Annotated in this window: 64 protein-coding genes and 1 riboswitch; of the genes, 32 read left to right on the forward strand and 32 right to left on the reverse strand. The window is 67.0% G+C overall.

All coding sequences use genetic code 11. The annotated features are described in order from the left end of the window. The first annotated feature begins 235 nt into the window (after positions 1-235). From VG561_RS17800 to VG561_RS17810, 3 genes are all read left to right on the forward strand, one after another. Positions 236-1,099, forward strand: a complete 864-nt coding sequence (locus VG561_RS17800) for a pirin family protein (RefSeq protein ID WP_005410608.1) — start codon at positions 236-238, stop codon at positions 1,097-1,099. 121 nt (positions 1,100-1,220) lie between these two features. Next, positions 1,221-1,940, forward strand: coding sequence for an aquaporin Z (aqpZ, locus tag VG561_RS17805; RefSeq protein WP_142235301.1), 720 nt, complete (start codon positions 1,221-1,223; stop codon positions 1,938-1,940). Between the two features lie 197 nt (positions 1,941-2,137). Next, positions 2,138-2,596: a hypothetical protein gene (locus VG561_RS17810; RefSeq protein ID WP_423179846.1), complete on the forward strand. Its 459-nt coding sequence runs from the start codon at positions 2,138-2,140 to the stop codon at positions 2,594-2,596. Positions 2,597-2,724: 128 nt separating this feature from the next. Here the strand turns inward: VG561_RS17810 and VG561_RS17815 are convergent, their stop codons facing one another. Beyond that, positions 2,725-3,576: a pirin family protein gene (locus VG561_RS17815; RefSeq protein WP_423179847.1), complete on the reverse strand. Its 852-nt coding sequence runs from the start codon at positions 3,574-3,576 to the stop codon at positions 2,725-2,727. A gap of 215 nt (positions 3,577-3,791) precedes the next feature. On the opposite strand from VG561_RS17815, the gene VG561_RS17820 reads away from it, so the two are divergent. Together VG561_RS17820 and VG561_RS17825 are read left to right on the forward strand one after the other, a co-directional pair. Continuing rightward, on the forward strand, positions 3,792-5,873 hold the full coding sequence (locus tag VG561_RS17820) for a carbon starvation CstA family protein (RefSeq protein ID WP_014648006.1): 2,082 nt from the start codon (positions 3,792-3,794) through the stop codon (positions 5,871-5,873). Then, entirely contained in the window at positions 5,873-6,097 is a 225-nt protein-coding gene (locus VG561_RS17825; RefSeq protein WP_032958992.1) for a YbdD/YjiX family protein, read from the forward strand. Before VG561_RS17820 ends, VG561_RS17825 begins: the two co-directional genes overlap by 1 nt. 117 nt (positions 6,098-6,214) lie before the next feature. Here the strand turns inward: VG561_RS17825 and VG561_RS17830 are convergent, their stop codons facing one another. Continuing rightward, positions 6,215-7,465 (reverse strand): DUF819 domain-containing protein, encoded by a 1,251-nt coding sequence (locus tag VG561_RS17830; RefSeq protein ID WP_053496043.1) that lies wholly within the window; start codon positions 7,463-7,465, stop codon positions 6,215-6,217. A gap of 158 nt (positions 7,466-7,623) precedes the next feature. On the opposite strand from VG561_RS17830, the gene VG561_RS17835 reads away from it, so the two are divergent. Continuing rightward, the gene (locus tag VG561_RS17835; protein WP_197575492.1) at positions 7,624-8,013 is read left to right on the forward strand and encodes a VOC family protein; all 390 of its coding nucleotides are present in this window, start codon (positions 7,624-7,626) and stop codon (positions 8,011-8,013) included. Positions 8,014-8,099: 86 nt separating this feature from the next. Here the strand turns inward: VG561_RS17835 and VG561_RS17840 are convergent, their stop codons facing one another. Together VG561_RS17840 and VG561_RS17845 are read right to left on the reverse strand one after the other, a co-directional pair. Continuing rightward, entirely contained in the window at positions 8,100-9,386 is a 1,287-nt protein-coding gene (locus VG561_RS17840; RefSeq protein WP_032958989.1) for a sensor histidine kinase, read from the reverse strand. Then, the gene (locus VG561_RS17845) at positions 9,373-10,086 is read right to left on the reverse strand and encodes a response regulator transcription factor (protein WP_014648011.1); all 714 of its coding nucleotides are present in this window, start codon (positions 10,084-10,086) and stop codon (positions 9,373-9,375) included. Before VG561_RS17845 ends, VG561_RS17840 begins: the two co-directional genes overlap by 14 nt. 131 nt (positions 10,087-10,217) lie before the next feature. Here VG561_RS17845 and VG561_RS17850 point away from each other — a divergent pair, with 131 nt between their 5' ends. The 4 genes from VG561_RS17850 to VG561_RS17865 all read left to right on the forward strand — a co-directional run bounded on the left by VG561_RS17850 (position 10,218) and on the right by VG561_RS17865 (position 17,002). Next, positions 10,218-11,921, forward strand: coding sequence for a glycosyltransferase family 39 protein (locus tag VG561_RS17850; RefSeq protein WP_197575494.1), 1,704 nt, complete (start codon positions 10,218-10,220; stop codon positions 11,919-11,921). Positions 11,922-12,032: 111 nt separating this feature from the next. Next, positions 12,033-12,800 carry a phosphatase PAP2 family protein gene (locus VG561_RS17855; protein ID WP_197575496.1) on the forward strand — a complete coding sequence of 256 codons (768 nt, stop codon included), beginning with the start codon at positions 12,033-12,035 and terminating at the stop codon, positions 12,798-12,800. Next, on the forward strand, positions 12,797-14,446 hold the full coding sequence (locus VG561_RS17860; RefSeq protein ID WP_075075619.1) for a phosphoethanolamine transferase: 1,650 nt from the start codon (positions 12,797-12,799) through the stop codon (positions 14,444-14,446). The genes VG561_RS17855 and VG561_RS17860 overlap by 4 nt, the downstream gene beginning before the upstream one ends. Before the next feature lie 591 nt (positions 14,447-15,037). Next, positions 15,038-17,002: a M2 family metallopeptidase gene (locus tag VG561_RS17865; protein WP_075077156.1), complete on the forward strand. Its 1,965-nt coding sequence runs from the start codon at positions 15,038-15,040 to the stop codon at positions 17,000-17,002. 120 nt (positions 17,003-17,122) lie between these two features. Here the strand turns inward: VG561_RS17865 and VG561_RS17870 are convergent, their stop codons facing one another. The 3 genes from VG561_RS17870 to VG561_RS17880 all read right to left on the reverse strand — a co-directional run bounded on the left by VG561_RS17870 (position 17,123) and on the right by VG561_RS17880 (position 19,844). Beyond that, a complete protein-coding gene (locus VG561_RS17870; protein WP_197574708.1) occupies positions 17,123-17,515 on the reverse strand; it encodes a hypothetical protein in 393 nt (130 codons plus the stop codon). A 68-nt stretch (positions 17,516-17,583) separates the two neighbouring features. Continuing rightward, a complete protein-coding gene (locus tag VG561_RS17875; protein ID WP_032960029.1) occupies positions 17,584-18,477 on the reverse strand; it encodes a siderophore-interacting protein in 894 nt (297 codons plus the stop codon). Between the two features lie 140 nt (positions 18,478-18,617). Further along, positions 18,618-19,844: a multidrug effflux MFS transporter gene (locus VG561_RS17880; RefSeq protein WP_032960036.1), complete on the reverse strand. Its 1,227-nt coding sequence runs from the start codon at positions 19,842-19,844 to the stop codon at positions 18,618-18,620. A gap of 298 nt (positions 19,845-20,142) precedes the next feature. Beyond that, a riboswitch (glycine riboswitch) is annotated at positions 20,143-20,245 on the forward strand. Positions 20,246-20,307: 62 nt separating this feature from the next. Between VG561_RS17880 and gcvP the strand changes: the two genes are divergently transcribed. Continuing rightward, positions 20,308-23,175 carry an aminomethyl-transferring glycine dehydrogenase gene (gcvP, locus tag VG561_RS17885; protein WP_032960028.1) on the forward strand — a complete coding sequence of 956 codons (2,868 nt, stop codon included), beginning with the start codon at positions 20,308-20,310 and terminating at the stop codon, positions 23,173-23,175. A gap of 91 nt (positions 23,176-23,266) precedes the next feature. Here gcvP and VG561_RS17890 read toward each other — a convergent pair whose 3' ends face one another. The 3 genes from VG561_RS17890 to VG561_RS17900 form a co-directional block, all read right to left on the reverse strand. After that, the gene (locus VG561_RS17890) at positions 23,267-23,677 is read right to left on the reverse strand and encodes a VOC family protein (RefSeq protein WP_197574709.1); all 411 of its coding nucleotides are present in this window, start codon (positions 23,675-23,677) and stop codon (positions 23,267-23,269) included. 138 nt (positions 23,678-23,815) lie between these two features. Beyond that, positions 23,816-25,183, reverse strand: coding sequence for an amino acid permease (locus VG561_RS17895; RefSeq protein WP_423179848.1), 1,368 nt, complete (start codon positions 25,181-25,183; stop codon positions 23,816-23,818). A gap of 82 nt (positions 25,184-25,265) precedes the next feature. Next, positions 25,266-25,988: an AraC family transcriptional regulator gene (locus VG561_RS17900; protein WP_014038112.1), complete on the reverse strand. Its 723-nt coding sequence runs from the start codon at positions 25,986-25,988 to the stop codon at positions 25,266-25,268. A gap of 114 nt (positions 25,989-26,102) precedes the next feature. Here VG561_RS17900 and VG561_RS17905 point away from each other — a divergent pair, with 114 nt between their 5' ends. After that, positions 26,103-28,193 carry a catalase gene (locus VG561_RS17905; RefSeq protein ID WP_049441934.1) on the forward strand — a complete coding sequence of 697 codons (2,091 nt, stop codon included), beginning with the start codon at positions 26,103-26,105 and terminating at the stop codon, positions 28,191-28,193. Between the two features lie 22 nt (positions 28,194-28,215). Continuing rightward, complete coding sequence (locus tag VG561_RS17910) at positions 28,216-28,704, forward strand: hypothetical protein (RefSeq protein WP_014648023.1); 489 nt, start codon at positions 28,216-28,218, stop codon at positions 28,702-28,704. 8 nt (positions 28,705-28,712) lie between these two features. Here VG561_RS17910 and VG561_RS17915 read toward each other — a convergent pair whose 3' ends face one another. Continuing rightward, entirely contained in the window at positions 28,713-29,414 is a 702-nt protein-coding gene (locus VG561_RS17915; RefSeq protein ID WP_032960035.1) for an alpha/beta fold hydrolase, read from the reverse strand. A gap of 133 nt (positions 29,415-29,547) precedes the next feature. Between VG561_RS17915 and VG561_RS17920 the strand changes: the two genes are divergently transcribed. Further along, positions 29,548-29,835, forward strand: a complete 288-nt coding sequence (locus VG561_RS17920) for a hypothetical protein (RefSeq protein WP_032960023.1) — start codon at positions 29,548-29,550, stop codon at positions 29,833-29,835. Between the two features lie 86 nt (positions 29,836-29,921). Here VG561_RS17920 and VG561_RS17925 read toward each other — a convergent pair whose 3' ends face one another. Further along, positions 29,922-32,045: a methyl-accepting chemotaxis protein gene (locus tag VG561_RS17925; RefSeq protein WP_014648026.1), complete on the reverse strand. Its 2,124-nt coding sequence runs from the start codon at positions 32,043-32,045 to the stop codon at positions 29,922-29,924. A gap of 233 nt (positions 32,046-32,278) precedes the next feature. Here VG561_RS17925 and VG561_RS17930 point away from each other — a divergent pair, with 233 nt between their 5' ends. The 3 genes from VG561_RS17930 to VG561_RS17940 all read left to right on the forward strand — a co-directional run bounded on the left by VG561_RS17930 (position 32,279) and on the right by VG561_RS17940 (position 36,097). Continuing rightward, positions 32,279-34,282, forward strand: coding sequence for a CARDB domain-containing protein (locus VG561_RS17930; RefSeq protein ID WP_049441936.1), 2,004 nt, complete (start codon positions 32,279-32,281; stop codon positions 34,280-34,282). Positions 34,283-34,452: 170 nt separating this feature from the next. Next, positions 34,453-35,415: a L,D-transpeptidase family protein gene (locus tag VG561_RS17935; RefSeq protein WP_414612112.1), complete on the forward strand. Its 963-nt coding sequence runs from the start codon at positions 34,453-34,455 to the stop codon at positions 35,413-35,415. A gap of 4 nt (positions 35,416-35,419) precedes the next feature. Continuing rightward, entirely contained in the window at positions 35,420-36,097 is a 678-nt protein-coding gene (locus VG561_RS17940) for a M23 family metallopeptidase (RefSeq protein ID WP_049441937.1), read from the forward strand. Here the strand turns inward: VG561_RS17940 and VG561_RS17945 are convergent. The 5 genes from VG561_RS17945 to hflK form a co-directional block, all read right to left on the reverse strand. Next, entirely contained in the window at positions 36,027-36,689 is a 663-nt protein-coding gene (locus VG561_RS17945; RefSeq protein WP_423179851.1) for a hypothetical protein, read from the reverse strand. The two genes, VG561_RS17940 and VG561_RS17945, sit on opposite strands and share 71 nt — an antisense overlap. Positions 36,690-36,805: 116 nt before the next feature. Next, positions 36,806-38,098 (reverse strand): adenylosuccinate synthase, encoded by a 1,293-nt coding sequence (locus tag VG561_RS17950; protein WP_049441939.1) that lies wholly within the window; start codon positions 38,096-38,098, stop codon positions 36,806-36,808. A 695-nt stretch (positions 38,099-38,793) separates the two neighbouring features. After that, positions 38,794-38,979 carry a DUF2065 domain-containing protein gene (locus VG561_RS17955; RefSeq protein WP_005414170.1) on the reverse strand — a complete coding sequence of 62 codons (186 nt, stop codon included), beginning with the start codon at positions 38,977-38,979 and terminating at the stop codon, positions 38,794-38,796. A gap of 65 nt (positions 38,980-39,044) precedes the next feature. Continuing rightward, positions 39,045-39,908 carry a protease modulator HflC gene (hflC, locus tag VG561_RS17960; protein ID WP_014648031.1) on the reverse strand — a complete coding sequence of 288 codons (864 nt, stop codon included), beginning with the start codon at positions 39,906-39,908 and terminating at the stop codon, positions 39,045-39,047. Beyond that, entirely contained in the window at positions 39,905-41,038 is a 1,134-nt protein-coding gene (gene hflK / locus VG561_RS17965) for an FtsH protease activity modulator HflK (RefSeq protein ID WP_005418335.1), read from the reverse strand. The genes hflC and hflK overlap by 4 nt, the downstream gene beginning before the upstream one ends. Positions 41,039-41,191: 153 nt before the next feature. Between hflK and VG561_RS17970 the strand changes: the two genes are divergently transcribed. Together VG561_RS17970 and pilH are read left to right on the forward strand one after the other, a co-directional pair. Beyond that, positions 41,192-42,187: a YhdH/YhfP family quinone oxidoreductase gene (locus VG561_RS17970; RefSeq protein WP_049441256.1), complete on the forward strand. Its 996-nt coding sequence runs from the start codon at positions 41,192-41,194 to the stop codon at positions 42,185-42,187. An 88-nt stretch (positions 42,188-42,275) separates the two neighbouring features. Next, positions 42,276-42,647 carry a twitching motility response regulator PilH gene (gene pilH, locus VG561_RS17975; RefSeq protein ID WP_014648033.1) on the forward strand — a complete coding sequence of 124 codons (372 nt, stop codon included), beginning with the start codon at positions 42,276-42,278 and terminating at the stop codon, positions 42,645-42,647. Between the two features lie 98 nt (positions 42,648-42,745). On the opposite strand, the gene VG561_RS17980 is transcribed toward pilH, so the two are convergent. After that, positions 42,746-43,633, reverse strand: coding sequence for a DnaJ C-terminal domain-containing protein (locus VG561_RS17980; RefSeq protein ID WP_012511838.1), 888 nt, complete (start codon positions 43,631-43,633; stop codon positions 42,746-42,748). A 261-nt stretch (positions 43,634-43,894) separates the two neighbouring features. Between VG561_RS17980 and VG561_RS17985 the strand changes: the two genes are divergently transcribed. Both VG561_RS17985 and VG561_RS17990 read left to right on the forward strand, forming a co-directional pair. Beyond that, complete coding sequence (locus VG561_RS17985) at positions 43,895-44,377, forward strand: peroxiredoxin (protein ID WP_053495212.1); 483 nt, start codon at positions 43,895-43,897, stop codon at positions 44,375-44,377. A gap of 29 nt (positions 44,378-44,406) precedes the next feature. Then, on the forward strand, positions 44,407-44,982 hold the full coding sequence (locus tag VG561_RS17990) for a ferritin-like domain-containing protein (protein ID WP_014648036.1): 576 nt from the start codon (positions 44,407-44,409) through the stop codon (positions 44,980-44,982). Between the two features lie 117 nt (positions 44,983-45,099). Here the strand turns inward: VG561_RS17990 and pbpC are convergent, their stop codons facing one another. Both pbpC and VG561_RS18000 read right to left on the reverse strand, forming a co-directional pair. Continuing rightward, the gene (gene pbpC, locus VG561_RS17995) at positions 45,100-47,481 is read right to left on the reverse strand and encodes a penicillin-binding protein 1C (RefSeq protein WP_197574712.1); all 2,382 of its coding nucleotides are present in this window, start codon (positions 47,479-47,481) and stop codon (positions 45,100-45,102) included. Between the two features lie 49 nt (positions 47,482-47,530). Then, positions 47,531-52,438, reverse strand: a complete 4,908-nt coding sequence (locus VG561_RS18000) for an alpha-2-macroglobulin family protein (protein WP_197574713.1) — start codon at positions 52,436-52,438, stop codon at positions 47,531-47,533. 504 nt (positions 52,439-52,942) lie between these two features. On the opposite strand from VG561_RS18000, the gene VG561_RS18005 reads away from it, so the two are divergent. After that, positions 52,943-53,965: a hypothetical protein gene (locus VG561_RS18005; protein WP_423179849.1), complete on the forward strand. Its 1,023-nt coding sequence runs from the start codon at positions 52,943-52,945 to the stop codon at positions 53,963-53,965. Positions 53,966-54,151: 186 nt separating this feature from the next. Here the strand turns inward: VG561_RS18005 and VG561_RS18010 are convergent, their stop codons facing one another. From VG561_RS18010 to prpB, 7 genes are all read right to left on the reverse strand, one after another. Next, positions 54,152-55,612: a bifunctional 2-methylcitrate dehydratase/aconitate hydratase gene (locus VG561_RS18010; protein ID WP_180834797.1), complete on the reverse strand. Its 1,461-nt coding sequence runs from the start codon at positions 55,610-55,612 to the stop codon at positions 54,152-54,154. A gap of 146 nt (positions 55,613-55,758) precedes the next feature. After that, a complete protein-coding gene (gene prpF, locus VG561_RS18015; RefSeq protein ID WP_032957093.1) occupies positions 55,759-56,937 on the reverse strand; it encodes a 2-methylaconitate cis-trans isomerase PrpF in 1,179 nt (392 codons plus the stop codon). Between the two features lie 23 nt (positions 56,938-56,960). After that, positions 56,961-57,287 carry a type II toxin-antitoxin system RelE/ParE family toxin gene (locus tag VG561_RS18020; protein WP_134809175.1) on the reverse strand — a complete coding sequence of 109 codons (327 nt, stop codon included), beginning with the start codon at positions 57,285-57,287 and terminating at the stop codon, positions 56,961-56,963. Continuing rightward, a complete protein-coding gene (locus VG561_RS18025; protein ID WP_032957090.1) occupies positions 57,274-57,531 on the reverse strand; it encodes a type II toxin-antitoxin system ParD family antitoxin in 258 nt (85 codons plus the stop codon). Before VG561_RS18025 ends, VG561_RS18020 begins: the two co-directional genes overlap by 14 nt. 100 nt (positions 57,532-57,631) lie before the next feature. Further along, the gene (gene acnD / locus VG561_RS18030) at positions 57,632-60,250 is read right to left on the reverse strand and encodes a Fe/S-dependent 2-methylisocitrate dehydratase AcnD (RefSeq protein ID WP_142235292.1); all 2,619 of its coding nucleotides are present in this window, start codon (positions 60,248-60,250) and stop codon (positions 57,632-57,634) included. A gap of 97 nt (positions 60,251-60,347) precedes the next feature. Continuing rightward, the gene (gene prpC / locus VG561_RS18035) at positions 60,348-61,505 is read right to left on the reverse strand and encodes a bifunctional 2-methylcitrate synthase/citrate synthase (protein ID WP_005418357.1); all 1,158 of its coding nucleotides are present in this window, start codon (positions 61,503-61,505) and stop codon (positions 60,348-60,350) included. Positions 61,506-61,540: 35 nt separating this feature from the next. Further along, positions 61,541-62,434 carry a methylisocitrate lyase gene (gene prpB / locus VG561_RS18040; RefSeq protein WP_005418360.1) on the reverse strand — a complete coding sequence of 298 codons (894 nt, stop codon included), beginning with the start codon at positions 62,432-62,434 and terminating at the stop codon, positions 61,541-61,543. A gap of 153 nt (positions 62,435-62,587) precedes the next feature. Here prpB and prpR point away from each other — a divergent pair, with 153 nt between their 5' ends. Then, a complete protein-coding gene (prpR, locus tag VG561_RS18045; protein WP_134967273.1) occupies positions 62,588-64,171 on the forward strand; it encodes a propionate catabolism operon regulatory protein PrpR in 1,584 nt (527 codons plus the stop codon). 74 nt (positions 64,172-64,245) lie between these two features. On the opposite strand, the gene VG561_RS18050 is transcribed toward prpR, so the two are convergent. Further along, positions 64,246-64,698, reverse strand: a complete 453-nt coding sequence (locus VG561_RS18050) for a DoxX family protein (RefSeq protein ID WP_197575392.1) — start codon at positions 64,696-64,698, stop codon at positions 64,246-64,248. 187 nt (positions 64,699-64,885) lie between these two features. Further along, positions 64,886-65,485 (reverse strand): pyridoxamine 5'-phosphate oxidase, encoded by a 600-nt coding sequence (pdxH, locus tag VG561_RS18055; protein ID WP_126411263.1) that lies wholly within the window; start codon positions 65,483-65,485, stop codon positions 64,886-64,888. A 40-nt stretch (positions 65,486-65,525) separates the two neighbouring features. Here pdxH and VG561_RS18060 point away from each other — a divergent pair, with 40 nt between their 5' ends. Next, positions 65,526-66,353, forward strand: a complete 828-nt coding sequence (locus tag VG561_RS18060; protein ID WP_046432003.1) for a kinase — start codon at positions 65,526-65,528, stop codon at positions 66,351-66,353. An 8-nt stretch (positions 66,354-66,361) separates the two neighbouring features. Here the strand turns inward: VG561_RS18060 and VG561_RS18065 are convergent, their stop codons facing one another. Further along, the gene (locus tag VG561_RS18065; protein ID WP_005410663.1) at positions 66,362-66,565 is read right to left on the reverse strand and encodes a dodecin family protein; all 204 of its coding nucleotides are present in this window, start codon (positions 66,563-66,565) and stop codon (positions 66,362-66,364) included. 98 nt (positions 66,566-66,663) lie between these two features. Here VG561_RS18065 and VG561_RS18070 point away from each other — a divergent pair, with 98 nt between their 5' ends. The 5 genes from VG561_RS18070 to mdtD all read left to right on the forward strand — a co-directional run bounded on the left by VG561_RS18070 (position 66,664) and on the right by mdtD (position 71,216). Then, entirely contained in the window at positions 66,664-67,206 is a 543-nt protein-coding gene (locus VG561_RS18070) for a shikimate kinase (protein WP_014648049.1), read from the forward strand. Then, on the forward strand, positions 67,203-68,315 hold the full coding sequence (aroB, locus tag VG561_RS18075; RefSeq protein WP_032957074.1) for a 3-dehydroquinate synthase: 1,113 nt from the start codon (positions 67,203-67,205) through the stop codon (positions 68,313-68,315). Before VG561_RS18070 ends, aroB begins: the two co-directional genes overlap by 4 nt. Positions 68,316-68,366: 51 nt before the next feature. Further along, positions 68,367-68,606, forward strand: a complete 240-nt coding sequence (locus VG561_RS18080) for a WGR domain-containing protein (RefSeq protein WP_014648051.1) — start codon at positions 68,367-68,369, stop codon at positions 68,604-68,606. A gap of 25 nt (positions 68,607-68,631) precedes the next feature. Next, positions 68,632-69,714 carry a uroporphyrinogen decarboxylase gene (hemE, locus tag VG561_RS18085; RefSeq protein WP_134809182.1) on the forward strand — a complete coding sequence of 361 codons (1,083 nt, stop codon included), beginning with the start codon at positions 68,632-68,634 and terminating at the stop codon, positions 69,712-69,714. A gap of 92 nt (positions 69,715-69,806) precedes the next feature. Further along, the gene (gene mdtD / locus VG561_RS18090; RefSeq protein ID WP_014648053.1) at positions 69,807-71,216 is read left to right on the forward strand and encodes a multidrug transporter subunit MdtD; all 1,410 of its coding nucleotides are present in this window, start codon (positions 69,807-69,809) and stop codon (positions 71,214-71,216) included. A 508-nt stretch (positions 71,217-71,724) separates the two neighbouring features. On the opposite strand, the gene VG561_RS18095 is transcribed toward mdtD, so the two are convergent. Beyond that, complete coding sequence (locus VG561_RS18095) at positions 71,725-75,252, reverse strand: hybrid sensor histidine kinase/response regulator (protein ID WP_134809181.1); 3,528 nt, start codon at positions 75,250-75,252, stop codon at positions 71,725-71,727. Between the two features lie 96 nt (positions 75,253-75,348). Beyond that, positions 75,349-78,891 (reverse strand): sensor histidine kinase, encoded by a 3,543-nt coding sequence (locus tag VG561_RS18100; RefSeq protein WP_197621460.1) that lies wholly within the window; start codon positions 78,889-78,891, stop codon positions 75,349-75,351. 164 nt (positions 78,892-79,055) lie between these two features. On the opposite strand from VG561_RS18100, the gene VG561_RS18105 reads away from it, so the two are divergent. From VG561_RS18105 to VG561_RS18115, 3 genes are read left to right on the forward strand one after another with little or no spacing between them, the layout of a single operon-like run. Beyond that, positions 79,056-79,700 (forward strand): YceI family protein, encoded by a 645-nt coding sequence (locus VG561_RS18105; protein ID WP_126411266.1) that lies wholly within the window; start codon positions 79,056-79,058, stop codon positions 79,698-79,700. Next, a complete protein-coding gene (locus VG561_RS18110) occupies positions 79,697-80,269 on the forward strand; it encodes a cytochrome b (protein WP_423179850.1) in 573 nt (190 codons plus the stop codon). The genes VG561_RS18105 and VG561_RS18110 overlap by 4 nt, the downstream gene beginning before the upstream one ends. A 3-nt stretch (positions 80,270-80,272) precedes the next feature. Beyond that, positions 80,273-80,845, forward strand: a complete 573-nt coding sequence (locus VG561_RS18115; protein ID WP_014648058.1) for a YceI family protein — start codon at positions 80,273-80,275, stop codon at positions 80,843-80,845. Positions 80,846-80,925: the final 80 nt, after the last annotated feature.

An 80,925-nucleotide genomic window follows, 5' to 3' on the forward strand; every position in this document is an offset into this window, starting at 1 on the left:
CCGCGGGGGTGTCCGCGGCATCCATGCCGCGGCCAAGCCTCCAGGGACGGATTCACGGCGTCCCCCGCGAACCCACCCCGCCCGGCCAAGCGCGGCTTTTGCTTTACGCAACCAACCCCACAGCCACGAGGGGCTGCGCCGTTGGCTGGAACACCCTGTTACCCATACGGGGCATGTGCCCGTCACAGCTGCATGCGATGCTCACCACCTGATCCCTGCCAGCGAGAACGCCCGCATGACCACCATCATCGCCCCGCGCGTGCACGACATCGGCGGCCTCGAAGTCCGTCGCGCCGTCCCCACCCTGCAGGCGCGCAGCATCGGCTCGTTCGTGTTCGTCGACCAGATGGGCCCGGCACTCATGCACCCCGGCACCGCCATCGACGTGCGCCCGCATCCGCATATCGGCCTGGCCACCGTCACCTACCTGTGGTCGGGCGCGATCGGCCACCGCGACACGCTGGGTTCGGATCAGGTGATCCGTCCCGGTGACGTCAACTGGATGACCGCCGGCCGCGGTATCGCCCATTCCGAGCGCACGCCGCAGCCGGACCGCGATCACGACAACCCGATCCACGGCATGCAGACCTGGGTCGCGCTGCCGAAGTCGCATGAAGAGATCGAGCCGGCGTTCTACCACCATGCCGCTGCCACCCTGCCCGAGCAGCGTCGCAACGGCGCGTGGCTGCGGGTGATCGCCGGCCGTGCGTACGGCGAGGAATCGCCGGTGAAGGTGTTCGCCGACACCCTCAACGTGGCAATCGATCTCGACCCCGATGCGGAAATCGATATCGACGACGGCCACCGCGAGCGCGCGTTGTACATCCTCGAGGGCGACGCGCAGCTGGATGGCGTGGATATTCCCGCGCAGCACCTGGTGATCCCCGAAGCCGGTGCACGAGGCCGCCTGCGCGCGAAGACGCCGGTGAAGGCGATGCTGTTCGGTGGCGAGCCGCTGGATGGCCCGCGCCACCTGTGGTGGAACTTCGTGTCGAGCTCGAAGGAGCGCATCGAGCAGGCCAAGCACGACTGGGAAGCCGGCCGCTTCGGCACCATTCCGGGCGACGACAAGGAATTCATCCCACTTCCGCAGTACTGAACATCGCGTGTTGCACACATCTGAAGGTGTATCCCTGCACCCGGCGTTGACGCTACAGTCACCCGCTGATCACTGAAATGTGACATAAATCACACTTTAGATCGTCAAAGGAGTGCAACACATGAGCATGGGTAAACGCTTGTCCGCCGAGTTCCTCGGCACGTTCTGGCTGGTTCTGGGTGGCTGTGGCAGTGCGGTGCTGGCCGCCAAGTTCGGTGGCGACGGCAATCCGCTGGGTATCGGTTTCCTCGGCGTGGCGCTGGCCTTCGGCCTGACCGTGGTGACCGGCGCCTATGCGTTCGGCCATATCTCCGGCGCGCACTTCAACCCGGCAGTCAGCGTCGGGCTGTGGGCCGGTGGTCGTTTCCCGACCAGGGATCTGGTGCCCTACATCATCGCCCAGGTTGCCGGCGGTCTGCTGGCCGGCTTCATCCTGCTGCAGATCGCCTCCGGCGCCAGTGGCTTCGCCATCGATGGCAGCCAGGCGGGTGCGTTCGCCAGCAATGGCTATGGCACGCTGTCGCCCGGCGGCTACAGCGTGGCAGCCGCCTTCCTGTGCGAAGTGGTGCTGACGGCGGTGTTCCTGATCGTGATCATGGGTTCCACCCACGGCAAGGCACCGGCCGGTTTCGCCCCACTGGCGATCGGCCTGTCGCTGACCCTGATCCACCTGATCAGCATTCCGGTCACCAACACCTCGGTTAACCCGGCCCGCTCCACCGCCGTGGCCTTCTTTGCCGGCAGCGGAGCAGTCAGCCAGCTGTGGCTGTTCTGGGTCGCTCCCCTGCTGGGCGGCGCGATCGGCGGCCTGATCTACAAGTGGATCGGCAGCGACCGCTGATCCACGCGGCTCCCATTGCGGCCCACCCTCGGCCGCAATGGTTACTTCTGCAACCGCGAATTGTGCGATTGCTCACGTTCCGTTAAGGTTGAGTTGACCGTCCGTGCACATGCCGGATGGGGCGGCATCCGGGGATGGGATGCCACGGCCGCCGGCCCTGCTGGCGGAGCCAAACAACTCATCACCTTGGGGGATGCATGAAGTTCGTGCCTGTCATGTTGTCGAGCCTGCTGTTCGCTGCGGCCCAGACCGCCGCGCAGGCGCCGTCCGAATGTCCTTCGCTGCCAGCCAGCAGTGGCCTGCAGTGGCAGCAGCAGGTGGAGGCCGATTTCCTGGTCTGCCGCGCCAGCACCCCTGATGGCCGCGAAGTACTGAGCCTGATGCTCAGCGCGCGTGACCCCGCCATTCCGCTGAGCCGCTCGCTGCGCCAGGAAAAAGGCAGCTTCGGCGGTGAATCGCTGTACTGGTACCAGCCCGACCTGGGCGGCCAGCAACCGCCGGGTTACGCCGAACGGCGCATCAGCGTGGTCAAGATCGACAAAGGGCGTTACGCGCAGATTGCGCTGTATCCGGACAGCGCGCAGGAGCTGAGCTCACTGCAGCAGCTGGCGCAGGGCATGAGCCTGACCCCGTTGGCCGTGGCCGCCGGGCGCTGAAGGTGACGGGGATGACTGCCTGGCAGCATCCCCGCAATGCACCTCGATCGGCAGGTAGTGCCGGCCGCCGGCCGGCAAACCCTTCGGTCCTGATCAAAAGCAGGTGCCGGCCGGCGGCCGGCACTACCTCAGAACCTGCCTTCCTGGAAATCGACGAAGGCCTGCATCAGTTCCTGCCGCGTGTTCATCACGAACGGGCCGTGCCGCATCACCGGCTCGCGCAACGGACGGCCGGCCACCAGGATCAGCCGCGCGCCTTCGCTGCCAGCCGAAACATGCAGCTGTTCGCCGCCGCCCAGCACCGCCAGCTCCTGGCGCGCAACATCACGGGCGGCGTCCTGTTCACCCACCGTCAGTCCGCCTTCAAATACATAGGCAAAGGCGTTGTGGCCTTCCGGCAGCGTGTAAGTCCAGGCCCGGTCGGGCGCCAACGTGATGTCGAGATACAGCGGCTCGGTGGCCGGCTGCACGATCGGGCCGCAGGTGCCGTCGACCGAGCCGGCGATCACCTTCACTTCCACGCCGGCTGCCGGCTGCACCACGGGAATGCGCTCGGGCGCGAACTCCTGGTACTTCGGCTCGGTCATCTTCTCCTTCGCCGGCAGGTTCACCCACAGCTGGAATCCACGCATCTGCCCGCTTTCCTGCTCGGGCATCTCCGAGTGCACCAGGCCGCGGCCAGCGGTCATCCACTGCACGCTGCCCGGGGTCAACAGGCCTTCGTTGCCATGGTTGTCGCGATGCCGCATGCGTCCGTCGAGCATGTAGGTGACGGTCTCGAAACCGCGGTGCGGGTGTTCCGGGAAGCCGGCGATGTAGTCCTCGGCCCGGTCGGTGCCGAATTCATCGAGCAGCAGGAACGGGTCCAGGTCCGGCAGCGTCGGGCCGCCGATGACGCGGGTCAGGCGCACGCCGGCACCGTCGGAGGTGGGCATGCCACGGATGGTGCGCAGCACGCGGACCGGTTCGGGAAGGCTCATGGCGACTCCTGTGGGATGGATGCCCCTGAAGATGGACGCCACATGGCCGTACGCCAATGGATGGCACCGCAACCAATTGTTCCATCCCTGATGTTGGCTGCACGTCAGCGCCACCGTCGTACGACCAAAGTACTACCGCCGATTCGTCCTGTGCCAATTGACCCTGTCGTGGGCAAGCAGGACTCTTTGACTGTCTTTCCGGGAGAGAGCACCTCATGAAAGGGTTTTCCAAACTGGGCTGGGCGGCACTCGCCCTGCTCGGCGCATTCTGTCTGGGCACCGTCGCCCTGCGCCGCGGCGAGCACATCAACGCACTGTGGATCGTGGTGGCCGCGGTCTCGCTGTACCTGGTCGCCTACCGCTTCTACAGCCTGTTCATCGCCAACAAGGTGATGCAGCTGGATCCGACCCGGGCCACCCCGGCGGTGATCAACAACGATGGCCTGGACTACGTGCCGACCAACAAGCACGTGCTGTTCGGCCACCACTTCGCCGCCATTGCCGGCGCCGGCCCGCTGGTCGGCCCGGTGCTGGCCGCGCAGATGGGCTACCTGCCCGGCCTGCTGTGGCTGGTGGTGGGCGTGGTGCTGGCCGGCGCAGTGCAGGACTTCATGGTGCTGTTCCTGTCCAGCCGTCGCAACGGCCGCTCGCTGGGTGACCTGGTGCGCGAGGAGATGGGCCAGGTACCCGGCACCATCGCCCTGTTCGGTGCGTTCCTGATCATGATCATCATCCTGGCGGTGCTGGCGATGGTGGTGGTCAAGGCGCTGGCCGAAAGCCCGTGGGGCATGTTCACGGTGATCGCGACGATGCCCATCGCGATCCTGATGGGCGTGTACATGCGCTACATCCGCCCCGGCAGGATCGGCGAGATTTCGGTGGTTGGCCTGATCCTGCTGCTGGCCGCGATCTGGTACGGCGGCAAGGTCGCCGCCGACCCGGTGTGGGGGCCGGCGTTCACCTTCACCGGCACCCAGATCACCTGGATGCTGATCGGCTACGGCTTCGTCGCCTCGGTGCTGCCGGTGTGGCTGCTGCTGGCCCCGCGCGACTACCTGTCGACCTTCCTCAAGATCGGCACCATCATCGCGCTGGCCATCGGCATCCTGGTGGTGATGCCGGAACTGAAGATGCCGGCGCTGACCCAGTTCGCCGCCAGCGGTGATGGCCCGGTGTGGAAGGGCGGCATGTTCCCCTTCCTGTTCATCACCATCGCCTGCGGTGCGGTCTCCGGTTTCCACGCACTGATCTCCTCCGGCACCACGCCGAAGCTGCTGGCCAATGAAGCGCACATGCGCTACATCGGCTACGGCGGCATGCTGATGGAATCGTTCGTGGCGGTGATGGCGCTGGTGGCGGCCTCGATCATCGATCCGGGCATCTACTTCGCGATGAACAGCCCGGCCGCCGTGATCGGTGCCGATGCAGCCTCGGCGGCGCACTACATCACCAACACCTGGGGCTTCACCATTACCCCCGAGCAGTTGACCGCGACCGCGGCCGCCATTGGTGAACCGACCATCCTGCACCGCGCCGGTGGTGCACCGACGCTGGCGGTAGGCATCGCGCAGATCCTGCACGAAGCGATTCCCAGTGGCAGCGACGCGATGATGGCGTTCTGGTACCACTTCGCGATCCTGTTCGAAGCCTTGTTCATCCTGACCGCGGTGGACGCCGGTACCCGCGCCGGGCGCTTCATGCTGCAGGACCTGCTGGGCAACTTCGTGCCGGCCCTGAAGAAGACCGAGTCGTGGACCGCCAACATCATCGGTACCGCCGGCTGCGTGGCGCTATGGGGCTACCTGCTCTACACCGGCGTGGTCGATCCGTTCGGCGGCATCCAGACGCTGTGGCCGCTGTTCGGCATCTCCAACCAGATGCTGGCTGGCATCGCGCTGATGCTGGGCACGGTGGTGCTGTTCAAGATGAAGCGTGACCGCTATGCGTGGGTCACTGCGGTACCGGCGGTGTGGCTGCTGATCTGCACCACCTACGCCGGCTTCATCAAGATCTTCGACAGCAACCCGGCGCAGGGTTTCCTGGCGCAGGCACACAAGTTCCAGGCCGCGCTCGCCAGCGATACGATCACTGCACCGGCCAAGTCGGTGGCGCAGATGAAGCAGATCGTGGTCAACGCCTACGTCAACACCGGCCTGACCGCGCTGTTCCTGCTGGTGGTCGGCGCGGTGCTGGTGTATTCGATCAAGACCATCCTGGCGGCACGCCGCAACCCGCAGCGCAGCGACCGCGAGACCCCGTACGTGGCGCTGAAGCCGCATGAAATGGTGGATCTGTGATGAGCACGCAACTGGTTCCCGCCGGCCAGTACCAGGCGCACCGCCGCATCTGGCGGCGCCTGGTGCAGACCGCACGACTGTGCTGTGGCATTCCTGATTACGACAATTACGTCCGGCACATGCTGGATAAGCACCCGGACCAGGAGCCGATGGACTACAAGACGTTCTTCCGCGAGCGCCAGGAAGCGCGTTACGGCGGGCGCAACGGCGGGCGCTGCTGCTGAGGGCCAGGCCTGCCTTTCAGCAGGCAAAAGAAAGCCGAGCGCGGGCTCGGCTCTACACGGGCAGAGCGGGTTCGCGGCGCACGCCGCGAACCCGCAACAGGATCGTCCGGCCAGGACTCAGGCGCCGGCCATCCACTTCAGAATCAGGCCGGTGACATACGCCAGCCCGGTGCCGGTGGCATAGCCCACCGTACCCAGCAGCACGCCCACCGGCGCCAGCGTCGGATGGAAGGCTGCGGCCACCACGGGGGCCGAGGCGGCCGCGCCGATGTTGCCCTGCGAACCGATCGCGAAGAAGAACAGCGGCGCGCGCAGCAGCTTGGCTACCCCCCACAGCACCAGCACGTGCGTGGCCATCCAGATCGCGCCAAGCAGGAACAGCCACGGCCGATCCAGCAGCGACAGCAGGTTCATCTGCATGCCGATGCAGGCGATCAGGAAGTACAGGAACACCGTGCCCAGCCGCGAAGCGCCTGCGGCTTCCAGCCGGCGCGCACGGGTGAAGCTCAGGCCCAGGCCCATCGCCGTGGACAGCAGGATCACCCAGACGAACTGGCTGTCGAGGCTGAACTGGCTGGCCCAGCTGACATTGGCCTTGAACCAGCCCGACAACGGCGCGGCGATGGCATGGGCCAGGCCGACGCCACCCAATGCCACGCCAACGATCACCATCAGGTCGGTCATGCTGGGAATGCGCGCGTTCTGTGCCTCGTAGGCGCTGATGCGTGCCTTCATCTCGTCGATGGCGCGGGTGTCGGCACCGTTGCGGGTATCGATCTGCTGCGCGCGGTTGGCCAAAAACAGCAGGATCGCCATCCACAGGCTGGCGCAGGCCACGTCGACCACCGCGAACTGGCCAAAGGTGGTGGCATCGGTGCCGAACACCTCGCGCATGGCCACCATGTTGGCGCCGCCACCGATCCAGCTGCCGGCCAGCGCGGCCATGCCGGCCCAGGTATCACCGGCCACCGTTTCCGGATGGATCAGCTTCATCAGCTGGAACGAGACGATGGCGCCGAGCATGATGCCGGCGGTACCGGCGCAGAACACGATCAGCAGCTTTGGGCCGAGCTTGATGACGCCTTTCAGGTCGATCGACAGTGTCAGCAGGACCAGCGCAGCGGGCAGCAGCACGTCGCGCGCGACCGGGTTGTACAGCGAGGTGTTGTGGCCATCGATGACACCGGCGGTGTTGTAGATGGCGGGGATGAAGTAGCACAGCAGCAGTGCCGGCACCCAGGCGAAGATCTTCTTCAACAACGGGGTCGGACCACTGGCGGCCCAGAAGATCAGGGCCAGGGTGGCGGCAATCAGGCCCAGTCCAACGATGTCGTTGCTGATCAGGGCGGTAGCGGGTTCGGTCGGCATGGGATCCTCTGTCGATCGAAAGAGCGGAGAAAAAAAAGCGCCGCATGAAGCGGCGCAGGTCGAGATTAACATTGTCTTCACGCCTGGTCATGCTGCGCTGCTTGTCGCCTTCCCCTGCATTGACGACGATTACGGCATCACCGTTGTGGAGCAGGCCCATGCAGCTTGGTGCGTTCTCTGTCAGCCTGTCCGTGAAGGACCTGGCCGCCTCCCGCGCGTTCCACGAAGCCTTCGGGTTCTCGGTCACCGGTGGCGATCCCACGCAGAACTGGCTGGTAATGCGCAGCAACGGCACGGTCATCGGGCTGTTCCAGGGCATGTTCGAGGGCAACCTGCTGACCTTCAACCCCGGCTGGGACCAGCACAGGCAGGAGCTGCCCCACTTCCAGGATGTGCGTGAACTGCAGGCGGAACTGGATGCCAAGGGCATCGAACTGGCAGTCCGCACTGACCCCGATGGCCAGGGGACCGGCTACCTGCAGCTGGCCGATCCCGACGGCAACGTGATCCTGATCGACCAGCACGTGGCGCGGCCGAACGGGCGGTAATGCGAACAGCCATTGCGTGGGTAGGCGTCGACCTTGGTCGACGGGCCGCATGCCAACCAAGGTTGGCATCTACCAGGACGGCCGGATCAGGCCGGGCGCGAGGCACTGAAATCGAGCGTGACACGCGTTCCGCGCGGTTCGCAGGGCTGCAGCTGCAGGGTCCAGCCCAGGTGTTCGCACAGCCGCGCGATCAGGTCCAGGCCGATGCCGCTGCCACGATCGGCGCGTCCGCCACGGGCCATGCGCGCGTGGATGGCGGCAATCTCCTCCGGGCTCATGCCATGCCCTGGGTCCTGCAGCGTCAGCACCGCCGACGCACTCAGCTGCAGCTCGATATGGCCGCGGCCGCTGTTCTCGATGGCATTGCGCAGCAGGTTGCCGATCGCCGCCTGCACCACTGCCATCGGCGCAACGATATCCACCGGCGCCGCCTGGATGCCGATGCTCAGGTCCTTGTCACCGAGCAGGTGGCGATGGTCGTCGACGATCTCCGGCAGCAGCTGGTCCAGGGCGATGCGCTCGGCACGCGCGGCCAGGCGTGCCGGATCACGCGCCAGCACCAGCAGCAGCTCGATCAGCTGCTCCACGCTCTGCGCTGTGCGCAACACCCGCTGCATCTGCTGGCGGGCGCGCTCGGGCAGGCCCGGTTGCTCCAGCGCGAGCTCGGCAGCACCGGTCATCACCGCGATCGGCGTGCGCAGTTCGTGGCTGGCGGTGCTGATGAAGACCCGCTCGCGCTCGACGAACTGCTCGTTGCGGTCCAGATAGTCGTTCAACGCACCGGCGATGGTATGCAGCTCAGCGCTGCCGCGCGGATCGACTTCGATACGCTGGCCCTGCACGCCCGGCCGCAGCCCGGCAATGTGCTGTGCCAGCAGGCTCAACGGACGCACCATCCGCTCCATGCCGAACGACGCCATCAGCACGGTGACGAAGATCATGATCACCCCGGCCAGCATCACCCAGCGCGTGGCGAACTGTTCCAGGTCATGGAAATCGGAGATGTCCAGCGCCAGCGCCACCCGTCCCATCGACTGCGTTTCACGGACCATCACCGCCGTCTCGCGGCCCTTGACCATCACTCCGTCATGCAACCCAGGATGCAGGGAGCGCAGGCTCTCTGGCAGATTGACTGCGTCAAAGCGGTACAGGCTCAGCGTGTCCGAGTCCTGCCAGCGATAGTGAGGTTCGTGCTCGACATGCTCGACGATGCTGTCCAGTTCGGAATTGAGCAGCGCGCGCCACGCGGCGTGCTCGGCGTGTTCGTGCACGTAGTTGCCGACACTGAACACTGCAATCGACAGCAGTGCCAGGTACCCGAGCAACCACCACACCACCCGCCGGTACAGCGGCCCCGGCTTACGCGCCCTCATCAGCATTCCTGCCTGCGTCGGCAGCGTCCATCAGCGCCAACCGATAGCCCACCCGCGGCAGCGTATGGATCAGCTTGTCGGCAAACGGGCCGTCGACGCTGCGGCGCAGCTCGTAGACATGCGAGCGCAGCAGATCGCCATCCGGTGGCTCGTCGCCCCACAGGGCGAACTCCAGCTGCTGGCGGGTGACCGCACCGGGGCTGGCGCGCATCAGCACTTCCAGCAGCTTGCGGCAGGCCGGGTACAGGTGCAGCACCTGGCCACCACGCTGGGCTTCCAGGGTCGCCAGGTCCAGCACCAGGTCGCCCACCTGCAGGCGCTTGCGCGGATTGCGGCCCTGCGCGCGCAGCAGCAGCGCCTCCAGCCGCACTTCCAGCTCGGGCAGGGCGAACGGCTTGGTCAGGTAGTCGTCGGCACCGGCGCGGAAGCCGGCGATCTTGTCCGGCAGCTCGTCGCGCGCGGTCAGCATGATCACCGGCACCTCCGACGCGTGCTCGGCGCGCAGGCGACGCAGCACCTCCGGCCCCTCCATGCGCGGCAGCATCCAGTCCAGGATCACCGCATCGTAGGGGTGGCTGCCTGCCAGGTGCAGGCCGGTGATGCCATCCGGGGCCACGTCGAGCACGTGCCCGCGCGACTCGAAATAGTCGAACAGGTTGGCCACCAGCTGGCGGTTGTCCTCGATCACCAACAGACGCATGCACGAAAGATCCACGGAAGTTCGTACCATGGTAGCGCCGACCATGTCGGAATGCGGTCGCCCTGCGCCCGCTCCGACGCCTTTCCTACCCCAGCCACGTCAGAGTGGCGGTTTTGCTCCCGGAGCCTGCCGTGCCCGTAGCCCTGCCCCGCCATTGGCGCCTGCCCCTGTTGTGGCTGCTGATCATCGCCGCGTTGGCCGCCGGTATCGGCCTGCGCCAGCCGCAGCCGCCGGACGAGCCGCGCTTCGTGCTGGCGGCCCGTACCATGGTCGAAAGTGGGGAATGGCTGCTGCCGCACCGGGGCGTGGAGCTGTACGCGGAGAAGCCGCCGGTCTTCATGTGGCTGCAGGCGGCCGCTTACGAGGTGGTCGGCAGCTGGCAATGGTCGTTCCTGCTGCCGTCGCTGCTGGGCGCCCTGCTCAGCCTGTGGCTGGTGTCGGACCTGGCACGGCGGCTGTGGTCGCCGCGGCATTCCCTGTACGCCCTCGCGGCGCTGTTCTGCACCCTGCAGTTCGGCCTGATGGCCAAGCGCGCGCAGATCGACATGGTGCTGGTCGGCATGACCACGGTGGCCCTGTGGGGATTGATGCGCCACCTGTGCGAGCGCCGCAACCTGCCCGCGCTGTGGCTGGCCGGTTTCGCCGCTGGCCTCGGCACGGTGACCAAGGGCGTGGGGTTCCTGCCGCTGCTGATGGTGCTGCCGTGGTTCGGCTGGTGGCTGTACCAGCGCCGCCGCGGGCGCAGCGTGGACGGTCCGCACCCGGCAACGCTGCTGTGGCTGATCCCGGCCTTCCTGCTGGGCGTGGCGGTGTGGCTTGCCCCGCTGGGCTGGGCATTGCTGCATGAGCCCAGCGCGTCCCTGCAGTCCTACGCCCACGAACTGCTGTTCAAGCAGACCGGCACCCGCTACGCCAACGCCTGGCACCACCGCCAGCCGGTCTGGTACTACCTGCAGGTGATCCTGACCTTGTGGCTGCCGGGCAGCCTGTTGCTGCCGATGCTGTTCAAACCCTGGTGGCGCCGCATCCGCCGTGGTGACTGCCGGCAATGGCTGCTGTTGGGCTGGGCGCTGCTGGTGCTGGTGTTCTTCAGTGCCAGCCCCGGCAAGCGCGAGGTCTATGTGCTGCCAATGCTGCCGGCGATGGCGCTGGCGGTGGCCCCGCTGTTGCCTGGCCTGCTGCGACGGCTTTGCGTGCGGCGCTACCTGTTCGGCTACACCGTGGTGCTGATGCTGGCCACCGGCGTGCTCGGCGTGATGCTGATGACCGAACATCCGTGGGCCCTGGCGCAGCTGGAACGGCGGGCGATGCCCGATTCGCTGCTGCCGGTGCTGGGAGATGGCCTGCTGACCTTTGCCATTGCCCTGGCCACGTTGATCGTGTGGCTGCGGGTGCGACGTGCCGCAACGCTGGTGTTGCTGACCCACGGCATGCTGTGGATGCTCTACGGCCTGGTGCTGATCTCGGCGCTGGATCCGTACGCATCAGCGTCGGCGGTGATGCGCCGGGTGGGCGCGCGGATCGGCCCGGACGCGGAGCTGGCACTGGTCGCCTGGCGCGAACAGAACCTGCTGCAGGCAGATCGGCCGGTGCGCGAGTTCGGCTTCAAGCGCCCCTGGGCCGAACAATGGCATGACGCCGGCCCGTGGCTGGCCGAGGCGCCGGGCAAGCGCTGGGTGCTGGTGCTGGACGATGCGATGAGCCCCTGCGTGGACCCGGCGAAGGTGATCGACATCGGCATTGCCAACAGGAATCGTTGGCAACTGCTTCCCGGTACGGCCTGGGACCCGAAGTGCCACGCCGAGCGCACCGGATCGACCGCCGAAGAAGACTGAACGGTGACGCGCGCCGGGGACTCATTAACCCGGCGCGAACGGGCGTCCGACCCTTCTCCGACATCGAGGTGACGAGCATGAGCGCGGATTCCCGAACCGCCCCTTCCCAGCATGCCCGTTCGTCCCATTGATGCGGCAGCGCCGCTTGCGACATCACCACTGGCGTCAAGATTCGCCGTAACTCACTTCTGGCTGCCTGTCGCAATCGGTCTGCCCGTGTTTACGCTGCTGATGGGTTTCGGCGGTGATCAATGGGTGGCCGATCACCTGTTCCGCCTCGAAGGTGGCCACTGGGCGTTGCAGGACGCCTGGGTCACCCGCACGGTGGTGCACAAGGCCGGCAAGTGGCTGAGCACGTCGGCGGCGCTGGTCGCGATCCTGTTGTGCGTGCACCACTGGCGCAAGAGGGGCGATCGCACCCTGCGATGGGCGCTGCTTTATGTCGTAATTGGCATGGCGCTGGGTACGGGCGTGATCTCCCTGCTGAAGACCCTGGTGCCGATGGAATGTCCCTGGGACCTGCTGCGCTATGGTGGCCATCAGCCCTATATCGGGCTTTTCACGCAGCGCCCGGCCGGCATGGCCGCACAGGCCTGCTTCCCTGCCGGCCACGCCAGCGCAGGCTATGCGTGGCTGTGCCTGTACTATTTCGCCCTGCTGTGGCGCCCGTCGTGGCGCTGGGCAGGCTTGTGGATCGGCCTCGGCACCGGCCTGGTGTTCGGCATCGGCCAGCAGCTGCGCGGCGCGCATTTCCTTTCGCATGACGTTGCCACCGCGTTGATATGTTGGCTGCTGTCACTCGGCCTGTACCTGATCGTCAAAGGCATCCTGATCCGCCCTCAGCTGGACCGTCCCAACCGCCAGGAGGCAAACGCATGAGTGCATCGGTCCAACGCCCCGCCCGCGCTTCTGCGCTGGCGGGTCTTCGCCACTGGCGGCCACAGCTGTCCACCGAAGCACTGATCGCGTTCACCAGCCTGTTCTTCGCGGTGGCCGGCAACGGCCTGTTCTGGCACAGCGCGATGGCCAGCCATCCGGGCAGCCTGCGCTACGCGCTGTCGCTGCTGCTGTTGCTGCTGGGTGCGCACGGCGTGCTGCTGGGCATCCTGGTCTGGCGCTGGAACGCCAAAGTGGTGATCAGCCTGCTGCTGCTGGTGACCGCATTCGCCGCACACTACATGAGCCGCTACCACATCTACCTGGATGCGGACATGCTGCGCAACGTGCTGGCGACCGACCCCAAGGAAAGCCGCGAGCTGATGACGGTATCGCTGCTGTGGCCGGTACTGCTGCTGGCAGTGCTGCCGATGGTGGTGCTGTGGCGCGTGCAGCTGCGCCGCCGCAGCTGGGGCCGCAGCCTGCTCTGGCGCGTCGGCTTCCTGGTGGTGGCGGCAGTGACGGCTGTCGGCGGCGCGTTGATCTCGTTCCAGGATGTCTCGGCACTGATGCGCAACCAGCGTGAAGTGCGCTATCTCGCGACACCGGCCAATGTCCTGTTGGGCATGCCGCGTGCATTGCGTGGCGACAATCCGGTGCAGCGCGCGCCGAAGCTGCCGATCGGCACCGATGCCAAGGCCACCCCGCGCGCGCCGGCCAGCAAGCCGCGCCTGCTGGTGATCGTCATGGGCGAGACCGTGCGTGCGCAGAACTGGGGGCTCAACGGTGGCCGCAACACCACCCCGGAACTGGCGCAGGCCAGCGTGATCAATTTCCCGGACATGCATTCGTGCGGCACCAGCACCGAGGTTTCGTTGCCGTGCCTGTTCTCGCCGTGGGGCCGCCATGACTACGACGAGAAGAAGATCCGCGCGCACCAGTCGCTGCTGCACGTATTGAACCGTGCCGGCATCGCACCGTTGTGGCGTGACAACCAGTCCGGCTGCAAGGGCGTGTGCGAAGGCCTGGACTTCCAGTCGCTGTCCGATGCCACCACGCCGGGCCTGTGCGCCGATGGCCGCTGCATGGACGAGATCCTGCTGCAGGACCTGGCCACCCAGGTACGCGCCAGGCCCGGCGACCGGGTGGTGGTGCTGCACCAGCTGGGCAACCACGGTCCGGCCTACTTCGAGCGCTATCCGCCCGCATTCCGCCGTTTCACCCCGACCTGCGATACCCGTGACATTGGCCGTTGCTCGCGCGAAGAGATCACCAACAGCTACGACAATGCCGTGCTGTACACCGATCACTTCCTGACAAAGACCATCGGCACGCTGCAGGGCATGCAGGATTACGACACGGCGATGATCTACCTGTCCGACCACGGCGAGTCGCTGGGCGAGAAGGGCCTGTTCCTGCACGGCGTGCCCTACGCCATCGCCCCGGCCGAGCAGACCCGGGTACCGATGACGATGTGGTTCTCGCCAGGCTTCGCCAGCAGCCGTGGGCTGGACCTGCAGTGCGTGCGCAAGCGTTCGGCGGCGTATACCGACCATGACAACCTGTTCCCGTCGGTGCTGGGCCTGATGCAGGTGAAGACCTCGCTGTACGAACGCGACCGCGACGTGTTCGCCAACTGCGAGAGTTGAGGAGTGTTCGGCAGGGCTTGCAGCCCTGCACCTGCAGGGGCAACGGCCGAAGCAACAGCAACAGCGTGCATTCCGTGGGATGGTGGAGTGGGTCCGGTGGCGGGAGACGCCGTAAACCCATCCTTGGGGGCTTGGCCGCGGCATCCATGCCGCGGACACTCCCGCCACCGGACCCACCCCGCCTTCGACAGTTTTCCGCGATCTGTTGGACATGCCGATGGGGTCGGATCCGTTTTCCGTAGGAAAACGGATCCGACCCCATTTTGATTGTCGATATCTGACAGATGTGTCGACCAAGGTCGACACCTACCGACAGCACACGGAATCTGTCAGAGGTGGGGCGGTGTCGGAGTGCGGGGTGTCAGCCGCATGGATGCGGCTGCCAAGCCTACACGGACGTACTTGCGGCGTCCCCGCACTCCGACACCGCCCCGCCAAACCACGGATAGTCCGCTGTTGCTGTTGCTTCGGCTTTGCCGTTTGTTGAAGGCCTCTGCGGGTGCCGGGCGCCGCCCGGCCGACTTCCGCCACTTGCGGAGGCAGCGGCTGCCCACTAGCCTTCGGCCGTCGTTCACCACCCAAGGACCGCCCGTGAAACACCGTCATCTCCTGCTGGCCTCGGCAATCGCCGCCGCCACGCTGGCCCTGGCCGCCTGCAAGAAGGAAGCTGCCCCAGGCACCGATACCGCCAGCAGCAGCGCCCCGGCCGGCGAAACCGCCGACCAGTTCGTGGCCCGCATCAATGCCGAGTTCAAGGCCGCCTACCCGGAGATGACCTCGGCGCAGTGGCTGTCCTCCACCTACATCAATAGTGATTCGGAACGCATCGCGGCCAAGGCCAACGAGCGCTCGCTGACCCAGCTCAACAGCTGGATCGAACAGGCTGCGAAGTTCGACGGCAAGCCGATGAGCGAGGACAGCAAGCGCGCGATCCACCTGCTGAAGCTGATGTCGTCGATGCCGGCACCGCGCGACCCGGCCAAGCTGGCCGAGCTGACCCAGATCGCCACCCGCATGGAAGGCAGCTATGGCGCCGGCAAGTACTGCACCGATGCCAACGATCCGAACTCCTGCCGCCAGCTGGGCGAGCTGGAGCAGGTGCTGGCACGCAGCCGCGACTATGACAAGCAGCTCGACGCCTGGCAGGGCTGGCACAGCACCACCAAGAACATGCGCGGCGACTACCAGAAGTTCGTCGGCCTGGTGAACGAAGGCGCCAAGGGCATGGGCTTCACCGATGCCGGCCAGATGTGGCGCAGCGGCTATGACATGCCGCCGGAGCAGATCGGCCCGGAAACCGACCGCCTGTGGGAACAGGTCAAGCCGATGTACGAGCAGCTGCACTGCTACGCACGCGGCAAGCTGGACAAGACCTACGGCAAGGACAAGGCCGAAGTGGGCAACGGCCTGATCGCCGCGCACCTGCTGGGCAACATGTGGCAGCAGGACTGGTCGAACCTGTGGGACCAGCTGGAACCGTACCCGGGCGCCGGCAGCCTGGACATCACCGCGGCGCTGGAGAAGCAGTACCAGACCAACCTGAGCGCGGCGCTGGCCAAGGCCGGCAAGGACGCCAACGTGGCCGCACAGTACAAGGCGCAGCGCGAGGCCGAACTGCGCACCGCCAAGCAGATGACCGAACGCGCGCAGGACTTCTACGTGTCGCTGGGCATGCCGTCGCTGCCGCAGTCGTACTGGGAACGCACCCAGTTCATCAAGCCCGACGACCGCGACGTGGTCTGCCACGCCAGCGCCTGGGACATGAACATGGAAGGCGACGTGCGCACCAAGATGTGCATCAAGCCGAACGAAGAGAACTTCACCACCATCTACCACGAGCTGGGCCACATCTATTACGACCTGGCCTACAACCCGCTGCCGCCGCTGTTCCAGGGCGGTGCCAACGATGGGTTCCATGAAGCGATCGGCGACACCATCGTGCTGGCGATGACCCCCAAGTACCTCAGCTCGATCGGCCTGGTCGATACGCCGACCGAAAGCCGCGAAGCGGTCATCAACAACCAGATGCGCATGGCGCTGTCGGGCGTGTCGTTCCTGCCGTTCGGGCTGATGATCGACCGCTGGCGCTGGGGTGTGTTCGATGGTTCGATCACCGCCGACAACTACAACAAGGCATGGTGGGACCTGAAGGCCAAGTACCAGGGCGTGGCGCCTGCCAGTACCCGTGGCGAGGAGTTCTTCGATCCGGGCGCGAAGTACCACGTGCCAGGCAACACCCCGTACACCCGCTACTTCCTGGCGCGCATCCTGCAGTTCCAGTTCTACAAGGGCCTGTGCGACGCGGCCGGCTACAAGGGCCCGCTGCATGAGTGCACCTTCTACGGCAACAAGGAAGCCGGCCAGAAATACTGGGCGATGCTGAGCAAGGGTGCCAGCCAGCCGTGGCAGGCCACGCTGAAGGAGCTGACCGGCACCGACAAGCTCGATGCCGGCCCGATGATCGAGTACTTCACGCCGGTCAACGAGTGGCTGAAGCAGCAGAACGAAGGCCAGATGTGCGGCTGGCAGGCCAACGCGGCACCGGCGGCGAAATGAGAAAAGGGGCGGGTCCGCAAGGATCCGCCCCTTCCTGGTAGTGCCAGGCCGCTGGCCGGCAACCACGCGATGAAGACCCCGCGGGCAGCCGGCCAGCGCCCGGCTCTACCGGAATGCCTGTCAGCTGTCCTTCTTCGCCGCCATCGCCGCGGCCAGGTCCGCCTTGAACTCCTCGAAGGTCTGGCCCTTTTCCTTCGCTTCGGCCTGTGCGGCGTCGCGCAGCGCATCGGAGTACATCAGGCGCACCGGCGTGCCGTTGCGCTCGAGCAGTTCACCGGCCTGCATGATCAGCGCCAGTACCTGCGCGGCGGAGTCACTGTGGCCGGCGATACGGCCGTCCATGCCCAGCACCCATTCGCCATCGCGGCGCACGACACCGGCCAGCAGGGTGCGCTGCGCGTCGCGCAGTTCCGCATGCGGCTCCACCGGCGAGGCCTGGGCAGCGGCCTTGTTGGCGGCCTGCTTTTCCTGGCGACGGCGCTGGTCGCGGCGGGTCTTGGAGCTGGTGGACATGGTGCGGTACCGCTGCGAGGGGGGCGCAAGGATAGCGCACCCCGCCCGCCACACCGCTTCACACCCCCTCAGTCCAACACTTTCCCGTGCCGCCAGTAACCCATGAAGGTGATCGTGCGGCGGTCCAGCCCGCACTCGCGGACCAGATGGCGACGGATCGCCATCACCGCTCCCGCCTCGCCTGCCACCCAGGCATACAGCGGCCCGGCCACGCTGGCATCGGCCTGTTCCCAGAGGATCTGCGCGTCGACGTCGATCTCTTCCAGTTCTTCGCCAGCGACCACGCTCGAGGCGGCCAGGCGCGCCTGCACCGCCTGCAACAGAGGCGCCCCGTACGCCGCCTGCCCGCGCGGCAACCAGACCAGCTCGGCCGTGGCCGGCGCCTTCAGGCGAACCGCATCACCGGCCTGCGCCACTTCCAGCAGGGCCAGCGTACGCGGCGGATCCACCCTGGCCGCCAGTTCCTCGAGAATCCCGGCCACTGCCGGCAGCGCGGTCTCGTCAGCCACCAGCAGCACCTGGCCAACGCCGGCCGGCGGCTTCCATTCCCAGCCCTCGCTGCTGTCGGCGCAGTCGGCATCCGGGGCCAGCAGCACCACGCGGTCGCCCGGCCGTGCATGGATGGCCCATCGCGAGGCCGGCCCGGTCTCGCCATGCAGCACGAAATCAACATCGACCTCGCCCTGCTCTGCACGCAGCTGGCGGAGGGTGTAGGTGCGCATCGGCGGGCGCTGATCGTCCGGCAGGGCCCGATAGCGTGGGTACCAGTCCTCGCCGCTGGGGACCTGCGGCGCCTCCTGGCCGGGCAAGGGGAAGAACACCTTGATGCGCTGGTCCGGCCCTCCGGTCGTCATCCGCGCCACGTCGGCACCGGTGAACACCATGCGGTCCAGGGAAGGGGAAAGAACGCGGCGCTCCTTCAGCGCCACCTCGAACAGGCGGTAGGTCTGCTGCGCAGCCATGGGGAACCTCATGCAACGACAGTGGATCGGCTGGCTGTCGTGCACCTGTGCACCGGCTGGCTGGAGTGCCCAGCCTAGTCCGGCGGTTTCCCGCCGCAAGCGTTGCGGGCGCCACGGCCCGCCCTACCCCTGCGCGCTGCTCAGTGACCCGTGCAGGCTGCCTGCGCCGCGCGTTCGCGCCGGTGTTCCCAGTACCAGAACACGAAGCCGGCGCCGAAGAACCCAGCCTGGCCCAACGCCAGGTGCAGCGGGCTGGCGCTGAGCAGCGGCGACACCACGCCGGCCACCACGGTGCTGATCATCAGCTGCACGAAGGCCTGCAGCGACGAGGCCAGGCCGCGCTGGTGCGGGTACATGTCCAGCACCGCCAGCGCCAGGATCGGGAAGATCAGCGCCATGCCCATGCCACCCAGGAAGATCGGCAGCACCGCCCACGGCAGCACGAACTGCGGCGCCAGCGCGACGTAGCCGACGTTCAGCAGCACCGACAGCGCGCACAGGCCGAAACCAATGGATACCTGGCGGGTGGGCGTGGTGTGCCCGGCCATGCGCCCGGACAGGAACGAGCCGGTGGTCATGCCGCCGATGGTGGGGATGAACAGCCAGGCGAAACCACCCTCGCCCAGGTGCAGGTGCTGCATCACGAACACCGGTGCCGAGGAGATGTACAGGAAGATGCCACCGAAACCGATGCTGCCGGCCAGCGCCAGGCGCAGGAAGCGCGGATTGAAACCGATGCGCACGTAATCACGCATCAGCACCCGCGGCGACAACGGAACGCGCGCTTCGAGCGGATGGGTCTCCGGCAGGTAGCGGGCGGTGGCCGCCAGCAGAACCAGTGCGAACACCACCAGGAACCAGAAGATCAGCGGCCAGCCAGCACCGCTGAGCAGGATCCAGCCACCGATGATCGGCGCGATCGCCGGGGCGATGCCGAACAGCATCGACACCTGGCTCATCAGCCGCTGCGCGTCGTGACCGTGGTACAGGTCGCGGATCACCGCGCGGCCGACGATCATGCCGACGCCTGCGGACAGGCCCTGCAGGGCGCGGAACCCCAGCAGCGTGGTCAGATCGGTGGACAGCGCACAGCCGACCGAGGCGCCGACGAACACCACCAGGCCGCCGAGGATCACCCGCTTGCGGCCCCAGGCATCGGACAGCGGGCCGTGTGCCAGGCTCATCAGGCCGTAGAACAGCAGGTACACGCTGATGGTCTGCTGCACCGCCACCTCGTCCACCGCCAGGCGCTGGGCCAGCTGCGGGAACGCGGGGAAGATGGTGTCGATCGAGAACGGACCGAACATGGCCAGGCCGGCGAGCAGCAGGGCCATGCGGCGGGTGGAAGGAGCAACAGCGGCGGTCATGGAGAAGGCGTCCGGCAGGGCCATGCGCGGCACGCACGGCGGCGCCAGTCCCCTGCAGCAGGGACGGCGCCAGATGAATTCGGGTATCCGCCCATCATAGGTGGGGATTGCGCCTGATGCCATGCAGCAGTGCACAAAACGCACGGGCGGGCCATCGGCCATTCAGGCGCCGCGGCCGGGCCCGCAGGCGGCTGGCGCGCCCGCAACGGGCTATAATCGGCGGGCAACACGGTGGGAGAAGCGGAACACCGCTGCCGAAGGCGCAACGCCCGTAATCGCTCAGGCCCGATACCACCCGTAACACAACTCTGGAGAGACCGGTTCGATCCGGCGCCGAAGGGGCACGAAGCCGCGGTTTTCCGCGCTTCCAAACTCTCAGGCAAAAGGACAGAGGGGCGCCCCGCAGACCGCCGACCGGCGGCTTGTGCCCGTGCGTGTGCCCTTTCCTGACGGATCCTTCGCCATGTCCCAGAACACCCCTTCCCTGCGTGAGCTCGAGCACCACAATGCGTTCGTCGAGCGCCACATCGGCCCCAACGATGCCGAGATCGCGCAGATGCTCGACGTCGTCGGCCACGCGTCGCTGGATGCGATGACCGATGCCATCGTACCGGCCAAGATCAAGTCGCCGGCGCCGCTGGCACTGCCGGAATCGATGACCGAAGTGCAGGCACTGGCGAAGATCCGTGCGATCGCCGACAAGAACACCGTGCTGCGCAGCTTCATCGGCCAGGGCTACTACGGTACCCACACGCCGAACGTGATCCTGCGCAACATCCTGGAAAACCCGGCCTGGTACACCGCCTACACCCCGTACCAGGCCGAGATCTCGCAGGGCCGCATGGAAGCGCTGATCAACTTCCAGACCCTGTGCGCCGACCTCACCGGCATGGAAATCGCCAACGCCTCGCTGCTGGACGAAGCCACCGCCGCAGCTGAAGCGATGACCCTGGCCAAGCGTTCGGCCAAGTCGAAGTCGGACACCTTCTTCGTGCACGACGCCGTGCACCCGCAGACCCTGGAACTGCTGCGTACCCGCGCCGAGCCCATGGGCATCGTGCTGCGCGTCGGCACCCCGGCCGAGGCACTGGAAGCAGAAGCCTTCGGCCTGCTGCTGCAGTACCCGGACACCTTCGGCCAGATCGGCGACTACAAGGCGCTGGTCGAGGCCGTGCACGCGCGCGGCGGCCTGGTGGCCGTGGCCACCGACCTGCTGGCGCTGACCCTGCTGGCCGCCCCGGGCGAATGGGGTGCGGACATCGTGGTCGGCAACAGCCAGCGTTTCGGCGTGCCGTTCGGCTTCGGCGGGCCGCACGCCGCATTCATGGCCTGCCGCGACGCCTACAAGCGCTCGATGCCGGGCCGCCTGATCGGCGTCTCGGTCGATGCCCAGGGCAACCCGGCCTACCGCCTGACCCTGCAGACCCGCGAGCAGCACATCCGCCGCGAGAAGGCCACCTCCAACATCTGTACCGCACAGGTGCTGCTGGCGGTGATGGCCTCGATGTATGCCGTGTACCACGGCCCGGAAGGCCTGACCCGCATCGCCCGGCGCACCCACCGCCTGGCCTCGATCCTGGCCGCCGCGCTGCGCGAGGCCGGCGTGCAGGTCGGTGGCGACTTCTTCGACACCCTGCATGTCACCGGCGTGCACGCCGATGAGATTCACGCCAAGGCCCGCGCCGCCGGTTACAACCTGCGTGCGATCGACAGCGACTCGGTCGGCATCAGCCTGGACGAGACCGCCACCCGCGCCGACGTGGTCGCACTGGCCGCCGTGTTCGGTGCGCAGGCCGACGTCGACGCGCTGGATGCCAGCACCGCCGATGCGCTGCCGGCCGGCCTGCTGCGCCAGTCCGCATTCCTGACCCATCCGGTGTTCAACACCCACCACAGCGAGCACGAACTGCTGCGCTACCTGCGCTCGCTGGCCGACAAGGACCTGGCGATGGACCGCACGATGATCCCGCTGGGCTCGTGCACCATGAAGCTCAACGCCACCGCCGAGATGATCCCGGTGACCTGGCCGGAGTTCTCGCAGATCCACCCGCTGGTGCCGGCCGACCAGGCGCTGGGCTACAAGGAACTCATCGACACGCTGGAAGCGATGCTGGTGGAATGCACCGGCTATGACGCGGTCAGCCTGCAGCCGAACTCCGGCGCGCAGGGCGAGTACGCCGGCCTGCTGGCGATCCGCGCCTACCACCGCTCGCGCGGCGAAGGCCACCGCGACATCTGCCTGATCCCGGATTCGGCGCACGGCACCAACCCGGCCTCGGCGCAGATGTGCGGCATGAAGGTGGTGGTGACCAAGACCGATGCCAACGGCAACGTCGACGTCGAGGACATCCGCCTCAACGCCGAGAAGTACAGCGACCGCCTGGCCGCGATCATGATGACCTACCCGTCCACGCACGGCGTGTTCGAGGAAGAGGTGGTGGAGATCTGCGAGATCATCCACAAGCACGGCGGCCAGGTGTACACCGACGGTGCCAACATGAATGCCCTGGTCGGCGTGGCCAAGCCGGGCAAGTGGGGGTCGGACGTTTCGCACCTGAACCTGCACAAGACCTTCTGCATCCCGCACGGCGGTGGCGGCCCGGGCGTCGGCCCGTGCGCGGTCAAGGAGCACCTGGCCCCGTTCCTGCCGGGCAAGCTGGGTGACAACGGCCCGGTCGGCATGGTCAGCGCGGCCAGCTTCGGCAGCGCCTCGATCCTGCCGATCAGCTGGATGTACATCGCGATGATGGGCCGCGACGGCCTGCGCAAGGCCACCCAGGTCGCGCAGCTCAACGCCAACTACATCGCCAAGCGCCTGGCCCCGCACTTCAAGACCCTGTACACCGGCCGCAACGGCCTGGTGGCGCACGAGTGCATCCTGGACGTGCGCCCGCTGGAGAAGACCAGCGGCATCGGTGCCGAGGACGTGGCCAAGCGCCTGATCGACTTCGGCTTCCATGCCCCGACCCTGAGCTTCCCGGTGGCCGGCACGCTGATGGTGGAGCCGACCGAAAGCGAATCGCTGCACGAACTGGATCGCTTCATCAACGCGATGATCCAGATCCGCGAGGAGATCACCGCGATCGAAGACGGCCGCCTCGACCGCGAGGACAACCCGCTGAAGAACGCGCCGCACACTGCCACCGCAGTGACCGCCAGCGAGTGGACCCACGCCTACCCGCGTGAACTGGCCGCCTTCCCGCTGGCCAGCCTGAAGCAGAGCAAATACTGGCCGCCGGTGGCGCGTGTCGACAACGTGTACGGCGACAAGAACGTGATGTGCGCCTGCATCCCGGTCGATGCCTACAAGGATGATGAAGTCGAGGCGTGATTCCTCACTGCATCGGTAAAGAAAACGGCCCGCGCAAGCGGGCCGTTTTCATGGGGCGTGTGGACCAAGGCCCACACCCACAAGCATCCGATCACGGGTCCGGCATCTGCCCCAGGCTCAACTGCCACGACACGCCAAAGCGGTCCTGCACCCAGCCGTAGCGATTGCTGAAGTCATAGTCGCCCACCGGCATCAACCAATGGCCGCCCTCACCCAGCACGCGTGCCGCGCGCTCGAACTGCTCGGCACCGGAACACTCGACGAACAGCGAGATCGACGGCGAGAAGGTGAAATCGTGCACGTCCAGGCTGTCGAAGCACAGGTAGTGGGTGCCACCGAGCAGGAAGATGGCCTGGCGGACCTGCCCCGGCACGCCGGCGCCGGCCCCCTCGGGATGGCGTTGCAGGCCCAGCAGCCGGAAATCGGCAAAGGCTTCGGCGTACAGGGCCAGCGCGGCCTCGGCCTGGCCGGTGAACATCAGGAAGGGACGGCTGCGCAGCATGCGGTACTCCTGGTCGACGGGCCGATGACGGCCTGCCTGCACAGTGCCACGCGGAGTGTGTGCCTGTTGTAGAGCCGAGCCCATGCTCGGCTGGCGATCGCGCAAACAGCAGCCGACCGCAGGGTCGGCTCTACAGAATCACGCCCGGCGCATGCGCCGCGCGATGGCACTGCTGGCGGCGATCGTGGCGGTCAACGCCACCATCGACAGGAACTGCAGGCGGGTGTGCGACTCACTCAGCAGCAGGCCGAAGATCAGCGCAAGGATCGCCAGTGCACAGCAGGTCAGCCACGGGAAACCGGCCATGCGGAACGGCAGTCGGGTACCCAGACGATCCGCGCGACGACGCAGCACCAGCTGCGAGACCAGCGACAGCGTCCACACCAGCAGGCAGGTGGAACCGACGATGTTCAGCAGCACCGGCAGCACCCGGTCCGGGAACAGCAGTTCCATCACCGTGGCGGCAAAGCCGAACAGCACGCTGGCCAGCACGGCGATCACCGGCACCTGGCGCGGGTCGGTCCAGCCAAGCACGGCCGGCGCTTCGCGACGCTGCGCCAGCGAATACATCATGCGCGAGGCGCCGTAGAGGTTGGCATTGAGCGCCGACAGCAGCGCGATCACGGCGATCAGCGTGATGGCGGTACCAGCGCCCGGGATGCGGGCGATGTCCAGCACGGCGGCGAACGGCGACTTCAGCGCCTCGCTGGTCCACGGCACCACGGCGATGATCACGCTCAGCGAGCCGATGTAGAACACCAGGATGCGCCAGGCCACGGTGCGGATGGCACGGGCAATGCTGCGCTCGGGGTCTTCGGTTTCGGCCGCCGCCACGGCCACGATCTCGGTGCCGCCGAAGGCGAACACCACCACCAGCAGCGCCGCGCCGATCCCGGCCAGGCCCTTCGGCGCAAAACCACCGTGTTCGGTGAAGTTGCTCAGGCCCGGGGAGGTCACCTGCGGCAGCCATCCCATCAGCAGCGCCACGCCAATGGCGATGAACGCCAGGATCGCCGCGACTTTGAGGATGGCGAACCAGAATTCGAACTCGCCGAAGTTCTTCACTCCGAGCAGGTTGATCGCGGTGAAGAACAGCATGAACGCCAACGCCGCCATCGGTACCGGTATCGCCGGCCAGACCGTGGCCAGCAGCCCGGCCGCGCCCACCGCTTCGGCGGCGATCACGATCACCAGCTGCACCCACCACAGCCAGCCCACGGTTGCACCGGCGGTAGCGCCCATGGCGTCGGCTGCATACACCGAGAACGCGCCGCTGGTGGGCTTGGCCGCCGCCATCTCGCCCAGCGCGTTCATCACGATGATCACCAGCGCTCCGGCGACCAGATACGACACCAGGACCGCCGGACCGGCCGCCTGCACACCCACGCCCGAGCCGAGGAACAGCCCGGCGCCGATGGCGCTGCCCAGGCCCATCATGATCAGCTGGCGGGGCTTGAGCGAATGTCCGAGGCGGGACGGCGAAGCGGTCGGAATCGAGTTGGGCATCGGCGGGGCTGGCGGCGGGCTACAGGGGCGACACCTTACCCTGTCCCGTGCCCACGGGGATAGGCACAGCGCAGCAGGCCGCTCAGGCCAGCGCCGGCTCGCCGACGTTCCCACCGATACGGGCACGATAGGCACGCGGCGAGAAACCGGTTTCAGCCTTGAACTTGCGGGTGAAGGCACTCTGGTCGCTGAAACCGCAGGCCTGGCCGATGCAGGCGATGCTGTCGTCGCCATGCAGCAGATGCATGGCCATCTGGATCCGCAGCCGGGTCAGCACCTGCTGCGGGGTCATCTGGAACACCTTGCGGAAGCTGCGCTCCAGCTTGGACAGCGAAAAGCCGGTGATGTCCAGCAGGGTCTGCATGCGCACGTTCTCGGCGTAGTGCGCGTTGAGGTGGGCCAGCGCCAGCCGCAGCTGCTCGTACTGGGTGCCGAGGCTGTCCTTCTGGCCAAGGTCGCGGGAAATGCCGATCAGGCCCTCGATGGCCCCGTCGACCACCAGCGGGCGCTTGCAGGTCAGGCACCAGCCCGGTTCGCGGTTGGCGAACAGGTGCAGCTCCATCAGGTTCTCGATCACCTCACCGGACAGCACGCGGGCGTCCTGGTCAACGTAGTCCGCACTGAGGCCGGTCGGGTAGATTTCGGCCGCCGTACGCCCGATCACGTCCTTGCGCGCGCGCAGACCCAGCCGCCGCAGCATGGTCTGGTTGACGTGGGTGTAACGCCCCTGGCGGTCCTTGATGAAGAACAGCACATCCGGGATGGCGTCGAACAGGGCTTCGATGTCGGCGGGCTCGACTCGCATGCGGCAAGCATACCCGAGCCTGCTTTTGCCCGTACGTTCACCTTTGCCGGACCGTGGTTTAACGGGGCTGGTTCCAGTGTCGTGGTTCCTTTTGATGATCCGGAGCCAACGTCCATGGCCGCCAGCAAGCCGACCGGCAAGCGCGCAACCGTCCCTGCCGAAAGCCACCGCCGGGGCGATGGCGATGAACTGCACCAGCAGGCCGGGGGCAGCCATCCGGCAATGACCACCGACCAGGGCATTCCGGTGGCGGACAACCAGAACTCCCTGCGGCAGGGACCTCGGGGGCCCACGCTGCTGGAGGACTTCATCCTGCGCGAGAAGATCACCCACTTCGATCACGAACGCATTCCCGAGCGCATCGTGCACGCACGTGGCAGCGCAGCACACGGCTACTTCGAGCTGACCCGATCACTGGCAGCCCATACCCGCGCACGCATCCTGACCGAGGTCGGCGTGAAGACGCCGGTATTCACCCGCTTCTCGACCGTGGCCGGTGGCGCAGGCTCGGTGGATACCCCGCGCGACGTGCGCGGCTTTGCGGTCAAGTTCTACACCAAGGAGGGCAACTGGGATCTGGTCGGCAACAACATCCCGGTGTTCTTCATCCAGGACGCGATGAAGTTTCCGGACCTGGTGCACGCAGTGAAGATGGAGCCGGACCGCGCCTTCCCGCAGGCCGCGTCGGCCCATGACACGTTCTGGGACTTCATTTCGCTGATGCCCGAATCGATGCACATGATCATGTGGGCGATGAGCGACCGCGCCATCCCGCGTTCGCTGCGGATGATCGAAGGCTTCGGCGTGCACAGCTTCCGCCTGCTGAACGAGGCTGGCGAGTCGACGTTCGTCAAGTTCCACTGGCGGCCCAAGCTGGGCATTCAGTCCACGGTCTGGGACGAAGCGTTGAAACTGCAATCGGCCGACAATGACTTCCATCGCCGCGACCTGTTCGAGGCCATCCAGCGCGGCGACTTTCCCGAATGGGAGCTGGCGGTGCAGCTGTTCACCGAAGAAGACGCCGACGCATTCCCGTTCGACCACCTGGATCCGACCAAGATCATTCCCGAATCGCTGGTGCCGTTGCAGGTGATCGGGCGCATGGTACTGGACCGCTGGCCCGACAACTTCTTCGCAGAGACCGAGCAGGTGGCGTTCTGCCCGGCCAACGTGCCGCCCGGCATCGACTTCAGCAACGACCCGCTGCTGCAGGGCCGCCTGTTCTCCTACCTGGACACCCAGCTGCTGCGCCTGGGCGGCCCGAACTTCCACCAGATCCCGGTGAATGCACCGAAGTGCCCGTTTGCCAATCATCAGCGCGACGGCCACATGCAGATGCAGGTGCCCAAGGGCCGCGTCGCCTACGATCCCAGCTCGCTGCAGGACGACACCCCGCGCGAGACGCCTGCCGGATTCCGCAGCCATGCCAGCGCCGACGATGGCCGCAAGGGCCGCACCCGCGCGGAGAGTTTCGCCGACCACTACAGCCAGGCCCGGATGTTCTTCCGCAGCCTGGAAAAGCCGGAGCAGGCGCACCTGGCATCGGCGCTGGTGTTCGAGTTGTCCAAGGTGGAAACGCTGAAGGTGCGGGTGCGCACCGTCAGCCACCTGCGCAACATCGATGACGCGCTGGCGCAGCGCGTGGCCGATGGCCTGGCCCTGCCTGCGCTGCCCGACCCGGCCCCAACCGCCACGCCGGTGCGGGACATGCCGCCCGCTCCCGAGGTGCGCGTGATCGGGCGTAACAAGCCGACCCTGCAGGGTCGCTGCATCGGCATCCTGTTCGACGAAGGCTCCGACGCGCGCGTGATTGCCAGCCTGAGCAAGGCCGCCCGGAAGGCAGGTGCAGACGTGAAGCTGGTCGCGCCAAAAGTGGGAGGCGCCACGCTGAGCGATGGCGCATTGCAGGCGGCAGATGGGCAGCTGGCGGGTACCCCGTCAGCCGTGTTCGATGCAGTAGCCGTGGTGCTCAGCCTTGAAGCCGCGAAGGCCTTGTCGAAAGAGAGTGCAGCCGTCGAATTCGTCAGCCAGGCGTGGGCACACCTGAAGGCCATCGCCAGCGACGCGGGCGGCCAGGTGCTGCTGAAGGCGGCGCGCGTCGGCAACGACCCCGGCATCGTCGAAGCAGAAGACGCCAAGGCATTCCTGGCGGCGGCCGCCACCCGCCAGTGGGCGCGCGAGCCCAAGCTGCGCCTGCTGGCCTGACCACAACGACAGGAGAATCGTCATGCCCCGTGGTGACAAATCCGCATACACCGAAAAGCAGAAGCGCCAAGCCGAGCACATCGAGGAAAGCGAACGTGATCGCGGCGCGAGTGAAGGCACCGCCGAGCGCATTGCCTGGGCCACCGTGAACAAGCAGGACGGCGGCGGCAAGCGCGCCGGCAGTGCCCGCAAGGGCGCGAAGAAGGCGACCAGCAAGAAGGCTGCCAAGAAGGCGCCTGCCAGGAAATCGGCCACAAAGAAGGCCGCAACCAAGAGGACGGCGGCGAAGAAGGCACCTGCGAAGAAGGCGGTGGCGAAGAAGGCACCGGCTCGCAAGACCGCGACAAAGAAGGCCGCAAAGAAGACGGCGAAGAAGGCAGCGGTAAAGAAGGCGGGTACGGCCGCCGCGCGGAGCGCCGCCGCGAAGAAGGCAGCCAAGACGCGGGCCGCGAAGAAGACCGTGCGCAAGGCGGCGGCGAAGAAAGCCGCGCGCACGCGTGCACGCGGCTGAGTCTTCGATCAGGAGGGGAGCGCCCTCATCCATGCGGCAACTTCGGCTGCGGCTGCCTCGGCACGGGCCTGCAGCAGTAGATGCGGCCCTTCCAGCGACACGTGCCGGGCATCGGGCAACAAGACCTGCAGCTCGGCCACGCTGGGCGGCCACAACAGGTGGTCCTGTCGTGCATGCAGGCATAACGTCGGCAGCGTGAGCTTCGGCAACTGCGCGCGGACATCGATCTGCAGTGTCGCCGCAGCGCGCTGCCGCAGGATCGCGGTCGGTACCGCAGCGATCGCATGCCGCAGCTCGCGAAGGTTCATGCGTGTCCGCCAATGCCCCAGCAGAAGCCGGGCCAGCAACGCCAGCGGCGGCGGTGGCCATGCAGGGGCTAGCAAGCGTGCGCTCGCCGCTGGCAGCGGCACCGGTCGCCGCGCGAAGGTCGTACTCAGTATCAATCCGCGCAATCCCGGCGGTGAAGCCACCGCCAGTTCGATAGCCAGCGGCCCGGCAAACGATTCAGCCAGCAGCACAAAGGGAGAGATGGGAAGCTGCGGGCGCAGGATCGACGCCAATGTAACGTAGTCCTGTGGCCCGTGCATGGGCAGCGGCAGCACCTGCACGGTAACCCCCTGGTCCTGCATCGCTTCCACGAAGCATGTCGACAGCAGGCCGCTGCCATCCAGCCCGGGCAGCATCACGATCGGGAGCATCACGGCGTTCATCACATTGCTCACTTCTCAGGTCCCTTCGTACGACTCGCTGCCGCGCAGCTTCGCTTATCGGCTCGACCCAGGGAAGTGCACGCCGCTGGTCGCGGCGCTACCCTGATGGCCCCGGACAGACGAGGAAGGCGGCATGCGCAAGCCACGCTGGCTCAGCTGGACCGGCATTGCCCTATGCGCGCTCTATCTCGCGCTTACCACTTGGCTGGTGCTCGATGCCCGGTCCAACAGCGACCCCAAGAGCGCCTACATCCTCATGCAACTGCCGGTGATGCTGCAGACCGCAGCACTCAACGTCATCGGCGTGGGACGCTGGCTTTCCGGAATGACCTGGATCACCGTCTACCTTCTGGTGATTCCTCCCACGCTTGGCGTGCTGTACGTGCTTGGGGCCATGCTCGGCAGCGTCCTGGAGCAATGAGGGCGATCCTCCCTGCTGCCTGAGCGGGCAATGCAAATACGGCCGCTCAAGGCGGCCGTATTCCTGTCACGGGGTCAGCAGCCTGCTCAGGCTGCACGGCGCGGCACGGCCGAAGCCACTGCGCCTTCCACCTTGAATACCGCTACCGACGTGGTCAGCGCATGCGCCTGTTCTTCCAGCGCGCGGCTCGCCGCAGTGGCTTCTTCCACCAGGGCCGCGTTCTGCTGCGTCACCTGGTCCATCTGCACCACCACCTGGTTGACCTGCTCGATGCCGGCGGCCTGTTCCTTGCTGGCCGCTGCGATGTCGCTCATCAGCTGGGTGGTGCGCGAACTGGCCTGGGCGACGCGTGCGATCGCTGCTTCCGATTCAACGGTCACCGCCAGGCCACTCTTCACCTTGGCAGCGGCGTCTTCGATCAGCTCCTTGATTTCCTTGGCCGCGACGCCGGCGCGCTGCGCGAGCGTGCGTACTTCGCTGGCGACCACGGCAAAACCACGGCCCTGCTCGCCCGCGCGCGCGGCTTCCACCGCAGCGTTCAGCGCCAGGATGTTGGTCTGGAACGCGATGCCGTCGATAACGGTGGAGATTTCCGAGATGCGTGCCGAGGACTGATCGATCTCACCCATCACCGAGGCCATCTGCGCCATCGCCTGCTCGGTCTCGCGTACGGCGGCACCGGCGGCATGCGCTTCGCTGTCGGCCTGACGCGCCAGCTCGGCGTTCTGGCGCACGGTGGAGGTCAGCTCCTCCATCGACGCGGCAGCTTCCTCCAGGTTGGCCGCCTGCTGCTCCGTGCGGCGCGACAGGTCGTTGTTGCCGGCGGCCAGTTCCTGGGCCGCGTTGTTGATGCTGTCGGCAGCCACCTGGATGCCCCGCACAATGCCCGTCAGCTGCGCGGTGGTGGTATTGGCGTCGTCGCGCATGCGCGCGAACACGCCGTCGTACTCACCGTCCATGCGTGCGGTCAGGTCACCGTGCGAGATCGCGCGCAGCACGTCGGAAACATCGGCAATGCTGGCCTGCGAACTGGCCATCATGCCGTTGAGGTGTTCGACCATCGCCTTGAACTGGTACTGGAACGCAGCAGCATCGCCACGCATGCTGAAGTCGCCGGCGCGAGCCGCACGGGCCAGTTCATCGATCTGCGCGTTGATCGCCATCAGGCTCTGCTTTACCGCGGCCAGAGTGCGGGTCAGCGTGCCCTTCTCGCCCGGGTAGTCCGGCAGGTCACGGCTGAGGTCGCCGATCGCGTAACGCTGCATCACTTCGGCCATCAGCAGCTCCACCTGCACGTGCGATTCGACCAGGCTGTTGGTGGCCTGCACCATGCGGCCGAAATCACCGGGGAAGGCACTGTCGTCCATGCGATAGCGGATCGCACCCGCTTCGTGCTGCTCAGCCATCTGCAGCTGCGCGCCGATCGCCGCCTGCACGCTCTGCCGCACACTGGCCATGGCCTCGCCCAGCTGGGTCAGTTCATCCCGGCCACCGAGGCGGAACTCCTGGTCCAGCTGGCCCTTGGACAGCCGCTCGGCCAGGTTCACCGCGCGCGCCAGCGGGCCGGTCAGGCTGCGGCCGATCATCACCGAGGCGCCGATGCCGGCAAGCAGCGCGACGCCGCCCAGCACCAGCAGCTGCAGCAGGCTGCGTTCGCCCAGGCGGATCGCTTCGGCGGCAGCTTCACGGCTTTCCTTCTCCTCGAAGTCCACGCCATCGGACAGCGCCTTGTTCCAGCCGTTGGCCGCTTCCTGCACCGGGCCCAGCGTCAGCGCCACGGCGCCAGGGTAATCACCCTGCTCCATCAGTTCGCTGGTCTGCTTGTTGAGCGGGCGCGCAACGGCACGCTTGGCCGCGATGGTTTCCGCGATGGTCTTGCCCTGGGCATCGCTGGGCAGCGCCTGGTAGGCGGTCCAGCTGGCCTCATAGCGCTTGACCAGGTCGGCGATGCGCTTCTCGTCGCTGCCGCGGTCTTCGCCCTGACGGATCAGCATTTCGCGGCGTACGACCATCATCTGGTTGTTGGCATCGAGCATCTGCGACAGCAGGCGCACCTTGGCCACGCTGACGTCGACCACCTGCTGCATCGCGCGCTTCTGCACGACACTGGCAGTGGCGCCGGTGGCCACCACGGCGGCGACCAGCAGCAGCAACAGGCCAAAGCCCAGCCCAAGACGCCAGGCAACCCTGACGTTCCTCAAGTAGTTCATGGGGGTATCCAATACGGGGGGATGTGGCCTTATCGGCGGCCTCATGCTGGGTCTTGACCCGTAAATTCTGAACGCTTCGGGCGCGGTTCACGTTTGCATCGCCATTGCCAGCAACGAATGCGCAGCATCTCCGTAGGCGGTCTGATCCACGCAGTTGTTGCCGTTATGCTGGGCCACCGCTGATCTGCAAGATGCCAGACCTCGGCCACCCTCGCCATCGTACAAGGACGACCATGAGGCATTATCTCAGTGCACTTCCGCTCCTGCTTGCCTGCATGACAAGCCCACAGTCCGCGCACGCCCAGGACGCATACACCGGAAGCAACTTCAAGTTCCTCTACGCGTACAACATCATCGGCAATGCTGACCCCGCAGTCCGCTCCCAGCTGACCGAGCTGCACAATGCCGGCGCGAATGTGATTCCCGTGACAGGATGGAATACGGGTGAACTCAGCTCCCGTTTGCAGGCGCTGCGGCAGGACCCGCTGTTATCCAGATTCAAAGTGCTGCTCCAGTTCAACGGACCCGTTCACGACGCCTGGTACGCAGATCCCGGCAGTGCCTGCTCTCCTGGCAACGAGCGTCTACCAGACTGGCTTCAACAGGAGCTTGACGCTGTTGCTGCACTTGCCCTGCAGAACTCAGACATCGTAGTTGGTTACTACACTTTTGACGAACCAGCTCTGCCACAGACACCACAGAACCTTGGTATCTGCAAGCGCTTCCAGGAACTGGTCTACGAAAGGCTTCGGCAAGCGGATCCCGATGCATCCGCGCGCCCGGTGATCATCGCCAATCTGATGGGCACGTTGAGCGATGTCCAGATCCAGTACGCAATGAGCCCACACGCACAGGATGTCGTCTTCGTTGACCAGTATCAGAACACCGTCAACGAACAGGTCGCTCAGTACCAGAAATGGAAACGGCACGGATTGCTGGGAGGTGGAATGGTTCCGGTCCTTCCTGCTTTCAACTACACCAGCTGCAATGACCCCGGACTGCGCACCAGCTTCCGGGTGAAACTCGAAGCTTCATTGCAAGCCGTGTATGGAGCGGACCGCCCTCGCAACCTAGGCAGCGCCTACTTTGCGTTCTGGCCGGGTGCACGCCCTGATTTTCAGTTCGACGGGCAGAACTGCCCTGCCATCTTCAACTCAATGATCGATGACCTCACGCATCAACCGGACCTTCAGGTCACGCGGATCGACACGATTCCAAGCCAGTTCCGGGCAGGGGAGCCAGTCCGTTTCCGGGCAACCATCCGAAATGCCGGCAATGCTCCGTCTCCCATGAATCACCACAGTGTCCTCGTCCATGAGGAGGGACAGTGTTTCGAGGGAGGATGCCAATGGGGGATCTTGACCATCAGTCTGGCCCCTGGTCAACAGGCCACCATAGATCTGAACCAGGGACCCAGCTGGACACCTTCGGCAGGGCTGCATGCGATGACCGTGTTCGCTGATGACGCGGACCGCATCAAGGAACTCGACGAACACAACAACGAGTTGACCCGGGAAATCATGGTGGGGGATCTGCCCGATCTGCAGCCATACCTGATCGAAACGATTCCAGCCAGTTTCAAGCCAGGCGATGCAGTGACATTCCGCACGGCAGTAACCAACCGCGGATCAATGCCCGCACCTGCGGGTTGGCTCGGAGCGGTCTATCTGGTAAACGGCGCGTGCCCAGCCAGTGGCTGCCCCTGGAGTGGCCTGACAACGGCCTTGGCGCCGGGCGAATCCGTATGGTTGAGCCCCGCAGGCCCCGTTTGGCCAGCCGCGGGTGGCCAGCAACAGATCACCTCCATTGTTGACGACCAAGGGCTGATCCAGGAGTCGAATGAGGGCAACAACCAGCTGGCTCGAATCATCCAGGTCTCGGACAAGCCAGACCTTCGGATCACCAGCGCCCATTCACAGCCGCTGCGTCCGAAATCCGGCGATGCAACCTCGTTCACCGCAACCATCGAGAATGTCGGCTCGGTCGCCGCCAGCGCGCCTTGGATTGGGCTGATGGCCATGAAGAACGGGCAGTGTTTCATTGAAGGTTGCGTGTGGGGCGGCCTCCAGAACTACACCCTGGCACCCGGCGCCAGCGTCAATGTCAGGACTTACAACGACGTCTGGCGCCCGACCCCAGGGGTGCACTCCATCCAGCTGCTGGTTGACGATCAGAACACCGTGAGCGAGTCACGGGAGGACAACAACAGCATCGACATCATGGTTACTGTGGATTGAACATCAGGGCAGGCGGCGACGGATCCGTGGTCGCCTGCCCTCGTTGCTTTCCATGTGCAGACGCGGCCCCACAAGGGATGGTCACGTTGGCACCACTCATCCCGGCGTCAGATTCTTTTCACATCAGTCCTGCATTGCGCACAGGCATGGTAGTTCCGTGAATGCCGGAGATGCCCATGCGTGTACCCCATCCTGTACTGTTCGTCCTGTCGCTACTGATATCACCCGCCTTCGCGCAGTCCCCTGCGCCCAACCTGCCCGCCCCCATTGCCGAGAAGGCCGGCCCGGACGCCGCAGTGCGCTCCGCCCTGCACGCCCAGGTGCTGCTGGATCGCGCGAATTTCTCGCCTGGCCAGATCGATGGCGAAGTGGGCAGCAACCAGCGACGCGCGGTGGCGGGCTTCCAGGCCGCGCATGGGCTGACCGTGACGGGTGAGCTGGACGACGCCACCTGGAAGGCTCTGCAGGCTGATACGGTGGGGCCGCTGGCCAGCTACACGCTGACTGCCGAGGATGTCGCCGGCCCGTTCCAGCCCATACCGAAAGGACCTGCCGCACAGGCCAAACTGAAATCGCTGGGTTTCAGCAGTGTGGAAGAAGCCCTGGGCGAGCGCTTCCACGCCTCGCCGGAGTTGCTGAAGGTGCTCAATCCCGGCGTGGATCTGACCAAGGCTGGCAGCCGCATCCAAGTGCCCAACATCGCACCAGCGGCATTGCCGAAGGCGGCGAAGATCGTGGTCGACAAATCCGACTCCACCCTGCAGTTGCTGGATGCGCAGGGCAAGCTGATCGCGCAGGTGCCGGTGTCGTCGGGCAGCCAGCACGACCCGTTGCCGATCGGCGAATGGAAGATCCTGGGCGTGTATCGCGACCCGCCGTTCCACTACAACCCGAAGTTGTTCTGGGATGCGCGCAAGGGCGAAAAGAAGGCGACGCTGCCGCCGGGCCCGAACAATCCGGTCGGCCGGGTCTGGATCGACCTGTCCAAGCCGCACTACGGCCTGCATGGCACGCCCGAACCCAGCCACGTGGGCAAGACCGAATCGCATGGCTGCGTACGCATGACCAACTGGGATGCGGTGCGTGTGGCCGACGCAGTGGATACTTCGGTGCCCGTGGTGATGCAGGAGTAAGCCCATGCGTCTTTCGCAGCTGATCGTATTGGGCGTACTGCTGGGACTGGGGGCAGGTTGGTGGCTGCGTCGCGATGGGAGTGAGCCGGTAGCCGCCTCGCTGCCGGCAGCGCCATCGGCGGTGTCCGCCGCGCCGGTGGTCGAACCAGCGCCACGCGCAACGGCCCCACCCGCCACCACCGCGCCGCCGGCCGCGCAGGCTGCGGATGCACCGTCCGGCCTGCTGCTGCCGGTGCAGGGCATCCTGGCCTCGCAGCTGCGCGATACCTTCACCGATGCACGCAGCGAAGGCCGCGTACACGATGCCATCGACATCCTGGCCGATGCCGGTACTCCGGTACTCGCGGTGGCTGATGGCACGGTGGAAAAACTGTTCGACAGCAAACGCGGCGGGCTGACTATCTACCAGTTCGAGCCCAGCGGACGCTGGTGCTACTACTACGCGCACCTGCAGCGCTATGCCGATGGCCTGGCCGAGAAACAGGCGATCAAGCGCGGGGATGTGATCGGCTACGTCGGCAGCACCGGCAATGCCAGCGCCGAGGCCCCGCACCTGCACTTCGAAGTGCATGTCTTGGGGCCGGAGAAGCAGTGGTGGAAGGGAGAGTCGATCAATCCCTATCCCTTGCTGAAGTCGGCGGCACCGATGCCCGGCGCTGCTGGCGCCGCAACGCCACAGTGAAGACAGTCAACGCAGCCCCCGGAATCAGCAGGAACAGCGCCGCCATCTTCCAGAAAAAGAACGGCCACAGCCAGAGGTAGTCCAGGTCGGTCAGCTTCAGCAGACCCAGCGGCGGCTGCAGCTCGATGTCTGCAGTGCGTCCCGCCAGCGCCGGATCCACCTCCAGCACGGTTACCCGCAGCCATGAGCGGCCGCGTGGCAATGCGTCGCCGCGACCGTAATCAAAGTAGGAGGCCATGAGGCCGCTGGACTCAACCGATACCAGCGCGCGGTCGATGCCCTGCCCGGCCACTCCCCAACGCTCCCCTGCGCGGAAGTCTCCATGTTCGGTGGGAGTCTCGATGCGCAGCAGCACTTCAGGGTCAGCCTCTGTACCGTCCGCGGCATAGCGCAGGCGCAGCCGAAGCTGGTCATCGATGAGGCGGTAGACGGTGATCTGGGCGGTTGCGCCAGGGCGCAGCACCAGCGGCACCGTCTGCGTGCGCGAAGCCAGGGCATTGGCGGCTGCACCCAACACAAGTACCAGGCCGGCCATGCACCACAGGCTCCACGACACCCACAGGGTGACCCGCACTACCGTCCCGCCTTTCACGCTGACATCCTGGTCATCGCGTCGCTTCCCCGCTGGCCTGGCCACACAGTAACGAAAAAGCCCCGCGTGCGCGGGGCTTTTCCTGTCACCAACGCCGGGCATGGCCCGGCGCCACCTCAGGCGAACGGATCCTGCAGGACCATGGTGTGGTCGCGGTCCGGGCCGGTGGAGACGATGCTGATCGGGCAGCCGGCCAGCTCTTCCAGCGAACGCAGGTAGGCGCGTGCGGCCGGCGGCAGATCGTCCCACTGGGTGATGCCGTGGGTGTTCTCGCTCCAGCCCGGGAACTCCAGGTACACCGGGGTGCATTCTTCCCAGCCCTGCGCGTCCAGCGGCGCGTACTCGGTGCGCTTGCCGTTGTATTCGTAGGCGATGCAGACCTTCAGCTTTTCCATGCCGTCCAGCACGTCCAGCTTGGTGATGCACAGGCCGCTGATGCCGTTGATGGCCACGGCGCGCTTCAGCGCGACGATGTCCATCCAGCCACAACGACGCGGACGGCCGGTCGACGCACCGTACTCGGCGCCGCGGTCACGAATGCCCTGGCCGACTTCGTCGTCCAGCTCGGTCGGGAACGGGCCACCGCCTACGCGGGTGGCGTAGGCCTTGGCGATGCCCAGCACGTAGTCGATCGAATCAGCGCCGACGCCGGAACCGGCCAGCGCACCACCGACGGTGGTGTTGGAGCTGGTGACGTACGGGTAGGTGCCGTGGTCGATGTCCAGCAGCGCACCCTGCGCACCTTCGAACAGCACGCGCTTACCCTGCTTGCGCAGGTCGTGCAGGATGCCGGCCACGTCGGACTTCATCGGCTGCACGTATTCGCCGAAGGCCAGCGCTTCGTCGAAGGTCTTCTGGAAGTCGACCGCATCGGTGTTCAGATACTTGGACAGCACGAAGTTGTGGTAATCCAGCGCGGTGCGCAGCAGTTCTTCCAGCTGCTTCGGGTAATGCAGGTCGGCGATGCGGATGCCGCGACGCGCCACCTTGTCTTCGTAGGCCGGGCCGATGCCGCGGCCGGTGGTGCCGATCGCCTTGCCACCGGCTGCGCGCTCGCGCGCCTGGTCCAGGGCGATGTGGTACGGCATGATCAGCGGCGCGGCCGGGGAGATCTTCAGGCGCGAACGCACTTCCACGCCGGAGGCTTCCAGCTCGGCGATTTCCTTCTGCAGCGCGGCCGGCGAGATCACCACGCCGTTGCCGATCAGGCACAGCGCATCGTCACGCAGGATGCCCGACGGGATCAGGTGCAGGACGGTCTTCTTACCGTTGATGACCAGGGTGTGGCCGGCATTGTGGCCGCCCTGGAAGCGCACGACGGCGCCGATTTCCTCAGTGAGCAGATCGACGATCTTGCCCTTGCCTTCATCGCCCCACTGGGCACCCAACACTACGACAGACTGACCCATGACGGGCTCCTCGGTTTGTTGCGGCCATCGGGGCCGCGGACGGGTAAACCGTGGCGGGGCTGGCCAGCACCTGGAGGGCGGCTCCAAACGGGGAGCGGCCGGCGATGGAGGGCCCAGACACGGAAAAAGCCGAACGGGGAGGCCCGTCCGGCTTTTGTGCATTATCCGGGTTTCCGGGGTCCGCTGCCACCTTTCCGACGGACGGCTTCACCGGCCGGTCAGCCGCCCCGCCCGGTCGTGCCGGCCGCTGGCCGGCAATGCCAACCAAGGTTGGCATCTACCAGAGCCTCGCCACGCTGGTGCAGGCCGGTCAGCCGCCCCGCCCGGTCGTGCCGGCCGCTGGCCGGCAATGCCAACCAAGGTTGGCATCTACCAGGGCCTGGCCACGCAGGTGCAGGTCGGTCAGCCGTCCCACCCGGTCGTGCCGGCCGCTGGCCGGCAATGCCAACCAAGGTTGGCAGCTACCAGGGCCTGGCCACGCAGGTGCAGGTCGGTCAGCCGCCCCGCCCGGTCGTGCCGGCCGCTGGCCGGCAATGCCAACCAAGGTTGGCATCTACCAGAGCCTGGCCACGCAGGTGCAGGTCGGTCAGCCGCCCCACCCGGTCGTGCCGGCCGCTGGCCGGCAATGCCAACCAAGGTTGGCAGCTACCAAGGCCAGGCCACGCACGTAGACGCAGGCGGCCGCGCCGGGGCTTCTAGTGCCGCACCCACCACAGCAGGCTCAGGCCGGCCAGCAGCACCAGTCCGCCGAAGCTGCGCAGGGCCGGGCTGGGCAGGTCCAGCAGGCGTTCGGCCATGCGCTTCCAGGCGAACGGCGCGACGAACAGGAACAGGCCTTCCAGCACCGCGACCAGGCAGACGGCGGCGAACAGATCTTTCATCGGAACTCCGGAAAAAGCACGGGGCCCGGCAGTTGGCCGGGCCCCGTGGGGTAATGCCTGCGACCTCAGCGGTCGTTCTTCAGGTACTGCAGGAACGGGTCGTTCTTGTCGAGCACGATCACGCCGTTGCCGTCGGTCATGGAGCCGCGGTACGCCTCCAGGCTACGGTAGAACGCGTAGAACGACGGATCAGCCGAACCGGCCTTGCCGTAGATGCGGGTGGCTTCCGCATCACCTTCACCGCGCAGGCGCTGTGCATCGCGCTCGGCCTCGGCGATCAGCACGGTGCTGTCACGGTCGGCCTGGGCGCGGATGGTCAGCGACTGTTCCTCGCCTTCCGCGCGCAGCTTGGCGGCTTCCTGCTTGCGCTGGGCGCGCATGCGCTCGTACACGTCGTTGATCACCTGGCTGTCGGTGGGCAGGTCCACCTGCTTGATGCGCAGGTCGATCATCTGCATGCCCAGGCCGGCCACGGCCTCGTTGATTCCCTTCAACTGCTCGGCGATCAGCTCACTGCGGTCGCCGGACACCAGCTGCTGCAGGGTGCGCGAGTTGATCTGGTTGCGCAGCGAATCGGTGATGATCGGCGCCAGGCGGGCGTTGGCCACGCGCGGGTCGCCGCCGGTGGCACGGAAGTAGTCACCCACGTTGGAGATGTAGCCGATGGCGAAGAAGTCGACGCTGACGTCCTTCTGCTCGGCGGTGAAGTAGCGCGCCGGCGCGGTGTCGAGCACCTGGAAGCGGCGGTCGAAGACCTTCACCGTTTCCACCACCGGCACCTTGAAGTGCAGGCCTGGCTTGATGTCCGACCGCACCACCTTGCCCAGGTTCAGCACCATGGCGGTCTGGTCCTCACGGACCACATACACCGAGCCGAGCAGGCCCAGCACCACCGCCACGATCACGGCGATCCAGATAGGACTCTTCATCGGCTGCCCTCCTCACGGCCGCTCGGTCGCCCGGTCGGGCGGCCCACCGGCCGGCCCGGATCACGGGAAGCTTCCACCGCTGCGCCCGGCAGCGACGGCATGACCACGTCCGGGTTTGCCACTGCGGCCGGGGCCGACGTGGTGGGACGGGTGTCGCCGGTCATCGGCACGTAGATCAGCTGGCGGCCATCGCCGCCGATCACCTTGCGGTTCTCGCTCAGCACCTGCTGCACGGTCTCCAGCCACAGGCGCTTGCGGGTCACTTCCGGCGCGTCCTTGTACTGGGCCTGCAACAGGCTGAAGCGCTGCGCGTCACCCTCGGCCTTGGACACCACCGCCTGCTTGTAGCCTTCGGCGGTGGTACGGGCGCGCGAGGCCTGGCCTCGGGCTTCCGGCACGACCTTGGCGGCGTAGGCCTGGGCTTCGTTGATCAGGCGTTCCTTGACCTGCTGGGCACCATTGACCTCGTCGAAGGCCGGCTTCACTTCCTCCGGCGGACGGGCGTCCTGCAGGGTCAGGCCGGTCACGGTCAGGCCGGTCTTGAACGCCTTCAGCAGCGCCTGCAGGCGCTCCTCGGCGGCCACGGCCAGCGGGCCACGGTTGTTCAGCACGGCATTGAGGTCGGCGCGGCCGACTTCCTCGCGCACCGCGCTCTGCGCCGACTGCTCCAGCACCTGGTTGGCATCGACCGTGCCGAACAGGTACTGCTGCGGATCGTCGATGCGGTACTGGACGTTCAGCGAGACGTTGACGATGTTCTCGTCACGGGTCAGGACCGGCACCTGGATCGAGAAGGTCTTGATCTCGGTGGCGTTGACCTTGGTGACCGACTCGATCGGCCACGGCAGCTTGAAGTTCGGGCCGGGCTGCAGGATGCGCGAGAACTGGCCGAAGCGCAGGACCACGCCACGCTGCTGCTCACCGATCAGCTGGAAGCTGGAGAACAGCACCAGCAGCACCACGGCCGCCACCACCCAACGCACGATGCCGCCGTCGAACAGGTCCTTCAGCGGCCCGGGCAGTCCGCCCCAGCCACCACCATTGCCACCGCCGCGCGACCCGAACGGCCCGCGTCGATTGTCCTCGGGGCCTTGTCCGCCCTTGTTGCCGCCGGGTGTATTCCAGGCCATGCACGCTCCATCAAGATGTGGGCTGCGGCGCGGGCCCTTCCCGCGGCGCCAGCCGTGAAACCATTACCGATCATACAAGATGGGGCGGATCGGCAGGATCGAAAGGGCGACGACGGGGTAAGGTGGCGTTTTCCTCGAAGTCAGGCAACGCCGATGGCCCCCACCACCCCGTTCACCGCCTTCCGCATCGAAAACGACGACGCCGGCTATCGCAGCGGCCTGACCCGGCTCGGTGTCGACGACCTCAACCCCGGGCAGGTACTGATCCGCGCCCACTGGTCCTCGGTCAACTACAAGGATGCCCTGGCCGGCACCGGCAAGGGGAAGATCCTGCGCCGCTTCCCGCTGGTCGGCGGCATCGACGTGGCCGGCACCGTGGTCGCCAGCACCGACCCGGCCTGGCGTGAAGGCGACGCGGTGCTGGCCACCGGCTGCGGCCTCAGCGAGACCCGTGACGGCGGCTACAGCCAGTATGTGCGGCTGGAGTCGCGTGCGGTGATTGCACAGCCGGCCGGGCTGAGCCCGCGCGAGGCGATGGTGCTGGGCACCGCCGGCTTCACGGCGGCGCTGGCGCTGCTGCGCATGCAGGACAACCGCCAGACCCCGGCGCTCGGCCCGCTGGCGGTCACCGGCGCCAGCGGCGGCGTCGGTGCGCTGGCGCTGTCGATCTTCAGCCGTGCCGGCTACACCGTGCACGCGGTCAGTGGCAAGCCGGACCAGACCGACTTCCTGCGCGACATCGGTGCCAGCGAGGTGCTGCCGCGCGAGGCGCTGGCCGACACCGGCCCGCTGCAGTCGGCGCGCTTCGGCGGGGGCCTGGACAATGCCGGCGGCGCCATGCTCGCCAGCCTGCTGGCGCAGACCGTGCCCTACGGCAGCGTGGTCAGCGCCGGCCTGGCGGCCAGCCCGACGCTGGACATGACGGTGATGCCCTTCATCCTGCGCGGTGTGTCGCTGCTCGGCGTGTCTTCGGCCAATGCGCCGCGCCGGCTGCGCGAAGAGGTGTGGTCGCGCCTGGGCGGTGAGTGGAAGCCGCAGCACCTGGACCGCATCTGCACCGCCGAGGTCGGCCTTGATGGCCTCCGGGCAGTGTTCGAGCGGATGCTGGCGGGTGGATCGCTGGGCCGCACGGTGGTGCGGATCGACTGAACGTCGCAGGCAGGCGACGGACGGCAGGTGCCCCCCTCCCGCCGGTAATGAGCCCGCACTACACTGCGGGCATTACATGGGGAACAACATGGCACGCATTCTGATCGTCGACGACTCACCGTCGCAGCTGTTGGGGATACAGCGCATCGTCGAGAAGCTCGGGCACCAGATCCTGACCGCCACCGATGGCGCCGCCGGGGTCGAAACCGCCAGGGCCGAGCTGCCCGACCTGGTCCTGATGGACGTGGTGATGCCCAATCTCAACGGCTTCCAGGCCACCCGTACCCTCGCCCGCGACGAGGCGACCCGGCATATCCCGGTGATCCTGGTGACCACCAAGGACCAGGACACCGATCGCATGTGGGGCATGCGCCAGGGCGCCAAGGCCTACATCACCAAGCCGTTCTCGGAAGACGAGCTGTCCGAGGTGCTGGAGCGGGTGTTCGCCGGCCAGGGCTGAGACGCGCGTGGTCGTGCCGGCCGCTGGCCGGCAACCACGCATCACCGTCCCAGGTCATGAAATTGCCGGCCAGCGGCCGGCACGACCGCAAGGCGTGCTCAGATCGACTCGCCGAAGGCCTTGGCCAGATTGCGGTAGGCCTTCTTCTGCGCCTCGTCGGTCGCGGCCGGGGCCACGATCTCGATTTCAACGATCTGGTCGCCGTCCGGGCTGCCCGGCAGGCCCCGGCCACGCAGGCGCAGTTTGCGGCCGGCATCGGAGTCGGCGGGGATCTTCAGCTCCACCGCACCGCCCAGGGTCGGCACGCTGATGCTGGTACCCAACGCGGCCTGCCAGGGCGTGACCGGCAACGTATAGAGGATGTTGCGGCCGTCGACCTCGAACTGCGGATGCGCGGCGTACTCCACTTCCAGCAGCAGGTTGCCGCCATGGTTGCCCTGCCCTGCCAGGCGGATCACCTGGCCCGGACGGATGCCCTTGGGCACGCGCACGTCCAGCTGCTTGCCGTTGACGGTGATGCGCAGGCTGTCGCCGCTGTAGGCCGCTTCCAGCGGGACCGACAGCTTGGCGCGGGTGTCGCGGTTGGGTGCGTGGCCCTGGCTGCTGAAGCCCGGGCCCGGACCGGCACCGCCACGCTGGCGCGCGAACAGGCTTTCGAAGAAGTCGCTGAAGCCGCCGTTGGGGCCACCCCCGCCGAATACTTCCTCGAAATTGAAACCGCCGGCGCCGCCGTAGTTCGGCGGCACGTTGAACTCCTCGCCCGGGCGATAGCCCTGCGCGCGCAGCTGGTCGTAGGCTGCGCGCTTTTCCGGATCGCGCAGCGCCTCGTAGGCCTCGTTGACCGCCTTGAACTTGTCTTCGGCCCCGGCCTCCTTGCTGACGTCCGGGTGGTACTTGCGTGCCAACCGGCGGTAGGCGGTCTTGATCTCCGCCTCGCCCGCGCTCGGTTCCACCCCCAGGGTGGCGTAGTAATCCTTGAATTCCATCCAGCTACCTCGATCTGCTTCGGCCGCGCCGGTGGCGCCGCCCCGGGTTCATTCTACGCGCCGGCGATGCTACGCCGCCCCTCGTGCGGCCCCGGTGAGGCCGACTGATCCTGCGCAATGCCGCTGCCATCCCGATGCCCCAGGCTGTGGCTGGAAGCCCCCGCCGCAACGCCTGAAGATGGGGCCTGCACACGGGTTTTCCAATGTCTTGACGCCCCTGTCCCATCCGGCCCACTAGCCTGCCCCAGCAAGGAGTTCCCCATGACCATCCATGTCGGCGACCACATTCCGGAAGTGACCCTCAAGCGCATCCGCGAGGGCATCGAAACACTTGATACGCATTCGCTGTTCGACGCCCGCAAGGTCGTGCTGTTTGCGGTGCCCGGCGCGTTCACCCCCACCTGCTCGGCCCGCCACCTGCCCGGCTACGTCGAAAAATTCGAGGCCTTCCGCCAGCGCGGCATCGATGTCTACTGCGTGGCGGTCAACGACCCGTTCGTGATGAAAGCCTGGGCCGCCGACCAGAAGGTGCCCGACGGCCTGCTGATGCTGTCCGACGGCAATGCCGAGCTGACCCGCGCGCTCGGCCTGGAGCTGGATGCCAGCGCCTCGGGCATGGGCATGCGCTCGCGCCGCTTCGCGCTGTACGTGGTCGATGGCGTGGTGCGTGCGGCCTGGATCGAGCAGCCGGGCCAGTTCGAGGTGTCTTCCGCCGAGTACGTGCTGGAGCACCTGCCTACCTGATTCCCCACCGCAGAAGGAAACGGCCAGCAATGTCCAGCAAGCCAGCCAAAGCCAGCAAGCCCGCCGCCGGGATTCCCGGCATCAGTGACCGTCAGACCCTGCGCGAGCGTGCCCGGCACAACATCGAAGACGGCGCGATCACCGACAGCTACAGCGCCGACCGCAAGGTGGTGATCAAGCTGCTCAACGATGCCCTCGCCACCGAGTACGTGTGCGTGCTGCGCTACTACCGGCACTATTTCATGGCCAAGGGCATGCTGGCCGACGCGGTCAAGGCCGAGTTCCTCGAGCATGCGCAGCAGGAACAGGCGCACGCCGGCAAGCTGGCCGAGCGCATCGTCCAGCTTGGCGGCGAGCCGGACCTGAACCCGGATACGCTGACCACGCGCTCGCATGCCGAATACAAGGAAGGCAGCGACCTGCGCGACATGGTGCGCGAGAACCTGGTGGCTGAACGGATCGCCATCGACAGCTACCGCGAGATGATCAACTTCATCGGCGACCGCGATACCACCACCAAGCGCATCCTTGAAGAGATCCTGGCGCAGGAGGAAGAACACGCCGACGAGTTCGCCGACCTGCTGGACGGGTGGATCGGGGAATAGCGGCCCCGCAAACGCCTTGGTAGATGCCCACCTTGGTGGGCGCATTTATCGCGTGCCAACCAAGGTTGGCACCTACCAGAGCATGGATGCGTCGGGTCGACGGGCCATTCCCAGCACCTATCGCAGGACGTTGAACCGCACCTGCGTCCACGCGCCGTCGGCTGCCAGCGCGGTCAGGGTGTGTGCGCCCGGATCGGCGAACTCGCGCTGCATCAGCTGCGCGCCGTGGGTCTGTGCAATCCAGCGTCCATCCAGCAACCAGTCCACCGCCTGCTCGCTGCCCAGCGCGCGCAGCTGCAGGCGCACGCCGTGTTCGGAATTCGGCGCGCGCGCCAGCGTGGCGCCGTCATTGAGCCCGTCCACGTGCAGCGCGACGCTGGCCTCACGCCCGTCGTCGCGGCAGTCCGGCGACAGCGCCGGCAGCTGCGAAGCCTCGCGCGTGGCCTTGGGCAGCCACGGCGACAACAACGCCGGCCAACGCGCGATCTCCCGCGCGACTTCCTCATGTGGCAAACGGCAATCAGCGGATACACGCAGACCGGTCCGCGCGTCGGCCAGGTAACGCTGCCGCCCCGGCTGCCAGCGCCGCGCCTCGCGCTCGGGGAAGGTCGGCGGTGCCGCACCGTCCAGCAGATAGGCCGACATCCGCCGCTGGCACAGCGCCGCTGGCAGGCCCTCGGCACGTTCGCCGGTGGGCCAGCAGACGTCCTCCTTGCTGACACTGGCCGGCATCGGTGCAGCAGCTGAATCACCGCGCTGGCGCGGCAGGCTGTCCACCACCTCGAACATCAGCGGCAGCGCGGTCACCGCGCCGTACTGGCCCGGCAACGGGGTACCATCCGGCCGCCCCACCCACACGCCCACGGTGTAGTGGCGGGTGCTGCCGATCGCCCACGCATCGCGGTACCCGTAACTGGTGCCGGTCTTCCACGCCACGCGCGGGCGGCCACCGACATCGAATGTCCCGACGCTATACCCCGGCCGCGGATTCGATTCCAGCATCTCGCGCACGATCCAGCTGGCGCCCGGCGAGGCCAGGCGACGCTCGATCATCGGTTCGTCATCGGTGTAGCGCACGCGCCCGGCGATGCCGTTGCGGTTGAGCGCTGCGAACGCACCGACCAGATCTTCCAGCCGCGCACCGGTGCCGCCCAGGATCAGCGACAGATTGGGTGTACTGCCCGGCGGGAAGCGCAGCTGGATGCCGGAGTGCGACAGGCGTGCGGCGAAGCGCGCCGGACCGACCCGCTGCAGCAGGTCCACCGAGGGCACGTTGAGTGACAGCCGCAGCGCGCTGGAGGCACCAATCGGCCCATTGAAAGCCATGTCGAAGTTGCCGGGGCGGTAGCTGCCGAAACTCTGCGGCGCATCGACCAGCAGGCTTTCCGAATGGATCAGGCCATCGTCCAGCGCCATGGCATACAGGAACGGTTTGAGCGTGGAGCCCGGCGACCGCCAGGCCTGCACCATGTCCACGTGGCCCAGCCGCTGCCGGTCACCGAACGCCAGCGTGCCGACATAGGCACGCGCCTGCAGGGTCTGGTTGTCGACTACCAGCAGGGCGGCCGAGGTGCGTTCGGGCAGCGTCGAGAAATAGCTGGCCACGCGTTCTTCCAGCGTGCGCTGCAGGCCGATGTCGATGCTGCTCTGGATGCGTGCCTGGCCCGGATGCGCCGAGTGCAGGCGCTGCGCCAGCAGCGCGGCGTGCAGCGGCGGGCGCAGCGAGCGCGCCACCACATTCTCGATACGCGCGTCTTCCACTTCGTCTGCCGTCCACACGCCCAGCTCGTTCATGCGGGACAGCACCTTGTCGCGCGCCTTCTGCGCCGCTTCCGGATGACGGTCCGGGCGCAGCCGGCTCGGCGCCTGCGGCAGCACCGCCAGCAACGCGGCCTCGGCATGCGACAGCTGCGCCGCCGGCTTGCCCAGGTAGGCCCAGCTGGCCGCTTCCACCCCCTCGATGGTGCCGCCGTAGGGCGCGCGCTCCAGATACAGGGCCAGGATCTGCTGCTTGCTCAGGTGCACTTCCAGCTGCACCGCGCGCAGCATCTGCTTGAGCTTGCCCCACGGCGTGCGCGTATGCGGATCGAGGATGCGGGCGACCTGCATGGTCAGGGTCGAGCCACCGGAAACGATGCGGCCGCCACGCAGCAGCTGGCCGCTGGCACGCAGGATCGCCAGCGGGTTGATGCCCGGATGCCGCCAGAACCAGCGGTCTTCGTAGGTCAGCAACGCCTGCAGGTACAGCGGCGAGACGCTGTTGATCGAAGCCGGGTAGCGCCACACACCCTCGGCGTCGGCGAATGCACGCAGCGGCGTGCCGTCGGCAGCCACCACCAGGGTGCTGGTATCACGCTGCTTCGGCAGCGGTGGCGGGAAGGCGAAATCCAGCACCAGCAGCAGCGCCAGCGTGGCGGCCGTGCCCCAGCGCAGCCAGGGCCACAGCGGCTGCAGCCGGCGGCGCAGGGCCGCCAGCCGGATCGACATCGTGTTGTTCATTGCAGGTTGCCGGCAGGACGGGCCGCGCCGTCGCAGCCCGTCCGCGCGGTCACGGCTGTACCACCGTGATCGTGGTCGGGTTGCTGCGGCCGACGCCGCGCAGCTGCGGCCGGTACATGTCCTCCACCAGCGGCGGCGGCACCGAGTAGGTTCCCGGCGTCACCGCGCGTACCAGGTAGAACACGTTGGCCTTGCTGCCACGCGAGAGCTTCAGCGCGGCCACATAGCGGTCATCGCGGAACTCCTCGTGCTTGGTGTCGGCGGCCTCACCACGGTCGCTGATGGTGATGCCATCGACCACCACGTCGGCCCACTGCTTGGCATCGCCCAGGTTGAAGTTCTCGATCTCCAGGCCCGCCGGCAGCAGGTCGGTCAGCAGTGCATCGGGCATCGTGGTGTCAGCGGTGACGGTGACGCGCACGATCAGTGCTTCGCCTTCCTTCAGCGGGCGCGGCGACCACGGCTTGCCATCGGTGCCGTAGTAGCTGCGCTCGACGCCCAGCACGCTGTTGTCCGGTGCCGGTGCGCTGCGCGGGATGCCGGCCACGTCGATGCTGGCGAACATCGGCGGCTGCCCCTGCGGGGTGAAGCGCACGCCGCTGGCCAGCTCACTGGCGCTGAAGTTGCGGCCGAACAGCTTGCGCTCGCCGATGGCTTCGGTGTTGCCACCGATCACCAGCTCACCGGCCACCAGCGCCTTCTGGTTGGCGGCCAGGGCCTTGCCGAGGCGGGCAATCGCCACCTGTTCCTGCGTGCTCAGCCACATCCAGCCGGCATTGCGGCGCGCATCCAGGCCACGGCCAAGATCCACCGCACGCGCATCCCAGGCGGGCTTGGCCAGCTTGTTCTCGTGGGTCAGCGCGATCATCAGCGCGTCATCACGGATCGCACTGCCGTAGTCGCCGAAGTACGACGGACGTTCACTGCTGGACTTGGCGAAGGCCGCCGCCAGCGCGGCCTGGCCACGCTTGGCATCACCCTGCAGCGACAGCGCCACGCCCAGGTGGACCAGCGACAGGCCACCGACCGCCTTGCTGCGCTCGTTGTCGTACAGCGTGCGCAGGGTACCCAGCGGTGCACGGTTGACCCGGGCCAGCACGTAACCCGAATACGCCTGGTTGGCGAACTTCAGCTTCTCGCGATCCTCCTGGCCATAGAACTGATTGCCGCCGGACAGCAGATCCTCGCTGAGCCGGTTGAGCGCCTTCTGCAGCACGTTGTCGGGCACGGCGAAGCCGGCGTCCTTGGCATCAAGCAGGAACTCGGTGATGTACGGGGTCAGCCACGGATTGACGTAGCCGTCGTCACCCCACATCGAGAAGTTGCCATTGGCCACCTGCATCGACGCCAGGCGACCGAACGCACCTTCCATGCGCTCTCTACGGGTCTTGGCATCCAGGCCGTCGGCACCGAGCATCGACGACGTCGCCTGGTCCAGGATCAGCGCGGCATAGCCCTTGCTGGTGGTCTGCTCGGCACAGCCATACGGGTAGTTCAGCGCGCCCTGCAGTGCACTGGCGAACGGGATCGGCGGCAGCGGGCTGACCAGCAGGCGGGCATTCACCGACTCGGCCATCAGGCCATCGGTCAGGCTGTTGTCGAGGCTGACCGCGGCCAGCGGATCGAGTGTGCGCACCTGCGAACGCAGCACCTGCGGCCACGCCGCACGCACCGGCAGGTCGTAGCGGCGATCAGCCTTGAAGCCGTTGCCGTCCACGCGCACCCGCACCTTGGCCACGCTGTGGCCCTCGCGAGCCGACAACGGGAAGCTCAGCGTGGTCTTGGCATCGGCATTCAACTGCACGCTGCGGCTGCCCTCACCCAGGTTCAGCGGACCCTCGCTTTCCACCTTGACGTTGAACTGCCCCGGCTTGCCGGTGAAGTTCTGCACGTCCAGGGTCACGGTGCTGCGGTCGCCCGGGGCCAGCACGCGCGGCATGCTGGCTTCGGCCAGGATCGGGGCGCGCACGATGGTTTCCACGTCACGCTTGCCGTACTGGTCATCGCTGTAGACCAGCGCGGACACGCGCAGGGTGCCGTTGAAGTCCGGCACCTTCAGGCGGATGCGGGCATTGCCCTTGGCATCGAGCTGCACCGGGCCGGAGAACAGGTCCACGGTCTGCACGCGCGCGGTCGGGCGCTTGGCCTGCGGCAGTGCCTGCAGCGCCATGTCGCCGCCGAACTTCAGCTTGCCGCTGCCACCATCGAAGCTCTCGATCACCCGGCTGTAGATGTCATAGGCATCGATACCGAGGCGACGCTGGGCGAAGAAGTGCGCACCGGCGTCGGGCACCGGGAAACGGGTGATGTTGAGGATGCCCACGTCCACCGCCGAGACGGTCACGTGCGCGGCCCTGCCGGCCAGCTGCGGTGCGCTGACCGTTACCGGCAGGTCCTGTTCCGGCCGCATCTGCTTGGGCGCGACCAGGCCGACGGCCACGGTTCGGCCCTTGCGGTCCATCGGCACATGCACCACGCCCACGGCGCGGGCCGGGGTGATCTTGCTCGGCGCACTGCCGCCGCGGAACACCAGCGCGGTGATGTAGACGTCGTGGCGTTCCCAGTCGGCGGTGACCGGGATCTTGAAGGTCGAGCCCGGCTTGGCCTCGATGTCCTGCACATACAGCATGCGGTCGGTCTCGACCATCAGGATGCCCTTGCCGGCGTGCGGCGGGGTCACCGTCACTTCCAGGGTGTCACCGGCCTTGTAGCCGGTCTTGTCCAGGCCCAGCTTGACCTTGTCCGGGCGTGCATCCAGGCCACGGTTGTCATCGCCCCAGCTCCAGCCCGCACGGAACGGGTAGCGGCTGGTCAGTCCGGTGGACGGATCGAACACGTCCACCCGGTACTCGCCCCACTCCACCGGGAAATCAAAGGCAACCGCACTGCTGCCGGCATCGACGGTGCGGGTTTCCTTGTTCTCGAAACGGCGGGTGAAATCGTAATCCCAGCGGTTGTCGTTGAAGGTCCAGTGGTAGTCGCGCAGTTCCCGCACCAGGGTGATCTTCAGGCCCTTGGCTGGCTGCGGTGTGCCGGCGGCATCCACGCGCATCAGTTCGAAGCGTGCGTTGCCGTTGGAATCAGCACCATCGTCGGGGTTGAACAGCGGCCGCACGCCGACCAGCGCGTTGGCCGGCCACATCACCCGTTTCAGGGTACGGGTGACCGTGCGGCCACCGGTTTCATACAGGCTGCCGGACAACACCACGGCGATCGGTGCCTTGGCCTTGGCCGCCTCTTCCGGCAACGCCACATCCTCACGCAGCTGGCCATTGGCCGGCAGCGTGGTATCGATCACGTCCTTGGCCTCGCGCGGCAGCTGCAGGGTCGGGTCACCGAAGAAATAGCCCGGCAGGCCCTCCATCGGCTTCTGCTCGGCAGCCACCGCCATGCGCGCAGTGAAGCGGTTGCCATCGGCCGGCGCGCCGTACAGATAGGCGCCGTTGGCCTGCAGGCGCAGGTCCTCGCCCGGCTTCAGCGTCTTCTGCGCGCTGTCCAGGTCCAGCTTCATGCGCTCGGGCAGGAACTCCTCGATGCGCAGGGTCATGCCCTGGATCGCTTCCTTGCTGGCCGGGTCGGTGCGGAACTCGACCTGCCAGCGCCCGGTCGGCGCCTCGGCGGGGATCACCTGCTCGAAGTTGATGTAGCCCTGGTCGCCCGGCTGCAGGCGGGTCTCGCGGAAGGTCTTGCCGTCGGGCTGCTTCAGGCGCAGGAACACCGGTTGTGCCTTGACCGGCTTGCCGTCGTTGTCGCGCAGCAGCGCGGACAGGCGCACGGTCTCGCCCGGGCGGTACAGGTCGCGGCCGGACCAGGCGTAGACGTCGAACCAGGCGTTGTCACGACCGGCCACGGCGAACTCACTCAGGTCCAGCGCCGGCTGGTTGAACGGCAGGAAGCTGGTGTCCTTGCCACTGCTGGCGACCAGCACGTGGGTGGCATCCAGGGTGTAGTTCAGCAGCGCATTGCCGTTGCCGTCGGTGCTGCCCTTCAGCACCACCTCACCCTTGGCGTCGAGCACGCGCAGGTCGATGCCCTTCAGCGGCGCACCGTCCTTGAGGCCGGCGGTGTGCACGAACAGCTTGTCCTTGTAGGCACGGGTATGCAGGCCGATGTCGCTGACCGAGAAGAACGCGGTATCGAACTCGCCCTCGTAGTCACCGGTGCGCTTGAGCAGGGCGAAGTACAGGCCCGGCTCCTGCAGTTCCTTGATGTCCTGGGTCGGCAGGTAGGTCAGCACCCGCTCGTTCTGTTTGCCACCCAGGATGAAGCGGTTGACGTAGACCGGCTCGGCCAGCTTGTTGATCGGGCTGCGCTCGTAGTCGCTGCTGAGCTCCCAGCTGCCACGGCGGCCGCCGCGCTGGTACTGGCTGAAGAAGGTCGGCAGGTCCTTCTCGCGCACGCGCAGGAACTCGACATCGACCTCCGGCACGTTCACCGAGACCACCGGCAAGCCGCGGCTGTCCTTGGCCGGCAGCACGCTGCCCTGCGAGGCGAAACCGACCACCGGCTTCAGCTCGCCGCTGAACACCTTCTGCTTCAGTTCCTTGCCCAGCCGGCTGCCGTCGGCGGCCAGCAGGTCCGGCGAGACCACCAGGCTGAACTCCTTGCCGGCCTCGACGAACGGGTAACGCAGGGTCAGGCCGTCATCGGACAGGGTCCAGCTGCTGTCCTCGGTGCCGACCTTCTCTTCGAAGCGAACGAGTTTGTCGAAATCCTGGGTGCCGACCAGCGGGCGCGAGAACTCCAGCGCCAGCGACAGGCCGTCATTCTTCTGGTCCGGGTAGGCACGCAGCAGGGTGAATTCCTTCACCTGCTCGGCCTTGGTGGTGATGGCTTCACCACTGGCCTTGGGCAGCTGCCCGCTGTCATTGCGGCAGCCGGCCAGCCCCAGCAACAGGCCTCCTGCCAGTACGGCCGCCGCCCACCCCCACCGCTTCCGCCGTGCCGGACCGCTCATGTCGTCACTCCTTGATCGAGGCGGCCATTATAGGCAGGCCACGTCAAGGTGTTGACGCAAATCCGGCAATTGCCGCGGTGCGGGTAGTGCCGGCCGCTGGCCGGCAGTCTCGGTAGCCGCCAACCTTGGTTGGCGTCGGCCGTGCCAACCAAGGTTGGCACCTACCCAAGCGCCCCTCCCCCGTCGCGCCAGGCACAGGCCGATGCCGGCAACCTGTCTGGCTTGGGATCGGGCGCTCCCCCAATCGTGGTGCGTAATGTCCCGGCGGAGAGAAGACCGAAGCCGCCCCAAAGTGACGGGTTCAACCCTCGATTGAGCGACTTCCCAATCGGCCTTCAGTCGCCGCTGTAGCATCGGCATCAGGCCTTCTGGAAAGTAGTGAACATTGCAATGACACGAGTACGCATGATTCAGGATCCAACGACCGGTAAGGTCTGGGGTACGCGATGTGACCGAGGGGCTGTCGAAGTCACCTCCGGAAGCCCAGGGAAGCTGAAGTCACAGTTGAAAGACTTCCCGAGTCCCGACGAGGCACTGAAATGGGCCATCAAACAGGAGTGGTCGCGGCTGAAAAAGGGCTTCGTACTGGTAAACCCTGTCGCCGAGGCTGGGCAACCGAGCATGCACAGGTACATCGGCGGTGGCTATACGGGGGCACTGACGATTGCCGGGTGCCATGGCAGGATGGTGACCAACCGTTATCAGGATGAGGATGCGTCTGGTGCAGCGACCGACATGCTGCTGCTCGTTGGTGACGACGCCGGGATCCTCCATGATTGGCGACCCGGCAAAACGGACCTTGCATGGTCGGCACTCCCTGCAGATGACGGCAAAGGGTTCCTGATCCGACTCGACTCCGGCATTTACCTTTGGCCATCCGATGGCCGTACTCCCCAGCGGATCAGCGATGCAACGGTGATGTCATCGCCGTTCCTGACAACCTCAAACGGATACGTCGCGTGGCATGACGGTGATCATGTAACGGTAATGAGACTCGCCGATGGACAGCGCTTCCTGCAGTTGGCACGTACCCCAGCGATGGTGGGTGGGCATTCGAGGCAGATGATGGGCGCGCTCTCTCCGGATGCCACGACGCTTGCCTGCTGCGCCACTCCCGGTGAGATCGAGTGCATCGATATTGCTCAAGCGGATACTGTCCGCCGACATCGAAGTGACTTCGAAATGATCACCAAGATGGAGTGGAGTGCCGACGGGCGTTGGCTGCTGGCATTGGAGCAATATGGAAAATGGCGTCTGTTGTGCCTGGATGCGGCAACGGGAGAATGCCGTCCCGGGTGGCCGAAGTTCGCTGACATGACACGAACTGACTTTGCGCTGGATAGCGATAGCAAGCGACTCGCCATCCTGCACCGTGGACATATTGCCCTTCATGACTTCACGGATATGAGGGAAATTCGACGCTTTCCCGTAGATCATGTGGTCCGTACCACGCATATTGCATGGACGGGAGACAATGCCATTTCGGTGCGTACCGACTATGGATGCCTTTCCACGTATGTAGTTTGATCAGGCTCGCTATTTAGTTGCGCTGTTTTTGAGGAGCCTCCGCCAACAGCGGTGTGGACCAAAGCCGCCTCGGTAGCCGCCAACCTTGGTTGGCGTCGGCCGTGCCAACCAAGGTTGGCACCTACCCAAGCGGGTCGAGCCATGTGCCCGGCAGGCAGGCGTGGTGTCAGATCCGGTGAAGCGCCCCTACCCCGGCAGGTACAGGTCCACATAGTCGGTCACCGGCATCGCCGCCAGCGCCACCGGATCCAGCGATGCGGCCAGGATGCGCTGCTGCTGGGTGGTCGGGAAGCGATGGGCCAGGTGCCGGCGGAACTTGTCCATCAGCAGCGGAATGCCTTCCTCGCGACGGCGCGCGTGGCCCAGCGGGTATTCCACCAGTACTTCGGGCAGCTCGGTGCCATCGGTGAAGCGCACGCTCAGGCCGTTGGCGATGCTGCGCTTGTCAGGGTCCAGGTAATCGGCGCTGAGCTGCGGGTCTTCATGGCAGGTCATCTTCGCGCGCAGCGCATCGATGCGCGGATCCGCCGCCACATCGTCCTCGTAGTCCTGGGCCACCAGCCGCCCATGCAGCAATGCGATGGCGACCATGTACTGCACGCAGTGGTCGCGGTCGGCCGGGTTATGCAGTGGGCCCTGCTTGTCGATGATGCGGATGCAGGCTTCCTGGGTGCGGATGGCGATGTGCGCGATGTCCTCGACCCGCCGCCCCACCGCACGCAGCTGCTGGTGCAGCGTGATCGCCGCCTCCACCGCGGTCTGGCCATGGAACTCGGCCGGGTAGCTGATCTTGAACAGCACGTTTTCCATCACGTAGCTGCCCAGCGGTCGCTCCAGCGTCAGCGCCTTGCCCTGCATCGATACCGCTTCAAAACCCCAGGTCGGCGCGCTCAACACACTGGGATAGCCCATCTCGCCACTGGCCGCCATCAGCGCCAGGCGCACGCCACGGCTGGTCGCATCGCCGGCCGCCCAGCTCTTGCGCGAGCCGGTGTTGGGCGCGTGCCGGTAGGTGCGCAGCGCCTGGCCATCGACCCAGGCCAGCGACAGTGCATTGAGCATGCGTTCGCGATCCAGGCCGAGCAACTGCGCGACCACCGCGGTGGTGGCCACCTTGACCAGCACCACGTGGTCCAGCCCGACCCGGTTGAAGGAATTCTGCAGGGCCAGCACGCCCTGGATCTCGTGTGCCTTGATCATCGCCAGCAGCACGTCATGCAGGGTCGGCGCTGGGCGATGCAGGGCCTGCGCGTTGCGCCCCAGCCAATCGCAGACAGACAGGATGCCGCCCAGGTTGTCCGACGGGTGGCCCCACTCGGCGGCCAGCCAGGTATCGTTGAAATCCAGCCAGCGCACCATCGCGCCCAGGTTGAAGGCGGCCTGCACCGGGTCCAGCACGTAGTGCGTACCCGGCACGCGCGCCCCGTTGACCACGCTGATACCCGGCACCAGCGGACCGAGCAGCTTGCTGCAGGCCGGGAAGGACAGCGCTTCCAGCCCGCAGCCCAGCGTGTCGAGCAGGCAGTAGTGCGCGGTCTGGAAGGCCAGGGGGGAGTCGATGCGCGCGTCGCGTACGTAATCGACGATGTCCACCAGCAGCGCATCCCACGCTGCACGCTCGTTGGATGGGGTGTGGCTGTCAGACATCGTCGATCTCCTCTTCAGAGCTCAGGCCGCGCCTCCCGGTAGTCGCCAACCTTGGTTGGCGCTGGACGTTGCCCGGGCGGTGCCAATGCCATGCCAACCAAGGTTGGCATCTACCGAAGCATGTGATGCCAGCGCCGACCGGCTGGTTATTCGGCCGGCACCCGCACCTTGCCTTCCATCAATACGCGGGCGCTGCGGCTCATGATGGCCTTGGTCACTGTCCACTGGCCGTCAACGAGGCCGGCCTGCGCACCCACGCGCAGCGTGCCGGAAGGGTGGCCGAAGGTCACCGCTTCGCGTTCACCACCACCGGCCGCGCGATTGACCAGCGTGCCCGGAATCGCCGCCGCCGTGCCGATCGCCACGGCGGCGGTGCCCATCATCGCGTGGTGCAGCTTGCCCATCGACAACGCCCGCGCGTGCAGGTCGATGGCCGAGGCCGGAATGGCCTTGCCGCTGGAGGACACGTAGTCCTGTGCCGGCGCCACGAAGGCCACCTTCGGCGTGTGCTGGCGGGTGGCCGCATCTTCCAGGTTCCTGATCAGACCCATGCGCAAGGCGCCGTAGGCGCGGATCTTCTCGAAGCGCTCCAGCGCCCCCTTGTCCTCGTTGATCGCAGGCTGCAGTTCGGTGCCGGTGTAGCCCAGGTCGGCCGCATTGAGGAAGATGGTCGGAATGCCGGCGGTGATCATGGTCACCTCAAAACTGCCGACGCCCGGCACGTCCAGGGTGTCGACCAGGTTGCCGGTCGGGAACATCGCGCCCGCATCGCCGTCATCGGACGGATCGATGAACTCCAGCTGGATCTCGGCGGCCGGGAAGGTCACGCCATCCAGCTCGAAATCGCCGATCTCCTGCACTTCGCCATCGCGCATCGGCACGTGGGCGATGATGGTCTTGCCGATGTTGGCCTGCCAGATGCGCACGGTGCACAGGCCATCGCGCGGCACCCGGGCCGGATCGATCAGCCCATTGGCGATCGCGAACGGACCCACTGCCGTACTGAGGTTGCCGCAGTTGCCGCTCCAATCGACGAAGGCGGTGTCGATCGAGACCTGGCCGTACAGGTAGTCCACATCGTGGTCCGGCACCGAGGCGGTGGAGATGATCACGCACTTGCTGGTGCTGGAGGTGGCACCGCCCATGCCGTCGGTCTGCTTGCCATACGGATCGGGCGAGCCGATCACGCGCATCAGCAGCGCATCGCGCGCGGCGCCCGGCACCTGAGCGGCTTCGGGCAGGTCCTGCAGGCGGAAGAACACGCCCTTGCTGGTGCCGCCGCGCATGTAGGTGGCGGGAATACGGAGTTGCGGGAGGAAGGTCATCGTCGAATCCACGCGTTTGAATTTCAGGAAATGTCTTGCATCAGTGCGTCAAGACCACGATCAACGCACCACACACGCATGATGTCCACGCGGTCCGGTAGATCGAGGTAATAGACGAGGTAGCGTTCGAAGCCCGGAACCAGCATGAACCGCAACGGCACCGGCAGCTGTGCTGCGAGGTCGGCGTGCCGGGTGGAATCCGAGCCTGGAAACACCGCGATGCGTTGAAGCGTGGCCTCCAACTCGGCGAGAAAGCGCCGACCCAGTACCAGCCCACCTTGCCGTGCAAACCACAGCGCGGCATCGGCTGCGTCGGCTTCGGCCCTTGGCCGCCATTCAATCGCCTTCACGCTCCATCCTTTCGGTCAGTTCGCGACGCATGCGCTCGAATGTGTCGGCCGTCACCGCAACGCCTGGACCAGAAGCCAGCCCCTCGGCTATCAACTGCTTGAGCAGCTCTTCGGCCTTGCTGCGCTGGCGCTGGCGGATCAGGTCACGCACGTAGTCCGACGTACTGGAGTAGCCGCCTTCACGCACTTCCTCGTCCACGAACTGCTTGAGCGGGTCGGTCAGCGAAATGTTCATGGTGGCCATGAAACTCTCCTTTGGCAGTTTTTGCCAAGTTAGTCTGCGCCCCGCCCTGGTGTCGGACAAGCCCGCCCCCGGCCTCCGGGGGCAGGCATTCAGGCCGGTATCACGCCACCTTGGCCCCTTCCAGGAAATCCTGGGCGAAGCGCTGCAGCACGCCACCGGCTTCGTAGATCGCCACTTCCTCGTCGCTGTCCAGGCGGCAGGTCACTGGCACGATCACATCCTGGCCGTCGCGGCGGTGGATGACCAGGGTCAGGTCGGCGCGCGGGGTGCGCTCGCCGATCACGTCGAAGGTCTCGGTACCGTCGATGCCTAGGGTCAGGCGGGTGGTGCCCGGCTTGAACTCCAGCGGCAGCACGCCCATGCCGATCAGGTTGGTGCGGTGGATGCGTTCGAAGCCTTCGGCCACGATCGCTTCCACACCGGCCAGGCGCACGCCCTTGGCGGCCCAGTCACGCGAGCTGCCCTGGCCATAGTCGGCACCGGCGATGATGATCAGCGGCTGCTTGCGGTCCATGTAGGTCTCGATCGCTTCCCACATGCGCATCACCTTGCCTTCCGGCTCCACGCGCGCCAGCGAACCCTGCTTCACGCTGCCATCGTCGTTGCGCACCATTTCATTGAACAGCTTCGGGTTGGCGAAGGTGGCGCGCTGTGCGGTCAGGTGGTCACCGCGGTGGGTGGCGTAGGAATTGAAGTCCTCTTCCGGCAGGCCCATCTTCGCCAGGTATTCGCCGGCGGCACTGGACGCCAGGATCGCGTTGGACGGCGACAGGTGGTCGGTGGTGATGTTGTCCGGCAGCACCGCCAGCGCACGCATGCCCGACAGTGTGCGCTCACCGGCCAGTGCGCCCTCCCAGTACGGCGGACGGCGGATGTAGGTGCTCTGCGGGCGCCAGTCGTACAGCGGGCTGACCGCCGCGCCATGCTCCACGCGCACGTTGAACATCGGGTTGTAGACGCGGCGGAACTGCTCGGGCTTCACCGAGGCCTTCACCACCGCGTCGATCTCGGCATCGCTCGGCCAGATGTCCTTCAGGCGCACCTCGTTGCCCTCGGCATCGACGCCCAGCACGTCCTTCTCGATGTCGAAGCGCACGGTGCCGGCGATGGCATAGGCGATCACCAGCGGCGGCGACGCCAGGAAGGCCTGCTTCGCATACGGGTGGATGCGGCCATCGAAGTTGCGGTTGCCCGACAGCACGGCCGTGGCGTACAGGTCGCGATCGATGATTTCCTGCTGGATGGCCGGATCCAGCGCGCCGCTCATGCCGTTGCAGGTGGTGCAGGCGAAGGCGACGATGCCGAAGCCGAGCTTTTCCAGGTCCGGCAGCAGGCCGGCTTCTTCCAGGTAAAGCTGCACCGCCTTCGAGCCCGGCGCCAGCGACGACTTTACCCACGGCTTGCGCAGCAGGCCACGTTCGTTGGCCTTGCGCGCCAGCAGTGCGGCAGCGATCACGTTGCGCGGGTTGGAGGTGTTGGTGCAGCTGGTGATGGCGGCGATGATCACCGCGCCGTCGGGCATCAGGCCCTGCGCCTGCTCGGCCCTGCCCGCTGCCAGCTTGGCTTCGTCGGCGATGCCGCGCTCGGCCAGCTCGGCAGTGGCCACGCGCTTGTGCGGGTTGGACGGGCCAGCCATGTTGCGCACCACGCTGGACAAGTCGAAGCGCAGCACGCGCTCGTACTGCGCGGTGGCCAGGTCATCGGCCCACAGGCCGGTGGTGCGCGCATAGTTCTCCACCAGCGCCACCTGCGATTCCTCGCGACCGGTCAGGCGCAGGTAATCGATGGTCTGCCCGTCGATATAGAACATCGCGGCGGTGGCGCCGTATTCGGGGCACATGTTGGAGATGGTGGCGCGGTCACCGATGGTCAGTGCCGACGCCCCCTCGCCGAAGAATTCAAGATACGCACCCACCACGCGTTCCTTGCGCAGGAACTCGGTCAGTGCCAGCACCACGTCGGTGGCGGTGATGCCCGGCTGCGGCCTGCCGGTCAGCTCGACGCCGATGATATCCGGCAGGCGCATCCACGACGCGCGGCCCAGCATCACGTTCTCCGCTTCCAGGCCGCCAACACCAATCGCGATCACGCCCAGCGCGTCCACGTGCGGGGTGTGGCTGTCGGTGCCCACGCAGGTATCCGGGAAGGCTACGCCGTCCTGCACGTAGATCACCGGCGACATCTTCTCCAGGTTGATCTGGTGCATGATGCCGTTGCCCGGCGGAATCACGTCCACGTTCTGGAACGCCTGCTTGGTCCAGTCGATGAAGTGGAAACGGTCTTCGTTGCGGCGATCCTCGATGGCGCGGTTCTTCTCGAACGCCTGCGGATCGTAGCCACCGCATTCCACCGCCAGCGAGTGATCGACGATCAATTGCACCGGCACCACCGGATTGACCTTGGCCGGGTCGCCGCCCTTGTCGGCGATCGCATCACGCAGGCCGGCCAGGTCCACCAGCGCGGTCTGGCCGAGGATGTCGTGGCACACCACGCGTGCCGGGAACCACGGGAAGTCGAGGTCGCGACGGCGCTCGATCAGCTGCTTCAGCGAATCGCCGAGCGTGGCCGGATCGCAGCGGCGCACCAGGTTCTCGGCCAGCACGCGCGAGGTGTACGGCAGGGTGGCATAGGCGCCGGGCTGGATCGCATCGACAGCGGCGCGCGCGTCGAAATAGTCCAGCGCGCTGCCGGGGAGGTTCTTGCGGTAATCGGTATTCATGGGCTGGCGGAGTGCTTGGGGCGGGCCGGGTGCCGGCGGTGCGGCGGCGAAAGCACCCGGCCGGCATGCGGCCGGCCGGATGGGTACAGCAGGGGGATCAGACGCGCTTGTCGATGGCAACGAAGTCGCGGTCTTCCGGACCGATGTAATTGGCGCTCGGGCGGATGATCTTGCCGTCGATGCGCTGCTCGATGATGTGCGCGCTCCAGCCGGCGGTGCGCGCGATCACGAACAGCGGGGTGAACATCGCGGTCGGCACGCCCATCATGTGGTAGCTGACCGCACTGAACCAGTCCAGGTTCGGGAACATCTTCTTGATGTCCCACATCACCGACTCCAAGCGCTCGGCGATGTCGTACATCTTCATGCTCGACTGTTCCTCGGACAGCTCGCGGGCCACGTCCTTGATCACCTTGTTGCGCGGATCGGAGACGGTATAGACCGGGTGGCCGAAACCGATCACCACTTCCTTGCGCTCGACGCGCGCCTTGATGTCCTCCTCGGCTTCATCCGGGTTGTCATAGCGCTTCTGCACTTCGAACGCCACTTCGTTGGCGCCGCCATGCTTCGGGCCACGCAGCGCACCGATGCCACCGCAGATCGCGCTGTACATGTCGCTGCCGGTACCGGCGATGACACGGCAGGTGAAGGTCGAGGCGTTGAACTCGTGCTCGGCGTACAGGATCAGCGAGGTGTGCATCGCCTTCACCCACGAATCCTGCGGCTTTTCGCCATGCAGCAGGTGCAGGAAGTGGCCGCCGATCGAATCATCGTCGGTTTCCACATCGATGGCGCGGCCGTTGTGGCTCCAGTGGTACCAGTACAGCAGCATCGAACCGAGGCAGGCCATCAGCTTGTCGGCGATGTCGCGCGCGCCCGGGTGGTTGTGGTCGTCCTTCTCCGGTGCCACGCAGCCGAGCACGGACACGCCGGTGCGCATCACGTCCATCGGGTGCGCCGACGGCGGCAGCTCTTCCAGCGCGGCCTTCACCGCGGCGGGGATCCCACGCAGCGACTTCAGCTTGGCCTTGTACGAAACCAGCTCGGCGCGGGTCGGCAGCTTGCCGTGCACCAGCAGGTAGGCGATTTCCTCGAACTCGCTGGTGTTGGCCAGGTCCAGGATGTCATAGCCGCGGTAGTGCAGGTCGTTGCCGCTGCGGCCCACGCTGCACAGCGCGGTGTTGCCGGCCGCGGTGCCGGACAGGGCGACGGACTTCTTCGGCTTGAAGGTCGGGGTTGCGGTCGTATCGTTCATGTTTCCCTCCGAAACTTGATGGTGCAGGGTACTGCTTATTTCTTGGCGGCGAACAGCGCATCGAGCTGCTGCTCGAAGGCGTGATAGCCGATGCGGTCGTAGAGTTCCTCGCGGGTCTGCATGGTTTCCACCACGTTGCGCTGGTGGCCATCGCGGCGCACCGCCTGGTAGACGTTCTCGGCGGCCTTGTTGGCGGCACGGAACGCCGACAGCGGGAACAGCTGGATGGCGACGCCGGCCGAGGCCAGTTCATCGCGGCTGAACAGCGGGGTGGCGCCGAATTCGGTGATGTTGGCCAGCACCGGCACCTTCACGGCGTCGACGAAGCGGCGGTAGGTATCCAGATCGTAGGCGGCCTCGGCGAAGATGCCGTCGGCACCGGCCTCGACACAGGCGATGGCGCGCTCGATCGCCTTGTCCACGCCGTCCACCTGGATGGCGTCGGTGCGCGCGATCAGGAAGAAGTCCGGATCGGTCTTGGCATCGGCAGCGGCCTTCACACGGTCGACCATTTCACCCTGCGAGACGATCTCCTTGCCCGGACGATGGCCGCAGCGCTTGGCGCCGACCTGGTCCTCGATGTGGCAGGCGGCCGCGCCGGCCTTGATCAGCGACTTCACGGTGCGCGCGATGTTGAACGCGCTCGGGCCGAAGCCGGTGTCGATGTCGACCATCAAGGGCAGGTCGCAGACATCGGTGATGCGGCGCACGTCCACCAGCACGTCTTCCAGGGTGTTGATGCCCAGGTCCGGCAGGCCCAGCGAGCCTGCGGCAACGCCGCCGCCGGACAGGTAAATGGCACGGAAGCCGGCGCGCTTGGCCAGCAGGGCGTGGTTGGCGTTGATCGCACCGATCACCTGCAGCGGCGATTCGGCAGCCAGCGCCTCACGGAAGCGGGCACCGGCGGAGAAAGGGGCAGAAGCGGTCATGCGGCAATCCAGGTTGAAGTACGGGAAAGGAAGCGCAAGCACCATGCCAAGCTGCAAGCGGTTGATTTCACGGGAATGACCGGCATGCAACAGTGGAACATATGAAACATTGAAACGGATGTATCATGAAACATCCTCCCCGAAACGGCTGCCATGTATCTGCCCCGCTCCCCCCTGCGCCATGCCGATGCCGACCCGGGCCGTCCGGTGATCTGGACGGTCAGCGTCTCGCGGCTGACCGGCCTGCTCGGCGACGTGATCCCTGAGTTCGACCGCCGCGCGCGTATCGAACAGATCAACCTCGGCTTCGAGGAAGCGGTGGAGGTGATCGGCCAACGCCTGCGTCGCGAGCACTGCGACGTGGTCATCGCTGGCGGCTCCAACGCGGCCTGGCTGCGCGGCCGGCTGGAGCTGCCACTGGTGCCGATCCAGGCCAACGGCTTCGACCTGATGGAAGCGCTGGCCCGGGCACGGCGTATCGCCAGCCGCATCGGCCTGGTCACCCACGCCAGCGACGTACCGGTGTTCAGCAACTTCCAGCAGAGCTTCGGCCTGGATATCGAGCATCGCCGCTTCGTCACCCGCGAGGACGCCCGCGACTGCATCGCCGACCTGCGCGCCAACGGCATCGAGGTGATCGTCGGCACCGGCATGGCCATCGACCATGCCGAGCAGGCCGGCCTGCCCGGGGTGCTGCTGTATTCGGCCGACTCGGTGCGGCAGGCGTTCGAACATGCGCTGGAACTGACCCAGACCCTGGCACGTTCCGGCAGCAACCGCGCTGCACCGCGCCGGCGCCCGGCAGCGCGTGCCGATGCGCATGAACTGCTCGGCGACAGCGACGCGATGGCGCAGGTGCGCGCGCAGATCGCGCTGTATGCCCCACATGACAGCACCGTGCTGGTCAGCGGCGAAACCGGCACCGGCAAGGAACTGGTGGCGCGCCAGCTGCACGCCGCCAGCGGGCGCCGTGGCCGCTTCGTCGCGCTGAACTGTGGCGCGATCAGCGAATCGCTGCTGGAAGCGGAGCTGTTCGGCTACAGCGATGGCGCCTTCACCGGCGCACGGCGTGGCGGCCGCGTTGGCCTGGTGGAAGCTGCAGATGGCGGCACCCTGTTCCTGGACGAAATCGGCGAACTGCCGCTGCCGCTGCAGACCCGCCTGCTGCGGGTGCTGGAGGAACGTGAAGTGCTGCGCGTGGGTGCCACCGAACCGACGCCGGTGGACCTGCGCGTGGTCGCCGCCACCCTGCAGTCGCTGGAGCAGCGCGCGGCAGCCGGCAGCTTCCGCCGCGACCTGTATTACCGCCTGGCCGCGCTGCGGATTGCCCTGCCCTCGCTGCGCGCCCGACGCGGTGACATCCCGTTGCTGGCGCAGCATTTCTTCCGCCAGCTGCGTGGCATCGACGCGCCATTGGATGAGGCGGCGCTGGCGGTGCTGTGCGCGGCCGAGTGGCCGGGAAACGTGCGCGAGCTGCGCAATCTGGTCGATCGCCTGCGCATCCACTGGCAGCCCGGTGAAGGGCTGATCGATACGGCGCGGCTGCTGCAGCTGGCACCCGAGCTGGTGCATGAAGGTGTCGCGGCGTTGCCGCTGGAAAGCAACGGCAGGCGCCCACCGCGGGCCAAGCTGGAAGCACTGTTGCGGGAACACCGGCATGATCGCGAGGGCATGGCGCAGGCGCTGGGCGTGTCACGCACCACGCTGTGGCGCTGGCTGCGCGCGGAGGACCTGTAAAGCCGAGCCCATGCCCGGCTGATGTTCCCGCGTAAGCAGCCGAGCATGGGCTCGGCTCTACAGGGTGCCTGTCGTCAGCGCGCTTCGATGGCGAACCGTCCACTACCCACTGCGGCAATCCACAGCAGCAGTACGCCCAGCGGCACTTCGCTCAGGTAGAAGAACCAGCTCAGCCAATCCAGCACGCCAAGCCCTGCCGGAATGCGCGCGATGCCATCGGTCAGCGCAGCCACTACGCAGATCGCGGCCAGCAGCAGGGCCGAGGGGCGGCTCAAAAGGCCCAGCACCAGCAGACCACCCGCAATCCACTCGATCGCACCGAGTACCGGCGCACTGAACACCGGGAATGGGATACCGGCATCGACCAGCGTATGCGCCATGCGCTCGCGCCCGGCATCGGTGAACACCTTGTTCCAGCCGGAAACACAGAACATCACACCGGCGACGATGCGGGCGAGCAGCAACAACAACGCTTCCACGCCGCGGCGTGGTGGCGGCACGGCAAACAGGCAACGCCAGGAGGGCATGGCAACTCCGCAGATCGAGGGCATCGCAGCGAGTGTGCCCGTCGCCGACCTGCTCGTGCATGAAGCGGACCAGTCCGTTCGCGACAAACGCAGGTTTCTGTAGAGCCGAGCCCATGCTCGGCTGCTCCTGCGAGAACATCAGCCGAGCATGGGCTCGGCTCTACAGCAGCCCCGGCACCACCCCGCCTTACGGGTACAGCAGGCGCTTGCTCCAGCGCCCTTCGGCGCCGGCTTCATAGCACCAGCGCTCGTGCAGGCGGAACTGCGCGCCAAACCAGAACTCGATGCGGTCAGGCACCACGCGCAGGCCGCTCCAGCCCTCCGGGCGCGGCACGTCCTTGCCCTCGAAGCGGGCTTCGACCTCGGCCACGCGCGCATCGAATTCCTCGCGCGTTGCCAGCGTCTTCGACTGCTGCGAGGCCCACGCGCCGATCTGGCTCATCCGCGGGCGGCTGGCGAAATAGGCGTCGGCTTCGGCATCGGCGACCTGCTCGACACGGCCTTCGATGCGCACCTGGATGCCGGCCTCGCGCAGGCTGCGCCACAGGAACAGCAGTGCAGCCTGCGGATTGGCCTGCAGCTCCCGGCCCTTGTGGCTGTCCAGATGGGTGTAGAACACAAAGCCGCGCTCATCGAACGCCTTCAGCAGCACGGTGCGCGCCGAGGGGCGACCCTGCGTATCGGCGGTGGCCACGGTCATCGCGTTCGGCTCGACCTCGCGGCTCTGTTTGGCCTCGTCGAACAGGCCGGCAAACGTGGACAGGGCTTCGGCGTACAGGTCGCTCATGATTGCGTTCTTCTCACACGGATTGGGCTATTGTGGCTGCATGGCCGCTGCTGCGTATATGCCCCAGGTGAAAGGATTCCCCGAAACATTGGCCGAACAGGCGCTGGATGATGCGCTGGGCAGCGGCGCAGCGGTTCCAGTATTGGCGATCAGCGGCCTGCAGGGGAGCGGCAAATCGACGCTGGCGGCGCAGGTGGTGGCCCGTGCCCAGGCACGCGGCCTGAACGCAGCCACGCTGTCGATCGATGATGTCTACCTGACCCGCGCACAGCGCCAACGGCTGGCCCGCCAGGTGCACCCACTGCTGATCACCCGCGGCCCGCCCGGCACCCACGACCTGCCGCTGGCCCATGCGGTATTGAACGCCGTGGCCGCACGCCAGCCCTTCGCAATGCCGCGCTTCGACAAGCTGGCCGACGAGCGCCTGCCCGAAGCACACTGGCCGCAGCTGCAGCAACCGCTGGACCTGCTGGTATTCGAAGGCTGGTTCCTGGGCACGCCCGCGCAGGATGACGACGCGCTGGACAGCCCGTTGAACGCACTGGAACGCGAAGCCGACGCCGATGGCCGCTGGCGGCGCTGGTGCAACCAGGCGCTGGCCCGTGACTACCCGGCGTTGTGGCAGCGCTGCGACCGCCTGTGGTTCCTGCAGCCGCCGGATTTCTCGGTGGTACCACGCTGGCGCTGGCAGCAGGAGCAGAACCTGCAGGCCGCGCAGCCGGGCCGGCACGGCATGAGCCGGCCACAGCTGGAGCGCTTCGTGCAGTACTACGAGCGGGTCAGCCGGCAGGCATTGAGCGCCCTGCCCGCCCTGGCCGACCACGTGGTGGTGCTGGACGGCCAGCGACAGGTGCAGGACGTGCGCTGAACGCGCCCCTATTCCACCAGGAAAGTCACCCGCAGGTTGACCCGCCATTCGGTGATCTCGCCGCTGCCATTGGTGACCACCTTGGTCTCGTTCACCCAGGCGCCCTGGATGCCCTTGACCGTCTCGGAGACTTTCTTCAGCCCGCTGCGCACGGCGTCTTCCACGCTTTTCGGCGAGGACGCAGTGATTTCGATGACCTTGGCGACCGTCATGGCCTGTACTCCGTCTGGCGCGGGAGACCCCGCAGGAACGCCCACCCTGACGTGAAGAACGTAAAGGCCAGGGCACGGAGGTGTTAGCATCAGAAGGCATGAATCCTGCTCCGAACCTGATCCTGATCGGCCCGATGGGCGCCGGCAAAACCTGCATCGGCCGCCGCCTGGCCGAGCGTTTCACGCTGGACTTCGTCGATGTCGACCAGGCCATCGTCGATGCCGCCGGCGCCAGCATTCCGACCATCTTCGAGCACTCCGGCGAAGCCGGCTTCCGCAGCCATGAACGCCAGGCGCTTGCGCGGGTACTGGAAGGCCGTGGCCAGCTGGTCTCCACCGGTGGCGGCGCCGTGCTGGATCCGGACAATCGTGCACTGATCGCCCGGCGCGGCTTCGTGGTCTATCTTCGGGTCAGCGTGGCCGAACAGCTCGAGCGCCTGGCCCGCGACAAGGGCCGGCCGCTGCTGCAGCGCCCGGACCGCGAGCAGGTGCTGCACGATCTGGCCGCACACCGCGACCCGCTGTACCGCGAACTGGCCGACCTCACCCTCGACACCGACCCGTATACCGCTGCCGATGCGACCGCCCAACTGGTGGTCAAGCTGGCCACGCAATGGCAGCGCCAGGACCTGACCGCATGACCTCCCCCGCCCTGCTGCAGGTCGCCGTTGGCGGCGACCGCCCCTACTCCATCACCATCGGCGCCGGTGCCCAGGCCGATGGCACCGCGCTGGCCTCGCACGTGCGCGGCCGTCATGTGCTGCTGCTCAGCGACAGTGAAGTCGCCCCGCGCTATCTGGCGCCGGTGAAGCAGACGCTGCTGGCCGCTCGCCCCGACCTGGTCATCGGCGAGCACGTGCTGGCCGCGGGCGAAGCCTCCAAGACGCTGGCCGAGTTCGGCCGCGCGATCGAAGCGCTGGCCGCGCTCGGCGCCACCCGCGACGCCTGCGTCTTCGCCCTCGGCGGCGGCGTGGTCGGTGATCTCGCCGGTTTCGCTGCCGCCTGCTGGATGCGCGGCGTGGACTGCGTGCAGCTGCCGACCACCCTGCTGGCAATGGTCGATTCGTCGGTGGGCGGCAAGACCGCAGTCGACATTCCGGCCGGCAAGAACCTGGTCGGTGCCTTCCATCCGCCGCGTGCGGTCATCGCCGATACCCGCGTGCTGGCCACCCTGCCGCCACGCGAGCTGCGTGCCGGCCTGGCCGAAGTGGTGAAGTACGGCGCGCTGGGTGATGCCGTGTTCTTCGAGTGGCTGCAGCAGCATGCCGATGCGCTGCTGGCCGGCGAGGATGCGGTGCTGGCCGAGGCCATCGCGCGCAGCTGCCGGCACAAGGCCGCCATCGTCGAGCGCGACCCGTTCGAAAAGGGCGAGCGTGCCCTGCTCAACCTCGGCCACACCTTCGGCCACGCCATCGAGACCGAACAGGGCTATTCGGCCCCGGGCCGCGATGCGCTGAACCACGGCGAGGCGGTGGCGGTGGGCATGGTGCTGGCGGCGAAGCTGTCCACCGACCTGGGCCTGGCCGACGATGCCGACCGCGCGCGCCTGCAGGCCCTGCTGGAACGCCTCGGCCTGCCGGTGGCGATCCCGGCCGGGCTGGAGCCGCAGGCCCTGCTCGGCCGCATGCGCCTGGACAAGAAGAACGTGGCCGGCCGCCTGCGCCTGGTGTTGTGGCGCGGGATGGGCCGCGCCGAAGTGGTGCCGGACGTGGATGAGGCGGCGGTGCTGAAGGTGCTGTCGGTCCGGTAGTGCCGGCCGCGTTGCGGCCGGGGTCACCCTGGCCCCGCTACAATCGGCGCCATGCACGTTTACCTGCAACATCCCGACGCCGGTGCGCAGGCACCGCGCTTCCTGCGCCTGAGCCTGCTGCCGGACCTGTTCGGCGGCTGGGAGCTGCTGCGCGAGAGCGGCCGTGTCGGCAGCCGCTCGCAGCTGCGGCGCGAGCTGTTCCTGCAGGCCGACGACGCCCGCCACGCCTTCGAGAAGGCCCGTGATGCCGAACTGCATCGCGGCTTCCAGATCCTTTCGCACGGCGACTGACGCCGCTGCTCCTCCCGTCCAAGGAATGCCCATCGTGACCAGCCCTCTCCGCAACGATCGCCTGCTGCGCGCCCTGCGCCGCGAACCGGTGGACTGCACCCCCGTCTGGCTGATGCGCCAGGCCGGCCGCTACCTGCCGGAATACCGCGCGACCCGGGCCAAGGCCGGCAGCTTCCTGGCCATGGCCAAGACCCCGGAGATTGCCTGCGAAGTCACCCTGCAGCCGCTGCGCCGCTTCCCGCTGGATGCGGCCATCCTGTTCTCGGACATCCTCACCATTCCCGATGCGATGGGCCTGGAGCTGTACTTCGTCGAAGGCGAAGGCCCGAAGTTCCGGCACCCGGTGCGTGACGAAGCCGCCATCGCCCGGCTGGCGGTGCCGGACATGGAACAGGACCTGGGCTACGTGATGGATGCGGTACGGCTGATCCGCCGCGAGCTGGACGGCCAGGTGCCGCTGATCGGCTTCTCCGGCAGCCCGTGGACACTGGCCTGCTACATGGTGGAAGGCGGTGGCAGCAAGGACTTTGCGCGCATCAAGGCCATGGCACTGAACCACCCGCAGGCGCTGCACCGCCTGCTGGAGGTCACCACCGACGCGGTGATCGCCTACCTCGGCGCGCAGCGCGCCGCCGGTGCGCAGGCGCTGCAGGTGTTCGACACCTGGGGTGGCGTGCTGTCGCCGGCGATGTACCGCGAGTTCTCGCTGCGCTACCTGCAGCGCATTGCCGAGGGGCTGGAGCGCGGCGAAGGCAGCGAGCGCACGCCGCTGATCCTGTTCGGCAAGGGCACCGGCCTGCACCTGGAAGCGCTGTCGCAGACCGGCGCCGATGCACTGGGCCTGGACTGGACGCTGGACCTGGACGAGGCGATGCGCCGCACCGGTGGCCGCGTTGCCCTGCAGGGCAACCTCGACCCGACCACGCTGTACGCCTCGCCGGATGCGATCGCCGCGGCCGCCGCGCGCGTGCTCGACACCTATGCCGCCGGCAACGGCGGCTCGCGCGAGGGCCATGTGTTCAACCTCGGCCATGGCATGTCGCCGGACATGGACCCGGCGCATGTACAGGTGCTGGTCGACGCAGTGCACGCGCACAGCCAACGCTGAGCATTCCGCATGCAGGTACGGCGCGACCTTGATCGCGCCGTGACCCGCAGTGCGCGATCATGGCGGCCCCCACGCTGCACCGGCCGCACCCCATGTCCACATCGCCATCGACCTACAACCGCCAGCGTCCCCTGCTGTGGCTGGTCTCCCTGGCGATCTTCATGCAGATGCTGGACTCGACCATCGTCAACACGGCGTTGCCGGCGATGGCGGCCAGCCTGGGCGAGAGCCCGCTGCAGATGCAGTCGGTGGTGTTCAGCTATGCGCTGGCGGTAGCCACCTTCATTCCCGCCTCGGGCTGGATCGCCGACCGCTACGGCACCCGGCGCACCTTCCTGGTGGCGATCATCCTGTTCACCCTCGGCTCGCTGGCCTGCGCGCTGGCCCAGCACCTGCACCAGCTGGTCGGTGCGCGCGTGCTGCAGGGCATCGGCGGTGCGATGCTGCTGCCGGTCGGCCGGCTGGCGGTGATGCGCTCGGTGCCCCGCGAGGATTTCCTGCGCGCGATGAGCTTCATCGCCATCCCCGCGCTGGTCGGCCCGCTGATCGGCCCCACGCTGGGCGGCTGGCTGGTCGAGATCGCCTCATGGCACTGGGTGTTCCTGATCAACCTGCCGATCGGCGTGATCGGTTTCATCGCCGCGATGAAGATCATGCCCGACCATTACGCCAGCCACCGCACCCGCTTCGACCTGCGCGGCTACGTCATGCTGGCCTTCGCGATGGTGGTGCTGTCGCTGGCACTGGACGGCATCTCCGGCCTGGGTACGCCACACGCACTGGTGATGCTGATGACCGTGGCTGGCCTGGCCGCGCTGGTGGGCTACTGGCTGCACGCCGCCAACTCGACCGCACCGTTGTTCTCGCTGGCCCTGTTCCGCGTGCCCAGCTACCGCATCGGCATTCTCGGCAACCTGTTCTCGCGCATCGGCAGCAGCGCGATGCCGATGCTGATCCCGCTGCTGCTGCAGGTCGGCCTCGGCCTGGGCCCGATGCATGCCGGCCTGATGATGGTGCCGGTAGCGGCCGCCGGCATGGTCTCCAAGCAGCTGGCGGTGAGGCTGGTCGAGCGCTTCGGTTACCGCCGCGTGCTGATGGTCAACACCGTGCTGGTCGGCCTGGCGATGGCCAGCTTCATCCTGATGACACCCGGCCAGCACCTGGCCTGGCGCCTGCTGCAGCTGGCGTTCTTCGGCGCGGTCAATTCGCTGCAGTTCACCGTGATGAACACCGTGACCCTGCGCGATCTGGACCGTGAGTTCGCCAGTTCCGGCAACAGCCTGCTGTCGATGGTGATGATGCTGGCCGCCGGCTTTGGTGCTGCTGCGGCCGGCAGCCTGCTGGCCGCGTTCGGCAACCACCTGGACAGCAACAGCGCCACCGCCGCGCTGCATGCCACGTTCCTGTGCGTGGGCGCGATCACGCTGACCTCGACGATGATCTTCTGGCAGCTGCCCGACACCAAGCCCGAACCGCGGCAGGTCGAGCACGTCGCGGAGTGAAGGGGGTTCGGCAGGGCCTGCGGCCCTGCACCTGCGGTAGTGCCGGCCGCTGGCCGGCAACAGCAACAGCGAGCATTCCGTGAGTTGGCGGGGCGGTGCGGGCTTGCAGGACACGCCGTAAATCCCGCTCCGCGGTCCGGCCCAGCCGCCGGCGGCTGCGCGTTCGGGCGCTTGCGAAGCAGTGCTTCGCAAGCAAAGCGCCCTCACCCATGGGGGCTCGATGGCGCCATCCATGGCGCCAACGGTCCTGCAAGCCCACACCGCCCCACCTCTGACAGGTTCACGCGGCTGTGGGTAACGGCGACTGTTGGAACGCGCGGTTGTTGGTAGGTGTCGACCTTGGTCGACACATCTGTCAGATATCGAATTCCAGATTGGGGTCAGAGCCCGTTGCGCAGCAACGGGATCCGACCCCGAGCTCCGACAGATCGCGGAAAACTGTCGAAGGCGGGCTTTTGACGTTGACATTGATTCTGCAGGTGCAGGACTGCAAGCCCTGCAATAAACCCTACCTGCCCATCGCCCTGGCGATCGCTTCCACCAGCAGTTCACCGGTCACCGGCTTGCGCAGGAAGCCGCCGATGCCGGCCGCTTCCACCTGCTGCTGAAGGTCCGGATCAGTCCGCGCGGTCACCGCCAGCAGCGGCAGCATGTAGCCCTGGTTACGCAGGTGCTGGGCCAGTTCGAAGCCGCTCAGGCCGGGCAGGTCCAGATCCAGCAGGCCGACGTCGAAATCGCCGGCACTGATCTCGCGCAGCGCCGCCAGCGCATGGCCGGCATGCACCACCTCGTGGCCGCGTGCGCTCAACAACCCCCGCACCACATCGGCCACGGTGGCATCGTCCTCGACCAGCAGCACCCGCAGCGGTGGCATGTTCGCCGCATCGTCGCGATGCCCCTCGGCGGACACCTCGGCGTCACCGTCCACCACCAGTGGCAACGGCAGGGTGACGCCGAAGCAGGTGCCCCGGCCCAGCTGGCTCTCCACCTGGATCCGCCCCTGCATCGCTTGTGCCAGCTCGCGGCAGATCGCCAGGCCCAGGCCGCTGCCACCGTACTGCGCTGCCGTACGTGCACCATCGGCCTGCTCGAAGCGTCGGAACAGGCGCTGCTGCTGTTCCTGGCTGATGCCCGGGCCGGTATCACGTACCTCGAAATGCAGCGCGCGCAGCTCGCCATCGCAACGTGCATGCAGGGTGATGGTGCCGCGGCTGGTGAATTTCACTGCGTTCGACAGCAGGTTCAGCAGGATCTGCCGCACGCGCATGGCATCACCGGTCGCCTGCAGGCCCGGCGGCAGCTGGTTGTCCAGGACGAAGCGCAGGCCCTTCTGTGCAGCCAGCGGGCCCATCAGCGCCGCCAGATCCTGCAGCAGGCCATTCAACGCAAACGACTGCGACTGCAGCTCCAGGCGCCCGGACTCGATCCGCGCCAGGTCCAGCGCATCGTTGACCAGATGCAGCAGGTGCTCGCCCGCATGCCGGATCGACTGCGTGTAGCCGCGCTGCTGCGGGTCCAGTGGCGAAGCCAGCAGCAGCTCGCTCATGCCCAGCACGCCGGTCATCGGCGTACGGATCTCATGGCCAAGGTTGGCCAGGAAGCGGGTCTTGGCCGCCGAGGCCTGCTCGGCCAGTTCCTGCTTGTGCAGCGCCAGCTGGTAGGCGTGGCGCCGCTGCAGGCGGCGTCGGTACAACCAGGCGAACCAGCTGGTCAGCAGCAACCCGACCGACGCCAGTACCAGCAGGCCGGACAGGCTGCGCCACCACGGCGGCTGCACGCGGAACTCCAGGCTCTGCACCCGCGACCACACATGGTCGGCCGAGCGTGCCTGCACTTCCAGCCGGTAGCTGCCCGGCGCCAGGCGCGAGAACAGGCGCTCGCCCGCCGGACCGACTTCAACCCAATCCGGGTCGTAGCCGGCCAGGCGGTAACGGTAGGTATTGGACGCCGAGTCGGCGAAGGACAGCAATCGCGCGACGATGCGCAGGTCGCGATCGCCATCGGCGATCTGCAACGGCGCATCGTGGGTCATGTCCAGCACCTGTTCGTTGCGGCGCACTTCCACCCGCTCGATCACCAGTGGCGCGCGACGTACCGAAGGCCGTACCTGCTCCGGGTCGAACACCACCGCGCCCGCTGCCGTTCCGGCCACCAGGTGGCCATCGGCCGCTGCGATCAGGGTGTGCTCGCGGAATTCCTGGCTTGGCAGGCCGTCGTGCACGCCGTACAGGCGCACGCTCTGCCCATCGGCACTGACACGTACCAGGCCGCGTGCGCTGGTCGCCCAGGCCACGCCCTGCGCATCCACCACCAGGCCAGAGGCGGAGATCGCCGGATAGCCCTGTTCGGCACCGACCACCGCCTGCCGTTCCAGCCGCCCCTGGCTCCAGCGGTATCGCGACAGGCGCCCGTCCTCGGACAACCAGACCTGGCCGTCACGGCCCACATGCAACGCATGGATGGCCGTTGCCGGCGCACCCGGCACCGGCTGGAAGCGTTCGCTTTCCGGCAGCCACTGCAGCAGGCCACGGCTGCTGGCCAGCCAGATATGGTCCTGCGGACCGCATTCCACATCGAGGTTGAGCTGGCCCTGCTGCAGGCCGCGCTGGCCATTGTCCAGCTGGCGCCGCAGGCGTCCGTCGAGATCACGTTGCTGCAGGCCCGCGGGAAGCATCAACCAGAGGCTGTCGCCGTCGCAGGTCATCATCGCTTCGATGACCCCTTCCATCGCCGCATCGGTACCGGCATCACGGCCCCAACGACGCAGTTCGCGCCGTTGCGGGTCGTAGCGCACCAGTGCATCGGTCGATCCGATCCAGACCTGGCCACGCCGGTCCTCGCGCACCGAGGTCAGCCAGTGCATGCCGTTGACCCAGGTGCGGTGCTGCTCGATCCTGCCGGTCTTCGGATCGAAGCGGTCCAGCGCGCCATGGCTGCCCACGGTCCAGACACCGCCATTGCTGGACGGGCTGGTGCCCAGCACGAGCGCATTGCGCAGCGAGCTGGGGTCGTCCTCCAGCCGCGACAGCACCGAGAACTGCCACCAGCGTGGCAGCAGGTGCCACAACCCGGCATTGGTGCTGGCCAGCCAGATGCCACCTTCGCGGTCCTCATAGGCACCGGTCCAGTTCGGCCGCACCGGACCGCGTGCGATCGCGCTGTACAGCGGCACGGTCTGGTACTGGCCGTCGACCGCACGTCCCAGCCCGGTGCGCGTATCCAGCCAATGCCCGCCCTGCTCGTCGCGCAGCATCATGCCCAGCACCTGCTCGCCTGGCGGCAGCTTCCACGGTGGTGCCTCGAAGCGGCCATCCGGGCGGCGCACGGTGGCCCCGGCCATCGTGCTGATCCACAGGCTGCCATCGGGCTCGGCGGTCAACCCGTTGATCAGCAGGCTGGGAATGATGTCCGTACCGACACGCTCGAAGTCGGTCCCGGTCCAGCGTGCCACGCCATGCTTGGTGCCGATCCACAGGCTGCCATCGGCCAGCGTGGCCAGGTAGGGCACCGACGACGAAGGCAGGCTGCGCGGATTGTTCGGCTCGGGCAGGTAGCGCTGCAGGCGGTCCTGGCTGTCCAGGCGGTACAGGCCGCCTTCGTGGGTACCGAACCAGATCGAGCCATCAGGCGTGCTGGCCAGGCTCCAGACCGTGTTGGTGCCCATCAACGGCTGGCTGCTGCGGTCGTAGAAGTGCAGCTGCCGGCGGTCGGCCGACATGCGCACCAGGCCAGCGTTCTCGGTGCCTATCCACAACTGGTTGCGGGCATCGACCAGCACCGTCCAGATGCGGTTGTCACGCAGTCCATCCTCGGAACGCCACACGCGGTAAGTGCGGCCGTCATAGCGGGCCAGGCCATCGTTGGTCGCGATCCACAGGTAGCCGTACCGGTCCTCGGCCATGCGGTTGACGGTATTGGACGGCAGGCCATCGAACACCGTCACCTGCCGCGGGCTCGGAGGCACCGGCTGTGCCGCAGCGGGCAACGCGCCGCACAGGAGGACCAGCAGCAGCATCGCCGCCCGCAGATACACCACCGATTGCCTCCTCACGCTGGTCCTGATGATTCCCGCGCTGCGGGCGTCGGCATGGTAAACCGAAAGTCGCGCCGTTCACGCCCGGCGCCGGCACGGTCACGCAGTTGCCTGCCGTTTCGCACGCGCCTGGGCGATGGCCGCCACCAGCAGGTCGCCGGTCACCGGCTTGCGCAGGAAGCCATCGAAGCCGGCGGCCAGCACCTGGGTTTCGGCGTAGGCATCGGAACGGGCGGTCACTGCCACCAGCGGCAGTTCATAGCCCATGGTGCGCAGCTGGCGGGCGATGGCCGTACCGTCCAGCGCGGGCAGATCGAGATCGAGCAGGCCGACGTCGAAACCATCGGTGGCGATCTCCGACAGCGCACCCAGGCCATGCAGCACGTGGACCACCTCATGCCCGCGCACCCGCAGCAGGCCGGCGATGACCTCGGCCACCGTGGCGTCGTCCTCGACCAGCAGGATGCGCAGCGGCGGCAGTTCCGGCAGGGCCGCCACCTCGCCCGCGGTGCCGGCGGCCTGGCGCGTCCAGGGCAGGGGCAGGCGCACGCGGAACCGCGCACCCTTGCCAGGCTGGCTGTCCACTTCGATACGCCCCCCCATCGCCACCGCCAGTTCCTGGCAGATCGCCAGTCCCAGGCCACTGCCGCCGTAGCGCGACGCGGTGCGCGGACCGTCGGCCTGTTCAAAACGATGGAACAGGCGCTGCTGCTGCTCGGCATTGATGCCCGGGCCACTGTCATGCACTTCGAAACACAGGCCGCCCTTCTCTTCCAGGCGTACGGCCAGGCCGACGTGGCCGCGCTCGGTGAACTTGATGGCGTTGCCGAGCAGGTTCAGCAGGATCTGGCGCACGCGCATCTCGTCGCCGCTGACACTGACCGGCCCTGCCGGGTTTTCACCGCGCCGGAATTCCAGCTGGCGCTGCTGCGCCATCGGCTGCATCAGGCCCTGCACCTGGTCAAGCAGTTCCTCCAGGTCGAACGGACGCAGATCCAGCTCAAGCCGCCCGGCTTCGATGCGGGCCAGGTCCAGCGCATCGTTGACCAGCCGCAGCAGATGGCTGCCGGCCTGCTGGATCGACCCCGCGTAGCCACGCTGCACCGGATCCAGCGGAGTCGCCAGCAGCAGTTCGCTCATGCCCAGCACGCCGGTCATCGGCGTGCGTACTTCGTGGCCCAGCGTGGCCAGGAAACGGCTCTTGGCCTGCGAGGCCTGCTCGGCCAGCTGCTGCTTGTGCACCGTCAGCTGCCATTGCTGGCGACGGCGCAGCCGCGCGCGGACCGACCAGACCAGGACCACCAGCAGCAGCGACCCCAGCAGGATGTAGCCGAAGATCGCCATGCCGCTGCGCCACCACGGCGGCAGCACCTTCACCTGCAACTGCTGCGAAGGTGTCCACGCGCCCCGGGCGGTCGCTGCCTGCACCTCGATGACGTAGCTGCCGGTCGGCAGCCGCGACAGGGTGCGCTGGCCATCGCCCCCCTGCTCCACCCAGTCCTGGTCATAGCCCTGCACGCGGAAGCGGTAACGGTTGCCCTGCGGGCTGGCATAGGACAGCAGCCGCGCATCGATCTGCAGATCGCGGTCATCCGGTCCCAGCAACAGGGTGCCGGTGAGCGGCAACGGTTGCCAGCCGCGCGCGTCGTCGCGGCGTACGCGCACTTCGGCGATCACCAGCGATGAAGAAGGCAGCACCGTGTCGTCGGCATTCACATCGAAGGCAACCAACCCGGTCTGGGTGACGGCCAGCACGCGACCATCTGCATTCACTGCCGGTGGCCGGCCGGTGAACTCCGCATCGGACAGTCCATCGCGCTCGTTGAACTGCTGCAGGCGCCGCGTTTTCGGGTCCCAACGCAGCAGGCCGCGCGGCGTCGTCGCCCACAGCTGGCCGTTGCCGGCCAGCGCCAGCCCGCCCATGGTGACCGGCGGCACGCCTGCACTGCCGTCGATGCGCTGGATCAGGCGCAGGCTCAGGCCATCCCACTGGTAGCGCTCGAACGCGCCTTGGCGCGCCAGCCACAACTGTTGCGGATCGATCCACACCAGGTCGTAGATGGGCCCGCGCGAAACGCCCGGTACTGCCTCGAAGCGTCCAGCCTGCTCGCGCCAGATGCCCATGTCACCCATCACCCAGGGCCGGCCATGGGCGTCGAAGCGGATCTGCTCGATCGGCGCATCGGCGGTCCCGCGGAAATGCTCCAGCGGATAGCGGTGCAGCAGCCGGCCCTCTGCATCGCGCTGCTGCAGGTCCAGGCCCATCACCGACACCCACACCGTGCCATCAGGCGCCTGCCGCATCAGGTCGATGCGCTGGCGCAGGTCGGCACTGCCATCGATCCGCAGATCGCGCAGCGCGCCGGTAGCCGGATCGTAGACGGTGATGCGGCCGCCGCGTCCCAGCCACAGGCGCCCATCCGGGCGCGGCAGCACCGACCACACCACGCCGCTGCCGAGCTGCCGGTCGCTGGCCAGCAGGCGCAGGGTGCCCTGCGCATCGAGCTGGTACACCCCTCGCGCCGAGCCGACGTAGTAGTTCTTCCCATCGCTGGCCGCGCTCAACAGGTACTGGCTGTCCAGCGGCTTGCCGTCGAGCTGGTTCCAGATCGAGAAGCGCCGCCAGTCCGGTGGCAGATAGGCCAGGCCCTGGGTCAGCAGCGCCACCCACAATCCGCCCTCGTGGTCCTGCAGCAGATCGAGCACACCGCTGTGCGCGGTCAGGAAGCCGCTGCCGCGGTCGCCCTCCAGCCGGCGCAGCGCCGCCGCATCCCCCCGCAACAGGCCATCGGAGGTGCCAGCCCAGTAGCCCCCCTGGCGATCGGCCAGGACCAGGGCCGAGCGCAGCTGGGCGCTGTCGGCCCATCGCGGACGACTGACCCGGTCCTGCCCATCGATGCGGTACAGGCCATCGTTCTGGCTGCCGACCCAGATCGAACCCTCCGCATCCCGGCTCAACCGGAGCACGCTCAGCGTGCCCAGTTCCCGCGCGGCCACCGGCTCGAATCCGCTGCCGTTCCAACGCGCCACGCCCGCTTCGGTGCCCAGCCACAGGCGGCCCTGCGCATCGACCAGGCTGGTGAAGATGCTGTTGCTGGGCAGGCCCCCCGGCTGCGCCGGGTCATGGGTGTAGAGGCGCACGCTGCCGTCCTCGCCAAGCCGGCAGACGCCATGGTTGTTGGTCCCGATCCACAAGGCGTTGTCGACATAGGCCAGCGCCCAGAACTGCCCCTGGCAGGTGGAATTGACCGTGTCGAAGGTCCGGAAGCGCTCGCGGTCGGCATCCAGGCGGGCCACGCCCTTGCCGTTGATGCCCACCCAGACCCGGTCCAGCGGATCGATCAGCAGGGTCTCGATCTCGTTGCCGGGCAGCGAGCCCGGCTGTTCCGGATCGTGCTCCCAGACCCGCAGGCTGTTGCCGTCATAACGGGCGAGTCCACCATCGGTGGCGGCCCAGATGTGGCCCTGGCGATCCTCGGCCAGCGCCACCACCATGCGTGACGGCAAGCCTTCGGCGGCACCGAAGCGGCGCAGGCGCGGTGTTTCTGCCATGTCCAGGGTCGCAGCCGCCGTGGCCATCGCCATCAGCAGCAGTCCCATACCTGCGATGCCACGGCACCACCGGCGCCAGCCGCTCGTCATCCTGAACCCCCTGTCCTGGGCCGATTGTCACACAGGGCCGGGTTCATGGCTGCAACAGGCTGTTTCCAGCGGCGGCACCACCACGAACTGTTGCAGCCATGCACGCAACGTTGGCAGGGGGCTGTGCGTATGATCACAGCGTCACCTTCCGGAGCCCGCCATCGATGCGTCCCTGCCTGGCCCTGCTGCCGATGCTGCTCGCCACCGCCCCTGCCTGGGCGGCCACCGACACCTATCGCCTCGATCCGGTGCACACGCGGGTGCTGTTCTCCATCGATCACGCGGGCTACTCGCAGGCCATGGGCACCGTGTCCGGCAGCGAGGGCCGCGTGCTGTTCGATCCCGACAACTGGCGCGACGCCACCCTGGAAGTGGACATTCCGGTGTCGCGTCTGGACCTTGGCGACGCCAAGTGGAACCAGGCCACGCTGGCCCGCAGCCTGCTCGATGGCGAGCGATTCCCCAGCGCACGCTTCGTCTCCAGCCGGGTCGAACCGATCGACGCCAAGCGTGCGCATGTGATCGGCACGCTGACCCTGCGCGGGGTCAGCCAGGAAGTCACCCTGGACGTGACCCTCAACGCGCTCAAGCGCTACCCGCTCCCTCCATTCCGACGCACCGCCGGGTTTTCCGCCAGCACGACGCTGAGCCGGCGCGCGTTCGGCATCACCGCCTGGCCGGGGGTCATCGGTGATGCGGTACAGGTGCGGATCGAGGCCGAAGCCACCCTCGACCGCAGCGACGCCCCGGGAACTCCCGCTCCCGTTCCACACTCCGACCACACGACGGCCCCCAAGGACCCTTCATGACCGCCAAGAACACCCCCGCCGCGTGGGGAAGTGTCAGCCAGCTCCTGCACTGGTTGATCGCACTGCTGATCCTCGCCCTGGGCGTGGTCGGCCTGACCATGGGCGAACTGCCCAAGACGCCCAAGTACTTCTGGGTCTACACCGCGCACAAGTCGATCGGCATCACCGTGCTGGCGCTGGTGCTGTTCCGTCTCGGCTGGCGCCTGTATGCCGGTGCGCCGAAGCAGGTGCCGGGCGTGCCCAGCTGGCAGGAACGCATCGCCGGTGCCACCCACGTGCTGCTGTACGTGCTGATGTTTGCCATTCCGCTGTCGGGCTGGCTGTACGATTCGGCCAGTGGCCTGCGCCCGTTCCGTTGGTTCGGCCTGGTCGACGTGCCCAAGCTGAGCGGCCCCGACCCGCAGGTCGTCGCGGTGTCCCATGCCCTCCACGAATACGGCTTCTGGCTGTTGATCGCGGTAGTGCTGGCCCATGCCGGCGCTGCCTTCTACCACCACCTGTTCCAGCGCGATGCAACGCTGTCCCGCATGTTGCCGCGCGGCTGGCTCGCCTCCCCTCAGAAGGACTGACCGATGAACCTGAAACTGACCACTCCGGCCGCCGTGGCTGCCGCCCTGGCCGGCATGCTGGCCACCGCCCCGGCGCTCGCTGCGGAGTATGCGCAGGCCCCCGGTGCCGGCTCGATCCTGGTGTTCGCCAGCAAGTACGACGGCGAAGTGTTCACCGGCAGCTTCCCGGGCTTCGCCACCAAGCTCAGCTTCGACCCGGCCAACCCGGCCGCCGGTTCGCTGGATGTGGTGATTCCGCTGGCAGGCGCCAGGAGCGGCAACAGCGACCGTGACTCGACCCTGCAGGGCGCCGACTTCTTCAATGTCGGCAAGTTCGCCACCGCGCGTTACACCGCCAAGGGCTTCCGCGCCGTGGGCAACGACCAGTTCGCCGCCGATGGCACCCTGGAACTGCGCGGCGTCAGCAAGCCGGTCACCCTGACCTTCACCTGGAAGCCGGGCACCCAGCCGGTGCTGACCGGCAAGGCCACGGTCAAGCGCCTGGACTTCGGCGTCGGCGGCGGTGACTGGGCCGATACCAAGACCATTCCGGACGACACCGCGATCAGCACGATCGTGAAGTTCGACGCGAAATAAGACCATCCGGTGATGCCGTGCCCGCGGCCGGCATCACCGGGCATCGCAACGCATCCGGTAGTGGCCGCCCCCGGGCGGGC

Source organism: Stenotrophomonas sp. CASM110 (assembly GCF_049384345.1).
Classification (GTDB): Bacteria; Pseudomonadota; Gammaproteobacteria; order Xanthomonadales; family Xanthomonadaceae; genus Stenotrophomonas; species Stenotrophomonas muris.

Bases quoted from the DNA above. Each gene is read 5' to 3' on its own strand.
- VG561_RS17800 (WP_005410608.1), top strand. From the start codon at position 236: ATGACCACCATCATCGCCCCGCGCGTGCACGACATCGGCGGCCTCGAA.
- aqpZ (WP_142235301.1), top strand. From the start codon at position 1,221: ATGAGCATGGGTAAACGCTTGTCCGCCGAGTTCCTCGGCACGTTCTGG.
- VG561_RS17810 (WP_423179846.1), top strand. From the start codon at position 2,138: ATGAAGTTCGTGCCTGTCATGTTGTCGAGCCTGCTGTTCGCTGCGGCC.
- VG561_RS17815 (WP_423179847.1), bottom strand. From the start codon at position 3,576: ATGAGCCTTCCCGAACCGGTCCGCGTGCTGCGCACCATCCGTGGCATG.
- VG561_RS17820 (WP_014648006.1), top strand. From the start codon at position 3,792: ATGAAAGGGTTTTCCAAACTGGGCTGGGCGGCACTCGCCCTGCTCGGC.
- VG561_RS17825 (WP_032958992.1), top strand. From the start codon at position 5,873: ATGAGCACGCAACTGGTTCCCGCCGGCCAGTACCAGGCGCACCGCCGC.
- VG561_RS17830 (WP_053496043.1), bottom strand. From the start codon at position 7,465: ATGCCGACCGAACCCGCTACCGCCCTGATCAGCAACGACATCGTTGGA.
- VG561_RS17835 (WP_197575492.1), top strand. From the start codon at position 7,624: ATGCAGCTTGGTGCGTTCTCTGTCAGCCTGTCCGTGAAGGACCTGGCC.
- VG561_RS17840 (WP_032958989.1), bottom strand. From the start codon at position 9,386: ATGAGGGCGCGTAAGCCGGGGCCGCTGTACCGGCGGGTGGTGTGGTGG.
- VG561_RS17845 (WP_014648011.1), bottom strand. From the start codon at position 10,086: ATGCGTCTGTTGGTGATCGAGGACAACCGCCAGCTGGTGGCCAACCTG.
- VG561_RS17855 (WP_197575496.1), top strand. From the start codon at position 12,033: ATGCCCGTTCGTCCCATTGATGCGGCAGCGCCGCTTGCGACATCACCA.
- VG561_RS17860 (WP_075075619.1), top strand. From the start codon at position 12,797: ATGAGTGCATCGGTCCAACGCCCCGCCCGCGCTTCTGCGCTGGCGGGT.
- VG561_RS17870 (WP_197574708.1), bottom strand. From the start codon at position 17,515: ATGTCCACCAGCTCCAAGACCCGCCGCGACCAGCGCCGTCGCCAGGAA.
- VG561_RS17875 (WP_032960029.1), bottom strand. From the start codon at position 18,477: ATGGCTGCGCAGCAGACCTACCGCCTGTTCGAGGTGGCGCTGAAGGAG.
- VG561_RS17880 (WP_032960036.1), bottom strand. From the start codon at position 19,844: ATGACCGCCGCTGTTGCTCCTTCCACCCGCCGCATGGCCCTGCTGCTC.
- gcvP (WP_032960028.1), top strand. From the start codon at position 20,308: ATGTCCCAGAACACCCCTTCCCTGCGTGAGCTCGAGCACCACAATGCG.
- VG561_RS17890 (WP_197574709.1), bottom strand. From the start codon at position 23,677: ATGCTGCGCAGCCGTCCCTTCCTGATGTTCACCGGCCAGGCCGAGGCC.
- VG561_RS17895 (WP_423179848.1), bottom strand. From the start codon at position 25,183: ATGCCCAACTCGATTCCGACCGCTTCGCCGTCCCGCCTCGGACATTCG.
- VG561_RS17900 (WP_014038112.1), bottom strand. From the start codon at position 25,988: ATGCGAGTCGAGCCCGCCGACATCGAAGCCCTGTTCGACGCCATCCCG.
- VG561_RS17905 (WP_049441934.1), top strand. From the start codon at position 26,103: ATGGCCGCCAGCAAGCCGACCGGCAAGCGCGCAACCGTCCCTGCCGAA.
- VG561_RS17910 (WP_014648023.1), top strand. From the start codon at position 28,216: ATGCCCCGTGGTGACAAATCCGCATACACCGAAAAGCAGAAGCGCCAA.
- VG561_RS17915 (WP_032960035.1), bottom strand. From the start codon at position 29,414: ATGAACGCCGTGATGCTCCCGATCGTGATGCTGCCCGGGCTGGATGGC.
- VG561_RS17920 (WP_032960023.1), top strand. From the start codon at position 29,548: ATGCGCAAGCCACGCTGGCTCAGCTGGACCGGCATTGCCCTATGCGCG.
- VG561_RS17925 (WP_014648026.1), bottom strand. From the start codon at position 32,045: ATGAACTACTTGAGGAACGTCAGGGTTGCCTGGCGTCTTGGGCTGGGC.
- VG561_RS17930 (WP_049441936.1), top strand. From the start codon at position 32,279: ATGAGGCATTATCTCAGTGCACTTCCGCTCCTGCTTGCCTGCATGACA.
- VG561_RS17935 (WP_414612112.1), top strand. From the start codon at position 34,453: ATGCCCATGCGTGTACCCCATCCTGTACTGTTCGTCCTGTCGCTACTG.
- VG561_RS17940 (WP_049441937.1), top strand. From the start codon at position 35,420: ATGCGTCTTTCGCAGCTGATCGTATTGGGCGTACTGCTGGGACTGGGG.
- VG561_RS17950 (WP_049441939.1), bottom strand. From the start codon at position 38,098: ATGGGTCAGTCTGTCGTAGTGTTGGGTGCCCAGTGGGGCGATGAAGGC.
- VG561_RS17955 (WP_005414170.1), bottom strand. From the start codon at position 38,979: ATGAAAGATCTGTTCGCCGCCGTCTGCCTGGTCGCGGTGCTGGAAGGC.
- hflC (WP_014648031.1), bottom strand. From the start codon at position 39,908: ATGAAGAGTCCTATCTGGATCGCCGTGATCGTGGCGGTGGTGCTGGGC.
- hflK (WP_005418335.1), bottom strand. From the start codon at position 41,038: ATGGCCTGGAATACACCCGGCGGCAACAAGGGCGGACAAGGCCCCGAG.
- VG561_RS17970 (WP_049441256.1), top strand. From the start codon at position 41,192: ATGGCCCCCACCACCCCGTTCACCGCCTTCCGCATCGAAAACGACGAC.
- pilH (WP_014648033.1), top strand. From the start codon at position 42,276: ATGGCACGCATTCTGATCGTCGACGACTCACCGTCGCAGCTGTTGGGG.
- VG561_RS17980 (WP_012511838.1), bottom strand. From the start codon at position 43,633: ATGGAATTCAAGGATTACTACGCCACCCTGGGGGTGGAACCGAGCGCG.
- VG561_RS17985 (WP_053495212.1), top strand. From the start codon at position 43,895: ATGACCATCCATGTCGGCGACCACATTCCGGAAGTGACCCTCAAGCGC.
- VG561_RS17990 (WP_014648036.1), top strand. From the start codon at position 44,407: ATGTCCAGCAAGCCAGCCAAAGCCAGCAAGCCCGCCGCCGGGATTCCC.
- pbpC (WP_197574712.1), bottom strand. From the start codon at position 47,481: ATGAACAACACGATGTCGATCCGGCTGGCGGCCCTGCGCCGCCGGCTG.
- VG561_RS18000 (WP_197574713.1), bottom strand. From the start codon at position 52,438: ATGAGCGGTCCGGCACGGCGGAAGCGGTGGGGGTGGGCGGCGGCCGTA.
- VG561_RS18010 (WP_180834797.1), bottom strand. From the start codon at position 55,612: ATGTCTGACAGCCACACCCCATCCAACGAGCGTGCAGCGTGGGATGCG.
- prpF (WP_032957093.1), bottom strand. From the start codon at position 56,937: ATGACCTTCCTCCCGCAACTCCGTATTCCCGCCACCTACATGCGCGGC.
- VG561_RS18025 (WP_032957090.1), bottom strand. From the start codon at position 57,531: ATGGCCACCATGAACATTTCGCTGACCGACCCGCTCAAGCAGTTCGTG.
- acnD (WP_142235292.1), bottom strand. From the start codon at position 60,250: ATGAATACCGATTACCGCAAGAACCTCCCCGGCAGCGCGCTGGACTAT.
- prpC (WP_005418357.1), bottom strand. From the start codon at position 61,505: ATGAACGATACGACCGCAACCCCGACCTTCAAGCCGAAGAAGTCCGTC.
- prpB (WP_005418360.1), bottom strand. From the start codon at position 62,434: ATGACCGCTTCTGCCCCTTTCTCCGCCGGTGCCCGCTTCCGTGAGGCG.
- prpR (WP_134967273.1), top strand. From the start codon at position 62,588: ATGTATCTGCCCCGCTCCCCCCTGCGCCATGCCGATGCCGACCCGGGC.
- VG561_RS18050 (WP_197575392.1), bottom strand. From the start codon at position 64,698: ATGCCCTCCTGGCGTTGCCTGTTTGCCGTGCCGCCACCACGCCGCGGC.
- pdxH (WP_126411263.1), bottom strand. From the start codon at position 65,485: ATGAGCGACCTGTACGCCGAAGCCCTGTCCACGTTTGCCGGCCTGTTC.
- VG561_RS18060 (WP_046432003.1), top strand. From the start codon at position 65,526: ATGGCCGCTGCTGCGTATATGCCCCAGGTGAAAGGATTCCCCGAAACA.
- VG561_RS18065 (WP_005410663.1), bottom strand. From the start codon at position 66,565: ATGACGGTCGCCAAGGTCATCGAAATCACTGCGTCCTCGCCGAAAAGC.
- VG561_RS18070 (WP_014648049.1), top strand. From the start codon at position 66,664: ATGAATCCTGCTCCGAACCTGATCCTGATCGGCCCGATGGGCGCCGGC.
- aroB (WP_032957074.1), top strand. From the start codon at position 67,203: ATGACCTCCCCCGCCCTGCTGCAGGTCGCCGTTGGCGGCGACCGCCCC.
- VG561_RS18080 (WP_014648051.1), top strand. From the start codon at position 68,367: ATGCACGTTTACCTGCAACATCCCGACGCCGGTGCGCAGGCACCGCGC.
- hemE (WP_134809182.1), top strand. From the start codon at position 68,632: ATGCCCATCGTGACCAGCCCTCTCCGCAACGATCGCCTGCTGCGCGCC.
- mdtD (WP_014648053.1), top strand. From the start codon at position 69,807: ATGTCCACATCGCCATCGACCTACAACCGCCAGCGTCCCCTGCTGTGG.
- VG561_RS18100 (WP_197621460.1), bottom strand. From the start codon at position 78,891: ATGACGAGCGGCTGGCGCCGGTGGTGCCGTGGCATCGCAGGTATGGGA.
- VG561_RS18105 (WP_126411266.1), top strand. From the start codon at position 79,056: ATGCGTCCCTGCCTGGCCCTGCTGCCGATGCTGCTCGCCACCGCCCCT.
- VG561_RS18110 (WP_423179850.1), top strand. From the start codon at position 79,697: ATGACCGCCAAGAACACCCCCGCCGCGTGGGGAAGTGTCAGCCAGCTC.
- VG561_RS18115 (WP_014648058.1), top strand. From the start codon at position 80,273: ATGAACCTGAAACTGACCACTCCGGCCGCCGTGGCTGCCGCCCTGGCC.